The organism is Alteromonas sp. CI.11.F.A3, from assembly GCF_032925565.1.
Taxonomy (GTDB): Bacteria; Pseudomonadota; Gammaproteobacteria; order Enterobacterales; family Alteromonadaceae; genus Alteromonas.
Genome location: NZ_CP136708.1, coordinates 1,728,876 through 1,844,218 on the forward strand (window position 1 = coordinate 1,728,876; position 115,343 = coordinate 1,844,218).

General features: G+C 44.0%; 103 protein-coding genes, 2 tRNA genes and 3 rRNA genes (2 of these 108 cut by a window edge). 71 read left to right on the forward strand and 37 right to left on the reverse strand.

What is annotated here, in order from left to right:
- The 3 genes from R1T43_RS07325 to R1T43_RS07335 form a co-directional block, all read right to left on the reverse strand.
- Nucleotides 1-254 carry the 5' portion of a GNAT family N-acyltransferase gene (locus tag R1T43_RS07325; protein WP_211070578.1) on the reverse strand. It extends 1,501 nt beyond the left edge of the window, so only the first 254 of its 1,755 coding nucleotides appear in the window; the start codon lies at nt 252-254; its stop codon lies off the left edge, out of view.
- 128 nt (nt 255-382) lie between these two features.
- Nucleotides 383-1,183, reverse strand: a complete 801-nt coding sequence (locus tag R1T43_RS07330) for a UDP-2,3-diacylglucosamine diphosphatase (protein ID WP_211070579.1) — start codon at nt 1,181-1,183, stop codon at nt 383-385.
- A 114-nt stretch (nt 1,184-1,297) separates the two neighbouring features.
- Complete coding sequence (locus tag R1T43_RS07335) at nt 1,298-2,203, reverse strand: LysR family transcriptional regulator (RefSeq protein WP_317354491.1); 906 nt, start codon at nt 2,201-2,203, stop codon at nt 1,298-1,300.
- Between the two features lie 143 nt (nt 2,204-2,346).
- On the opposite strand from R1T43_RS07335, the gene R1T43_RS07340 reads away from it, so the two are divergent.
- From R1T43_RS07340 to R1T43_RS07360, 5 genes are all read left to right on the forward strand, one after another.
- Nucleotides 2,347-3,120, forward strand: a complete 774-nt coding sequence (locus R1T43_RS07340; protein WP_317355729.1) for a class II aldolase/adducin family protein — start codon at nt 2,347-2,349, stop codon at nt 3,118-3,120.
- Nucleotides 3,121-3,308: 188 nt separating this feature from the next.
- Nucleotides 3,309-4,226: a bile acid:sodium symporter family protein gene (locus tag R1T43_RS07345; RefSeq protein WP_317354494.1), complete on the forward strand. Its 918-nt coding sequence runs from the start codon at nt 3,309-3,311 to the stop codon at nt 4,224-4,226.
- Between the two features lie 29 nt (nt 4,227-4,255).
- Nucleotides 4,256-5,110 (forward strand): SDR family oxidoreductase, encoded by an 855-nt coding sequence (locus R1T43_RS07350; RefSeq protein WP_317354497.1) that lies wholly within the window; start codon nt 4,256-4,258, stop codon nt 5,108-5,110.
- A 3-nt stretch (nt 5,111-5,113) separates the two neighbouring features.
- Nucleotides 5,114-6,190 (forward strand): phosphotransferase family protein, encoded by a 1,077-nt coding sequence (locus tag R1T43_RS07355; protein ID WP_317354500.1) that lies wholly within the window; start codon nt 5,114-5,116, stop codon nt 6,188-6,190.
- The gene (locus tag R1T43_RS07360) at nt 6,187-6,939 is read left to right on the forward strand and encodes an SDR family oxidoreductase (RefSeq protein WP_317354503.1); all 753 of its coding nucleotides are present in this window, start codon (nt 6,187-6,189) and stop codon (nt 6,937-6,939) included. The genes R1T43_RS07355 and R1T43_RS07360 overlap by 4 nt, the downstream gene beginning before the upstream one ends.
- Nucleotides 6,940-7,097: 158 nt before the next feature.
- On the opposite strand, the gene rpsT is transcribed toward R1T43_RS07360, so the two are convergent.
- Nucleotides 7,098-7,361, reverse strand: a complete 264-nt coding sequence (gene rpsT / locus R1T43_RS07365; protein WP_013783316.1) for a 30S ribosomal protein S20 — start codon at nt 7,359-7,361, stop codon at nt 7,098-7,100.
- A gap of 129 nt (nt 7,362-7,490) precedes the next feature.
- Between rpsT and R1T43_RS07370 the strand changes: the two genes are divergently transcribed.
- From R1T43_RS07370 to R1T43_RS07425, 12 genes are all read left to right on the forward strand, one after another.
- Complete coding sequence (locus R1T43_RS07370) at nt 7,491-7,625, forward strand: hypothetical protein (RefSeq protein WP_282100424.1); 135 nt, start codon at nt 7,491-7,493, stop codon at nt 7,623-7,625.
- A 98-nt stretch (nt 7,626-7,723) separates the two neighbouring features.
- On the forward strand, nt 7,724-9,280 hold the full coding sequence (gene murJ, locus R1T43_RS07375; protein WP_317354506.1) for a murein biosynthesis integral membrane protein MurJ: 1,557 nt from the start codon (nt 7,724-7,726) through the stop codon (nt 9,278-9,280).
- Between the two features lie 76 nt (nt 9,281-9,356).
- Nucleotides 9,357-10,277: a bifunctional riboflavin kinase/FAD synthetase gene (ribF, locus tag R1T43_RS07380; RefSeq protein WP_317354508.1), complete on the forward strand. Its 921-nt coding sequence runs from the start codon at nt 9,357-9,359 to the stop codon at nt 10,275-10,277.
- 109 nt (nt 10,278-10,386) lie between these two features.
- On the forward strand, nt 10,387-13,206 hold the full coding sequence (gene ileS, locus R1T43_RS07385; protein WP_317354511.1) for an isoleucine--tRNA ligase: 2,820 nt from the start codon (nt 10,387-10,389) through the stop codon (nt 13,204-13,206).
- A complete protein-coding gene (gene lspA, locus R1T43_RS07390; RefSeq protein ID WP_211070588.1) occupies nt 13,199-13,744 on the forward strand; it encodes a signal peptidase II in 546 nt (181 codons plus the stop codon). The genes ileS and lspA overlap by 8 nt, the downstream gene beginning before the upstream one ends.
- Nucleotides 13,745-13,755: 11 nt before the next feature.
- Nucleotides 13,756-14,223, forward strand: coding sequence for an FKBP-type peptidyl-prolyl cis-trans isomerase (gene fkpB, locus R1T43_RS07395; protein ID WP_057790651.1), 468 nt, complete (start codon nt 13,756-13,758; stop codon nt 14,221-14,223).
- Nucleotides 14,224-14,225: 2 nt separating this feature from the next.
- On the forward strand, nt 14,226-15,170 hold the full coding sequence (gene ispH, locus R1T43_RS07400) for a 4-hydroxy-3-methylbut-2-enyl diphosphate reductase (protein ID WP_317354518.1): 945 nt from the start codon (nt 14,226-14,228) through the stop codon (nt 15,168-15,170).
- A 205-nt stretch (nt 15,171-15,375) separates the two neighbouring features.
- Nucleotides 15,376-16,008, forward strand: coding sequence for a prepilin-type N-terminal cleavage/methylation domain-containing protein (locus R1T43_RS07405; protein ID WP_211070591.1), 633 nt, complete (start codon nt 15,376-15,378; stop codon nt 16,006-16,008).
- Nucleotides 16,009-16,040: 32 nt separating this feature from the next.
- Nucleotides 16,041-16,850: a PilW family protein gene (locus R1T43_RS07410; protein ID WP_247670706.1), complete on the forward strand. Its 810-nt coding sequence runs from the start codon at nt 16,041-16,043 to the stop codon at nt 16,848-16,850.
- Nucleotides 16,847-17,410, forward strand: a complete 564-nt coding sequence (locus R1T43_RS07415) for a PilX N-terminal domain-containing pilus assembly protein (RefSeq protein ID WP_211070593.1) — start codon at nt 16,847-16,849, stop codon at nt 17,408-17,410. Before R1T43_RS07410 ends, R1T43_RS07415 begins: the two co-directional genes overlap by 4 nt.
- A 14-nt stretch (nt 17,411-17,424) precedes the next feature.
- Nucleotides 17,425-21,507 carry a PilC/PilY family type IV pilus protein gene (locus tag R1T43_RS07420; protein WP_317354524.1) on the forward strand — a complete coding sequence of 1,361 codons (4,083 nt, stop codon included), beginning with the start codon at nt 17,425-17,427 and terminating at the stop codon, nt 21,505-21,507.
- Between the two features lie 44 nt (nt 21,508-21,551).
- Nucleotides 21,552-21,971: a type IV pilin protein gene (locus tag R1T43_RS07425; protein WP_057796026.1), complete on the forward strand. Its 420-nt coding sequence runs from the start codon at nt 21,552-21,554 to the stop codon at nt 21,969-21,971.
- Between the two features lie 4 nt (nt 21,972-21,975).
- Here the strand turns inward: R1T43_RS07425 and R1T43_RS07430 are convergent, their stop codons facing one another.
- The 4 genes from R1T43_RS07430 to R1T43_RS07445 are packed head-to-tail and all read right to left on the reverse strand — an operon-like array spanning nt 21,976 to nt 24,622.
- Entirely contained in the window at nt 21,976-22,536 is a 561-nt protein-coding gene (locus R1T43_RS07430) for a type II secretion system protein J (RefSeq protein WP_317354526.1), read from the reverse strand.
- Nucleotides 22,523-23,524 (reverse strand): hypothetical protein, encoded by a 1,002-nt coding sequence (locus R1T43_RS07435; RefSeq protein WP_317354529.1) that lies wholly within the window; start codon nt 23,522-23,524, stop codon nt 22,523-22,525. Before R1T43_RS07435 ends, R1T43_RS07430 begins: the two co-directional genes overlap by 14 nt.
- Nucleotides 23,514-24,113, reverse strand: coding sequence for a hypothetical protein (locus R1T43_RS07440; RefSeq protein WP_317354532.1), 600 nt, complete (start codon nt 24,111-24,113; stop codon nt 23,514-23,516). The genes R1T43_RS07435 and R1T43_RS07440 overlap by 11 nt, the downstream gene beginning before the upstream one ends.
- Nucleotides 24,107-24,622, reverse strand: a complete 516-nt coding sequence (locus R1T43_RS07445; protein WP_317354534.1) for a prepilin-type N-terminal cleavage/methylation domain-containing protein — start codon at nt 24,620-24,622, stop codon at nt 24,107-24,109. Before R1T43_RS07445 ends, R1T43_RS07440 begins: the two co-directional genes overlap by 7 nt.
- Nucleotides 24,623-24,701: 79 nt before the next feature.
- Between R1T43_RS07445 and R1T43_RS07450 the strand changes: the two genes are divergently transcribed.
- A complete protein-coding gene (locus R1T43_RS07450) occupies nt 24,702-25,088 on the forward strand; it encodes a type IV pilin protein (protein ID WP_211070600.1) in 387 nt (128 codons plus the stop codon).
- A 57-nt stretch (nt 25,089-25,145) separates the two neighbouring features.
- Here the strand turns inward: R1T43_RS07450 and R1T43_RS07455 are convergent, their stop codons facing one another.
- Nucleotides 25,146-25,715: a GspH/FimT family pseudopilin gene (locus R1T43_RS07455; protein WP_211070601.1), complete on the reverse strand. Its 570-nt coding sequence runs from the start codon at nt 25,713-25,715 to the stop codon at nt 25,146-25,148.
- 267 nt (nt 25,716-25,982) lie between these two features.
- On the opposite strand from R1T43_RS07455, the gene nadE reads away from it, so the two are divergent.
- Nucleotides 25,983-26,816: an ammonia-dependent NAD(+) synthetase gene (gene nadE, locus R1T43_RS07460; protein WP_317354537.1), complete on the forward strand. Its 834-nt coding sequence runs from the start codon at nt 25,983-25,985 to the stop codon at nt 26,814-26,816.
- 5 nt (nt 26,817-26,821) lie between these two features.
- Nucleotides 26,822-27,160: a P-II family nitrogen regulator gene (locus tag R1T43_RS07465; RefSeq protein WP_211070603.1), complete on the forward strand. Its 339-nt coding sequence runs from the start codon at nt 26,822-26,824 to the stop codon at nt 27,158-27,160.
- A 140-nt stretch (nt 27,161-27,300) separates the two neighbouring features.
- Here R1T43_RS07465 and R1T43_RS07470 read toward each other — a convergent pair whose 3' ends face one another.
- Together R1T43_RS07470 and R1T43_RS07475 are read right to left on the reverse strand one after the other, a co-directional pair.
- On the reverse strand, nt 27,301-27,786 hold the full coding sequence (locus R1T43_RS07470) for a peptidylprolyl isomerase (RefSeq protein WP_211070604.1): 486 nt from the start codon (nt 27,784-27,786) through the stop codon (nt 27,301-27,303).
- 54 nt (nt 27,787-27,840) lie between these two features.
- Entirely contained in the window at nt 27,841-28,839 is a 999-nt protein-coding gene (locus tag R1T43_RS07475) for a glycine cleavage system protein T (RefSeq protein WP_317354540.1), read from the reverse strand.
- A gap of 212 nt (nt 28,840-29,051) precedes the next feature.
- Between R1T43_RS07475 and R1T43_RS07480 the strand changes: the two genes are divergently transcribed.
- Genes R1T43_RS07480 through R1T43_RS07490 form a run of 3 tightly spaced genes read left to right on the forward strand, consistent with a single transcriptional unit; the run spans nt 29,052 to nt 30,661 of the window.
- Nucleotides 29,052-29,309 carry a succinate dehydrogenase assembly factor 2 gene (locus R1T43_RS07480; RefSeq protein ID WP_013783338.1) on the forward strand — a complete coding sequence of 86 codons (258 nt, stop codon included), beginning with the start codon at nt 29,052-29,054 and terminating at the stop codon, nt 29,307-29,309.
- Between the two features lie 34 nt (nt 29,310-29,343).
- Nucleotides 29,344-29,817 (forward strand): protein YgfX, encoded by a 474-nt coding sequence (locus R1T43_RS07485; protein WP_317354545.1) that lies wholly within the window; start codon nt 29,344-29,346, stop codon nt 29,815-29,817.
- Nucleotides 29,807-30,661 (forward strand): MaoC family dehydratase, encoded by an 855-nt coding sequence (locus R1T43_RS07490; RefSeq protein ID WP_317354547.1) that lies wholly within the window; start codon nt 29,807-29,809, stop codon nt 30,659-30,661. The genes R1T43_RS07485 and R1T43_RS07490 overlap by 11 nt, the downstream gene beginning before the upstream one ends.
- A gap of 268 nt (nt 30,662-30,929) precedes the next feature.
- Here R1T43_RS07490 and nadB read toward each other — a convergent pair whose 3' ends face one another.
- Entirely contained in the window at nt 30,930-32,591 is a 1,662-nt protein-coding gene (nadB, locus tag R1T43_RS07495) for an L-aspartate oxidase (RefSeq protein ID WP_211070608.1), read from the reverse strand.
- 195 nt (nt 32,592-32,786) lie between these two features.
- On the opposite strand from nadB, the gene rpoE reads away from it, so the two are divergent.
- From rpoE to R1T43_RS07545, 10 genes are all read left to right on the forward strand, one after another.
- Nucleotides 32,787-33,365, forward strand: a complete 579-nt coding sequence (gene rpoE / locus R1T43_RS07500; protein WP_013783342.1) for an RNA polymerase sigma factor RpoE — start codon at nt 32,787-32,789, stop codon at nt 33,363-33,365.
- A gap of 89 nt (nt 33,366-33,454) precedes the next feature.
- On the forward strand, nt 33,455-34,054 hold the full coding sequence (locus R1T43_RS07505) for a sigma-E factor negative regulatory protein (protein WP_317354550.1): 600 nt from the start codon (nt 33,455-33,457) through the stop codon (nt 34,052-34,054).
- A 35-nt stretch (nt 34,055-34,089) separates the two neighbouring features.
- On the forward strand, nt 34,090-35,292 hold the full coding sequence (locus R1T43_RS07510) for a MucB/RseB C-terminal domain-containing protein (protein ID WP_317354552.1): 1,203 nt from the start codon (nt 34,090-34,092) through the stop codon (nt 35,290-35,292).
- Nucleotides 35,292-35,732, forward strand: a complete 441-nt coding sequence (locus R1T43_RS07515) for a SoxR reducing system RseC family protein (RefSeq protein WP_317354554.1) — start codon at nt 35,292-35,294, stop codon at nt 35,730-35,732. Before R1T43_RS07510 ends, R1T43_RS07515 begins: the two co-directional genes overlap by 1 nt.
- Nucleotides 35,733-35,938: 206 nt before the next feature.
- Entirely contained in the window at nt 35,939-37,735 is a 1,797-nt protein-coding gene (gene lepA / locus R1T43_RS07520) for a translation elongation factor 4 (RefSeq protein WP_159532089.1), read from the forward strand.
- The gene (lepB, locus tag R1T43_RS07525; protein ID WP_063457524.1) at nt 37,735-38,640 is read left to right on the forward strand and encodes a signal peptidase I; all 906 of its coding nucleotides are present in this window, start codon (nt 37,735-37,737) and stop codon (nt 38,638-38,640) included. The genes lepA and lepB (R1T43_RS07525) overlap by 1 nt, the downstream gene beginning before the upstream one ends.
- Nucleotides 38,640-39,329 carry a ribonuclease III gene (gene rnc, locus R1T43_RS07530; protein WP_057790686.1) on the forward strand — a complete coding sequence of 230 codons (690 nt, stop codon included), beginning with the start codon at nt 38,640-38,642 and terminating at the stop codon, nt 39,327-39,329. Before lepB (R1T43_RS07525) ends, rnc begins: the two co-directional genes overlap by 1 nt.
- Nucleotides 39,313-40,224 carry a GTPase Era gene (gene era / locus R1T43_RS07535; RefSeq protein WP_057790688.1) on the forward strand — a complete coding sequence of 304 codons (912 nt, stop codon included), beginning with the start codon at nt 39,313-39,315 and terminating at the stop codon, nt 40,222-40,224. The genes rnc and era overlap by 17 nt, the downstream gene beginning before the upstream one ends.
- 150 nt (nt 40,225-40,374) lie before the next feature.
- Nucleotides 40,375-41,013, forward strand: a complete 639-nt coding sequence (pdxH, locus tag R1T43_RS07540) for a pyridoxamine 5'-phosphate oxidase (protein WP_317354562.1) — start codon at nt 40,375-40,377, stop codon at nt 41,011-41,013.
- Nucleotides 41,014-41,038: 25 nt separating this feature from the next.
- Nucleotides 41,039-41,866, forward strand: a complete 828-nt coding sequence (locus tag R1T43_RS07545; RefSeq protein WP_317354564.1) for a TatD family hydrolase — start codon at nt 41,039-41,041, stop codon at nt 41,864-41,866.
- A 52-nt stretch (nt 41,867-41,918) separates the two neighbouring features.
- Here the strand turns inward: R1T43_RS07545 and R1T43_RS07550 are convergent, their stop codons facing one another.
- The gene (locus R1T43_RS07550) at nt 41,919-42,536 is read right to left on the reverse strand and encodes a hypothetical protein (protein WP_211070616.1); all 618 of its coding nucleotides are present in this window, start codon (nt 42,534-42,536) and stop codon (nt 41,919-41,921) included.
- Nucleotides 42,537-42,662: 126 nt separating this feature from the next.
- Here R1T43_RS07550 and serB point away from each other — a divergent pair, with 126 nt between their 5' ends.
- Nucleotides 42,663-43,673 carry a phosphoserine phosphatase SerB gene (gene serB / locus R1T43_RS07555; protein ID WP_317355735.1) on the forward strand — a complete coding sequence of 337 codons (1,011 nt, stop codon included), beginning with the start codon at nt 42,663-42,665 and terminating at the stop codon, nt 43,671-43,673.
- Nucleotides 43,674-43,804: 131 nt separating this feature from the next.
- Here the strand turns inward: serB and R1T43_RS07560 are convergent, their stop codons facing one another.
- Entirely contained in the window at nt 43,805-46,363 is a 2,559-nt protein-coding gene (locus tag R1T43_RS07560) for a PilZ domain-containing protein (protein ID WP_317354567.1), read from the reverse strand.
- Between the two features lie 206 nt (nt 46,364-46,569).
- Between R1T43_RS07560 and radA the strand changes: the two genes are divergently transcribed.
- Complete coding sequence (gene radA, locus R1T43_RS07565) at nt 46,570-47,937, forward strand: DNA repair protein RadA (protein ID WP_211070619.1); 1,368 nt, start codon at nt 46,570-46,572, stop codon at nt 47,935-47,937.
- On the opposite strand, the gene R1T43_RS07570 is transcribed toward radA, so the two are convergent.
- Nucleotides 47,904-48,326 carry a PilZ domain-containing protein gene (locus R1T43_RS07570; protein ID WP_211070620.1) on the reverse strand — a complete coding sequence of 141 codons (423 nt, stop codon included), beginning with the start codon at nt 48,324-48,326 and terminating at the stop codon, nt 47,904-47,906. The genes radA and R1T43_RS07570 overlap by 34 nt on opposite strands.
- Nucleotides 48,327-48,510: 184 nt before the next feature.
- Entirely contained in the window at nt 48,511-50,178 is a 1,668-nt protein-coding gene (gene ettA / locus R1T43_RS07575; RefSeq protein ID WP_057790703.1) for an energy-dependent translational throttle protein EttA, read from the reverse strand.
- A gap of 212 nt (nt 50,179-50,390) precedes the next feature.
- On the opposite strand from ettA, the gene lpxD reads away from it, so the two are divergent.
- The 10 genes from lpxD to R1T43_RS07625 all read left to right on the forward strand — a co-directional run bounded on the left by lpxD (nt 50,391) and on the right by R1T43_RS07625 (nt 59,119).
- Nucleotides 50,391-51,419, forward strand: coding sequence for a UDP-3-O-(3-hydroxymyristoyl)glucosamine N-acyltransferase (lpxD, locus tag R1T43_RS07580; protein WP_211070621.1), 1,029 nt, complete (start codon nt 50,391-50,393; stop codon nt 51,417-51,419).
- A 135-nt stretch (nt 51,420-51,554) separates the two neighbouring features.
- A complete protein-coding gene (gene glyA / locus R1T43_RS07585; RefSeq protein ID WP_317354571.1) occupies nt 51,555-52,811 on the forward strand; it encodes a serine hydroxymethyltransferase in 1,257 nt (418 codons plus the stop codon).
- A gap of 84 nt (nt 52,812-52,895) precedes the next feature.
- Nucleotides 52,896-53,345 carry a transcriptional regulator NrdR gene (gene nrdR, locus R1T43_RS07590; protein WP_013783361.1) on the forward strand — a complete coding sequence of 150 codons (450 nt, stop codon included), beginning with the start codon at nt 52,896-52,898 and terminating at the stop codon, nt 53,343-53,345.
- 137 nt (nt 53,346-53,482) lie between these two features.
- Nucleotides 53,483-54,583 carry a bifunctional diaminohydroxyphosphoribosylaminopyrimidine deaminase/5-amino-6-(5-phosphoribosylamino)uracil reductase RibD gene (gene ribD / locus R1T43_RS07595; RefSeq protein WP_317355738.1) on the forward strand — a complete coding sequence of 367 codons (1,101 nt, stop codon included), beginning with the start codon at nt 53,483-53,485 and terminating at the stop codon, nt 54,581-54,583.
- Between the two features lie 7 nt (nt 54,584-54,590).
- Complete coding sequence (locus R1T43_RS07600; protein WP_211070623.1) at nt 54,591-55,253, forward strand: riboflavin synthase; 663 nt, start codon at nt 54,591-54,593, stop codon at nt 55,251-55,253.
- Between the two features lie 22 nt (nt 55,254-55,275).
- Nucleotides 55,276-56,376, forward strand: a complete 1,101-nt coding sequence (gene ribBA, locus R1T43_RS07605; RefSeq protein WP_317354574.1) for a bifunctional 3,4-dihydroxy-2-butanone-4-phosphate synthase/GTP cyclohydrolase II — start codon at nt 55,276-55,278, stop codon at nt 56,374-56,376.
- Between the two features lie 302 nt (nt 56,377-56,678).
- Nucleotides 56,679-57,152 carry a 6,7-dimethyl-8-ribityllumazine synthase gene (gene ribE, locus R1T43_RS07610; RefSeq protein ID WP_013783365.1) on the forward strand — a complete coding sequence of 158 codons (474 nt, stop codon included), beginning with the start codon at nt 56,679-56,681 and terminating at the stop codon, nt 57,150-57,152.
- 13 nt (nt 57,153-57,165) lie between these two features.
- Nucleotides 57,166-57,588 carry a transcription antitermination factor NusB gene (gene nusB / locus R1T43_RS07615; protein ID WP_013783366.1) on the forward strand — a complete coding sequence of 141 codons (423 nt, stop codon included), beginning with the start codon at nt 57,166-57,168 and terminating at the stop codon, nt 57,586-57,588.
- A 46-nt stretch (nt 57,589-57,634) separates the two neighbouring features.
- Nucleotides 57,635-58,600: a thiamine-phosphate kinase gene (thiL, locus tag R1T43_RS07620; protein WP_317354578.1), complete on the forward strand. Its 966-nt coding sequence runs from the start codon at nt 57,635-57,637 to the stop codon at nt 58,598-58,600.
- An 18-nt stretch (nt 58,601-58,618) separates the two neighbouring features.
- On the forward strand, nt 58,619-59,119 hold the full coding sequence (locus R1T43_RS07625) for a phosphatidylglycerophosphatase A (protein ID WP_211070626.1): 501 nt from the start codon (nt 58,619-58,621) through the stop codon (nt 59,117-59,119).
- 133 nt (nt 59,120-59,252) lie between these two features.
- Here the strand turns inward: R1T43_RS07625 and dxs are convergent, their stop codons facing one another.
- From dxs to xseB, 3 genes are read right to left on the reverse strand one after another with little or no spacing between them, the layout of a single operon-like run.
- A complete protein-coding gene (gene dxs / locus R1T43_RS07630) occupies nt 59,253-61,130 on the reverse strand; it encodes a 1-deoxy-D-xylulose-5-phosphate synthase (RefSeq protein WP_317354581.1) in 1,878 nt (625 codons plus the stop codon).
- A 32-nt stretch (nt 61,131-61,162) separates the two neighbouring features.
- Nucleotides 61,163-62,053 (reverse strand): farnesyl diphosphate synthase, encoded by an 891-nt coding sequence (locus R1T43_RS07635; RefSeq protein WP_211070628.1) that lies wholly within the window; start codon nt 62,051-62,053, stop codon nt 61,163-61,165.
- 28 nt (nt 62,054-62,081) lie between these two features.
- Nucleotides 62,082-62,324: an exodeoxyribonuclease VII small subunit gene (gene xseB, locus R1T43_RS07640; RefSeq protein WP_082605035.1), complete on the reverse strand. Its 243-nt coding sequence runs from the start codon at nt 62,322-62,324 to the stop codon at nt 62,082-62,084.
- 291 nt (nt 62,325-62,615) lie between these two features.
- Between xseB and pomA the strand changes: the two genes are divergently transcribed.
- Together pomA and R1T43_RS07650 are read left to right on the forward strand one after the other, a co-directional pair.
- Nucleotides 62,616-63,380, forward strand: coding sequence for a flagellar motor protein PomA (gene pomA / locus R1T43_RS07645; protein WP_013783372.1), 765 nt, complete (start codon nt 62,616-62,618; stop codon nt 63,378-63,380).
- The gene (locus tag R1T43_RS07650; RefSeq protein ID WP_317354588.1) at nt 63,380-64,309 is read left to right on the forward strand and encodes a flagellar motor protein MotB; all 930 of its coding nucleotides are present in this window, start codon (nt 63,380-63,382) and stop codon (nt 64,307-64,309) included. Before pomA ends, R1T43_RS07650 begins: the two co-directional genes overlap by 1 nt.
- 149 nt (nt 64,310-64,458) lie before the next feature.
- Here the strand turns inward: R1T43_RS07650 and R1T43_RS07655 are convergent, their stop codons facing one another.
- Genes R1T43_RS07655 through R1T43_RS07675 form a run of 5 tightly spaced genes read right to left on the reverse strand, consistent with a single transcriptional unit; the run spans nt 64,459 to nt 68,867 of the window.
- Complete coding sequence (locus R1T43_RS07655; RefSeq protein WP_317354591.1) at nt 64,459-65,712, reverse strand: cyclopropane-fatty-acyl-phospholipid synthase family protein; 1,254 nt, start codon at nt 65,710-65,712, stop codon at nt 64,459-64,461.
- Nucleotides 65,713-65,719: 7 nt separating this feature from the next.
- The gene (locus R1T43_RS07660; protein WP_317354594.1) at nt 65,720-66,448 is read right to left on the reverse strand and encodes a DUF1365 domain-containing protein; all 729 of its coding nucleotides are present in this window, start codon (nt 66,446-66,448) and stop codon (nt 65,720-65,722) included.
- The gene (locus R1T43_RS07665) at nt 66,448-67,713 is read right to left on the reverse strand and encodes an NAD(P)/FAD-dependent oxidoreductase (RefSeq protein WP_317354597.1); all 1,266 of its coding nucleotides are present in this window, start codon (nt 67,711-67,713) and stop codon (nt 66,448-66,450) included. The genes R1T43_RS07660 and R1T43_RS07665 overlap by 1 nt, the downstream gene beginning before the upstream one ends.
- Nucleotides 67,714-67,725: 12 nt before the next feature.
- On the reverse strand, nt 67,726-68,445 hold the full coding sequence (locus R1T43_RS07670; RefSeq protein ID WP_317354600.1) for an SDR family NAD(P)-dependent oxidoreductase: 720 nt from the start codon (nt 68,443-68,445) through the stop codon (nt 67,726-67,728).
- On the reverse strand, nt 68,442-68,867 hold the full coding sequence (locus tag R1T43_RS07675; RefSeq protein WP_317355740.1) for a nuclear transport factor 2 family protein: 426 nt from the start codon (nt 68,865-68,867) through the stop codon (nt 68,442-68,444). Before R1T43_RS07675 ends, R1T43_RS07670 begins: the two co-directional genes overlap by 4 nt.
- A 308-nt stretch (nt 68,868-69,175) precedes the next feature.
- Here R1T43_RS07675 and R1T43_RS07680 point away from each other — a divergent pair, with 308 nt between their 5' ends.
- From R1T43_RS07680 to R1T43_RS07690, 3 genes are all read left to right on the forward strand, one after another.
- Nucleotides 69,176-69,751, forward strand: a complete 576-nt coding sequence (locus R1T43_RS07680) for an LON peptidase substrate-binding domain-containing protein (RefSeq protein WP_211070633.1) — start codon at nt 69,176-69,178, stop codon at nt 69,749-69,751.
- A gap of 129 nt (nt 69,752-69,880) precedes the next feature.
- Nucleotides 69,881-70,492, forward strand: a complete 612-nt coding sequence (locus R1T43_RS07685; protein ID WP_282145072.1) for a sigma-70 family RNA polymerase sigma factor — start codon at nt 69,881-69,883, stop codon at nt 70,490-70,492.
- On the forward strand, nt 70,485-71,213 hold the full coding sequence (locus tag R1T43_RS07690; protein WP_317354605.1) for a ChrR family anti-sigma-E factor: 729 nt from the start codon (nt 70,485-70,487) through the stop codon (nt 71,211-71,213). The genes R1T43_RS07685 and R1T43_RS07690 overlap by 8 nt, the downstream gene beginning before the upstream one ends.
- Before the next feature lie 111 nt (nt 71,214-71,324).
- Here R1T43_RS07690 and R1T43_RS07695 read toward each other — a convergent pair whose 3' ends face one another.
- Entirely contained in the window at nt 71,325-72,092 is a 768-nt protein-coding gene (locus R1T43_RS07695; RefSeq protein ID WP_013783382.1) for an outer membrane protein assembly factor BamD, read from the reverse strand.
- A gap of 168 nt (nt 72,093-72,260) precedes the next feature.
- Here R1T43_RS07695 and rluD point away from each other — a divergent pair, with 168 nt between their 5' ends.
- From rluD to clpB, 3 genes are all read left to right on the forward strand, one after another.
- Entirely contained in the window at nt 72,261-73,244 is a 984-nt protein-coding gene (gene rluD, locus R1T43_RS07700; protein ID WP_057790736.1) for a 23S rRNA pseudouridine(1911/1915/1917) synthase RluD, read from the forward strand.
- 58 nt (nt 73,245-73,302) lie between these two features.
- Nucleotides 73,303-74,037 (forward strand): peptidoglycan editing factor PgeF, encoded by a 735-nt coding sequence (gene pgeF, locus R1T43_RS07705; protein ID WP_317354612.1) that lies wholly within the window; start codon nt 73,303-73,305, stop codon nt 74,035-74,037.
- Nucleotides 74,038-74,136: 99 nt separating this feature from the next.
- Nucleotides 74,137-76,713, forward strand: coding sequence for an ATP-dependent chaperone ClpB (gene clpB / locus R1T43_RS07710; RefSeq protein ID WP_211070637.1), 2,577 nt, complete (start codon nt 74,137-74,139; stop codon nt 76,711-76,713).
- A gap of 107 nt (nt 76,714-76,820) precedes the next feature.
- Here clpB and prsT read toward each other — a convergent pair whose 3' ends face one another.
- The 3 genes from prsT to xdp1 (R1T43_RS07725) form a co-directional block, all read right to left on the reverse strand.
- A complete protein-coding gene (gene prsT, locus R1T43_RS07715; protein WP_317354615.1) occupies nt 76,821-79,634 on the reverse strand; it encodes an XrtA/PEP-CTERM system TPR-repeat protein PrsT in 2,814 nt (937 codons plus the stop codon).
- Nucleotides 79,635-79,737: 103 nt separating this feature from the next.
- Nucleotides 79,738-80,574, reverse strand: a complete 837-nt coding sequence (xdp1, locus tag R1T43_RS07720; protein ID WP_317354617.1) for an exosortase-dependent surface protein XDP1 — start codon at nt 80,572-80,574, stop codon at nt 79,738-79,740.
- A 185-nt stretch (nt 80,575-80,759) separates the two neighbouring features.
- A complete protein-coding gene (gene xdp1, locus R1T43_RS07725; protein ID WP_317354620.1) occupies nt 80,760-81,704 on the reverse strand; it encodes an exosortase-dependent surface protein XDP1 in 945 nt (314 codons plus the stop codon).
- Nucleotides 81,705-82,012: 308 nt separating this feature from the next.
- On the opposite strand from xdp1 (R1T43_RS07725), the gene pssA reads away from it, so the two are divergent.
- The 6 genes from pssA (at nt 82,013) to rrf (ending at nt 89,217) form a co-directional block, all read left to right on the forward strand.
- Nucleotides 82,013-82,858, forward strand: a complete 846-nt coding sequence (gene pssA / locus R1T43_RS07730) for a CDP-diacylglycerol--serine O-phosphatidyltransferase (RefSeq protein WP_317354621.1) — start codon at nt 82,013-82,015, stop codon at nt 82,856-82,858.
- A gap of 605 nt (nt 82,859-83,463) precedes the next feature.
- Nucleotides 83,464-84,996 (forward strand): 16S ribosomal RNA (locus R1T43_RS07735).
- 100 nt (nt 84,997-85,096) lie between these two features.
- Nucleotides 85,097-85,172: transfer RNA gene (locus tag R1T43_RS07740), tRNA-Ala, on the forward strand.
- Between the two features lie 163 nt (nt 85,173-85,335).
- Nucleotides 85,336-85,412 (forward strand) — tRNA-Ile (locus R1T43_RS07745).
- Between the two features lie 627 nt (nt 85,413-86,039).
- A 23S ribosomal RNA gene (locus R1T43_RS07750) occupies nt 86,040-88,917 on the forward strand.
- Nucleotides 88,918-89,101: 184 nt separating this feature from the next.
- Nucleotides 89,102-89,217, forward strand: a 5S ribosomal RNA gene (gene rrf / locus R1T43_RS07755).
- The 16S, 23S and 5S rRNA genes sit together here with 2 tRNA genes alongside, the layout of an rRNA operon.
- Nucleotides 89,218-89,724: 507 nt before the next feature.
- On the opposite strand, the gene R1T43_RS07760 is transcribed toward rrf, so the two are convergent.
- Nucleotides 89,725-90,513, reverse strand: coding sequence for an EF-hand domain-containing protein (locus R1T43_RS07760; RefSeq protein WP_317354624.1), 789 nt, complete (start codon nt 90,511-90,513; stop codon nt 89,725-89,727).
- Between the two features lie 479 nt (nt 90,514-90,992).
- On the opposite strand from R1T43_RS07760, the gene R1T43_RS07765 reads away from it, so the two are divergent.
- A complete protein-coding gene (locus R1T43_RS07765; protein ID WP_317354627.1) occupies nt 90,993-91,961 on the forward strand; it encodes a GGDEF domain-containing protein in 969 nt (322 codons plus the stop codon).
- A 39-nt stretch (nt 91,962-92,000) separates the two neighbouring features.
- Here R1T43_RS07765 and R1T43_RS07770 read toward each other — a convergent pair whose 3' ends face one another.
- From R1T43_RS07770 to R1T43_RS07780, 3 genes are all read right to left on the reverse strand, one after another.
- Entirely contained in the window at nt 92,001-92,333 is a 333-nt protein-coding gene (locus R1T43_RS07770) for a hypothetical protein (RefSeq protein ID WP_317354628.1), read from the reverse strand.
- 326 nt (nt 92,334-92,659) lie between these two features.
- The gene (locus R1T43_RS07775; protein WP_317354630.1) at nt 92,660-93,025 is read right to left on the reverse strand and encodes a DP-EP family protein; all 366 of its coding nucleotides are present in this window, start codon (nt 93,023-93,025) and stop codon (nt 92,660-92,662) included.
- Between the two features lie 4 nt (nt 93,026-93,029).
- The gene (locus tag R1T43_RS07780) at nt 93,030-96,302 is read right to left on the reverse strand and encodes a winged helix-turn-helix domain-containing protein (protein WP_317354632.1); all 3,273 of its coding nucleotides are present in this window, start codon (nt 96,300-96,302) and stop codon (nt 93,030-93,032) included.
- A 257-nt stretch (nt 96,303-96,559) separates the two neighbouring features.
- Here R1T43_RS07780 and R1T43_RS07785 point away from each other — a divergent pair, with 257 nt between their 5' ends.
- The 6 genes from R1T43_RS07785 (at nt 96,560) to R1T43_RS07810 (ending at nt 102,969) form a co-directional block, all read left to right on the forward strand.
- Nucleotides 96,560-97,072: a hypothetical protein gene (locus R1T43_RS07785; RefSeq protein WP_063457513.1), complete on the forward strand. Its 513-nt coding sequence runs from the start codon at nt 96,560-96,562 to the stop codon at nt 97,070-97,072.
- A gap of 71 nt (nt 97,073-97,143) precedes the next feature.
- The gene (locus R1T43_RS07790; protein ID WP_317354635.1) at nt 97,144-97,995 is read left to right on the forward strand and encodes a DUF692 domain-containing protein; all 852 of its coding nucleotides are present in this window, start codon (nt 97,144-97,146) and stop codon (nt 97,993-97,995) included.
- Complete coding sequence (locus R1T43_RS07795; protein WP_317354637.1) at nt 97,992-98,741, forward strand: DUF2063 domain-containing protein; 750 nt, start codon at nt 97,992-97,994, stop codon at nt 98,739-98,741. The genes R1T43_RS07790 and R1T43_RS07795 overlap by 4 nt, the downstream gene beginning before the upstream one ends.
- A 345-nt stretch (nt 98,742-99,086) precedes the next feature.
- Nucleotides 99,087-99,623 carry an adenine phosphoribosyltransferase gene (apt, locus tag R1T43_RS07800; protein WP_013783400.1) on the forward strand — a complete coding sequence of 179 codons (537 nt, stop codon included), beginning with the start codon at nt 99,087-99,089 and terminating at the stop codon, nt 99,621-99,623.
- Nucleotides 99,624-99,640: 17 nt separating this feature from the next.
- Nucleotides 99,641-102,604: a DNA polymerase III subunit gamma/tau gene (dnaX, locus tag R1T43_RS07805; protein WP_317354643.1), complete on the forward strand. Its 2,964-nt coding sequence runs from the start codon at nt 99,641-99,643 to the stop codon at nt 102,602-102,604.
- Nucleotides 102,605-102,642: 38 nt separating this feature from the next.
- Nucleotides 102,643-102,969 carry a YbaB/EbfC family nucleoid-associated protein gene (locus R1T43_RS07810; protein ID WP_062087580.1) on the forward strand — a complete coding sequence of 109 codons (327 nt, stop codon included), beginning with the start codon at nt 102,643-102,645 and terminating at the stop codon, nt 102,967-102,969.
- Nucleotides 102,970-103,139: 170 nt separating this feature from the next.
- On the opposite strand, the gene R1T43_RS07815 is transcribed toward R1T43_RS07810, so the two are convergent.
- Both R1T43_RS07815 and R1T43_RS07820 read right to left on the reverse strand, forming a co-directional pair.
- Nucleotides 103,140-103,730, reverse strand: coding sequence for a peptidoglycan-binding domain-containing protein (locus tag R1T43_RS07815; protein ID WP_317354648.1), 591 nt, complete (start codon nt 103,728-103,730; stop codon nt 103,140-103,142).
- Nucleotides 103,731-103,847: 117 nt separating this feature from the next.
- On the reverse strand, nt 103,848-105,311 hold the full coding sequence (locus tag R1T43_RS07820; RefSeq protein WP_317354650.1) for a choice-of-anchor L family PEP-CTERM protein: 1,464 nt from the start codon (nt 105,309-105,311) through the stop codon (nt 103,848-103,850).
- A 474-nt stretch (nt 105,312-105,785) separates the two neighbouring features.
- On the opposite strand from R1T43_RS07820, the gene R1T43_RS07825 reads away from it, so the two are divergent.
- The 5 genes from R1T43_RS07825 (at nt 105,786) to R1T43_RS07845 (ending at nt 110,929) form a co-directional block, all read left to right on the forward strand.
- Entirely contained in the window at nt 105,786-106,733 is a 948-nt protein-coding gene (locus tag R1T43_RS07825) for a hypothetical protein (RefSeq protein WP_211072067.1), read from the forward strand.
- Nucleotides 106,734-106,830: 97 nt separating this feature from the next.
- Nucleotides 106,831-107,430, forward strand: coding sequence for a recombination mediator RecR (gene recR / locus R1T43_RS07830; protein WP_211072068.1), 600 nt, complete (start codon nt 106,831-106,833; stop codon nt 107,428-107,430).
- 109 nt (nt 107,431-107,539) lie between these two features.
- On the forward strand, nt 107,540-109,462 hold the full coding sequence (gene htpG, locus R1T43_RS07835) for a molecular chaperone HtpG (protein ID WP_317354655.1): 1,923 nt from the start codon (nt 107,540-107,542) through the stop codon (nt 109,460-109,462).
- Nucleotides 109,463-109,774: 312 nt separating this feature from the next.
- Entirely contained in the window at nt 109,775-110,419 is a 645-nt protein-coding gene (adk, locus tag R1T43_RS07840; RefSeq protein ID WP_013783409.1) for an adenylate kinase, read from the forward strand.
- A 114-nt stretch (nt 110,420-110,533) separates the two neighbouring features.
- Entirely contained in the window at nt 110,534-110,929 is a 396-nt protein-coding gene (locus R1T43_RS07845; protein ID WP_211072070.1) for an MAPEG family protein, read from the forward strand.
- A 38-nt stretch (nt 110,930-110,967) separates the two neighbouring features.
- Here R1T43_RS07845 and R1T43_RS07850 read toward each other — a convergent pair whose 3' ends face one another.
- The 3 genes from R1T43_RS07850 to R1T43_RS07860 all read right to left on the reverse strand — a co-directional run.
- Nucleotides 110,968-113,556, reverse strand: a complete 2,589-nt coding sequence (locus R1T43_RS07850) for a TonB-dependent receptor (protein WP_317354659.1) — start codon at nt 113,554-113,556, stop codon at nt 110,968-110,970.
- 263 nt (nt 113,557-113,819) lie between these two features.
- Nucleotides 113,820-114,461, reverse strand: a complete 642-nt coding sequence (lepB, locus tag R1T43_RS07855; RefSeq protein WP_317354662.1) for a signal peptidase I — start codon at nt 114,459-114,461, stop codon at nt 113,820-113,822.
- Nucleotides 114,462-114,778: 317 nt separating this feature from the next.
- Nucleotides 114,779-115,343, reverse strand: partial view of an MBL fold metallo-hydrolase gene (locus R1T43_RS07860; RefSeq protein ID WP_317354665.1) — the 3' portion only. Its footprint extends 383 nt past the window's final position; the window shows 565 of its 948 coding nt (coding positions 384-948); the start codon falls outside the window, past its right edge; its stop codon occupies nt 114,779-114,781.

A 115,343-nucleotide genomic window follows, 5' to 3' on the forward strand; every position in this document is an offset into this window, starting at 1 on the left:
GCAATAATCACCACTCGTCCTTGTGATGGAATACGCTCTTTCTCTACGTCACGGGTAGAGTAGCTAATATTGAAGTATTCGAGCACTTGCTCAACAAAGTCGATATCTTCGTAGTGGGGGTAGGTTTCGCCGAACTCTATTATTTCTCGTTCATGCAAAAGGTGGCGCAGCACAAACGATAAAGACCTAAACAACAAGGGGTTGTTAGCCACTTGGGGATAGTGTTTATTTAGTACTTCATCAACTGTAAACATAGTCTTTCTCGGTTTTTGCGAACAATAGCAGGGGAATGTGACGTTTTTCACACAGTTAGATGTCAGTTATCTGACAATGCAGAGACCCGCGTTCCGTGAATTATGAAACGCGGGTTTAAGTGGTATGCTTATGCTGCTTTTGATGGTGAATTTTTCACTTTCAATGGGGTAACGTTATCTGCGTTGTTCATGGTCTCAAGGGAGTAAATCAGGGATAGGTTTCCATTTTCGTCTTCACCCAACGCAGTACAGTTTTCCATCCAATCACCGTCGTTAATGTAGTGGATGCCATTTTCCATTGTGCTTTCAGGGTGATGAATATGACCACAAATTACGCCATCAAGCCCCATTTCTGCGGCACGAGAACAACAAGCCTCTCGGTAGCGAGCAATTGCTTCATTTGCGCCTTTGATGTGCTTTTTAATGTAACCTGCAAGTGACCAGTACTCACGTTTACGCCAACTACGAAAACGATTGAACTCGCGATTTAAAAACAGCAGTAGGTCGTAACCTTTATCACCAATCCACGCATGGAATTTACCCATGGTGACATCGCCATCAAATTGATCGCCATGTAACACGAGGTAGCGTTTGCCTTGGGCAGTGGTATGCACAAGTTGACGTTCAATTTCGATATCACCAAATGCCATGCCTGAATATGACTGAATGGGTTCGTCATGATTACCTGGGAGATAAACAACGCGAGTGCCATCTTGGCTCATCGCCATTAGCTTATGCATAACTTGATTGTGCGCTTGCGGCCAACGAAATTGTTTTGTCATTTGCCACATATCGACAATGTCGCCAACCAAATATAGGGTATCGACAGTAACGCTGTTTAAAAATGAAAGTAGGTATTCAGCTTTGCAATCACGATTGCCAAGATGAATGTCAGAAAGCCAAAGTGTGCGGTAATGTGTTTTTTTCATAGCAAGGTCCCAAAGCGATTGCCTTGGAACGCCACTATATGGAGGTTAATTGACAAAATAGTGACGCTTGTTTGACGATAGTGTTACAGCTAGCTTTTCTACAGACTCTGGTTCTTATAGAAGCTCATCGGCTAATGCCAGTAACTTCTCTCGCATCCATTTATTCACTAAATCCTCATCAGCTTGCTTGTGCCAATACATGTGAATGGGCATAAGTGGTACATCAAAGGGCAGTGTGGTAACGGCAACTGGCAGGCTGCTAGTAATCTGCAGTGCATAACGACTTGGTACGGTAAGTAATAAATCTGATTTACTGACTACGCTTGCCGCAGCGAAGTAATGTTCGCACTGTAGCGCAAATTGTCGCGTGGCGTTTTGTTTCGCAAGCGCTAAGTCTACCGTATCTAATCGAGAGTCTTTCAAGGTAACCAGAACGTGGGATGCTGCTACATAATTGGCTAGTGTTTTATCTTTTAAAATGGGGTGTTCTTTCGAACAGATAAGCACGAAATGCTCGTCGCATACCAGTGTTGACCGAATATCAGGGCCTGTAGGCACCAACGCATCGATAACAATATCCAGTTCTTTATTGGCAAGGGCGGTTTCAAGTTCAGGGCGGGTAACCCGCCTGCTAGTTACGGTAATATTTGCTGCATTTTGCAAAAGCTCGGGAATAAGTGTGGGTAGAAAGGTCGACTCAAGAATGTCTCTTAACCCTAACCTTATTTCTCTTTTATAGCGGCTGATATCAAAGTCGATAGGATCTGACAGCGTAGACTCTAAGTGAGAGAGAGCTTCTTTTACCGGTTGAATGATAGATTGGCACAACGGGGTTGGCACCATTCGCCGGCTATGGCGCACGAATAGCTCATCATCAAATTTTTCTCGTAAACGTGACATTGCATGACTCACGGCCGGTTGCGTTAAATGCAATGCTTTGGCAGCCGCAGTAATACTCTCTTCTTCATACACAGCTTTAAGTACAAAAAACAAATTAAGGTCTATTTTTCCATGCATCATATTTATGAAATTCCATAAAAAAGTATCATTTTTATTTATTTTTATCGAGGTTACACTGGCTTGAATGTTAATGGAAGGATGTATTTGTGAGTGAAACGTTAAGATCCACCTCGAGTGATTCATTAAAAGAGCAAGCGCAGAAGATGACATTGGGAAGTGATAAATTTGCTATCCCTATGCCGCCATCGTTTGATAACAAAAGTGCACAACAAGCGTATGAAAAACAGCGTCTAGCCTCGGCATTTCGCGCGTTCGCTATACATGGATTTGATGAAGGCCTTGCGGGGCATATTACTTTGCGGGATTGTATCGACCCTGAAACATTTTGGGTTAACCCATTGGCCGTGCATTTTTCTAAAATTAAAGCATCGGACTTAGTTAGGGTAGATCACCACGGCAACATTGTGGAAGGTAAAGCCGTTATTAACTTGGCCGCATTTGCTATTCATTCTCGCATTCATGCAGCTAGAGACGATATTAACGCTGTTGCCCATGCACATACCACTTATGGGCGAGCGTTTGCGTCTTTAGGGGAAAAACTGCTACCTATTTCACAAGATGCTTGTGTGTTTTTTGAAAATCATGGGTTATTTAATACCTTCACTGGCGTAGTGGCCGAACGTGAAGAAGGCGACTTAATTGCTCAAGCATTAGGTGAGGGTATTGGTGTGATACTACAGAATCATGGTTTATTAACCGTAGGGTCTTCGGTAGACGCTGCTACTGCTAACTTTATTATGATGGATAGTTGTTGTCATAGTCAGTTACTTGCGCAAGCGGCTGGCGAACCCAAACTAATTGATCATGACACGGCAGTAAAGACGCGCAAAGCAAATGGCAACGAGTTAGTCACGTGGGGCAACTATCAGCCGCTATACCAAGTGATTGAGTCACAAGATATGAGCTTTAAGGATTAACCTAGCGTTTTTAAAACTAGGTAGACAAAACTAGGTAGACAAAACTAGGTAGACAAAACTAGGTAGAACGAGCTGACGGATGAAGCTCGTTTCATTTATGCAATACTAATTCAGCGTTACTCTGAGCATTAGGTCAAGGACGATACGTGTTTATCACCATTAAAAACTTACAATAACAAAGGGCATATATGCAGGCCTCGATTTTTACCGAAATACTTCTTCCACTGGCTTTGGCTTTCGTGATGTTTGGTATGGGTCTTACGTTAACGGTAGCCGATTTCACCCGTTTACTTAAAGCGCCTAAAGCCATCGTAGTGGGGCTGGTGGGGCAAACCGTATTGCTACCCTTATTGGCGTTTGGCTTGTGCATGGCATTTTCCCTTCATCCAGCAATGGCCATAGGTATTATGATTTTATCAGCGTGTCCTGGTGGCACGATGAGTAACTTAATAAGTCATATTGGGCGAGCGAACCTGGCGTTATCTGTAAGCTTAACAGCGCTATCTACCTTTATTTGCGTATTCTCAACGCCTTTTATAATCCACTATTCCATGGACTATTTCGCTGGTGAGAACGCACCTTCATTTTCCATTGTTACTACCGTCGTCGGCTTGGTTTGCGTGTCTATCGTGCCTGTCATCATTGGTATGGCAATACGACACTTCAAACCCACCTTTTCTATTAAGGTAGAGGGATTTTTTAGAACGTTTTCATTGTGGTTCATGATTGCCATGATCATTGGCATATTAATTAGTGAGCGGGCGAACTTAATGGCGTCATTAGAAGAGGCCTTGCTAGTGTGTTTAGCCCTGAATATTTCAGCAGTGGTATTGGGCCTTATTTTAGCGTTTGCCTTTAAGTTGTCGAAAATTGACGGTATTACACTGGCTATTGAAGTGGGCGTCCAAAACGCAGCGCTGGCCATGTTAATTTGTATTACCTTCTTAAATTCTCCTGAATTTGCCGTGGCGGCTGGGGTTTACGGGTTAACCATGTATGCAGGCCCTGGGCTTTTAGCTGTATGGTCGAAGCGCCTGAAAAATGCCACTAAAAGCGCTGATGAAGATGAAGGTAAGGACAAACCACTTGCTACTCAAAAAGCCTAGACTGAGCGCTAACAATAAGAGCAAAACACATGAGTACAAAAACAAACGATAAAGAAAAACGTATCCTCATTACCGGTGGCGCCACGGGACTAGGGCAAGGCATAGCACTTGCGTTAAGTAACGAGCACAGTAAAAGCGGCGAACAATTGAAAATTTGTATCGCTGACATCCATGAGGAGCGAGGGCTAGAAACGCTTGCCCTACTAACAAAAAATAGTACAGAGGCTTTCTATCAACCCTGTGACATTACCCAAGATAATGATGTCGCCAATTTGGTTAGCGCTATAGAAGCACGATGGGGCGGTGTTGATATCGTGTTCAACAACGCAGGTGTCGCGTCTGGCGGTAGTTTAAGTGATGAAAGTATTGCCCAGTGGAAATGGATTTTCGATATTAACCTGCTAGGCATGGTGCGTGTCAGCAAGGCTATATTGCCATTATTCAAAGCGCAGGGGGCGGGCTATTTTGTGAATATAGCGTCGCAAGCAGGGCTAACGCCTATTCCCTACATGAACAGTTACAACGCAGTAAAGGCGGCGGTAGTCTCACTGTCTGAAACCATGAAGTTAGAGCTTGCTCCCGATAATATCGATGTGAGTGTGGTGTGCCCTAGTTTCTTCAAAACCAACCTTGATGAGTCGATGCGAAGCGATAACCCCGCCATGCATAAAATGATGGCGCGATTTTTTAAAAAAGCAGATATGACCAAAGAAGAGGTGGCGCAAAGTATTTGTGATCAGGTTACCCAAAAGCGGTTTTTAATCCTTACCCACAAACTAGGTAAGCGGGCATTTTTGATGAAAAAACTACTACCCACTCAAACCTATATTAATAATATGCTAAAACAAACCAAAGCGATGAAACGTGCAATGGAAAGACGGTAACCCATGACGAATACAGTATTAGATAAAGCAGTATCAGTAAGAGAAGGCGAAGAACTAGACGTTAATGTCGTCGATGGGTGGCTGAAAAACCATATTCAAAACCTTATCGGCACACCTAGGGTGACACAATATTCAGGCGGTGCGTCTAACTGGACCTACTGTCTTGAATACGAAAATACGTCGCTAATATTACGCCGTGCACCCGCGGGCACTAAAGCGAAAGGTGCCCATGATATGGGGCGTGAATATCGTCTTCAAGCCGCGCTGAAGCCGGTTTATAGTTATGTGCCTGACATGCTCGCGTATTGCGATGATGAAACCGTGATTGGCACAGAATTCTATATCATGGAAAAGCTGTCTGGCGTTATTCCCCGTAAGAATCTTCCTCGCGATTTAAAGACCTCTCCAGAACAGACGCATCAGCTATGCAAAAATGTACTCGATAGCTTAATAGAGCTGCACAAGGTTGACTATAAGGCGGCAGGTTTAGACACCATTGGCAAAGGTAGCGGTTATATAGAGCGCCAAATTACAGGCTGGAGTGAGCGTTACACAAAAGCAAAAACCTGGAATGTCCCCTCTGGCAAAGGCGTTATGCGCTGGCTTAAAGCTAATATGCCAAGTGAAGAGCGTATTTGCATTACTCACAACGATTTTAGATTCGACAATGTGGTGTTAGATCCTAACGACTACACCAACATTTTAGGTGTGCTTGATTGGGAGTTGGCCACCCTTGGCGATCCCTTGATGGACTTGGGCAATACGTTGGCCTATTGGGTTAATGCTGACGATGATTTTCTCGCCCAATCTACACGTAGGCAGCCCACTCATCTAAAAGGCATGATGACACGAGATCAAGTGGTGGCTTATTACTGCAAGCAAATGGATGTTAACGTTGATGATTTCACTTTCTATGAAGTGTATGGCTTGTTTCGTTTAGCGGGTATTGCACAGCAAATCTACTACCGCTATCACCATGGGCAAACCAATAACCCAGCGTTTAAAAACTTTTGGATATTTATTCATTATTTAATGTGGCGTTGTAAAAAGGCCATTCGTCAATCAGGAAAAAGAAAATGACAACAAGACAAAATATTCTGATCACGGGCGCAAGCTCAGGCCTTGGAAAAGGAATGGCAACAGAGTTCGCAAAGCAAGGCAGAAATTTAGCACTGTGCGCAAGGCGATTAGATCGCTTAGAAGAATTAAGAAGTGAGCTACTAGCGGTAAACCCTAACATAAAGGTGCTAATTAAGTCGCTTGACGTGAACGACCATAACGCGGTTTTTGAAGTGTTTGACGCGTTCAAACAAGAGATGGGGCAACTTGATAGAGTTATTGTTAATGCAGGTATGGGCAAAGGCGCTTCTATAGGTACGGGGTTCTTTAATGCAAACAAGCAAACCGCCGAAACTAATTTTATTGCGGCACTTGCGCAAGCCGAGGCAGCGATGACAATTTTCAGGGCCCAAAATTCTGGCCACCTAGTCACTATATCATCAATCAGTGCTGTAAGAGGGTTCAGGCGCGCTCTAACCGTGTATGCGGCCACTAAAGCGGGGCTTACGTCAATGACAGAGGGGATTCGCTTGGATGTGATGAATACGCCAATTAAGGTGAGCTGTGTTCATCCAGGATTTATTCGTACTGAAATTAATGAAACGGTAGAAAAAGTGCCGTTTATTGTCGATGCCGAAACCGGCTGCAAGGCGCTGGTAAAAGCGATTAATAAGGAAAAGGCTGTGTCTTATGTGCCAAGTTGGCCGTGGGCATTATTGCATTGGGTACTAAGTGTTGCGCCTGCTAGCACTATTCGCAAAATGAGTTAGTGCCAAAGCTCTGATAAAAGCCTCTGACAAACGCATCGAACAAAAGCGCTGTATAAAATGCGCCGAACAAAAGATACAAGCAGAAGAGGCTCAAAAAAGATATCAAAAAAAAGACACAAAAAAAGCGCCAATAGGCGCTTTTTTACTAACTGTAAAATTTAAGCTAAAGCTTTAATTTGTGCAGCTAGGCGGCTCTTGTGACGAGCAGCTTTATTCTTGTGAATCAAACCTTTAGTAGCCATTCTGTCAAGAATCGGAGTTGCAGCAGCAAATGCAGTTTGTGCACCTTCTTTATCACCACTAGCGATAGCAGCTACTACTTTCTTCAAGCTTGTACGAGTCATGGAGCGACGGCTAGCGTTATGCTGGCGACGCTTTTCGGCTTGGATTGCACGTTTCTTAGCAGACTTGATGTTAGCCAAGGTGTAACTCCCAAATAAATTCATGTCAAAAACGAGGGTGCGGATTTTGCCTATCATCCAGCCAAAAGTCAAACGATTTAACCCAATAAGTAGAAAGTTAATTTCTACCTTAATTAAGGTGTAGATCGAATGTTTTGGTTTTTCGCCCTGTTCTTAGTAAAAGAGCTAATAAAGCGCTTAACAGAAAGTACAGAACAAAAAAGCGATGCACAGCACGAAACCATACCCACAACGGGCGCGGATTATAGCAAAAAAATTTCATGAGATGCACTTATATTTTGAATAATACGTTTCGCCCTTTACGGGGTTTCGTTATGATTGAGCGCTTAACTGAATGAAATGTATTTATTGGAATCGTCTTAGTGTCACGGAAGTTATTAAAATCAGGCCTTATTGTCAGTGTAATGACATTGATATCCCGCGTGTTAGGGCTAGTGCGAGATGTGGTAGTCGCAAGGCTAATGGGGGATGGCGCCGCCGCCGACGTGTTTTTCTTTGCAAATAAAATTCCTAACTTCCTGCGCCGCTTATTTGCCGAAGGTGCATTCGCGCAAGCATTTATTCCGGTATTAACCGAAGTACACCAAAATCACGAGAAAGCAGAACTTAAAGCGTTTGTTGCTAAAATTTCCGGTACGCTCGGGGCCATTGTATTTATTGTTTCCCTTATTGGCGTAATAGCATCACCGGTTTTGGCCGCGTTATTTGGCACAGGCTGGTTCATTGCGTGGGTGCAGGGCGATGAAGCGGGCGATAAATTTTTACTCGCCTCTACCATGTTAAAAATCACCTTTCCGTATCTTGCCTTTGTATCATTAACTGGGTTGGCTGGGGCTATATTAAATACCCTGAATAAATTTGCAGTCGCAGCGTTTACGCCTGTACTACTTAACGTATGTATTATTGCTTGTGCAGTATTTTTAGCCCCTGATATGGAACAGCCCGCCTTTGCATTGGCGTGGGGCGTCTTTTTAGGCGGCATAGTACAACTTGGCTTTCAATTGCCGTTTTTGTATCGGGCAGGTCTACTAGTTAAGCCTAAATGGGGCTGGCGAGACGAAAATGTTGTTAAGGTGCGTACCTTAATGATCCCAGCTTTATTCGGCGTATCCGTGGGGCAAATCAACTTATTATTCGATACCTTCATTGCCAGCTTCCTTATGACGGGCTCTATTAGCTGGCTTTACTACTCTGACCGCTTACTGGAATTTCCGTTAGGTCTGTTTGGTATCGCCATCGCCACCGTAATATTGCCCGCGCTGTCGCGTAATCATGTGAGTAAAGATCCGAAAGCCTTTTCTGCCAATATAGATTGGGCATTTCGCATGGTGTGTTTACTGGGCATTCCAGCCGCCGTAGGGTTAGCTACGATGGCGCGCCCAATCTTAACGGTGATATTCCAGCGGGGCGCTTTTACGGCGGAAACTGCCACTATGGCGTCTTATTCACTAACCGCGTATGCATTTGGTTTACTCAGCTTTATGTTAGTGAAAGTGCTGGCGCCCGGGTTTTACTCGCGGCAAGACACCAAAACCCCGGTTAGATTTGGTATTTGGTGCATGGTGGCAAACATGGTGTTTAATTTGTTAGCCATTCCCTTTGGCTATATTGGCCTAGCCATTGCCACTAGCATGTCGGCCACGCTGAATGCCGCACTGCTGTATATTACCCTGCACAAGCAAGGTGTTTTTGTACTTAGCCGTACATCGGTGATGTTTATACTTCGCGTACTTATTGCCAGTACGGTAATGGGGGCGGTGATTTTTTATCGTGATAAGGGCGTGGCGTTTTTCGACCTTGAATGGACAGTGCAAGTGGTGGATGTTGCTATTACTATCACCTTATCTGCCGCAGCTTTCTTCTCATGCATGATTTTATTGGGTGCAAGACGTCGTCATTTCAAAAGTGGGGGCGGCTAATATTGGTATTCCGTGCAGGGTCGTTTATAATCGCGAGCTTTGAATTTTCAGTAGTAACTAAAGGCAGTGGCTAATAGTGGAATTTATCCGCGGGCTTAACAATGTAAAACCGCAGCACAGCGGGTGTGTACTTACCATCGGGAAATTTGATGGTGTGCACTTGGGACATCAGGCAGTACTGGGTAATGTGCTTCAAAAAGCCAATGCACTTGGGTTGCCGGCTACGGTGATGGTGTTTGAACCTCAACCTGAGGAAGTCTTTACGCCTGATAAAGCGCCTGCACGCATCAGTCCATTGCGTGAAAAGTACGAATTGCTGAAACAGCAGGGCGTCGATCGTTTATTGGCAGTGCGTTTCAACAGAGCTTTTGCTAGTCAAAGTGCCGATACCTTCGTGCATGATTTGCTGGTGGATAAGTTAGGCGTTAAATTTCTTGTGGTAGGCGATGACTTTCGCTTTGGACAAGGTCGTCAGGGCGACTTTGCTATGCTGCAAGCCGCTGGGCAAAAGTACGGCTTTGAAGTGGTTAGCACACAAAGCTTTATGATGCATGCACATCGCATTAGCTCTACTGCAGTACGCGAAGCCCTCGCGGATTCTGATTTTACGCTTGCCGAAGAAATGTTAGGTAGGCCTTTTGCTGTGTATGGCCGAGTGGTACATGGTGAGAAGAAAGGGCGGACCATAGGGTTTCCTACCGCGAATGTCATGCTGAAACGTTGCAGGGCGCCTATTCACGGTGTATTTGCAGTGCACGTTGCCGTAGATGGAAAAAAATTCAATGGCGTAGCTAACATTGGTACTCGCCCCACGTTAAATGGTGTGCGAAACCAGTTAGAAGTACATATCTTCGATATGTCAGCCGACCTGTACGGGAAACCAATGACCGTGTTTCCTGTTGCAAAAATACGAGATGAACAGAAATTTGACTCGTTTGAGATACTAAAAGCACAAATTCAGGCCGATGCCGCTAAGGCGCGCCTGTTATTAGAATAGTGAAACGTGATAAAGTCACTACGCTTAACATAGCGTCGACCAATGCAAGCCTATACAGCGCCTAACGAGGCGTTGGGTATTATTAAAGGTAACCGGATAATACAATTATATGAGTGATTATAAAGCCACATTAAACCTACCTGAAACCGCCTTTCCAATGCGCGGTAACCTTGCTCAGCGTGAGCCTAAAATGCTGAAAGACTGGCAAGAAAAAGGGGTATACACAAAGATTAGAGAAGCGAAGAAAGGTAAGAAGCCTTTCATTCTTCATGATGGCCCTCCGTACGCAAACGGCGATATTCATATTGGTCACGCAGTAAATAAAATTCTGAAAGACATTATTGTTAAGTCTAAAACCTTGTCAGATTTCGACTCCCCTTATGTGCCGGGTTGGGACTGTCACGGTTTGCCTATAGAACTAATGGTAGAAAAGAAAGTGGGTAAGCCTGGCAAAAAAGTGACGGCTGCTGAGTTTCGCCAAAAGTGCCGTGAATACGCACAACGTCAAATTGACGGCCAAATGGCTGACTTCAAACGCCTTGGCGTGTTTGGTACGTGGGATAATCCTTATAAAACCATGGATTTTCGCTCAGAAGCCGACATTATTCGCGCACTGGGTAAAGTGGTTAAATCAGGCCATTTAGAAAAAGGCTTTAAGCCTGTTCACTGGTGTACTGACTGTGGTTCTGCGTTGGCAGAAGCAGAAGTAGAATACCAAGACAAAATTTCACCTGCTATCGATGTGAAATTCCCTGTTGCTGATGTAGACGCTATCGCGGCTGCGTTTGGTGTAACGAGTGAAGACTTAACGGCGCATAAAACGGGCGTGGTTATCTGGACAACTACCCCCTGGACATTGCCTGCAAACCGCGCCATCAGCTTGCACCCAGAATTAACCTACGCGATTGTTGAAATTACGTCGACCAGCGAATGGTTAGTAGTCGCACAAGACTTACTTGAAAGCTGCATGACGCGCTACGGTATTGAAGAATATCGTGAAGTGGCGACCTGTGTAGGTTCAAGCCTAGAGCGATTATTGGTTAATCATCCGTTCTTAGATTTAAAAGTACCGCTTATTTTAGGCGAGCACGTTACCACTGAATCAGGTACTGGTTGTGTTCATACCGCGCCTGCTCACGGTGTTGACGATTTCAATGTAGGTAAACAATACGACATTGAAGTGTACAACCCAGTAGGTAATAACGGTGTGTATTTAGAAAACACCCCTTTGTTTGCTGGCCAGTTCGTATTTAAAGCCAACGATACCATTGTTGAAACGGTAAAAGAGCACGGTAACCTAGTACTTAACGTGAAATACGAGCATAGCTACCCGCATTGCTGGCGCCATAAAACGCCTATTATTTTCCGTGCTACGCCGCAGTGGTTCATCAGCATGGACAAAAAGGGCCTACGTGCTGAGTCAATCGAACAAATTAAGCAAACTAAGTGGATCCCAGAGTGGGGCGAAAACCGCATCCAGAAAATGGTAGAAGGCCGCCCAGATTGGTGTATTTCTCGCCAACGTACATGGGGTGTGCCAATTCCATTATACGTGCACAAACTTACCGGTGAACTTCACCCTGAGTCGGTTGCACTTATGGAAAAAGTGGCCGCTGAAGTTGAAACCAAAGGCATTCAAGCTTGGTGGGATATCGACGATGCTGCACTATTAGGTAGCGAAGCCGATAACTACGATAAAGTGACCGATACCCTAGACGTATGGTTCGACTCAGGTGTAACGCATTACTTTGTGGTTGATCAACGTGAAGACATTCCAGCTAGCGCCGATTTGTACCTTGAAGGGTCAGACCAACACCGTGGTTGGTTTATGTCATCACTTATGACATCCACTGCTATGCATGGCCATGCGCCTTACAAAGAAGTATTAACCCACGGCTTTACCGTTGATGCCCACGGCAGAAAGATGTCGAAGTCGGTTGGTAACGTGGTTGCGCCGCAAGAAGTAACGAACAAACTAGGCGCAGACATTCTTCGTCTATGGGTTGCTTCTACCGATTACCGCGGTGAAATTGCGGTATCTGATGAAATTCTAAAACGTGCTGCTGATGCATATCGTCGCCTACGTAATACTTCACGTTTCTTATTGGCAAACCTTAATGGCTTTGTGCCAGAAGATGCTTTGCCAGAAGGAGAGATGGTGGCACTCGACCGCTGGATTGTAGCCCGTGCTAAAGGGCTACAGGAAGAACTTGTTGAAGCGTTTGAAAAGTATGACTTGCTAGTAGTAACGCAAAAGCTAATGCACTTCTGCTCAATCGAGTTGGGTTCTTTCTACCTAGACGTGATTAAAGACAGACAGTACACGGCGAAATCAGACGGCAATGCACGTCGTTCTTGCCAAACTGCGCTTTACCATATTATGGAAGCGTTAGTTCGCTGGATGGCACCAATCACAAGCTTTACAGCGCAAGAGATTTGGGAAGCTTTACCGGGCGAGCGTAGTGAATTTGTGTTTTCCGAAACCTGGTACGAAGGCTTTAACAGCTTCACCCAAAGCGACGTATTTAACGATGAACTTTGGCATCAGGTATTAAACGTGAAAGACGCAGCTAACCAAGCCATGGAGCAAGCTCGTAAAGACGGTCAGCTAGGTGGCTCGTTAGAAGCGAAGATTGACTTGTATGCTACAGAGTCTTTGTTTAACACCTTGGCATCACTTGAAGATGAATTGCGCTTTGTATTGATTACATCGGCAGTGAACCTGACAAAAGTAGACAGCGCACCAGACAATGCTGCGGCTACCGATGTTGAAGGCCTATGGTTAAGCGTAAACAAAGCAAGCGGCGACAAATGTGTTCGCTGTTGGCACCATCGTGAAGATGTTGGCACCCACGAAGGGCACGAAGAACTATGTGGTCGTTGTGTAACTAACATTGATGGCGAAGGGGAAACGCGTCAGTATGCTTAATACTACGGCGGATACCAAGCCTAAGTTATTCAGTGAAACCGGTTTACGGTTTCTTTGGATAACCCTAATTGCATTCGTGTTAGATCAGGTTACCAAGTACGCGGTATTAGGCGGTATGTCACTTTATCAATCGATAGAGGTATTACCGTTTTTCAATTTAACGTACGTACATAATTATGGCGCGGCATTTAGCTTTCTTGATAGTGCCGGTGGCTGGCAGCGATGGTTTTTTACTGCCATCGCTACTGTTGTCAGTGTGGTTATTTTATGGTGGTTGAAACAATCGCCTAAAAACCAAACTCTGTTGCCTGTTGCCTTTTCTTTTATATTAGGTGGCGCGCTAGGTAACGTTTACGATCGTTTAGTGCATGGGTACGTTATCGATTTTCTCGATTTTCATGTAAACAACATGCATTGGCCTGCCTTCAATATTGCCGATAGCGCTATATTTATTGGTGCAGCCCTTTTAATTATTGATATGTTCAAGAACGGTGAGAAGCATAAAAGCGCCGATTCAGCCAACACATCAAAGCAGTAACCGGAGCCACAATGACCGACAACCTTATTATTGGTTCTGACAGCGAAGTTATTCTTCACTTTGATTTAAAACTTGAAGATGGATCAGCCGCTGACAGCACCCGAGTAAACAATAAGCCTGCGAAAATGGTAATGGGTGACGGTAGTCTTACCCCTAACTTTGAAGCTTGCTTGTTAGGGCTTCAAAAAGGTGAAAAGAAATCATTTACGTTAGCCGCGAACGATGCCTTTGGTGAGCCTAACCCAAACAATATCCATTACATGGATAGAAGTCGCTTTGGTGCTGATTTAGAAATTCAAGAAGGTGCTATTCTTGCGTTTTCTCAGCCAGATGGCTCAGAAATACCCGGTATTATCAGAAGTGTAGCGGGCGACTCCATCACGGTTGACTTTAACCACCCATTAGCTGGGCAAACGGTTATTTTCGATGTCGAAATAGTTGATGTGAAAGCCGCACCTACACCAGAAGGTGACCAGTAATTATGCAAATTCATCTCGCTAACCCTCGTGGCTTTTGTGCCGGAGTAGACAGAGCCATCACTATTGTAGAAAGAGCGCTTGAAATATTTGAGCCGCCTATCTATGTTCGCCATGAAGTCGTTCACAATAAATTTGTGGTAGATGGGCTACGTGAGCGTGGCGCTATTTTTGTAGATGAATTGCATGAAGTACCCGATAACTGCATTGTTATTTTTTCTGCCCATGGGGTTTCTCAAGCAGTAAGAAAAGAAGCTGAAAATCGTGGTTTAAAGGTATTTGATGCTACTTGTCCGTTAGTGACTAAAGTACATATGGAAGTGACGCGAGCAAGTAAAACAGGCACTGAATGTATTTTGATTGGCCATGCAGGGCACCCAGAAGTAGAAGGTACGATGGGGCAATACAGTAATAATGAGGGTGGAATTTACCTTGTTGAGTCTGAGGCTGATGTGGCGACGCTTGAAGTGAAGGACGCCAAAAACCTTTATTACTGTAGCCAAACGACGTTATCAGTTGATGACACCGCAGATGTAATTGATGCATTACGTGAACGTTTCCCTGATATTCAAGGGCCTCGTAAAGACGATATTTGCTATGCCACACAGAATCGTCAAGACGCCGTGCGGGATTTGTCTCAAGACTGCCAAGTATTATTGGTAGTGGGTGCGCAAAATAGCTCAAATTCAAATCGTTTACGTGAACTAGCTGAAAAGATTGGTGCAAAAGCGCACTTAATTGCCGATGCGAATTGCATTCAGGAAAGCTGGCTTGAAGGCGTTGAGCACATAGGTGTGACTGCAGGCGCTTCAGCACCTGAGGTGCTAGTGCAAGGCGTGGTTGATAAGCTTAAAGCATGGGGGGCGGTTTCTGCCTCTGAACGTGCAGGCCGAGAAGAAAATGTGGAATTCGCGGTTCCCAAAGAGCTTAGAGTTAAACAAGTAAGCTAACGCCGTTTAGGTATAAAAATTGGGTTGGATTTTAAAGCACTGCATTGATATGCGGTGCTTTTTTTTACGCTGTCGTCTAATGGTAATACAATCTTATACGTTTTATGATTGCTTATACCTTGAGCAAGAAATTTTTAGCATAGAATGCTAAACATAAGGTTGTGTCTAAATTTTAGCGTGAATGCCACCGTGCAATGCAGGGAATATGAATCAAACGATAAACACTAGTGGGTTAGGTAACCAACAAGGCGTTGGCCTTATAGAGGTGCTTGTCACTATGTTCATTCTTGCCATTGGTTTACTCGGTGTAGCCGCACTTCAATTCACCGGTTCGTTTGCCAACAAAGATGCCATTAGCCGTACGCAAAGCGAATTTGTTGCCGCTCAGGTTGCTGAACGTTTACGTGCTGCTGCACGCGTGGCAACGGTAGGGGATGGCATTGTGGTCAACAACCAATATTTTAGTGCTAGTAATTACAATTTCAACGGGCTTAGTTGTTCAGGTTCTACTCACCCATACAAATGTTTTTGTTTGAGTCGCCCTACTGGGGTGCCTAATTGCGAAACGGCCACCTGCAACGAACAGGATATGGCGAAATACGATGGCTGGGCACTTTCATGCGCAGCAGTGCAAACTAACCCTCAGACCACCTTATCGTTAACCTGTGCAGATAATAACGTCGCGGATGTTTACAGTTGCAGTGCGGGCTCACGATTGCAAGTTATTCTAGCGTGGCCGGTAGCATCAGCAGGTAATCAATCATATACCTTAAATACGCGTTGTAATCCGAATGAATCAGACAGTAATGCCTGCGTGATAAAGGATTTAACCTTGTGAAGCGTGCGCAGGGGTTTTCTCTTGTAGAGTTAATGATTTCCTTAGCGTTAGGGTTGGTAATATCTGGCGCTATCATTCAGGTATTGGTGAGCAGTAGTGTAACGAATAAGCTTAATCAAGCGGTGGCACAGGTTCAGGAGTCTGGACGTTTTATAACAAGTCGGCTCAGTAATGAATTTTACGAAATTGGTCGCTACGACACTATTGTTGCTTCTATCGATGATTCAGTTGATACAGTGGCTGAGGCTGGATTTATTGAAAATAGGCCGATTGGATTGGCCGGAGACTTTTCCTCAAATACCACGCTCGGGAGCACGCAAGCATCGAGTGGCGCAAGTGATGAGTTAGTGGTGAGTTTACTTGCGCTTGCAGATTGTACGGGCAGTAAACATGGTTATGCCGCCGATGATGAATTTCATGTGGTAAACCGATACTACGTTAGCGGCAATGAATTTAGATGCACAGGCTACGACGGTCGAGTATTACGGGGACTTAAAACACAATCGGTTTCACCGAATACTGTGACCTTGCTAGACAATGTCAGTAACTTCCAACTTCAATATGGCGTCAGCGATGTTGCTGAGAATTCCAATGGGCAAGCGATAACCTATGTGACGGCAGATAGGTTGGCAGTGCTACGAGCACAGAATCAACAGGTGGTTGCGCTGCGTTGGGCTATCTTACTTAAAAGCTATCAAAACCAAGTGCAGCAAACCTCAGCCCCTACATTTGCCTTACTCAACGAGAATCAAGTCACGCTAGACTCGAGCCATTATTATCAGGTTTTTACTAAAACCGTGTCACTTCGAAATATGAAAAACTTTGTTAGGAGCATTCAATGAAACAGCGTGGATTGGTAATGGTGTTTGCATTGTTAGTGCTGCTCTCACTCACTATTTTAGGCGTAAGCGCGGTAACCAGCAGTTTGTCCCAGTCTAAAATGGCCATGTCGATGCAGCAGAGTGGGTTAGCATTCGACGCGGCAGAAGCGGCTATTGCGGGGGTGTTTTTTGAGTCAGAGGATGAGTCACTATTGCAAGATGACACTAAAGTAGATCCTCTTTCTGCGGCACGACAGCTTGATCCCTACGATCCAGAAACAGAAGCAATGAGCTGCTTCGATCAAAATGAATGGACTGATAGGTACATGACCGAAAGTGGTCTTTCATGGGGCAGTGAACACACAACAAATGGTACTTATCAAACCATGGCCAGTACCAAGAGCTGGTCTCGTACTGCGTTTGTAAGAGAGCAAGCGTGTCGTGGCTCAAGCAACGTGATTGGCGGTAGTAACGTAAATTGCCACGTGTTTATTATTAGAGGCTGCGGCAAAGTAGGTAGTAAATCTACGGTGGTTGCGAACTCCCTAGCGGCATCAGTGTTTGGCCCTGCATCACAATAAAAAGAGTAATAATTATGAAACGCGTAAGTAGTTTTTTTGTCTCGGTAGTGATGTTTTCTTGCATTGGCTTTTCCGCTGTCGGTGATGATTTGGATATCTACTTAGGCACGGCCTCAGAGTCGGCAACGTATAATCCAAATGTACTTTTTATCATGGACACCTCCGGCAGTATGACGGGCAAAGATGGTACCGGCCAATCCCGTATTCTAAGAGTACAAAATGCCCTTAAAGAGGCGTTAACCTCAGCCACTAATATAGATGCAGGCCTTATGCGTTTCTCAGACTATGGCGGCCCTATACTTTTCCCAGTAAGCGGAATTGATGACGCCATTCAACCGGAACTCATCACATCAATAGGCGCAAGTAGTCACGACGCATCAGAAATCAACGGGACGGTAAATACTACGGCTAATGACCTAGTATTGAGTTTAGGCACAAATGTAGTCACATCAGGAATGCGTTTTACTGAGATGAATATTCCTCAGGGGGCCACGATAGTGAGTGCGCACCTTCGTTTTACGTCAGAAAAATTTAATATAGCAGGCACCACACTCACCATAAGCGGCGAGGCGTCAGCCACTAGCACGGAATTTTCCACGGCATATAATAACCTTTCTTCAAGAACGAAAACCGCGTCAGAAGTTGAATGGATAAGTAATAATGACTTTCCATCTGCTGATGAGATCATTGCCACGCCCGATATCTCATCGGTTATTCAAGAAATTGTAGATTTGCCACAGTGGTGTGGGGGGGACGACCTCAATATTCTCATAGAAGGCACAAGTTCAGATGCTGCTAGCAGCCGTGAAGCCCGTGCATTTGATTCTGGACAAACCGGGTCGCCGCAATTAGTAGTGTCTTATGATGATGCAACCGCTACAGGTTGTATCAGTGGTGAAAGTGTTTACCAGGTTAGCCGTTCTAACGACAACATAGAAGAAAACAACAACGGGTATGAGAATACAGGATCAGAGCTTACTTTCTCAGGCAGCTACAACAGTTATATCGGGGTTCGATTTCAAAATGTAAACATCCCTCAAGGCGCTGAAATTTCCGAAGCTTATATAGAACTTACCGCGTATAGCAGCTACAACACTAATAACTCGAGCATGTTAATCCGCGGTGTTGCAGATAATGATGCTGACGACTTCTCCTCAGGCAATCGTTATTTGCTTAGAAATATTGGCAAAACGTCGGGTGTAACCTGGAACATGGGCTCGTTCTCATCGGGTAACGATTACGCTTCACCGGATATATCTGGTGTAGTTAAAGAGATTGTAGATAGATCGGGCTGGCAATCCGGTAATGCGATGGCGTTTGTATTTAGTGACTTTACTGGTTATCGAGGTGCGTATACCTACAGTGGCTCCCAGTCATCTGCAGCTAAATTAGTGGTTAAGTTCAATGGTTCAGCTTCGCCTGGGCAGACATCGACAGTAAGAGAACACCTAGTTAGTAAAGTGGATGAGCTTACTGCCAGTGGTTATACACCCATCGTAGATACCCTTTACGAAGCTGTAAACTATTACGGCGGCAGAGATGTTGATTACGGTCTAACCCGTGGTAATTATAATGTTTCAAACACGGTGAGGAAGAATACGCGAGTCAGTCATAGAAGTTCTTATTTGGGCGCAGATGCGGTTCAACCCAATGGGTGTTCCGATGACAACCTATCTGATAGCGACTGTATTAATGAATATATCCCTAGCGGGGCAACCTATATATCACCGGTAAGTGATTTACAGTGCCAGACCAACAACCACATTGTTTTACTTTCAGATGGTGAAGCAAACAATAACCACAGTGTATCCCTCATCGAATCATTACTAGGTGAAAGCTGTACCGGTAGTGGCGGCGAAAAGTGTGGTTTAAATCTGGTTAAAAATGTCAGTGACTCCGATACGTCGGTTATTGGACGTCGCGTGATCACCCATACGATAGGATTTGCGGCGAATAGTACTGCCAACAACTTCTTAAACCAGCTGGCGGTGCAAAGTGGTGGTGGGTTCTATCAAGCCGATGACAGCACTGAACTGCTTGAGGCATTCAACACTATTCTACGCTCTGTAAAAGATGTTAATTCAACCTTTGTATCACCCGGTGTAGCGGTGAATCAACTTAATCGCTTGACTCATAACGACGAACTCTACTTTGCGTTGTTTAAGCCCAGTGAAGGTGCTATCTGGCCAGGCAACCTTAAACGTTACCGATTAGATGGTGAGAATATTTTAGATCAAAACGCATTGGTTGCTGTCGATGGTGATACGGGGTTCTTTAAGGATACCTCTCATAGCTACTGGTCGACCCTTGCAGATGGTAGTGATGTTCGAGAGGGCGGTACCGCGAGTAAAATGACCTCTAACCGTAATTTGTATGTTTTCGATGGTGCTGGAAATATTGTTCAATCTAGTAACGAACTGCATGAAGACAACAGTGATATTACGACAGCATTATTAGGTGTAGATGATGAGCTTGATGCAGAAGAGCTTCGCGAAGTGTTGCTTAAATGGGCACGGGGCGTAGATGTCAAAGATAATGATGGCGATGGTGATACTACTGACTATAGGCTTCAAATGGGCGACCCCATTCATTCACAGCCTGTAGTGGTCAATTACGGTAGTACAGATTCAGCCATACTGGTTGCCACAAACCAAGGTATGCTGCATTCGTTTGATGCAGAAACCGGCGAAGAAAACTTCGGCATTATGCCTAAAGCGTTGCTGCCTAACTTGCACCACTTTTATGAAGATATCTCTACGTTTAATCACGTTTATGGCTTAGACGGCGAGATGGTGTTACGCACAGTAGGCACATCAACTTACTTGTATTTAGGGATGCGTCGAGGTGGCCGGAACTATTATGTGTTTGATATAACTCAGAAGACCTCGCCAACCATTAAGTTTGTGATTGAAGGTGGCACCACGGGTCTCGAGAAATTAGCCCAAACATGGTCGCGCCCCACTATTACAAAAGTGCGCTACGGCACCCAAGAGAAAAATGTCATGATCATCGGCGGCGGTTACGATGACTCGCAAGATGATAAATCAGTAAGAAGTGCTGATGCTGTTGGAAATGCGGTATATATGTTCGATGCCGACACTGGAAGCTTACTTTGGCACGCCAGTAATGCTGATGCAGATTTGAATCTAGTTGATATGAACTACAGTATACCAGGTCGTATATCTGTTATTGACAGAGACAACGATGGCTTTGCTGATCATATGTATGTAGGTGACATGGGGGGGCAGCTGTTCCGTATGGACATTTATAATGGCGAGTCGGGCAGCAACTTTGTAAAAGGCGCTAGGTTGGCAGATTTTGCTGGAGACACCGCTGAAACTAACCGCCGTTTTTACTATGGTCCTGATGTATCGGAAGTCGCGCTGGGTGACGAGTTATATTATGCCGTGGCAATGGGCAGTGGATGGCGAGCATCACCGCTTGATGTCACAGTTGAAGACAATTTTTATATGCTAAAAGACGAGGGGGTATTTAATCGCGATGCGAGTGGTCAATTTACCTTCATGAGTACGGTATCTGAGTCAGATTTATATAATGCTACCGAACATTTGCTCACCAGTAGCGATGAAGGCGAGCAAGGTGTAGCAGCATCAAGCTTTGCGAATAAAGCGGGGTGGTATATAGAGCTGACTACCGATGGCGAAAAAGTATTAGCGTCACCTTTAATAGTAGATTACAAAATATTCTTTACTACATATGTGCCTGCGGTAAGTAGCACCAGTTTGTGTGCGCCGCCGTCTGGTAATAGCCGCGCTTATCTCGTTAATTTATTCAATGCTAATGCCGTATCAGACCTTAATAATAATGGCGAACTCGATAGTTCTGACAGATCAGTAGAGTTACAGCAAACAGGGATAGCACCAGAGACTAAAATTCTTATTGAAGATATAACCAGCCCCGTGGTGTGCCTTGGTACCGAGTGTGCATCTACTGTTATCAGTGTCGACGATGATGGCAACGAAGAGGATTGCGGTTCAGCGTTTGAGTGCTTAGCGCAAAATATTTACGGCAAGTTTGAGCGAATACAACGAGGCAGTTGGCATTCCGAAACTGAGCGAGAGGATACATCTCAGTGATTAGTAGTAACAAAAAAAACAAAGGCTTCTCCCTTATTGAATTAATGATAGTGGTGGCCATTGTTGGCATTCTTGCCAGTATTGCTTACCCGTCATATCAGTCTTTTATGACAGATGGATATAGAGGCTCGGCGCAAGCAGACATGCTGGCATTTGCTGCTGCAATGGAACGTCATCATAGTGGCTCTTTTAGTTACCAAGGTGCGGGCGCAGGTGGCGGAAATACGGGGGCACCAACCATATTTGCTACTTACTCTCCCTCAACCGAAGCGGCGGCGAATAAACGCTACAACCTCACCATAGTGTCTGCCGATGCAACCAGTTACCAATTAAAAGCAACGCCAGTAAGCGGTACTGCGCAGGCTGCTGATGGCGCGCTGTTTTATTTTAGTGATGGCCGCAAAGGCTGGGACGTAAACAATAATGGTTCGCTGGCGGCAGGCGAGTATTGCTGGTCTTGTTAGCAAGCTAAGGCGTTGCGGGTGAAAGAGGCATTGACGGCACTAGCGGCCCCATGCTCATCACATCTTGCCAATGGGATTGATACGGCGGTGCCACTACAACCGTCAATGTTAAGTTAATAGCTTGGCTTTCAGTTTTTACTTTTTCGATAAGTTCTTGCGCGTCATCAGGCGCCTCTTCTGCATTTATTTCTTCAGTTGTCGTTTCATTCCCTTCACTAAGCGTATTTTCGGTATGGGTTTTATCGGTAATTACAGCTTCATCTGTATAGTTTAACTTGGGTAAAGGTTCTACAACTTCGACTAAGGTCACGGCTTTTAACCCGCTTGTGGTAGACGAGGAGGTAATGGTGGTATATGCATCCTGATTCGTATTCACATTTATTAGTAAATTAGTTTGGTCGGTTTCAAGCTGATGCTGTGCTTGCTGCACCTTGTTTAGTTGCTGCCATTGTCCATATATTTGCTGATAAAGCTTAAGGCCTGCGGTAAAGGTGAGTGCAAAGAGTCCTGATGCAATCATTACCTCTATGAGCGAAAACCCTTGGGTCTTTTTAATTAAAGTCATGCCAACTCCCGGGGATAGGTTGCATCTTTTGCAAACCGCTAGATTGTTGAAGGGCGCGTAATACGCTTAGATTGAAATCGATGTGCCCATGGAAAACCCTAGTGACGTCTTCATTGCTTACCATCGCGCCTACAAGCTTGGCCGAAGAGGCGATAGTGGCGACAGGGGAGGCAGTGGCGATAGGGATGGCTGAAGAGGTAGCAGAGGCCGAAGAACCCGCAGGCGCACTGGTTTCGCTTAATATCACCACTAACCCGTAAATTTGGGCATGGACATCAAGGGTGAAATCTCCCTTTTCTACTACAAGTAAAACAGGGTGACTCGCTGACCCTATGGTTTCACTGCCCGAAATATGGCAGGAACCACGCACCCAAAACACAAGGTGGTGGGTAAGGCCTTCGCAGTTATCTGTTATGCGAGGTTCTGGAAAATGCATTGGCGTAAAATCACTGTGGTGACGTTCAAATAGATGAGGAAGTATATTGTTAGTCGCACCTGTGGCTACGCCGGTGGCAGGAAGACGAACTATAGCGGGGTGGCGTAAAAAATCTTGTCTAATGAACAGTGACGTTACACGGTGAGTCATGGCCACTGAAAACAAGGTTAAATGTTGTGAATCACTTCCTACATAGTGGGTTGCTGACACAGATGCGCGGGTGAATAAACTCGCGGTTTGCTGCCAATCTTCGCTAGTACGCAGCTGTTCGGTTAACTGGGTTACGTCGTTGTGCAATACATTCATCACTTCGTTATAAGCAATGCTGCGCTTACTGGCTTGAAACTCGCTTGTAAGGAGTGAGCTGGTTGCCCAAAGTGCCAGTGTTATTAAGCTCAGCAGTATACCCACTATGCTCAATAATACGGCGCCTTTTATGCGAATCGACCCTTTACCACCCATAGTAGCTAGTGAGGGTGTAGCTAATGAGACTGTAGCTAGTGAGGGTGTAGCGGGTGAACATAATGAAAAATAATCAGTGCTACATCGCATTGGCAACTCGTATATGCAGATGTTGCGCGGCGGTAAGCTGTGCAGACGCTTTGCTTTGCACAGCCAGCTTAATCTTGTAAACAGGGGCATGGTTTACCTCACCGTGCAAAGAAATAGTGAATTGGGTGACGTGTAATTCTGATGTGTCGGTTAGATCATGCCATCCACCTTGCTCGCAACTTTTACTGGCTACACGGTACTCAAGGGCTTTGTTGCGCAATCGAAAGCCTAACAATTCGGCGGGGTTTTCTTGGCTAATATCGCCATCAGTATTTTTATCATAAGAAAATAAGACACAGGAATTCTCAACTTCTAGCGGATGATGGCTGATATTAATAGCGGGCGGTAGTAATGCGCTGTTGGCAAAAATTTCTTCAAAAGGGCGAGCTACGTATCCTGCCCGCTGTAGTTGTAAAGAAAGCGAGTGACTAATAAGTCGTAACTCACTTTGCAGTGCTAATTGTTGTTGAAAATAACCGAGTTCTTTTGAAATAGTAGCCGCCCCCATGGTAGAAAAAAGCACCAATGTTGTACTAATTGCCATGGTTATAGTGAGCTCTACCAGGCTAATGCCAGATAACCTTAACATAGAGGAATCCCCTCTAATGCGGTGGACGTGCAATACCGTACCCGGCCAAGATTATTAATGATAACTTTACCGGTATATCGAGCGTTAGTTATGCTTACTGTCATTGCGCTGCCGAAGCTCATTCCATGCGTTCCATCGAATGTCAGTAACGATTTTTTATTGGCAGGACTCGCAATGACGGCATGATAGTTTTGCATAACAAGCCGCTTCTGCTGGCTAAAAACGTGGCAACTGCTTGCTGCACTGCAATCGCAGTCACTCGCTGACGTTATACTGATGCAATGATTCGCTGAAGCGTCGACAACCAAAGTAACTGGCTTTCGCTCAGAGATAGAAAGCGTACGGGCGTACTTTGCGATGTCTGCGGTATGCTTTAATGCACTTTTTATAGCGTTTGCTTGTCGCCATTCAACAAAAGAGGGCACGGCTAAAGCACTAATAATGACCACAATGCAAAGCACCACTAGTATCTCTAACAATGAAAATCCATCTACTTTGTTTAAAACCATGCCTTAGTCCGGTTATTTGTCGTTTGTTTGCTGTTAGGTTTACAGCATAACGAATCAACAACTAGAGGGCTGCTGTACCATGGAAGGGAAAATCAATTTAATCAAAATGTGGGGTATTACATTAATCGAGCTTTTGGTCGCTGTTGCGATTGTGGGTATTGTTTCTATGTTTGCCATTCCTAGCTACTCATCAACCATCGCGCTTGCGAATAAGCATGAAACCATTAGCTATTTACTTTCTTTGCAAATAAAGCAAGAAAGGTACTGGTTGAGTGAAGGTAAATACTCGGGACTTAGTGGGTTGCCAGCACCCAATATAGACGGCGTTACACTGACATACAGCGAATCTAAGGATGGAAATTATAGCATTGTAGCGTCTCTAGGCTTTTTGGATAAATCTAATCCTTGTCGGTTGCTGACCATCACCCCTCACGAGAATTTACCTCATGGGTGTTGGGGAAGGTAGCCTGTCTTTGATATGAGGTATCATTATTTTGCCGCTAAAGAACACCGCAGCAAGGCATTAGGGGCAAGTAAGGGCAGTGCCAGATAAATCTTCATTAACGCCATCATCGTCACTGTCGATGGCTACAGATATTCTACCGAAAAGTGATAATAAGAGGGCAGAAGCATACGAGGCATCTTTGCTGCTAGGGCAAATGGTAATGGTTGCACTAGTGCTAATACTGCCTTGTTCAGAAAAAGAAATAGCTCCCGAAATGCCACTGATTGTATTACCTGAATTTAGCGGATCGCTGCTGGCAATAAGGGCTTCACTACTGTCTCTGCTTCCATTTGTATTCTCATCAATAAAGACCATCTTGGCGTTGGCCCAGTCGCTTACACACGTATCGTAATTCGTAGTAGGGCAAAGTATTACGTCAAACTGTTCATTAACGGCACTAAACCTAGCTTGCTGTGCTATCGCGCTTAACGTATTGATGTCGCCGGTTACTCTATTTTTGACTAAAATACTATTAATAGATGGGGCAACAACCCCTACTAAGATTGCCAAAATGGCTACCGTAATTAGCATCTCTAAAAGAGTCAGGCCGAACTGAAGACGCATAGCGCTAGAAGACTTTGTTTTCACTGATATTTATTTACTAAGTTAGTTTAATACTGATAATAACGTTAGCCTCTAAATTTACAACAATAGATACAAACGCGCGGGAACATCCAAGGTAAACCAATTTGCCTTGAAATGGGTATAAAAAAAGGCGTGTAGGCATGCCCTAAGATACAAAAAGCAACGAATTTTAGTGATTAATGAAGTTTGAATTCTTTTACCACTAACATCTAAGGCAAGTTTATCGTAAACTCAGGTATCAGGACGCCCACTCACTAATTGGACATTATAATGCAAAAACAAGCAGTTATTGAAGAAATGAAAGTGCTGCCTGAAATTGATGTGGCATTTGAAGTTACTCGTCGAGTGGCTTTCATTAAAAAGCAGCTTCTTACGTCAGGTTTAAATTCACTGGTGCTAGGCATTAGTGGCGGTATCGATTCTTGTACGTTGGGCAAATTAGCCCAGTTAGCAGTAAATGAGTTAAACCAAGAAAAGCACGAAAATTTTCAGTTTGTCGCCGTCCGTTTACCTTATCAAACACAGGCCGACGAAGCTGATGCTCAATTGTCGATAGACTTTATTGACCCTTCCCATTCCGTAACGGTGAATGTGCAGCCCGGGGCAGATGCTATTCATGCTGCTACCACTGAATCATTATCAAGCGCTGGTTTATTACCTGAAAGTGAAGCAAAGTGTGACTTTGTTAAAGGTAATGTAAAAGCACGAACCCGTATGGTGATTCAGTATGAAATTGCCGGAATGGTCGATGGACTCGTGTTAGGCACAGACCATTCAGCTGAAAATATTACCGGTTTTTATACAAAGTATGGCGATGGAGCGTGCGATTTAGCGCCTTTGTTTGGGTTGAGTAAACGCCAAGTTCGACAACTGGCCTCGCATTTAGGTGCACCTCAAACCGTTATCACTAAAGCGCCCACCGCCGATCTCGAAACTCTCGCGCCGCAAAAAGCTGATGAACAGGCCCTTGGCATGACGTACGATCAAATTGATGACTTCTTAGAAGGTAAATCAGTTTCTGCCGAGGTAGATGAAAAGTTGCTGTACATTTATCAGCGTACTCAGCACAAGCGCGTACCTATTCCAACCATTTATGATGAGTAGTTACCATGAAAAAGATTGAAGCGATAGTCAAACCGTTCAAGATGGACGATGTAAGGGAAGCATTAGCCGAAGTTGGTATTGCTGGAATGACAGTGTCTGAAGTTAAAGGCTTCGGGCGACAAAAAGGACATACGGAGCTTTATCGCGGTGCCGAATATCAAGTGGATTTTCTGCCTAAAATTAAGATTGAGCTAGTGCTTGATGATGAACGAGTAGAGCAGGCGATTGAAGCCATCGAAAACTCAGCAAAGACAGGCAAAATTGGTGACGGCAAAATATTCGTATTCAACGTTGAATCAGCGGTACGAATTCGTACTGGTGAGCAAAACGAAGATGCACTATAAATAGTCGTAACTGACTAAAGATAAAACCTAGCGTTGCATCCTTGCTTAACGTTAGCGTATGTAGCGTTAGCGCTAATATCAAAAAAGGGAGCCTTAGGCTCCCTTTTTAGTCAGTATTACACTTACCGTAGTAAGGTAACTTAGTGATCGTGACCACAGCCGCCTGGCGTATGGGCATGGCCATGCTCTAACTCTTCAGCAGTAGCGTCGCGTACATCTACCACTTCAACATCAAACGTAAGCGGAATACCTGCAAGTGGGTGGTTACCGTCTACCACCACTTCATCATCAGATGTTTCGATTATAATGACCGATTGCTCACCTTCAGGTGTGGTTGCACGAAAAGACATGCCAACTTCAACGTCCATGCCTTCAAACATTGAACTAGGTACGCGCTGAACGAGTTCATCAATACGTTCACCGTAGGCTTTCTCCGGCTCAACAGACAAGTTGAACTTTTCGCCTTTTTCTTTCCCTATCAATGCGTCCTCTAGTCCCTCAATAAGAAAGCGGCGCCCTTGAAGCACTACAAGCGGCTCCTTACCGGCTGAAGAATCAAGCTCGGTACCGTCTTCGGTTGAAACGGTGTAGTGAAGGGTGACAACGCTGTCAGAGGTTATAGTCATAATTTGTCCTGTAGTTTTGCCCTGCTGGGCGATGGTTATAAGTTTGTTTAATGCTTATTTACGGTTTTTCACCAGTGAGCTCTTTGCCTGCTCAATGCTGTACGGTAAGGGGCTAGGGTAGCAGGTAATTTCAACTTGATCAGCTAGGCGATGAATATCTTGCTCAGTGGTATCGTTTGAAAGCACGGCCATAAACCAGGTTTGTTCACTAAGTTCAGCTTTTCGAATGACCATGCCAGCGCGACGCCAGTTCTCGCCCAATTGCTTTTCTAGCGTATCGCCAGCGTTGATGTGAAACGCTTTTGGCACTGAGAAACTATAAGCTGCACGCTTGTTCTTACCTAAAAATCGAGTGCGAGCAACTACTTCCTGGCCCATATAGCAGCCTTTGTCAAAATCGATACCGTTGAGTGCCTGTACGTTCATCATTTGGGGAACGTACTCACTGATGCCGGTTTCCTGAATAGAAGGTATCGCACTTTCTATCATAATAGCATCGTATACATTTTGTTCAAAAATGGCGCCGTTAGTATCTTTAACTTTTTGCTCAAACTCAGCGACTAAGGAGGAATTCAGTACCACAAAATAAGCAGCGCGTTGAGTATCACTTTTAAATACCCACCCTGCGTCACTATGTACACTGGTTAATGGCTCACTAGGAAGGGTGTCAAAATAGCTGGCAAGCAACATTTGCCCTAGGTTTTCACCTAAGAAGAATTGCGTGTACTGATTTGATTCATCGGTTATATCTACCTTTGAAAACACACCGTACTTATTCAGTTGAGCAAGGGAGTGAGCACCAGAGTCTTTGTTGGTTAGCATGAAAATAGCATTTTCATGACGACCCACAAAAGAAACAGACCAAGTCTTTCCTTTATTATCGCAATGGGCACAATGCCTTACCGTATTCTCATCTAAGGCGTTGACGTTAACCGTCACTTGTCCATGCAGGTAGCTATCAGCTTGCTCGCCTTCCAGCTTTATTAGCATGTTGTCTTTTAACTTAATTGCATAGTGCGAAGGTAAATCAGAAAGAGTCGTTAACGCTGTCATCAAAGATTCCGAATGAAGAATTTATAATGTAGTAGGTGAGGGGTTTGCGCGCTTTATCAAGGGTAAGCCTTGAGATTATCACATTTTGAGGGGAATTCGTGTATCACCAGACACTATTGAAGCAGGTTTCTGTCTAAAAGGGCAGTGATCCTTCGCCCTTCACCGTGGTAATATGATGATAGTGTTAAAACAATAATTAAGAATGTGAATATATGTTTGAGCCAAAAAGACGCGCTAGATTAAAGTGGGCATGCCGCAGAGGGATGTTAGAACTTGATGTGTTACTCATGCCTTTTGTTGATGAAGCCTTCGACTCGCTAGATTACGAACAACAAGAAATATTTGAACGCTTACTTACCAGCGACGACCCGGACTTGTTTGCATGGTTTATGGGCCATCAACAATGCCAAGATCCAGAACTTGCTGGTATGGTGTCTACTATCGTTAATCGTGTCAAAGTACAGGGTTAAACTCACTTACTCGCCATGGAGACATGCAGTAGGAATGCTAATTCTTATTGCTGCTTTAGGTTTCAGTATTGTAAATTTACCCGAAGCCGTATGGACTTGGATAAGTCCAAGTTGGCTTTGGTTGTGCGCGCTGATGTGCACGCCTATATGTGTGCTGATGTACATAGCGTTTTGCCGGAATGCATGGCGTAAATTAAGCAAACCGACAGCGGCGCCATCTAACGATGTTTACACGCTTACAGACGATGGTTCATTGCGGGCGTTGATGGTATCGGGTGAAGAGGTTTATTCGCCAGCGGTGAATCTTCATAAATCGTCATTATTGTTGCCATGGGGTCTAACCCTAAATGTGGAACGAACTGCGCGAAAATGGTACCAGCCGTATTACGAGCATGTACGCTGGGTATTAAAAGGTGAATGCTCTGAGGCAGATTATCGGCGGCTTTGCCGAGCAATAATCTTCGCTCAAGGAGCAGGCCAAACAAGGAATAACATTGATGTTTCGTGAGTATGCAAAAGCTTTGTTTAAACGTGTCGATACCCGACAGTTAATGCAATTCAAACCACCCACATTACCGCCTCGCATTTACACTAAGCAGATTAATATTGATAACAAACACTACGGTGCGTTCTGTCAAGAAGTGGCGTGGCCAGATGCAGCAACCATGCATCCTTTGTATCTGCAAATGCTGTCTTTGCCCCTTCAAATGCAGTGTTTGCTTGATAAGAAAAGCCCGTTTCCTTTGCTAGGATTAATACATGCTGCCAATCGTGTAGAAGTGCTAGAGGAATGCGATTTAAGCGAGACGTTTGAATGCCGCGTGCGATTCAGCGATGTTAGACCGCACTCGCGTGGCTGGGAAGTTGATGTTTCCTTAGACGCTTTTCAACAAGGGCGCTGTGTTTACAAAGCAATCAGTAGCTACTTGGTGAAGGTGAAAGCGGTACACGTGGCACCTAGAGCTCCGCTGCAAGATACCACTGAAAGCTGTGTCGATAGCCCTAAAAGCTTGCTTGCAGAGCTCGATGTTACGTCGGACACCGGCCGACGCTACGCGAAAATTTCTGGCGACTATAACCCCATTCATTTATTTGGACTAAGTGCCAAAGCGTTTGGTTTTAAACGCCCAATTGCCCATGGAATGTGGACACTTGCCCGCGCGTTATCATTTGTACCCGTATCGGATGGTCAGCATATTTCAGATGTGGTTTGTCGTTTTAGACGACCCGTTATGTTGCCTTGCAGCATTAATATCTATCAAATGTGCCGAGATGAAGACCGCTCCATTCTGGAGATTACCAGCAGTGATGATCAGCAAGTACATCTGGATGCAGAGGTATCAACGCTGTAGCTTCAGGCTATTGTCATAAGTCAGTATGTTGTCCTGCTGACTTTGCTAGTTTTATTGGCATGCAAAGAGTGTGGCGTATTTGAGCAGATTGTTTGAATGAAAAACACAGTTTTTAATTCGATGTTGCAAGTTAAAGTACGCACATAAATAAAAGCCCATGTCTTAATATAGCGCAGTAAACATACTGTATTAAGACATGGGCTTTTTCATATTTCTAAACTACCGCTGATGCTGTTAAGGGTAAGTGAAACTCACCCAGAACCAACCGTCAAGAAATAAGTGTCCCTGGCACCGAAGGTAGCGCATCTTTCTCGGGACACAAAAAGGTAGGCGTCGGATTTTCAATTTGCCCAGGATGATCTAGGTTGAAGTGCAGCCCCCGACTTTCTTTTCGTTGCATAGCGCAGCGCACAATCAATTCAGCTACGGTAACCAAGTTCCTTAATTCAAGAAGGTTATTACTTACCCTAAAGTGTGCGTAGTATTCGGCAATTTCTTGTTCCAGCAAGTTTATCCGCCGCATAGCGCGTTCTAACCGTTTGTCGGTGCGAACAATGCCTACGTAATCCCACATAAATAGGCGTAGTTCGTGCCAGTTATGCTGAATAATAACTTCTTCATCAGAGTCTGATACCTGACTTTCATCCCAAGGCAAAATAGCTTCTTCACAGGAAGCTGAAGGTAACGTAGAGATAATATGCTCGGCGGCAGCACTGGCAAATACAACGCATTCAAGTAGCGAGTTAGATGCCATGCGGTTTGCGCCGTGTAAGCCGGTATAGGCAACTTCTCCTATCGCGTACACATTGGCCAAATCTGTTTTTCCATTAAAGTCGGTTACCACACCGCCGCAGCTATAATGGGCTGCGGGCACCACTGGAATAGGCTCTCGGGTGATATCTATGCCTAATGAGCGGCATTTACGATAGATATTTGGAAAGTGTTTAACAATAAAGTCAGCAGGCTTATGACTGATATCTAAATACATACAGTCAGCCCCAAGGCGCTTCATTTCATAATCGATGGCACGGGCAACCACATCCCTAGGCGCTAAATCGCCACGCTCGTCAAACTTGTGCATGAAACGAGTGCCATCGGCGTGACATAAGTTCGCGCCTTCACCACGAAGTGCTTCGGTAATAAGAAAGTTTCGGGCTTGCGGGTGGAATAAACACGTAGGGTGGAATTGATTAAATTCCATATTGGCAACACGACAACCCGCTCGCCACGCCATTGCAATACCGTCACCGCTTGATACATCTGGGTTAGAGGTATATTGGTATACCTTGCTTCCACCGCCCGTCGCTAGTGAGATAAAGGGCGCGCGAATCACTTCAACATGCTCTTGTTGGCGGTTCCATACATACGCACCAATAACCCGCTTTTTATCATCCTTCGATGGAATAAGGTCGATAGCGTTGTAACGTTCAAAAACGTGAATGTTAGGGTGAGCAGAGACAGCATCATTTAATGTTATTTGCAGCGCTTCACCGGTGGCATCGGCGGCGTGAAGAATGCGTCTGTGACTATGCCCACCTTCGCGGGTAAGGTGGAAACGTTCTTCACCAGACTCCGTTGTTTCGGTATCAAAGGGCACACCGTAACCAATAAGCCAGCTTAGCGCTTCTTTTGCTCGTTCGGTAGTAAAGCGTACGGCAGGCTCATCACATAAGTCGCCGCCCGCTTTTAACGTATCTTGCACATGAGCATCGATAGAGTCTTGCTCATCGAACACCGCAGCAATGCCGCCTTGGGCATACCGGGTAGACCCTTCATTACGATCGCTCTTGCTGAGCACAATAACCTGACAGTGGTCGGCAAGCCTAAGTGCAAGGCTAAGCCCCGCGGCGCCGCTACCTATAATCAGTACATCACATCGATGTTCAATGGAATTTGATGTGGAAGTTAGTGAAGATGACACTGATTTCATGTATTTTTGTATATATTAAACGAGCAAAGGTTCGGCAAGTCTAAAGGATGAGTGGCAAAACACAATGATCCAGATGGCTTTGTCTCAGCATTTTTAACTATTTTTAATGCTTACACCGAACTTTTTGCAACAGTGTGCGTCTATATCAATGCTTGTTAGAGCTATTGGGTAGTTGAAGTAGGAGTAATGGCTCGAATGAGCGAGCAGATAACCGACCAACAATTGGTCGAAAAAGTACAGCGTGGCGATAAAAATGCATTTAACTTACTGGTAACTCGCTATCAGCATAAAGTCATGCATTTGGTATCGCGCTATGTAAAAAACAGCGGTGATGTGGCTGATGTTACCCAAGAAGCGTTTATAAAAGCTTATCGGGCATTACCAAACTTTCGTGGTGACAGTGCGTTTTACACTTGGTTGTACCGTATCGCGGTAAACAGTGCTAAAAACTATCTTGTTGCGCAAGGAAGAAAGCCACCCGCTAGTGATGTCGACGCAGACGAAGCAGACTTTTACGAAGGCAGTGATGCGCTTAAAGAGCAATCCACGCCAGAACGTAGTTTGTTAACGGATGAAATTGAAGAAACCTTATTTAAAGTGGTGGAAAAGTTACCTGATGACCTTCGCATGGCGATAACCCTTCGTGAAATAGAAGGGCTAAGTTATGAGGAAATTGCAAATGTGATGGCGTGCCCAGTAGGTACCGTTCGTTCACGAATTTTCCGAGCGCGAGAGGCTATCGATAAAGTGATTCAGCCATTGTTAGAAAATTAAATATAATGAAAATGAACTTTCATTATATTGAGCAGACTAACAGCTGTGTTAGGGTATTAATTGATCACAGTTGATCAGGAAATGAATTTATGACGCAACAGCAAGAAAATTTGTCCGCTTTCATGGATGGCGAAATAGATGGCGATGCAATCATTGATGCGATTAAGCAAGATGAAGAATTGCAGGCCAAATGGCAACGCTACCATGTTATTAGGGGCGCAATGCGCAAAGAAGCCAGTGTTGCACCGCAGTTAGATATTACTGCCAGTGTTGCGGCCGCGCTTGAAAATGAGCCTGCTATTGTCGCGCCAAAAGCTTCACGTTGGCGTTCAATTCCAGTACTCGGCAGCGTAGTTCTTGGCGGTGTAGCTCCTTTTGCAAAACAGTCTGGCCAGTTTGCCGTTGCTGCATCGGTTGCGGTAGCCGTGATTTTAGGTGTTCAGCACTTTAATCAACCTGCGCCTACAGAGCCTTTCATGACAGCACCTACGGCAGGGCCGCAGGGTGGTTTAGCGCCAGTTAGCTTAGAGCAAACTCGCGCATTGCCTCGCAATGACATGAACGAAGTATTAGAGAAAAAGCGCAAAATCAATGCACTTATTGCCGACCACGAGCAGCAAGTTAAATTGAAACAAGCGCAAGAATCTGAAACTGACGATGCCGAGGCGAGTGCAGATAACCGCCCGTAAGCAGTTCATACGACGCTTAATAAGAATATCGTTTAATGAAAATAGATTATCGTAATAACGTACCAGCGCTTTTAGTGCTGGTACGCGTGTTTTTAGCCCACGTAAAAGTAAGTATTCGTCTTCGTGCCTTCATCAAAGACATGACCTATGCCCTTATAGTGTCTTTAGGTTTATCGTTTAGCGCCGCAGCGCGAGAAAACGAATCTGTGCAAAATACATTTTCAGAACGCGCTGAAACGTCACCGTCAACGTTGACCTCAACAGCAGATGCTTCACAAACTTCGGGCCAGGCAGCACCTCAATCAGTACCTCAAGCCACTGATGTAGTTGTCGTGAATCCCCATCCTCAAACAACGTCAGATTGGCTTATGCAATTAAGTGAAGTGGTGAAAACCCAAAACTTTGAAGTTGCTTTTGTTCAAAGTCGAGCGGGCCGCGAAACCATTCCCTTTTTATGGCGTCATGGTGTGCTAGAGGATGGCACCAGTATGGAACAGCTCAATTTACAAAATGGGCCAGGCCGCGAGCAAATTCGCGTTGATGGTATTGTGAGTGTGTTTGAGCCTGATGTATCGCCTTATAGTCTTCGTTCTGAGTTTATCAATGGGCCTATCCCCAGCGAACTGCTTCATCATCCTGATAGATTAAAAAGCGGTTATGAATTTGTCTCTGTGGGCAGAGCTCGCGTTGCAGGTAGACCCGCTCAACAAATACGTATCGTTAGCCGCGACAATAGTCGCTTCAGCTACCAGCTATGGTTAGATGAAGATTCAGGCATGGTGCTGAAACTTAATATGCTTGATTTGCAGGGCGGATTGTTAGAGCAGATTCAAGTAACCTCACTTAAAATAACCGATGCCCCTGATGACTATTTCGCACGTATTAATCAAGCGTCTTTACCTAAGCCAATGGCATTAACGCAAAAGCAATCGCGCCAACCAAATTGGGAAGTTAAGTACTTGCCTAATGGTATGGAAGAAGTACGTGGTGATACTCGTCGCCTGGCCTTAACCGGGCAAGTGGTAGAATATAAAATGTACAGTGATGGCTTGGTCGATGTGTCTGTTTATGTGCAACCAGCAAAAGATGCCCTTGGTGGTGATTTAGTGCTTAGGAATGATTTGAGTACATTTTTAACGCTTACCGATGGAAATACGCAGGTGACCGTAGTGGGTGAAATACCACTGCAAACCGCAAATGCTATTGCTACCTCGCTTTCTCCTACGGCAGATAAATAATGATTACTGAAACCGCGCGTGTTGTCGCAATAGAGGGCGATCTTATTACTGTTGAGGCTGCCATTAAATCGACTTGTAGTAGTTGCCAAGCCCAAAGTGACTGTGGCACGGGTGCTATATCCAGAGCATTAGCACCTAAAACTCAGCAGCTAACGTTACGTTCACCTATGCCGGTAGCGATAGGGCAAGACGTAACCGTGGGTGTACCTGAAGAAGGGGTGTTAAGTGCCTCCGCGTGGCTGTATTTGTTGCCTCTAACGGTTTTTATCGCGGTCTTTGCCCTTGCAAATGCCACGCTATCTTCTATTGGGCTTAGCCATGAATTGTGGGGGTTGCTACCCGCCGCCGCATTTACCTTTGCAACTTATAAAGCCATCGCATTTAAACTTAAACGGCTTGATAAAGGTAAGTTTCAACCCGTACTATTGAATACTATTTAGCGTAATACTCGCGCGAATTCGGCAATATTATTACCAAAATGGCTACTTTGGCTTACATTATTCCAATCTTTGGCAATATAACCCACAAGCTTATTCGCTTTTGTGTACAGAAATGGGTAAAATCCGCACGCGCTAGCTACAACACAAACAATAGCTACCATTCTTTTTTATATTAATGAATTTTTCTGCAGGTAATTTCCAGCATTATGCAACAATCGCACATTCGTAACTTCAGTATTATTGCTCACATCGATCACGGTAAATCGACTCTGTCTGACCGTCTTATTCAACATTGTGGCGGGCTAGCCGATCGTGAAATGGCCGAACAGGTTCTTGATTCAATGGACTTGGAGCGGGAGCGTGGAATTACTATTAAAGCACAAAGCGTAACGCTTAATTACACTGCTAAAGATGGTGAAGTTTACCAGCTGAATTTCATCGACACTCCAGGACACGTAGACTTTACGTACGAAGTGTCTCGTTCACTTGCAGCATGTGAAGGTGCATTGTTAGTGGTCGATGCCGGACAGGGCGTGGAAGCACAAACCCTAGCTAACTGCTATACCGCCATGGACATGGACATGGAAGTGGTACCTATTTTAAATAAAATAGATTTACCACAGGCTGAACCAGAGCGTGTAGCCGAAGAAATTGAAGACATTGTTGGTATAGATGCCATTGACGCCGTGCGCTGCTCGGCAAAAACAGGTATTGGTATTGAAGATGTACTAGAAGTTATTGTAAATAAAATTCCTCCTCCGGGCGGTAACCGTGAAGAGCCGCTCAAAGCGCTTATCATTGATTCATGGTTCGACAACTACCAAGGGGTAGTGTCATTAGTTCGTATCGTAGAAGGTGAGCTTTCTAAGAAAGATAAAATTCAAATCATGTCGAATGGCCAAACTCACCAAGTTGATAAAATTGGTGTGTTTACCCCCAAAGCCCTAGATACAGGCGTGCTTCGCGCCGGTGAAGTAGGCTTTATTATTGCAGGTATTAAAGATATTCAAGGCGCACCGGTAGGCGATACTATAACCTTAGCGAGGCAACCCGCCGTAGGCGCTTTACCAGGCTTTAAGAAAGTTAAACCGCAGGTTTACGCAGGTATTTTCCCAATTAGCTCAGACGACTACGAAGATTTTCGTGATGCGTTAGCTAAACTAAGCTTGAACGATGCTTCATTGTTTTATGAGCCAGAAAGCTCGCAAGCGCTAGGCTTTGGATTTCGTATTGGTTTCCTTGGCATGCTTCACATGGAAATTATTCAAGAGCGCTTAGAGCGCGAATACGATCTTGGTCTTATTACTACGGCGCCTACGGTAATCTACGAAGTAGAAACTACTAAAGGCGAAATTTTAAGCTGTGACAACCCATCTAAGTTGCCAGCGGTCAACGATATTGCCGAAATTCGCGAACCATTGGTTGAAGCGAACATTCTTGTGCCGCAGGAATACCTAGGTAACGTTATTACTTTGTGTGTTGAAAAGCGTGGTATGCAAACCGCAATGACGTATCACGGTAAGCAAGTGGCAGTAACTTATGAGTTGCCTATGGCTGAAGTGGTTCTGGATTTCTTCGACCGTTTGAAATCAACCAGTCGTGGGTTTGCCTCTCTTGATTATAACTTTAAGCGCTTCCAAGTCTCGGACATGGTACGTGTAGATATTATGATTAATGGCGAGCGCGTAGATGCGCTAGCCATGATCACTCACCGTGATAATTCACAAGGCCGTGGGCGTGAATTAGTTGAGAAACTCCGTGAGCTTATTCCTCGCCAGATGTTTGATATCGCTATTCAAGCTGCTATTGGCAACCACATTATTGCGCGTAGTACGGTGAAACAATTACGTAAAAACGTTATCGCCAAGTGTTACGGCGGTGACGTAAGTCGTAAGAAAAAGCTGCTTCAAAAGCAAAAAGATGGAAAGAAAAGAATGAAACAGGTAGGTAATGTTGAATTACCGCAGGATGCATTCCTGGCAATTTTGAAGGTAGGTAAGTAATGGCCAATTACTTTTCGCTTATTTTAGTACTTCTAACGCTAACCACAGGGCTTGTTTGGCTGGTGGATAGCATGGTGTTTGCGCCAAAGCGAAAGGCGCGGTTGCAGGAATCGGCAAAAGCGGAAGGGGCCAACTTTGCAGGCGAGCCACAGCTTCCTTACTTGGTTGATACCTCGCAGCAAATATTTCCAGTTATCGCTTTTGTGTTGGTATTGCGTTCGTTTATTTACGAACCATTTCAAATTCCATCAGGCTCGATGATGCCAACCTTGTTGGTGGGCGACTTTATTCTGGTTGAGAAGTTTTCTTATGGAATAAAAGACCCTGTATTTCGCAGTAAACTGGTGGAAACCGGCGTGCCAGAGCGTGGCGATGTGGTGGTATTTAAATACCCTGAAGACACCTCAGTAGATTACATCAAACGTGTTATCGGGTTACCTGGCGACACCGTGGTATATCAAGATAAACAAGTTTATATCAAGTCTAAGTGCGAAGGTGCTGCGAAAAACTGCGGTAAGCTTACGGCTATGCCACTAGATTTTGTGGGTCGTGACGAATTTGTGCAGGATATGGCTAAGCTTATGCGTTACACAGAAACGCTAGGTGATAATGAGCACGATATATTACGCCACCCAGTTAGAGAAATTTCTTCAAGTAACTTCTATACTCAGCCAGGTACACGCAGCAATGAATGGATTGTACCTGATGGTCATTATTTCGTATTAGGCGATAATCGTGACAACAGCCGAGACAGCCGTTTTTGGGGCTTTGTACCGGATGAAAACTTAGTAGGTAAAGCCGTTGCCATTTGGATTTCATTTGAATTCGAACGCAGCCGCGACAGTGTTTTGCCAACATGGATCCCAACGGGCGTTAGATTTGAACGCGTAGGTGGCATTAATTAATGCAGGGTATTGATAAATATATTCGCTTGAGTAAAGCGTTAGGGTACACATTTAATAATGAAGCCTTGCTAGAGCAAGCGCTAACCCACAGAAGTGCAGCAAAGCAGCACAATGAAAGATTAGAGTTTTTAGGTGATGCTATTTTAGGTATGGTCATAGGTGAAACCTTGTTTAAGCGTTTCCCCGATGTGCCTGAAGGTAAGCTTACCCGTATGCGGTCAACCTTGGTAAAAGGTGATACATTGGCCGAACTGGCCCGTGAAGCGAGCATGGGTGAACTACTTCACCTTGGTCCTGGTGAACTTAAAAGTGGCGGTCATCGTCGCAGTTCAATATTGGCAGACGCAGTAGAAGCTGTGTTAGGCGCAATCTACTTGGACTCAGGGATGGATGAGGTCTGTAATGTTATATACCATTTATGGGAAAGCCGTATTGAAGCGTTAAACCCCAATGCGCACCCTAAAGATAGCAAAACCCGTCTCCAAGAGTATCTGCAAGGTCGTAAGCTACCATTACCGTCTTATGAAGTTATCTCTATCTCAGGGAAAGATCACGCTCAAATTTTTGAAGTGAGCTGCACAGTGACAACGTTAGATAAGCCTGTTTCGGCTTCTGGAAATAGCCGAAGAAAAGCCGAGCAGGAAGCAGCAAGACTTACCTTGGAGACACTCGATGACACAGCCAAATGATATAACCCGATGTGGCTTAGTCGCTATTGTAGGGCGCCCCAACGTAGGTAAATCAACACTACTTAATAGATTGCTCGGGCAAAAAGTAAGTATTACGTCGCGTAAACCACAAACGACCCGTCACCGTATTTTAGGTATCGACACGGAAGGCGATTATCAAGCCATCTACGTTGATACCCCAGGTCTTCATAGCGAAGAAAAAAGCGCAATGAATCGGTACATGAACCGAGCCGCTTCAAGTTCTCTTGCAGAAGTGGGGTTGGTGTTGTTCGTGATAGAGGGTACACGCTGGAACGACGACGATGAAATGGTGTTGTCTAAAGTGAAAGCCTCAGGCCTACCTTGCTACCTTATCGTCAACAAGATGGATAAAGTAGAAGATAAAGAAGCCTTTATGGTTCACCTTCAAGGTCTATCTGAAAAATATAAGTTTGAGCATATTATCCCCATTAGCGCTAAACAGGGCAAAATGGTGGATGACATCCGAGAGCTTGTGGCAAAGAGCCTGCCTGAAAGCGAGTTTTTCTTCCCAGAAGATTACATTACCGATCGCTCAAGTCGCTTTATGGCCGCTGAAATCATTCGCGAAAAGCTAATGCGCTTCACGGGGGATGAACTTCCTTACGCCACTACGGTAGAAATTGAACAGTTTAAGCTAGCTGAAAATGGTGTATATCGTATCAGTGGTCTTATCCTTGTAGAGCGTGAAACGCAAAAGCGCATGATTATTGGCAAGGGTGGAAAGCATCTGAAAACCATTGGTGAACATGCCCGTAAAGATATGGAAAACTTGTTTGATAACAAAGTTTTCTTAGAAATGTGGGTTAAAGTGAAACAAGGTTGGGCTGACGATGAACGTGCTCTACGTTCGTTAGGTTATTCAGACGATAGTTAGCACTCAGCAATTATCTGTTTTGGGCTTAACGCAATAGTCGTTAGCCCAAAATATAATTTAAGAACGTGTAGCCCAAATCAAAAGCCCAAACGTATCAGCTAGAAAATCAGCTAGCATCCATTAGTCACAAAGCAATAAAAAGGGGTAGGTATGGCAATTTCCGATATGCGCAGACAATATGCAAAGGGGAGTCTGCAAGATAAAGACTTAACTGCAAACCCTTTTTCATTGTTTGACCGTTGGCTAAAAGATGCCATCACCGCTGAAATTCCCGATCCTACCGCCATGACTGTGGCGACCGTTGATGCTACAGGTCAGCCTTCTCAGCGTATTGTGCTTTTAAAAGATGTAAGCGAAGCTGGGTTTGTCTTTTTCACTAATTTAGGCAGCCGCAAAGCACAAGAGCTTAGTCAAAATCCTAAGGTTTCATGTCATTTCCCTTGGTTTTTCATGGAACGACAAGTAAGAGTGTGTGGTGTAGTAGAAAAGCTTTCCTTTAAGGAAAACGCGACCTATTTCCTTTCTCGCCCTAAAGATAGCCAATTAGCGGCTTATGCTTCTGAGCAAAGCAAACCTATTAGCAGCCGCGAGCTTTTGCATACTCAGTTTGCGCAAATGAAGCAAAAGTTTGCGAATAAAACGCTACCGGCACCCGACTTCTGGGGGGGCTTTCGTATTGTTCCTCACCAAATTGAATTCTGGCAAGGCGGCGAAGACAGGTTACATGACCGGTTTGAATACAACCGTGATGAAAGTGGCAACTGGAATACCCAGCGTTTAATGCCTTAAGGGGGATTAATCCTGGCATTCTTTAATGATTGATAGCCACTGCCATTTAGACTTGCCAGCATTTCAAGATGACTGGCAGGTAGTGCTAAACCGCGCAATCAGTGCTGGCGTAACACGTATTCTTATTCCTGGCACGCAAGTGTCGCAGTGGTCTACGCAACAAGCGATACAATCCTATTCAAACCAAAGTACGCACACTATCTCGATAGATGTTGCGTTTGGTTTGCATCCTTACTTCTTATCTACCAACGAAACTGATAATGCCACTGCCTTAACCGCCCTGCAGCGACTGTTATCTCAATCGAGTGTTCACATGGTAGCATTAGGTGAAATCGGCTTAGACGGCCATATAGCGACACCTATGCCGCTTCAACAAGAGATGTTTGAAGCACAGTTGCGATTAGCGAGTGAATACGCCCTTCCTGTTGTTTTGCATCATCGAAAAAGTCACCATCTTATATTTGAAAGTCTTAAAAAAGCAGAATTTGCAGAGGGCGGCGTTATTCATGCATTTTCTGGCAGTGTAGAGGTAGCCAAAGCGTATATCGATAAAGGCTTTTATATTGGCGTGGGGGGCACCATTACCTATGACAGAGCGAAGAAAACGAAAGAAACCGTTGCTTACTTGCTTGAGCACCACGCAGACCGATTGCTACTAGAAACTGATTCGCCTGATATGCCAATGCAGGGGCGGCAGGGGAAACGAAACAGTCCTGAATACCTTTGTGATGTGTTAGCAGCGCTGGGTAAACTTGGGGAGTATGATGTACAAGCCTTAGACGCACTTACCACCCAAAATTATTTCACGCTTTTTCGTAACTCACTTTTTCGTAACACGGTGAAGAATAATTAAAAATAGGTGCGGCTTGCTGAATTGAGTTAATTGAAATTAGCGAATGCTTCACTCAAGACTGAAAAACTCGAATTATCCACGGGCGAAACTTATAAAACCCTCGTGTTATATAAACACCCACAATCAGCGCCAACACAACAACAGCGCTAATAATAAGCCACAGTTGCTGGCGAAGCGTCAGCGGGCTGGAAAGTACCACTTCAGTGTCGATGTTAACGTTCAAATAACCAATTACTTTGCCATCATCATCGAGAATTTTTTCAACATGCGTATTGGGCGCGACTTCACGTTCTCGGGCCAGTGCGACTACACTATCAACTCTTGGTAAAGGCGCTATATAAATACCTTGAGCATTAAATACGCTTAAAGAGATAACGGCGGGTTCTTCTAATGCAATGGCGATTAAACGCTCTAGCTGAATCGTGTCTTGTGCTACTAAGGCAGGCTGTAAGATTTTTGAATATTGACTACTTATACTAGTACCTGGTTGGGCCGTTTGTACGTCAACCCAATGGGTTTGGTACTGTTGATACATTAGAAACAGGCCCACTGCTAATGCCACAGCGGTAGCCATAATAATAGTATGGATTAGCCGCTTAAAGGCCGTGTAAGCAGAGTGTGAAACGCTGTGTTTGTGAGCCATGCGTTCGGTTTCTAAGTGGTTCAGCATTTCGCCTTATTTTCCTTTATCTTTATGCGCTAACAGTAGGGTAATTTTGACTAATTTGAAAGTGTGTATTTCCACATGTGTAATGTTTGGGTAGCATATGGGCAAGACTAACAAAGGTTTGAATAAATAGTGATCACGTTTTTAAACGATATACCGCCTCATGCAATGCATGATACCTCTTTTTTATCTACGCAGCTTACCACAAAGTCATCAAGTGAAAATGAAGCTGGTCTTTCAATTCTAACCGTTATTGGTCAAGCATTAACACCATACATTGTTAGTCAGGTTGTTGAAGGTTTGGGCGAGGTATTTGAGGCTACGTCAATTCACTTTCATCCGTTACACAACAAATTGGGTGATGGTGTGGTGGTAGTGAAAGGGCGTTTGAGTGAAAACGCCGGCGTTCAAAAAACGGCTTCAGTGCCAGCATTGCTGCCGTCACTAATCACTACGTTGTCGGCCCGTTATCATGTGGACTTAGGCATTCAAGACACTCAGCCATCGCTTAACGAACCAGGTCTTCTTGTGATGGATATGGACAGTACGTTAATTGATATTGAGTGCATCGATGAAATTGCCAAACTGGCAGGTGTTGGTGAGCAAGTGGCTGCTGTAACCGAACAGGCCATGCGGGGCGAAATAGCATTTAATGATAGCTTAAACCATCGAGTGGCTTGCCTAGATGGTGTGCCAGAGCACCAGCTTCAACAAATACGTGATAGCTTGCCTATAATGCCAGGCGTACAGCTACTGATTGCCATTTTAAAACAACATAACTGGAAGCTAGCCATAGCTTCAGGTGGTTTTACTTATTTTGCCAACCATCTAAAAGCCCGCTTAAATCTTGATGAAGCGGTTTCAAATACGTTGGTGATAGAGCAAGGTATATTGACTGGCGAAGTGTCTGGCGAAATTGTGAATGCCGAGGTGAAAGCGCGAACGGTGAAAGCGTTGGCTGAACGCTGGGAAATACCGAGCAATCAAACCGTTGCCATGGGCGACGGCGCAAACGATTTAGTGATGATGGCCGAATCAGCGTTAGGCGTGGCGTGCCACGGTAAGCCAGTTGTCAACGAAAAAGCGGATGTTGCTATCCGATTGGGCAGCTTACATTGCCTACTGTACTTTTTATCCTAGTAGGTTAGTGTTGACTACGGCGTAATTGACGAAGGCGTTGACTAAGACGCTGCTGGGCGTCAACTAAAACACGCAGAATACATAGCGAGTACAAGCTCTGAAGGTGATATAAGAGCCTTCAGAGCTTGTCTTTATTTGGCAAACGCTTGGTCTTGTAATAAGGCTTGAATACCGGACTGAGAGCGCTCTTCTACTTTCGCTTTAGTGTCTCGGTTAGCGGAAATCGTGTCGTCATCGAATTCATATCTAATCAATACTTCATCAGTGACATCAATTAAGTGTGAACAGGCAGCTAAGCTCCAAAGCTTATTTTCAAGTTCCTTTGCCCGGTGAATAGCATACACGCTAACGTAATTTATCTCTGTTTGTAACATAGATAAATCTGGTTTGCCTGTAGTGGTAAGCATCACGTGAATAGCAATAAATTGCCCTCTGTTTAACGCTTCAGTAATAAAGGTCTTGCGCTGCTCATTGTTTTCAAACCGGTGGGAATACCGCGGGATAATGGCCATGCGAGGGTCTTTTTGCTTGGCATCAAAAGAAATCAAAAGCTCTTGGCGCAAGGGCATATTTTCCAGCTTCACCTGCTTGATACCGCTTTGCATGAAAGGCGTATCTAGCTTTCTGTCTCTAAATAGGAATTCTAAGTTTACCTGACGCTTTTCTGTTAGATAGGTAACTAGCGTTGAAACTCGTTCATCTTGTTTTCCAATAATACCCGCTTGCGGTGTATACCTAACCCCTTCCTTGCTCATCAAGAAGGATAGAGATGTGGCATTACGAGCATTAATACAGCGAAGAGCCTGACCCATACCCGGCAACTCTTCTTCACCAGAGTCTTCTTCTAAGCTGTGTTTGTTCTTTTTAATCAATTCTTCAAAGAACGCCCTTGCACTTTTACCTGCTTCACCGTTCATGGCTTTTAAATGGAGAATGTTTTTCTCAGCGTTGTGGTAAATTACCGAATACTGCAAATGCATTACGTCAAAATTTTGCGTAATCTGTTGAAGGCGAGGGAAGGATACTTCAACTTGCCCTTCTAGCTCACCGTCGTACTCTTTATTTAACTCAACACGCAGTCCCAATCCATGCACCGAGATATCTTCACTTACGCCAACGTGTACGCTGTCGTCATGAGATAACCTAAGCTCTATTTGAGAGCGCAAACGGTAGCGAGATTCTAAACGTTGATCTTCATATTTAAATCGGAACAACTCTATGTTTGGGGTCTTCTGATTTCTTGGATGACCAAAAACGCGAAGATGAGAAAGGTTGTCGCGGTTGAACTGTAATTCGTTATATGCCTGCTGCCCATATATAGAGGTTACGTCAGTAACATGAAGCAAGTATTTTAGGTTTTTCAACTTCGACATCACTCGAGGCGAAGGCGGTGTATTTTGACGCTTTATTTTCGAACCCACAGAGTCTGGGATAGACAAGGGGGTATGAGCTTGCTCGGGCAGCATGTCGGTTAACGTGAGCTTAAATACTCGCCAACTGACCTTTTTTGAGCCAAAGCCTAAGAAAACCTGTTTTAACATGTCTTTCTCAATAAGCTGCTCGTAAGAGGCGGAGTAAAAAAAGACTTTGTCATTTTGCAAATGGGTAAAGCTGAACACGAAAATCTCGCGACGATGCGCAGGCTTAGCGTGCAGGGTGTTCAATCTATTTTGCGAAAGCAGAAAACCTAATCGACATTCATCTTCTTCATCTTGCCAGTAGCTCACCGTTTCGCGATTAACTTCGTTAACCATTGCGAAGCGTGGAATAAGACGATCTTCAATTAAATCGACATAAATAGGTAGCGTTGGGCTTCGTGGCGAAAAGTATTGTTCACAGGTTTTACTGGTGATCGCTTCAATAGTGTTGTTCATATTCACTTTATAGCGGCGTTTATTACCGTGTATAAAGCTTTCCAAAAACTTATCAAAGCTAGGCGCTGGGCGCTCTGTTGCACGCTGTAAGGCTAAATAAATAACGTCTTTTTTGCGAATTGTTTTCACAAGACGATAAGCAATGCCATTTTTCTTATCCATGGCAAACTCGCCTTCAAGCCCACGGAAGTAGACTTGTAATAGCTCATTTTGTTTAAACAGTGTTTCTTTGGTGAGTTTGACTTGCAGGCCTTCTAGGGACACATCAACGCTTAAGCCTTTAATCGAATGATTACTTTCGTTAAATAGCTCAACCGCAACAGCAAAGTTCATGCGTTCTGTACTGCGTTGACGATAATCTAGTAAGTTTACCGTTGGCACTTTGAACTGCTCTAAAATAGCCGAGCCTTTTTTGCGAGGTGCATTCGAAGTTGTGCCTGTATCGCGGGCTTCTTCGGCTTTCTCGCGAATAATACGGTAATTGTTTTCAGTATTTTGAACGGCCTCATAAACACCGAATGTATACCCACCAAAAATTCTAATTTGCTCTTCGAATTTATCGACAGCAATTTCATCCATGTAATGGGTTCTACCATCATGCAAATAGCTTTTGCATTTACCGTCTACTTGGCCACGTAAATCTATTGATCGCATACAGGGCTTCGCAAGGCGTTTCACTTCCATTTTTAATAGAAAGCGTTTTTCCTTGGGAATATCACCGCCAATTTGTAACAGAACCTTATTAAATTCAGGCTCGTTTACCAGGGGTTTCAATTGCTCAATTATGTCAGCGTATTGCTGTAAATCTTGGCTCATGTATGCACAACTTAGTTACTTTCTATTATTATAGACATTATTATTATCGGCACTAATACTAAACCCATTAATAAACAGCATTTTGCAATTTAATACCCGTATACCCTCTAGGTGGAAAATCTTACGAAACGGGTAGTCGGTCTAGTGTGCCTTGATGTCCTTTATAAGATAGAATACTCCTTTTCACGCTGGGATAAAACTGGAATATGGCAAAACGAAAAACGGCTTATGTATGCTCAGATTGTGGGGCTGAATTTCCACGCTGGCAGGGGCAATGTTCTGAATGCAAAGCATGGAACACCATTAGCGAGTTTGTAGTCAGTAGCGCCAAAACCACTTCAAAACCAACCTTGTCAGGCTATGCTGGGCAAACTGCTGCTAAAATAGAAATGCTCAATGCGATTGATTTGGAATCTTTACCCCGATTTAGCGCAGGGTTTAAAGAGCTCGATAGAGTATTGGGCGGTGGAATAGTGCCAGGTGCTGCTATGTTAATTGGCGGCTCGCCAGGGGCAGGTAAAAGTACATTGTTACTTCAGGTTATGTGTCAAATGGCACAAACCGAAACCGCTTTATACGTAACAGGGGAAGAATCACTCCAGCAAGTAGCTATGCGTGCAAAGCGCTTAAATCTACCTGATGATAAGCTAATGATGTTGGCAGAAACCAGTGTAGAAACTATTTGCGATCTGGCGCTAACGAAAAAGCCGAAAATCATGGTTATCGACTCTATTCAAGTAATGCATGTAGCTGATGTGCAATCTGCACCTGGCAGTGTATCGCAGGTGAGAGAAAGTGCGGCCTACCTAACCCGTTTTGCAAAACAACACCACATCTCAATGTTTCTTGTCGGTCATGTAACCAAAGACGGCAACTTAGCCGGCCCGAAAGTCTTAGAGCACTGTATCGACAGTTCAATGATGCTAGAAGGGGAGAGCGACGGCCGTTACCGTACCTTGCGCAGCCATAAAAACCGTTTCGGTGCCGTTAACGAATTAGGTGTTTTTGCGATGACTGAAAAAGGCCTAAAAGAGGTGAACAACCCTTCGGCTATATTCTTAAGTCGTGGTGAAAATGAAACGCCAGGATCAAGTGTAATGGTGATTTGGGAAGGCACGCGGCCGCTGTTGGTAGAAATACAGGCCTTGGTGGACTACTCACAAATGTCTAACCCTCGGCGAATTGCGGTGGGGCTAGATCAAAACCGATTGTCGATGTTGTTAGCGGTATTGCATCGTCACGGTAATGTACAAATGAACGACCAAGATGTCTTTGTGAATGTGGTGGGGGGCGTGAAGGTAAGTGAAACCAGTGCTGACTTAGCGTTACTGCTAGCAATGGTGTCGAGCTTTCGAAATCGCTCTCTACCCAAAGATTTAATTGTATTTGGAGAAGTTGGGCTAGCCGGAGAAATTAGGCCTGTTCCCAATGGCACCGAGCGCATTATTGAAGCCGCTAAACATGGTTTCAAACGTGCGATTGTGCCAAAGGCAAATGCGCCGAAGCAGGCAGTAAATGGTATGAAAGTTATTCCAGTGTCTCAGCTCAGCGATGCGTTAGATGCATTAGAATAAACCGCTTCTATTAGCGCATTTAATTCCTTCTCATTTAAATCAGCCTCTTGGCTGTTAAGCAGTATTAAGCGCCTCAGTGCGCTTATGCTGTCTACATCCATTTGAGATACTTTGCAGCCTAAAGATACTGAATCTTGGCGGCTATCATTCTGCCGATACAGTTGCTCAATATGCAAGGTGATAACGGGGCTGTCTTCATTTGCTCTGAAAGTGGCAGTATAAGGATCGTGGCTGTCGAAGGGTAATTCGTTAAGTGCATCTTCGTTTGCGCTTAATTTTACGCCTTGAAGCGAGACATCAATAATAATGACATCAATGCGCTTATCATGATGAGCAAGTGTTCCTTTTACGGCCAATGGAATACGTGTAAATAAGCGTTTGTCCGACATAAATCCCTCAAGCTAGAAAATCTTTGATTCACTCAGTATTAGTGATGTTAGTACACAAGGCAACTAGCAATAAGTGTAGTGGTGTAAAGCTATTTTTCACCGAGCCTAAAAAAACGGGCTAATAAGAGCCCGTTCTACAAAAAAGAGACGCAGCATTATCTACACCGCGCTGTCTAGGTTAATGCTACTTGGCTATGCGCTTGTATTTTAGTCTGTGAGGTTCCACCGCATCTTGCCCGAATTCAGCCTTAAGCCACGTTTCGTAGTCAGAGTAGTTACCTTCAAAGAAGTTAATGTTACCTTCGTCGCGGTAATCCATGATGTGTGTGGCAACTCTATCTAAGAACCATCTATCATGGGAAATAACCATGGCGCAGCCTGGGAATTCCAATAAGGCATTCTCAAGCGCTCGTAAGGTTTCAACATCCAAGTCGTTAGTTGGTTCATCGAGTAGCAACACGTTGCCGCCAGCTTTTAACAGCTTGGCTAAATGCACACGGTTTCGTTCACCACCAGACAAGTCTTTAATAAACTTCTGCTGATCGTTGCCTTTAAAGTTAAAGCGGCTGCAATATGCACGGCTATTTATTTCGAAGTTACCAATACGAATAATATCTTGTTCTTCCGAAATTTCTTTAAACACCGTGGTGTTTTCATTCATATGATCGCGAAACTGCTCAACGCTAGCAATTTTCACAGAGTCACCCAAGCTAATATCACCTGAATCAGGTTGCTCTGCACCGGTAAGCATTCTAAATAGGGTAGATTTACCCGCACCGTTTGGCCCGACAATCCCTACAATTGCCCCTTTAGGAACTTTAAACGACAAGTCATCAATAAGTACACGTTCACCATAAGACTTATTAAGGTGTTCAACTTCAATAACCTTGTCACCTAAACGCTCACCAGGTGGAATGAAAAGCTCGTTAGTTTCGTTACGTTTTTGGTAATCGCCCGTGGACATTTCTTCAAAGCGAGCCATACGCGCTTTGCTTTTTGCATGGCGGCCTTTTGGATTAGAGCGAACCCATTCGAGTTCTTGTCTAATACTCTTTTGACGGGCATTTTCGCTGCGTTCTTCTTGCTGTAAACGTTGGTCCTTTTGTTCCAACCAAGAAGAATAGTTACCTTCCCATGGAATACCTTCACCACGGTCTAGTTCTAATATCCAGCCTGCAACATTATCAAGAAAGTATCTATCATGGGTAATTGCCACTACCGTGCCTTCATAATCGTGAAGGAAACGTTCTAACCAAGCAACAGATTCAGCATCCAAGTGGTTCGTCGGTTCATCAAGCAGCAGCATTTCCGGCTTTTCAAGTAACAAACGGCATAAAGCAACACGGCGGCGCTCACCACCTGATAACTTGCTAACGTCTGCATCCCATGCTGGAAGACGAAGAGCTTCAGCAGCACGGTTTAAGGTATTCTCTAAGTTATGCCCGTCTTTCGACTGAATAATCGCCTCTAACTCACCTTGTTCTTTTGCAAGGGCGTCGAAGTCGGCATCAGCTTCTGCGTAAGCGGCATAAACTTCATCCAAGCGAGTTAGCGCGTGTTTAACGTCGGCTAATGCTTCTTCCACGTTTCCGCGAACATCTTTCGATTCGTCTAGTTGCGGCTCCTGAGGCAGGTAGCCTATTTTAAGGCCTGGTTGAGGGCGTGCTTCACCTTCAATCTCGGTGTCTAACCCAGCCATGATGCGTAGTAAGGTAGATTTACCAGAACCGTTTAAACCCAATACGCCAATTTTTGCGCCGGGGAAAAAACTAAGAGAGATATTTTTAAGAATTTGACGGTTCGGTGGAACAATTTTCCCCACGCGATGCATACTATAAACGTATTGAGCCATGCTGTGTCCTTGCCAGAAAATAAAGCATCATTGTACTCGTAACAGGATAGTCTGTGCCAGTGTGAACCGCCATACAACCTCATGCTTGATGGTATTTTGTTCAATTGAAGTAAAAAGAAGGCGAAAAGTGCGAATAATACGGCGGTCACCTTTAACAAATTAAGGTAAACTTCGCTAGCATACGCTTTAATGAAAAAATAGGTATTCACTGTATGACTACAATGAACAAACGTCCTTACAGCCTATCGGAACTTGCCAGCCATGTAGGCGGTGTTGTAGAGGGAGACGGCAGTGTCGTTATCTCTGCGGTAGGAACGCTGGCAGGCGCTGCCAGCCATCAAATCTCATTTCTTACTAATCCGAAATATAAATCACAGTTAAGCGATACCTCTGCCGGTGCGGTTATTCTTCACAGCAGCTTGAAAGACACGGCACCGTGTCCCGCGCTTGTGGTAGACAACCCCCACGCAGCGTTCGCACGCATCGCACAGCTTTTCGACACCACGCCAGTCGTTGCAAGTGGTATTGCCGACACCGCTGTGATTGCATCGTCGGCCAATATCGGTAGTGATGTGTCGTTAGGTCACAATGTGATTATCGAAGATAACGTAATACTTGGTGACCGCGTAACTATTGGAGCGAATACGGTGATTCGCAAAGGTACGCGCATTGGTGAAGGCAGTGTTATTCACCCCAACGTAACCATTTATCATGACGTGATAATAGGTAAGCGAGTTACAGTGCATAGCCAAACGGTTATTGGTGCAGCAGGCTTTGGCTACGCAAACGATAAAGGCGTGTGGCTTCCTATTCCGCAAACCGGCTCAGTACGCATCGGTGATGACAGTCAAATTGGTGCAAGCAGCACTATCGACCGTGGAGCCATGGAAGATACCGTACTAGGTACCAACGTGATTATCGATAACCAAGTGCAGGTGGGACATAACTGCATTATTGGCGATCATTCATGTATTTGCGGTGCTACGGGCATTGCGGGCAGTTGTCATATCGGCAAATACGTTGTTATCGGTGGAGGTGTGGGCGTGAATGGTCACATTTCTATTTGCGATAAAGTACAAGTTACCGGCTATTCCATGATTGTCCAAGATATCACCGAACCAGGCGTTTATTCTTCAGGTCAGCCAGCTACGTCTAACCGAGAATGGAAGCGAAATACCATAAGGCTGCAGAAAATAGGCAGTTTATTTGACCGTGTTAAAGCGCTAGAAAAACAGGTCTGATGTCACTGTAGCGCAGGTGTTACGTTAAACCTGCGCCATTTAAATTAAATTGGTCATAAAGCGGTATACAAGCCCTTGAAAATGACTAGAATATGCCACGAACAAGCCATCAATCAATGCCGTTAAGGAGCCCTCATGTTACCTCGCGAAATGAATATCGCTGACTTTGACCCAGAATTAGCCGATGCAATGGCAAAAGAAGTTGTCCGTCAGGAACAGCATATCGAACTTATCGCCTCTGAAAACTACTGTAGCCCACGTGTTATGGAAGCGCAGGGTTCTCAGCTTACTAACAAGTACGCTGAAGGTTACCCAGGCAAGCGTTATTACGGCGGTTGTGAGCACGTTGACGTGGTAGAGCAACTGGCTATCGACCGTGCTAAAGAGCTTTTCGGTGCCGATTACGCTAACGTACAGCCTCACTCAGGTTCACAAGCCAACTCTGCCGTATTTATGGCATTGCTTGATGCGGGCGATACTGTACTTGGTATGAGCCTTTCTGAAGGTGGTCATTTAACGCATGGTTCTCACGTTAACTTTTCGGGCAAAACCTACAATGCCGTTCAGTATGGCTTGAACCACGACACTGGCGAAATCGATTACGAACAAGTTGCTGCGTTAGCAGAAGAACATAAACCGAAAATGATTATTGGTGGTTTCTCAGCTTATTCAGGTATTGTTGATTGGGCAAAATTCCGTGAAATCGCCGACAGCGTTGGTGCTTTCCTATTAGTTGATATGGCGCACGTTGCGGGTTTGATTGCGGCGGGTGTTTATCCTAACCCACTGCCACACGCACACGTAGTGACAACCACCACGCATAAAACCCTAGCGGGCCCACGTAGCGGACTAATTTTGTCAGCGTGTGGTGACGAAGCCATTTATAAAAAGCTTCAAAGCTCAGTATTCCCTGGCAACCAAGGTGGTCCTTTGTGCCATGTTATTGCAGCAAAAGCAGTAGCGTTTAAAGAAGCACTTCAGCCAGACTTTAAAGAATACCAAACACAGGTTGTTGCGAACGCAAAAGCCATGGTGGCGGTAATGCAAGAACGCGGATACAAAATTGTATCTAATGGCACTGAAAACCATTTGTTCTTGCTAGACCTTATCGATAAAGGTATTACAGGCAAAGAAGCTGATGCTGCCCTTGGTTCTGCTAACATTACTGTTAACAAGAACTCGGTTCCTAATGATCCTCGCTCACCGTTTGTTACCAGCGGATTGCGTATCGGTAGTCCAGCGATTACTCGTCGTGGATTTAAAGAAGAACAAGCCAAACAAGTCGCTACATGGATTTGTGATGTGCTAGATAACATGGGTGATGACAGCGTTATCGACCGTGTTAAAAGTGAAGTGGTTGCCCTTTGTGAACAGTTCCCTGTTTACGCGTAAGCAACCTAGATAAGAAAGTTACCGCGCGTTAGTCTTTTTAATCGAAGGCTATCGCGTAGTAAAAAAGTAAGTTAAGGAACGCTCATGTTTTGCCCCTTTTGTTCAGCACAAGAAACAAAAGTGATTGACTCTCGCCTAGTGGCAGAGGGGCATCAGGTGCGCAGACGTCGTGAATGCGCAATGTGTCACGAACGTTTTACTACCTTCGAAAGTGCAGAACTTGTGATGCCACGTGTTATCAAACGTGATGGCTCACGGGAGCCTTTCAACGAAGATAAGCTTCGTGCAGGCTTACAGCGCGCGCTAGAAAAACGCCCAGTGAGTACAGAAAAAGTTGAACAGTGTATCTTGTCGCTTAAGTCAGAGCTTAGGGCAACCGGCGAACGAGAAGTGGGGAGCGAACTGTTAGGTAACCTTATTATGAAAGCGCTCAAAGAGCTGGATAAGGTCGCTTACGTGCGGTTTGCCTCTGTTTATCGTTCCTTTGAAGATATCCGAGAGTTTGGTGAGGAAATAGCCAGACTAGGGGATTAACCACGGGATATGCAGTGTCAATTAATACTACCCATGCGCATGTAAATAGCAGCTCAAACACCGACGTAGGCAAAAGCCACAGTAGTCGTTCAATCAGTGACTTGCCTAGCAGGGAGGTTGAAAGTGACTATTATTGGATGGCCAAAGCCATTCGACTGGCGCAAAGAGGCCAATATACTACTTCTCCTAATCCCCGTGTTGGCTGTGTCATTGTTAATAGCAACAATGAATCTATTGGCCAAGGTATACATATTCAAGCCGGTACGCCGCATGCCGAAATTCATGCCCTTCGTGAAGCTGGGAAAAGCGCAAAGGGCGCTACAGCCTACGTAACGCTAGAGCCATGTAGCCATTATGGCCGAACGCCCCCCTGCGCAGAAGCACTGATAAAAGCACAAGTCTCGCGGGTGGTTATTGCCATGACTGATCCCAATCCCAATGTCAGCGGTAATGGTATTCGCATGTTACAAGATGCGGGCATTGAGGTGTCATCCGATATTATGTCGGCAGAATCTGCCGCTTTGAACCCAGGTTTTATCAAGCGCATGCTAACAGGCAAACCTTACGTTCGAGTGAAATTGGGCATAAGTGTGGATGGAAAAATCGCGCTTCAAAATGGCAACAGCCAATGGATAACCGGGCCAGAAGCCAGAAGAGATGTACAGCACTACCGTGCACAAAGCTGCGCAGTGTTAACAGGTTCGGGTACGGTAAAAGCCGATAACCCAAGTCTATTAGTGAGACCAGACGAAGCGAAGTTTGCGCATTACCCGTTGGAGGCTATTCGCCAGCCAGTGCGGGTAATAGTGAATAGTGCCGATGATCTTTCAAGGGACTATACGTGCATGAACGATGGACATCCCACCTTTGTGGCATCTACCCAACATAACGCCGATACGGATAATCGCCAACACCTAACTGTTGATGCGATGAACGGTAAAGTGGATATCAGTAAACTTATGCTGCAGTTAGGCGCTATGCAGTTTAATGAAGTGTGGGTAGAAGCAGGACCAGGTTTAGCTGGCGCATTGATGATGGCCGGTGAAGTAGACGAACTCATTTGTTATCAAGCACCTAAGCTATTGGGAGACAAAGGGGTGAGTATGGTATCTTTACCCACCTTTACCGAATTGAATCAAGCTATTGAATTGTCGCTGATTGAAAGTCGACAAATAGGTAACGATATGAAGCTTCGTTACAGTCTCAACGCGCCTCAACAGCCCTCAATAGCCTTATAGGAACATTATGTTTACTGGAATTATTCAAGCTTTAGGCAAGATTACCAAACTCGATAACCGTGGTAGTGACATACGGTTAACGGTTTCATCAACTACACTGGATATGGCTGATGTTGCGCTTGGCGACAGTATCGCTACCAACGGGGTATGCCTTACCGTGACTGATATGGGTAGCGATTATTACTGTGCAGATGTGTCGGCTGAAACCATAAAACTCACCGGCTTTGCCCATTATGGCACGGGTTCTACGGTGAACCTTGAAAAGGCAATGCGACCCACTGACAGACTGGGCGGACACATTGTTTCGGGTCACGTCGATGGCGTTGGCGAGATCAGTAAAATTATAAAACACACCGACTATGTTGAATTTTGGGTAAAAGCACCTACATCTTTAGCCAAGTATATTGCGCATAAGGGCAGCATTACTGTTGATGGCGTGAGCCTTACGGTAAATGAAGTAAACGGTGCTGAGTTTATGCTATGGATAATTCCTCACACGTTGAAAGAAACGGTGATGGGAAATTATGAAGTAGGCACCGCGGTAAATTTAGAAGTAGATGTAATAGCACGTTACCTTGAACGCTTAATGATGGGTGATAAAGCAGCATCACCCATATCAAAAGACATTGATATGGCGTTTTTGGCTGAGAACGGATTTTTGAGAAAGTAACCCTACAAGAAGTATAAAAACTATGGCATTTAACACCTCGAAAGAAATTATTGAAGACATTCGCCTGGGTAAAATGGTTATCTTGATGGATGATGAAGATCGCGAAAACGAAGGCGATCTTATTATGGCAGCAGAACATGTAACGCCAGAAGCGATTAACTTTATGGTTACGCATGCCAGAGGTTTAGTTTGCCTACCTATGACCGAAGCACGCTGTAGACGCCTTAATCTGCCGTTAATGGTGGATAAAAACGAAGCACAGTTTTCTACTAACTTCACCGTATCGATTGAAGCGGCAACAGGTGTTACTACCGGTATTTCAGCAGCAGATCGCGCGGTTACCATTAAAGCTGCCGTTGCTAAAGAAGCGAAGGCTACCGATATAGTCCAGCCAGGGCATATTTTTCCGCTAATTGCGAAAGAAGGCGGTGTATTAAACCGTGCAGGGCATACCGAAGCGGGTGTCGATTTACCCCGTTTAGCAGGATTAGAGCCAGCTGGCGTTATCGTTGAAATCTTAAATGAAGACGGCTCAATGGCGCGTCGTCCGGAGCTTGAGAAATTCGCCGAAAAACACGACCTTAAAATTGGCACCATCGCCGATTTAATCGAGTACAGAAACCTAAACGAAACTACCATTGAAAAGGTCGCTCAGTGCAACCTACCGACAGAATATGGTGATTTTGAGCTGCACACGTTCAAAGACAGCATAGATAACCAGCTACACTTTGCGCTGAAAAAAGGTGAAGTGACCGCTGAAACCCCAACATTGGTTCGCGTGCATCTGCATAACACCTTCAGTGATTTGTTGGGCTCTACCCGCGGCATTCATCGTTCGCTTACCTTATCGGAAGGGATGCAAAAAATTGCTGATGAAGGCGGTGTGCTCGTATTGCTAGGTAAAGATGAACAAATTGAACAACAGGTTCGCCGTTTTGCCGCAGAAGATAGAGGCGAGCGCCCAACCGGTGCTGATTGGCAGGGCTCTTCACGCACCATTGGTGTGGGCAGCCAGATTTTAGCTTCTATTGGCGTTCAAAAAATGCGCCTGCTAAGCAAGCCTATTAAGTACCATGCCTTATCAGGCTATGGCCTAGAAGTGGTTGAGTACGTACACGATTAAGTAGTGGTAAATCATAAGCTCTTGGTAAGGCTCTGTTAACGAAAAGTCATTACCACAAGCCAATGCAATTTACGTAAGTAATTTATAGGAAAGGTGGGGAAAGGGCGCAGTAAACCCTCCACCGCATGGATGCGGTGGCGGAGCGTACAGGGAAGTATTTACCGCGTGTTTACGGAGCCCTATCCCCACCTTGCCGTTTGTTATTCGGGCTAACGGACTTGTCAGCCAGTAACAAAAACAATCGATTTAGTTTGGGCGTAGTTGTGGTATACTTCGCGCCGTTTTTCTCGAGGAATGAAATCATGCAAGTAGTTGAAGGTAATATCAGAGCGACCGGTAAGAAGATTGCTATTGTTGTTGCACGCTTTAATAGCTTTGTTGTTGAGAGCTTATTGGAAGGCGCATTAGACACACTAGACCGTCACGGTGAAGTGAACGAAGACGATATCACAGTGGTACGTGTTCCAGGTGCTTATGAGTTGCCTATTGTTGCTAAGAAACTTGCTGAGAAAAAATCTTTTGACGCCATTATTGCACTTGGTGCGGTAATTCGTGGCGGCACACCTCATTTTGACTTTGTTGCAGGTGAATGCAACAAAGGCCTAGCGCAAGTATCGCTAGAATATGGTGTGCCGGTATCTTTTGGTGTTATCACTACAGATTCTATTGAACAGGCTATCGAACGTTCTGGAACCAAAGCAGGCAACAAAGGCGCAGAAGCAGCCTTAGGTGCGCTTGAAATGGTTAACGTTATCGATGCTGTTGAAAAGCTTTAAGGTAAAAAATTAAGTGAAAGTTTCAGCTCGTCGTAAAGCCCGTGAACTTGCCCTTCAAGGCATCTATTCATGGCAAATGAGTCATAACGATATTCAACAAATTGAACTGGCGCTAGCGACCAGTAACGATATGAAGAAAGTTGATATGGCTTATTTTCAGGCACTGCTTCGCGGTGTGGCGCACAGCGCTAGCCATTTAGATACGACTATAAAGCCGTATTTGGGCCGTTTGCCTGAAGAACTAGATGCAATCGAAAAGGCTATCTTACGTATTGCGACACTGGAACTTACAGAGCGTAAGGATGTGCCTTATCGCGTAATTATTAATGAAGCGATTGAACTTGCGAAGTCTTTCGGGGCCGAAGAAAGTCATAAATTCATCAATGGTGCGCTTGATAAAGCGGTTCGCTCGTTGCGTAAAGACGAACGCGATTAACCTTGTCCAGTGGCATTGGATGTCACAAAGGGTTTAATAGACTATCGTGAAAGAATTTGATCTTATCGGCCGCTACTTCTCTGATGGCGGCCATACTCGTAAAGACGTTGTTATTGGTATTGGTGATGATTGTGCCGTAACTAACGTTCCTAGTAACCAACAACTTGCCGTTACTACAGACACCTTAGTAGCCGGTGTGCACTTCTTAGAAGATGCACCTGCAAAATCAGTTGCGTATAAAACCGTAGCCGTAAATTTAAGCGATTTAGCCGCCATGGGTGCTGAACCTGCTTGGATAAGCTTATCGTTGTCGTTACCAACAGTGAATGATGAATGGCTTAGCGAATTCGTAGATGGTTTATACGAACTCACGCAGTATTATTCAGTACAGTTAATTGGTGGCGATACCGTTAAAGGCCCGATGGCCATGACCATTACGGCGCAAGGGTTCATTCCACCCGGTTCTGAACTGACTCGCAGTAATGCGAAACCTGGTGATTGGGTTTATGTGACAGGCACATTAGGTGATGCTGGTGCAGGCTTAGATATTCTTCAAAATAAGCTATCGGTGGCTGGTGAAGCACGCGATGTGCTTATTAATCGGCATTATTACCCTACACCTCGCGTTGCAATGGGAACGGCACTTCGTCGTATTGCTTCCTCATGTATTGACGTGTCTGATGGTTTAATATCGGATTTAGGTCACATACTGAAAGCATCAGGCTGTGGTGCAAATGTACATGTTGATAAGCTGCCTTTATCGAGAGCGTTAACGAGCGCCGTTGATAATGCTCAAGCTATTGAATATGCGCTGTCAGCAGGCGACGATTACGAGCTTATCTTTACCGTAGGCGAAGAACAACGAGGCAACTTTGAAACCTCGATGGGCAGTAGTAGCGTAAAAGCAACCTGTATTGGTCAGTTAAGCGGTCATGTTGGTCAGCTTAATTTATTGAAAGATAATCAGCCGTTCACGCCAACTAATGAAAATGGTTACGAGCATAGTTTCTAGAAGCTAACAGAGCATTATATGCAAAAAGAATATCGCGCTAGAATTAGCATGAAGAATCCAGTGCACTTTTTAGCGCTGGGTTTTGGTAGTGGGCTTATCCCGTTTATGCCCGGTACGTTTGGCTCAGCGGCTGCACTTCCATTATTAGTATTGTCAGCGAATATGCCAGTGGTGGTATTTATCGCTTTCACTGTTTTTGCCTCAATTTTTGGCATTTATCTGTGCGGAAAAACCGCTGATGATATGCAGGTGCACGATCACGGCTCTATTGTGTGGGATGAAGTGGCAGGTATGTTTATTACCTTCTTATTTGTACCTATTACAGCGTCTTCGTTGCTAGCAGGTTTTTTGCTGTTTCGCGTATTCGATATTTTAAAGCCATGGCCAATAGGGCCTATCGATAAGCGCTTGCACGGCGGTACCGGCATTATGCTCGATGACATAGTGGCAGGTGCTATGGCTTGCGCGTGTTTACATATCATGATGAGCGTGTGGCCTGCATTTACAACCTTGTTTTAAAATCGGGCTAACCTAATCTAACCAAACCTAAGCTCGTTCGATAATACGCAAAATTTGTACATACTAAAAAGCCCGCTGCTGCGGGCTTTTTGTTTTTAAAGACTAGTGAGTGAATAAGTTACGAAACCAATTGTTAGTTCAGTAAGCCTTTAAGTGTAGCGGTAATGCCTTCGGCATCCAGCCCATGCTCTTTGTACATTTCTTGCTGCGTACCTTGTAAAATAAAGCTGTCTGGAAGCCCTAACGTACGAACGGGTTTCATAATGCCTTGTTGTTGTAAGTACTCAAGCACACCAGAGCCAGCACCGCCGGCTATACACCCATCTTCTAAGGTAATAAGCATATCGTGTTCTGCCGCTGCTTTCTCAATAGCTTGGCCATCCAGCGGCTTCACAAAGCGCATATCAATAACCGTTGCATCAATAGCTTCTGCAGCCGCTAACGCATTAGGTAAGAGTGTGCCAAAATTCAATATTGCTGCTTTTTTCGCTGGCTTGCCGGTAATAGCACGGCTAACCTTCGATTTGCCAATCGGTAACTCGGTCATCGCAGCGTCTGGGGTAATACCCATTCCAGACCCTCGAGGGTAGCGTACCGCAGCAGGTTTTTGCGCTTTATGCCCGGTATAAAGCATTTGTCTGCATTCATTTTCATCAGACGGCGCCATAACAATCATATTTGGAATACAGCGCAAAAAGGCAATATCAAACGCACCTTGGTGAGTAGGGCCATCAGCACCCACTATACCGGCACGGTCAACAGCAAATAAAACCGGCAAGTCTTGCAACGCCACATCGTGAATAAGCTGATCGTACGCACGCTGTAAAAAGGTTGAGTAGATGGCAACTACTGGGTTACATCCATCGCGCGCTAGGCCCGCAGCAAAGGTAACCGCATGCTGTTCTGCAATGGCAACATCAAAATACTGTTCAGGGTATTGCTGCGAGAATGCGACCATGCCAGAACCTTCACGCATAGCGGGGGTAACCGCCATCAATTTAGGATCTTGCGCTGCCATATCGCACAACCAATCGCCAAAAATGGCAGAAAAAGTCGGTGCAGATGGCTTGGCTTTGGGCAATGCGTTATCGGCAGGATTAAATTTAGGCACTGCGTGGAATTTAATCGGATCTTTTTCGGCAAGGGCGTAGCCTTTACCTTTTTTAGTTACCACGTGAAGCAATTGTGGGCCTTTGAACTTGCGCATATTACGCAAGGTATCTACCACCGCATCCACATCGTGACCATCAATAGGGCCAATGTAATTAAAGCCAAGCTCTTCAAAGATAGTGCCCGGTACTACCATGCCTTTAAGATGCTCTTCTGCGCGACTAGCAAACTCTTTGATAGGTGGCACATTACTTAATAGCTTTTTAGAACCATCGCGAATAGAGTTGAAGACATTACCCGTTAATAAACGGGCTAGGTGACTATTAAGCGCACCTACGTTTTCAGAGATAGACATTTCGTTGTCGTTTAACACCACAACCATATCTTTATTAATATCACCAGCATGGTTCATTGCTTCAAATGCCATACCTGCGGTAATCGCACCATCACCAATAACGGCAACCACTTTACGATTTTTACCTTCTTGCTCAGCGGCAACTGCCATACCAAGCGCAGCACTTATCGATGTAGACGAGTGGCCTACAGCAAAAGTGTCGTAGTCACTTTCAGGTGGCCAAGGGAAGGGGTGCAAGCCGTCTTTTTGTCGAATAGTCGACATTTGCTTAGCGCGACCCGTCAGAATTTTATGGGGGTAAGCCTGATGACCCACATCCCAAATTAATCTGTCGATTGGCGTATTATAAATATAATGCAAAGCCACAGTAAGCTCTACCGTGCCTAAGCCCGACGCAAAGTGTCCACTGGTTTGGCTAACACTATTTAGTAAATATTCTCGTAATTCATCTGACAACTCACGCAACTTCTCTTGCGGTAACTGTCTTAACTTATCCGGCGTTTGCGCAATAGCAAGCGTGGGGTAATGTTGGAGGTCTAAACTCATTATTTATTATCTTTTTCAACATGGTTGCAGAACTAATGGTCTCGTTTTACCAATAGTTCGCTAAACGCAATTAAACTGTCTGTATTGTAGGGTAAACGAGCCAAGGCTTGAAGGGCATTCTGATGCAGCTTATCAAGTTCTCGTTTTGCGCCTTCAATGCCAAGTTTGGCAGGAAAGGTATTCTTACCCAAAGCAATGTCAGAGCCTGCAGGCTTTCCTAATTGCTCACTATTACCTTCTACGTCAAGAATGTCATCTTGGACTTGAAATGCAAGACCAATATCATCGGCGTAGGCCAATAGGTCTGCTTTACTGTCACTATCAAGTTCTGGAGAAACAATAGATACCATTTCAATACATGCACGAAGCAGGGCGCCGGTTTTCAAATTGTGCAGCCGCTTGAGCTGCTCTAGGCTTATTTCTTCACCCGTGCTGGCTAAATCAATAGCTTGCCCGCCACACATGCCGCGATAGCCTGCGGCGCGGGCTAGCACAGAAAGTAATTCACCACGTTTATTGGTTGCGAAATCACTTAATGGCGCATCGGCTAATGTGCTAAAAGCAAGGGCTTGCAATGCATCACCGGCTAATATTGCGGTGGCTTCATCAAATGCAATATGACAAGTTGGCTGGCCGCGACGCAAATCGTCGTCGTCCATGGCTGGCAAGTCATCATGTACCAGCGAATACGCATGCACGCACTCAATTGCCATACTAATCGCCATTTGATCGCCTTTAGGCACATCAAGGGTGTTGCCGATAACCTGAACCAGTAAAGGTCGCATGCGTTTACCCCCTACCAACAACGCATGGCGCATTGCTTCTTTAAGCCGCGGTGCGTCGTGGGGAAGGTCATCAATAAGCGTATTTAACGACGCATCGGTCTGCTGCTTAACTTGCTGATGCAATGCAGTGAAATTCATAACGTACCTGTTTGTTGCGACACGAGGCTTAAGGTTGCTCGTCTTCAGGAAGAGGGTGTAATGCGCTTTCGCCTTGCTCATTAAGCAAAATTTTAACTTTTTGCTCGGCTTGCTCTAACGACTTCTGGCCTTCACGAGAAAGGGCAATGCCTCGCTCGAATTTCTCAAGTGCAACGTTTAATGGTAACTCACCGTTTTCCATCTCATTAACAATGGCATCTAATTCGGTAAGGGTTTCCTCAAACGAGGGAGAATCTGTCTTTTTCGTCACTTTCGCCACCATAGCACTCAATTTTAGGCGTTTCTTGGGATTACGCGCACATTAACTGAGGGTAGCCAATGGGTCAAATGGTTTGTCAATATATGCCCTATTGCAGCTATCTATGACAACGCGTTGTGAATCAAGCCTCAGTATCAAAACTGGCGCCTAAAGTTCGACTAACGTCATTATGTATACAATAATTAAGGCAATTTGCGATAATCTTGTTATAGAAATTCTATACAATGCCGATAGAATACGAGTAATAGTTATGCAGCGTCTGCAAAAAATGAGGAAGAGTGAGTGGATTTAGCAACCGTCATAGGTATGTTGGGCGCCATCGGCTTTGTAGTAATGGCCATGGTTATGGGTGGCAGTATTGCCATGTTCATCAACGTACCGTCTATCTTGATCGTATTTGGTGGCACCCTTTTCGTTATTTTATCCCAATACACTTTAGGGCAGTTCTTTGGTGCAGGTAAAATTGCAGGCAAAGCATTCATGTTCAAAATTGATACGCCTGAAGACTTAATTGAAAAAATTGTTGAGATGGCCGATGCAGCACGTAAAGGCGGTTTTCTTGCATTAGAAGAAGCTGAAATTGACAATCCGTTTATGCAAAAAGGTGTAGACATGCTGGTTGATGGTCACGACATAGAAGTGGTCAGAGAAACCTTAGCGAAAGATATTTCTATGACCACCGAGCGACACGAATTTGGTGCCACCATATTTAAAGGTATGGGTGATATCGCACCAGCAATGGGAATGATTGGAACCCTGATTGGTCTGGTGGCCATGCTTTCCAACATGGATGATCCTAAATCGATTGGACCAGCGATGGCGGTAGCACTATTAACTACTTTGTATGGTGCATTCCTTGCCAACATTATCTGCCTACCCATGGCGGTAAAACTCGGTAACCGCGCTCAAGAAGAAAAGCTTAACCAAATGCTAGTACTCGATGGCATTGTGGGTATTGCTGATGGACAAAACCCGCGTGTTATCGAAGGTATATTGAAAAACTATCTAGCGGCAAGTAAACGCGGTACGGGCGCTGAGGACGAATAATGGCTGAAGAAGAGTGCCCAAAATGTCCTCCCGAGGGGCTTCCTGCATGGATGGGGACCTTCGCGGATTTAATGTCGTTGCTTATGTGCTTCTTTGTACTGTTGCTCTCATTTTCAGAAATGGATGTACTGAAGTTCAAGCAAATAGCGGGCTCTATGAAGTTTGCCTTTGGGGTGCAAAACAAAATTGAAGTGAAAGACATCCCTAAAGGCACCAGTGTTATTGCGATGGAATTCAGACCCGGTCGTCCAGACCCGTCGCCTATCGATACTATTCAACAACAAACGATTGAGATGACCCAGCAAATGTTGGAGTTTCAAGCGGGGGATGAAGATTCTGCTGGCGGTAGGCAGAAACAAAGAGGCGAACAGCGTGGTGGTCAGTCACAACAAACGGCTACTGATCAGTCTTCATCTGAGTCACAAAGCTCAGACCAAACCCAGACTGCTGAGTTAATGAAAAAAGTGGCGCAGCAGTTACAAAAGCAAATTCTTGATGGTGCAGTAGAATTAGAGTCTTTAGGTCAGCAACTGACTATTCGTATTAGAGAGAACGGTTCGTTTTCGGCCGGTTCTGCATTCCTACAACCTCAGTTCCAGCCTATCTTACGCAAAATTGGGGTGCTGTTAGCTGATGTGCCAGGGGAAATAGAAATATCAGGGCATAGTGACGGACAACACATTGCAAACGAGCTCTATCGTTCCAATTGGGATTTATCGTCTCAGCGTGCCGTAGCCGTAGCCGAAGCCATGCGGACAGCCCCAGGGTTCGATGAAAGCAGAATGTCGGTAGTAGGGAAGGCCGATACCGACCCTATGGTAGAAGATGCTACAACGCCGGCTGACAGAGCGCGAAATAGACGGGTAGAGATTAATATTAATCAAGGTAAACCCATGACCTCTCAACCTATATCCGTGGTTGATGAATAAAGGTTATAAGCAGAACGCAAAACCAAAAAGGGCGAATCAGATGATTCGCCCTTTTATTTTGTAGTCGTCTTACACTTCCAACTAATCTTGCCTTAAAGAGCCAACTAACGGGGCCTTAAACATCCGACTAACATTGTTTGCACATGCAACTAGCGTTGCAGGGCTTCTCTGTGATGTGGCTTAGATATTACTAATTGCACAGTGCTAATGGTTCTTTCTAAAAAACCACCTTCGCAGTATTTTAAATAGTAAATCCACATCCGCATAAAGCGTTCATCGTAACCGTCGTTTAGTAACGCTTCTTTAGCGCTAATAAAAGCCTCGTACCAATGATTTAGCGTTTGGGCGTAATCTAAGCCGATATCATGCAAATCTCGAATCATCATGTCGCTATAGCGCTTTAAATGAGCGTTTAACTGATATTGTGAGGGCAGGAATCCACCAGGGAAGATGTATTTTTGAATGAAATCCACACTGCTTGCGTAACTTTCATAACGCCTATCATCGATGGTGATGGATTGTAGCAACATTAGCCCATCGTCTTTCAACAACGATGAACACTTCTCAAAAAAGTTACCTAAGTAGTCTTTTCCTACAGCTTCGATCATTTCTATTGAAACCAGCTTATCGTATTTACCATCTAGCAGGCGATAGTCTTTTTTCAGCAAAGTGACTTTGTCAGACACCTGCGCGCGCTCAATCCACTGCTCTGCCCAGGCATATTGCTCTTCAGAGATAGTTGTGGTGGTCACATTACAACCATAATGCTTAGCCGCATACACTGCCAAACCACCCCAACCGGTACCAATTTCTAAAAGATGGTCACCTTCGGTTAACTGAAGCTTGTCACAAATTGTTTTAAGTTTGTGATTTTGTGCCTCTTCTAAACTGGCATCAATATCAGGATAAATTGCCGATGAATACATCATGGTGTTATCAAGAAAGCGTGTGTAAAGCTTATTTCCTAAATCGTAATGGGCTTCAATATTTTTCTTGGCTTGGTCTTGTGTGTTGCGGCGGGCAAAGTGCTGAATTTTTAAAATAGGCATGGAAATCCATTTAAACTTGTTCTCCCACGCATCAAGGGTAGATAAATTACGCGCAAAAATTTGCACTACAGCCGTAACATTGTCGCTTTCCCACAGGCCATCCATATAGGCTTCACCTGCACCCACGCTGCCGCCCAATAATAGTTGGCGATAGGCTTTTACGTCTTTAAAATTAATAGTTGCGTGCAAATCGTCGTTGGGGTTACCCAAAGAGGCAATCGTACTGCCATTTTCCATGATGGTAAGTGAACCATGTGGAAGTTTCTCTAAACACTTTAAAAATGCGCGCCTACAAACCTTGTCAAAAAGAGACGCTTCTGAAGGGGTACTAAATACAGATTCACCGGAAGACATGTAGTTATTATTCCTGACTTTTCTTAGGGTGGTTATAAAGTGGCGTTCGTTTTATAAGTAACTTTAACGCCTGCCAATATATGCCAATCATTGTTCTAATGGTCATACTAGGTATACGTTTCATAACCCGACTTAGATTCGCATTATCTAATGAAAGCCGTGTTAAATTTATTCCAGCACTGAATTCTCTATCGTCTCGAACACAGTCCATTACCAATGCGAGGCGATGGCTAGGTTGCGTTATTCGCCATTTGTACATCATGTCCATAGGGTTAAACGGCGATACATGGAATGCTTTTGGTGTATCTGCTTGCAGTGCCAAATCGACCAAATAATAGTGTCGCTCATTCCAAGGGGTATTACTGACTTCTGCCAATACATGGGTAAAGGAATTGTCTTTACCCTTTAAATAATAAAAATTAACAGGGCTGAAATACATTCCCCACATACGAAGCTGCCCAAGCATGTATACATCACCGCTTAAGGTATCCTCACTTAAACTGTTCATTTTTTCTAGTACGCTTTGGTCTAATGGCGTGTTGCTATCACCTAAGTAGTCTTCACGGTTAAAGCGTACTCTTGCTTTGGTATCAACCGAAAAGTGTTTCAAAGCCGCTGGCAAGGCATCAACTTCGCTTAACTTTATCCAGAATAAATAGATATGATAGTCGAACTTATGTTGGGTAGGTGAAAAGCGTTCGTGATACACCTTTCCTTCATAAATAGCGCTATCCATCAGAGGTTAACTCCAAATCGCTCGCATACATCTAATGCGCTATGTACGCCGTCTTCATGAAAGCCGTTATACCAGTAGGCGCCACAAAAATGAAGATTATCAACACCGCATATTTGGCTTCGGCGCTGTTGTGCATTCACCATAATTTCACTAAATTGAGGGTGCGCATATTGATAACTACCCAACACCGCGCTTTTATCAATTTCATTTATGTTATTAAGGGTGACGCAGTAGGTGTTCGCAGCGTCTAATCGCTGAAGAATATTCATGTCGTAAGTCACCGAAGCCGGTCTGTCTTCTTCGCCAGCATCGTCTTTTAATCGGTAATTCCAACTCGCCCATGCAAGCTTTCGCTTTGGAAGTTGGTTTGTATCTTTATGCATAACAACGTCGTTTTGAGCAAAGCCAATGGCACCTAACACAGCTTGCTGAGCTTCGGTAGGGGTATCTAGCATGGCAAGGGCTTGGTCGCTATGGCAGGCGAAAACAACGTGGTCAAATGTGGATTGAGCGCCAGATGTGTCAGTGACCTGCCACATATCGCCTACTTTCTTAACATTGGTAACACCACAAGATAGCTTTATTTTGTCTTTAAAGCTGGCTGTTAACGGGGGGATATAAGTGCTAGAGCCTCCTTTAATGGTGTACCACTGTGGCCTGTCACTTATGTTCAATAAGCCATGGTTGTTAAAAAATTGGAGAAAGAAAGTCAGTGGGAACTGCCTAGTTTGAGCAAGACTTGCAGACCAAATAGCGGCGCACATGGGTAAGATATAATAGCGAGCAAAGTCATCGCTTAGCTTTAGCTCGTTAATAACATCTTGAAGTGTCATTGAAGACGTATCGCGCTTTTCGGCAACAAAAGCCTTGCAGGCTTTGTTGAACTTCAGAATATCGCGCACAATACGCCAAAACCTCGGGCGCAATATATTCCGACGCTGTGCAAACAGACTATTTATCGTATTGCCATTGTACTCAATATTGGCCTTTTTACTGGTAACAGAAAAGCTCATTTCGGTGGGTTGATATGCTACATCAAGCTGTTTCATCAGCTTTATGAATCTAGGGTAGGTCCAATCATTAAATACAATGAAGCCGGTATCGATATGTCGTTCAATGCCATCATCGTTAATCTTTTTTGTGGCAGTGTGCCCGCCAATGTAATCGTTGGCCTCATAAACCGTTATATCAGCCGTTTTATTTAAAAAATACCCACAAGTCAGGCCTGAAATACCTGTCCCGATAATCGCTACATTTTTTGTCATTGTAATTGTGCTCTACTGCTTTTCTCGCATCGATAGCGATAATTTCTTTTGTAATCCAACAGGTAAAATATGCATAAACCGCAGGATAAAGCCAAACATGCGGGGGAAAAAAACGGTTTGCTTGTCGGTTTCAATACCTTTTAGCATAGACTCCGCCGCTTCGGTGGCCGTAATTTTCATTGGCATATCAAAATCATTTTTGTCGGTAAGCGGGGTTTCAACAAAGCCTGGCGATACCGCTTGAACTTTTATACCCCGGTCGTGTAAATCTACCTCTAAACTTTTCGTAAAATAGTGAAGGGCTGCTTTACTTGCCCCGTAAGCCTGAGATCGGGTAAATGGAAGAAGGCGAGCCATGCTGTCTACTATGACCAGTTTATCGCCTTTATCTAATGACGGAATAAGCGCTTCTACACAGTGAACGACACCGAAAAAGTTCGGTTCAAAAACCCGTCTGAACATATCTGATTCAAATTCATCGATATCTACATATTCACAGGTACCGGCATTTAAAATGGCAATGTCGCACTTGACGTTTTGTAGCGCTCGTTTCGCATCTTCAAGAGAAGTGACATCAAATTGAAGCGGCCTAATATTTGGCTTCGTGCTCAGTTCATCTAATACATCTTGATTTCGGCCGCATGCAATGACTTGATAGCCTTTTTCTGCTGCATGAACCGCTAGCGCTTTGCCAATTCCCGAGGTTGCACCGGTAATGAGTAATGTCTTCATTTCGCTAACCTCTTTTTAATCTTCTTAACAAAGAACCCGAGCAAAGGAATGTGTTCGTAAACCATTTCCCCTAAATCATAGTAATCTTTGTGATAAACAATAATGTCATCCTTTACCGTTAGTTGGGTATTCCCATCTACAGTAATTAATTTATCGCTTTGCTTGAGTTTGAGGTTCATCGTCCAGTTAACAATATGAGTGATGCTGTTGCTACTCACTGGCGCTATCATTGATATATCAAACTGACAACGTTCGGCTTGTTCGAGTAAGTTTGCAAAATACTTCTGAACATCGTCAAGGCCGTGGTGAGTCGTGATAGGATCAACAAATGTTACGTTGGAAGCATAAATGTCTGCTAAATCATCTAGAGTGATTTGGCATATATCGGCGTACATGGTCGAAAATCTATCTAATACAGTCATCACTTCTTCACTTTTTTAAAATACACAAAGAAACATAAAATAGCTATATAACTTGTTGTTACTATTGCTAATACTGCGTGGAAGCTTGTTTAAGGGTACTACTTGAAATTACTATACACGCTATTTTGATTATCGTTCTATTATTTGAAGCGTAACCAAGTTGGTTAACGTTTTTTTAATATAGTCGTTTTACAAATAAAGCGGCGCGTCGGATCATTGCCCTTAGACTAAAGTGTGAAATTTTTTCCTTGGCGATCCAATTTGTTCACAGTGGCGTAATTGCTTATGACTAAAAGAGTTAAGAGTTTATGAGTAAGACACCCATTCCACTATTTCCGTTATCTGCCCATTTGCTTCCAGAAGGACGTATGGCGTTACGCATTTTCGAGCCCAGATACACGCGCATGGTTAAGCAGGCATGCGCTGAAAACAAAGGGTTTGTGATGTGTATGCTAAACGCATCTGGCGACAAATCGCGTAACGAGCATATTTATCCGATTGGTACCTACGCCAAGGTTGTTGACTTCGATTTACTTGATGATGGCTTGCTTGGCATAAAGGTTGCTGGATTAGAGTTAGTTGAGGTATCTGATGTAGCAGTTGAATCAGATGGGTTACGTACAGGACATTGTCGTTCTGTCGCGCCTTGGAACTGCGAAATATCACCTCAGCAGTTAGCGCCTATAAATGAGCGTTTGAAAGAGATTTTTGCGAAGTATACGGAGATAGCATCACTTTATGAAGAAACCCGGTTTGACGACCCAATGTGGGTGTTAAGACGGTGGCTTGAATTGTTACCTGTAGATGGTGGACAAAAGCAGCAGTTTCTAAAAGAGGGTGGTGGTAAGAACTTACTTAACTATCTGTATGCGTTAATTCGGTAAAACGAGTTAAAAGATAATTTCTTAAATTCCATTAAACAATTGTAATGTGGAATGAGCGATTTTTTCGAACTTCTTTCATCGTTTATTTGTAATATATACCAATCAAATCGGATAAACGGACGAAACCTTATGTTAGTTGGAATTCCTTTAGAACAAAGCAATAGTACGATTAAACCGAAAGAATGCGCGGTTGAGATGTCTGATTACCTAGTAGAAGTCGCCCAAAAGCGTTGCAAAGCATCTTTTGCGCGGGTTTTTAATTATTTCGCTCCGAGACTTCGCTCATACGCGTTAAAGCAGATGGGTAACGAAGCACTCGCAATGGAGCTAGTACAAGACACCATGTCGAACGTGTGGCAGAAAGCCCATTTGTTTAATGCAGAAAAAGGTTCGCCATCTACGTGGATTTTCACTATTGCTCGAAACATTCGTTTTGATATGCTTCGTAAGCTTCAAAATCGCAAAGAAGATGTGTGTTCTGATGACCTATGGCCAGTATTATGTGAACAAACTGCTGACTTGAATGAAGCACCACTTGATGAACAAGTTACGTTAGAGCAAATCGGTTATTTGTTTGAATCACTTCCTGTTAAACAGAAAGCAGTGATTGAAGCCATTTATATTGATGGTAAATCTCAACAAGAAGTCGCTGATGAGTTAGATATCCCGCTAGGTACAGTTAAGTCGAGAACCCGCTTAGCACTTCAAAGATTAAAAGGTATGTTACAGAGTAATGATTAGGTTCCACCCAAGTGCTCAACAACTCGTTTCATTTGTTGACGGAAATTTGTCCCCAGCGGTCTCGCTAATGGTTTCTGCACATTGTGATATGTGCAGTACGTGTCAGCGATTTGTGGAACAAGAAACTGAGCGCCTAGCTGGTTCGTTACTAGAAGATAATGGTTTTAAGCCAGTTGACCTTAAAGCCGATTACAGCGCAATGATTGCGCAAATTACCCAATCGCCTTCATCTGTTGAAGCCGATACCGGTTCACAACAGAAACAATCGCCCATAAAGCAGAATATAAGCACAGAAGTCAGTATTGCTGCTAACGATTCTATTGACCTTGATGGTAGAAACTTTGTCCTGCCACGAACGCTTCAGCGGTATAAAGAGAAGACCGGAGGTTGGTCTAGCTTGGTAGGTAAACTGTGGCAAGCCCCAGTAGATTTAGGTAGCCAAGGTGTAGCTAACTTTATTTACATGGGCAAAGGTGGAAGTGTTCCTGAACATACTCATCGAGGCACTGAATATACGTTAGTCATTAACGGCGAATTCAGTGACGGGCTCAATAACTACGATTCCGGCGATTTTATTTTTATGGATGGCCAAAATACCCATACTCCACGTTCTGACAATGCTCAAGGCTGCTTGGTTTTCACAATCGTCGATCAACCCTTACACTTTACTTCTGGTATAGCGCGCCTTCTCAATCCATTTAGCCATCTTTTCTTTCGCTAACCTTTCGTAACAGTATCTTTTGTAGTTTTTCTTAGTAAAAGCTTAAAAATAAATGCAAAAAAAGCGCAGTTCGTTATGAACTGCGCTTTTTTGATCTAGCTATCAGAATTATTAGCTAATAAAGTCACTTTCAGGAAAGTTTAGCTTTAATGTCTTCATTGCGTTTCCACGCAAATCATCCAAGCCTAATTGCTCGTAACTAGATACCATAATTTCAAGCGCTTGCTGAATTTGCGTGCTTTCAGGGAAGTGCTCAATAACATATCTACCACGATTAGCTGCTGCAACATATGCGTGTCTGCGCATGTAGAAGCGAGCAATAGCTATTTCATATCGTGCTAGTCTGTCTTTAATATGAAGCATACGCTTGCGAGCGTCTGCAGCATATTTGCTGTCAGGGTATTGCTGCATTAAGCGTCTGAAATCTTCAAAAGCTTGACGAGATTTCGAAGGATCTCGGTCAGTCCTATCAATGTTCATCAAATCTTGAAACAGGTTACTGTCAGACTCCATGTTGGTAAGGCCGCGCATATAGTAGGCATAATCAACATCTGAGTGGTTTGGATTAAGACGAATAAACCTATCGATAGTGGCCAACGTCTCATCACTTTTACCAGATTTGTAGTAACTGTAGATAAGGTCTAATTGTACTTGGTGCGAAAGCGGACCAAATGGATAGCGAGAGTCTAATGCACCTAATGTCTGGGCTGCAGCACTGAAGTTACCCACTTCCATACTTTGCTTGGCTCTGTTATATAGCTGTTGCGCACCCATATTAGCCATTACGGCTTTTTCTTCTTCGTCGGAGGAGCTACTACAGCCTGCGACAGATACCATTGCACCTAATAACACAGGTGCCAGTAATCGAATTGATTTCATAATAGTTCTTTTTTCCTGCTAAACAGTATTGATTACTTCGCTGTCTAAGCTCATGTTCTCGTATTCTAACGTACTCGCGATGATAAAAACCATACAAATTCGTAAACAACGCAGTGTACCGATTGAAAGCTTGTTATAATACCCTTTTTACACTTAATAATCGGTGTTATGACACAGTCGGACAACACATTACAATTAGAAGCAACCACAGGGGCTGAGCACTTTAGTCTTCGGTTAGATCAGGTTTTAGCTGATTTGTTCCCTGAATATTCACGTTCTAAGCTAAAAACTTGGATCCAAGGCGGAAATGTGTCCGTTGATGGACAGGTTATCACAGTACCACGCCATAAAATGCAAATGGATGAGGTGGTGACTGTTAGCGCTGAAATAGAAGTGCAGGTCACTAGCCAACCGCAAGATATTGCGCTGGATATTGTTTATGAAGATGAACATATCTTAGTGATTAATAAACCTGCTGACTTAGTGGTTCATCCTGGCGCGGGCAACCCAAGTGGCACCGTACTTAACGCATTACTTAATCATGTTCCTGAAATTGATAAGGTGCCGCGAGCAGGTATAGTGCACCGTTTAGATAAAGATACAACGGGCTTGATGGTAGTAGCGAAAACAATACCTGCACAAACCCACCTTGTAGATCAGCTGCAAACCCGAGTGATGAGCCGCGAGTATGAAGCCGTTGCTATGGGAACCATGGTAGCTGGTGGTGTGGTAGATGAGCCTATTGGCCGTCATGCAACTAAGCGTACACACATGGCCGTGCGTGAAAACGGTAAACCTGCAGTGACTCACTTTCGTGTCATTGAGAAGTTTCGTGCTTATACGCATTTGCGCTTAAAGCTGGAAACAGGTAGAACTCACCAAATTCGTGTGCATATGGCCCACATTAAGCATCCGTTGTTAGGCGATCCTACCTATAGTGGTAGACCACGCTTACCAAAAGGTGCATCTGATGACTTTATCAACACTTTACGAGGTTTCCAGCGCCAAGCTTTACACGCAGCTCAGCTTTCTTTATATCATCCTGAAACGGAAGAGTGGATGACATGGCAAGCGCCACTACCGCAAGATATGCAAGATTTATTAGCGGCGGTACGCTTAGACTCTAAAGAAAACCCTGAAGATATGATCTAATCAGTGCAACCGGAATGTCTGAATCACCAATATTAGCTACTGCGCAGCGGAATTCGGTATGATAACGCCTCAATGGAATAGCCCTAAAAACGTGGTGGCTTACACTACCACCCGTGATGGCAGTGGCTGTAACAATGAAGGCGTGGCCGCCAGTCGTGGGGAGTTTGCCCAGTGTAATGTTGGCGATCACGTAGGTGATGATAAGGACGCTGTGGCATTAAATCGCGCTAGTTTACCCTACGCGAATGCGATTACGTGGTTAAATCAGGTTCACGGAAATCATGTTATAACGTTGCCTTCAGCCCAGACAGAAGGGGATGCAGCTTTTACCACAAGTACTAGGCATTTTTGTGCTGTCATGACAGCCGACTGCGTACCTGTTCTTATTTGTGATAATGCGGGTAAAGAAGTAGCTGCCGTGCATGCCGGATGGAAAGGGCTTGAGTCTGAAATTATTAGCCGCACAGTAAACCACTTTTCAAGCCAAGCTTCAGAGTTAATGGCTTGGATTGGACCCGCTATTTGTCAGCAATGCTATGAAGTAGATGCGTCGTTAGCACAACGCTTTGCAGATTATCCATCAGCAATATACCAAAGTGATATACCCACTAAGTTTCACTTGGATTTACCAGCCATTGCTGCTCAGCAGTTAGCATCGCTCAATGTTGGTACTATTATCAATAGTCAGCTTTGCACCTATTGCAATGAAACACAATTTTATTCCCACCGCAGAGCCACCCATCAAGGCAAGCCATCTACCGGTCGAATGGTAAGTGTAATAGGTTTGCGCTAAATCAAAGGTTTACGAAACTTTAATCGTTTCTCTTGAATCTCATTCAATAAGCTCCCATAACTAATGCATAGGGTATTTTGACATTATTAGGGTTTAGCCATGCGATTAGACAGATTCACCAATAAGTTCCAACTTGCCATTTCGGATGCTCAATCTTTAGCGCTTGGGCGCGATCATCAATATATTGAACCTGTACATTTAATGACGGCTTTGCTGAACCAGCAAGGCGGCTCGGTGCGACCCGTACTCGACCAAGCTAATGTAAATGTGAATGCACTGCGCTCGGCGTTAAGTGAAGCGGTTGACCGTATTGCTAGCGTAGATGGTATCGGCGGTGACGTTCAGCTAAGTAAACAAAGTGGCATTTTGCTTAATCTGTGCGACAAAATCGCTCAGCAGCGTAAAGACGAATACATTACTTCTGAAATTTTCGTACTTGCCGCTATTCAAGATAACGGTCGATTAGGCGAAATTTTAAAGCAGCTTAACATTACCAAAGATAACGTAGAAAACGCTATCGATTCCATGCGAGGCGGGCAAACTGTAAACGATCCTAATGCAGAAGACGTGCGTCAAGCATTGGAAAAATTCACCACCGATTTAACCGAGCGCGCAGAACAAGGCAAGTTAGACCCTGTTATCGGTCGCGACGATGAAATCCGTCGTGCAGTGCAAGTTTTGCAACGTAGAACTAAAAATAACCCCGTGTTAATTGGTGAACCAGGGGTAGGAAAAACCGCCATTGTTGAAGGCTTAGCCCAGCGTATTATCAACGGTGAAGTGCCAGAAGGCCTTAAGAATAAACGGGTACTTTCCCTTGATATGGGAGCGCTGGTGGCGGGCGCAAAATATCGCGGAGAATTTGAAGAACGCCTTAAAGCTGTACTCAATGAATTGGCTAAAGAAGAAGGCCGCGTTATTTTATTTGTCGACGAACTGCACACTATGGTTGGTGCCGGAAAAGGCGACGGTGCTATGGATGCGGGGAATATGTTAAAACCCGCGCTAGCCCGAGGTGAATTGCACTGTGTGGGCGCCACAACCCTTGATGAATACCGCCAATATATTGAAAAAGATGCAGCCCTTGAACGCCGATTCCAAAAAGTCGTGGTTGATGAACCGAGTGTAGAAGACACTATTGCTATATTACGTGGGTTGAAAGAGCGTTATGAGCTGCATCACTCGGTAGATATTACTGACCCCGCCATTGTTGCAGCGGCCAGTTTATCTCACCGATATATCAGCGACAGGCAACTTCCTGATAAAGCTATTGATTTGATTGATGAAGCAGCGTCGAGCATTCGCATTCAAATTGATTCAAAGCCTGAAGATATGGACAGGTTAGAGCGTCGTATTATTCAATTGAAATTAGAAGAGCAAGCGCTTGCCAAAGAAACCGATGATGCCAGTCATAAACGATTAGAAATGATTGAGCTCGAACGAGAGCAGGCTGAAACTAAATATAATGACTTTGAAAAAGTATGGCTTGATGAAAAAGAAGCCATGCAAGGTACGCAGACTATTAAGTCGTCGCTAGAGCAAGCGAAACTCGATTTAGAAATTGCGCGAAGAGCGTCTGACTTAAATCGTATGTCGGAGCTACAATACGGTAGAATTCCTGAGTTAGAAGCTAAGCTTGAACGGGCCTCTGAAAATGAAACCCGAGAAACTAAGCTAGTTAAAAATAAAGTCACCGATGTTGAAATTGCCGATGTCTTGTCACGTTGGACGGGGATCCCAGTAGCTAAAATGCTAGAAGGCGAACGTGATAAACTTCTTAAAATGGAAGACGTATTACACAAACGTGTAGTAGGGCAGGGGGAAGCGGTTGAGGCTGTGTCTAACGCAATCAGGCGTTCTCGAGCAGGTCTTGCCGATCCTAATCGACCTATCGGTTCTTTCCTATTTTTGGGGCCAACAGGGGTGGGGAAAACTGAATTATGTAAAGCGCTAGCCGGTTTTATGTTCGACACCGAAGACGCCATGGTGCGTATTGATATGTCGGAATTCATGGAGCGGCACTCTGTGGCCCGCTTAGTTGGCGCACCTCCCGGTTATGTTGGGTATGAAGAAGGCGGCTATTTAACTGAAGCGGTGCGCAGAAAGCCTTATTCAGTTATTTTGCTCGACGAAGTAGAAAAAGCACACCCTGATGTTTTTAATATCTTACTACAGGTATTAGACGACGGTCGCTTAACCGATGGGCAAGGTCGCACAGTTGATTTCAAAAACACCGTAGTGATCATGACGTCTAACTTAGGCTCTGACATTATTCAAACGCAACATGAAGAAAGTCAGTACGAAGAAATGAAAGCGTCAGTAATGTCGGTGGTAGGGCAGCATTTCCGCCCTGAGTTTATCAACCGAGTTGATGACATTGTGGTATTCCACCCACTTGGCAAAGACGAAATTAAATCAATCGCCAAAATTCAACTGGCAGCACTGCGTGCTAGATTAGTAGAAAAAGGCTACAAGCTTAATTTATCTGGCGCGGCTATGGACAAACTCGCTGATGCTGGCTTCGATCCTGTATATGGTGCGCGGCCACTCAAACGGGCGATTCAGGTTCATATAGAAAATCCACTTGCACAAAAGTTACTTTCAGGTGATTTGGTGCCAGATTCTGTTATTAGAATAGATGTAGATAATGAAAAGCTAGTGATTTCAAATCAGTGATTAATTAACTATGCCGCGAAATTGAGCGTGTAGATAAAACAAAGCCACACATCTTGGTAGATAGTGTGGCTTTTTTATATATAAAGTAAAAAAGTTAACGAGCGTAATTAAAGACTATCGAGCAGGCTTTGTGCTTCAGGACGCTTAAAGAAAGGGCGTTTCACATTTACCGCAAAGGTTAGCTCTTCTATTGCTTCCTCGATTCTGCCTAACTTCGCCAATGTATAACCAAGATGATAGCGAATATTAGGGTCATTGGCATCTCGGGCAAAGGCGTCGCGTAATAGTTTAAGGCTGGTTTCATATTCGCCTCGCAATGCTTTTATATGACCAAAGGTATCAAGTATTTTGGCTGAATTAGGCTGTAGTTCGAAGGCTGTATTAGCGTATGCGTGGGCTGTTTCTAATGAATCCTCAACGGCCATAATAGCCAAACGGTTATAAGCCTCAGCAGGATTAAGTGTATTTGGGTTCTCGACTAACTCTTTGTATAGCGCGGTAGACTCTTCAAAATCACGAATGAAAAACAAATATTGCGCTAATAAATTTTTCGCTAATAGATTAGCGTCATTTTCTGCTATCAATTCTCTAGATTTAGATAGAAAGGTGTCTACAAATTCTTCGTTCAACGCGTAATTATAAATGGCAACGAAAGCTTGAGAAAAGCTTGGGTTAACATCCAGAGCCTTGAGGTAAGCATCGACTGCTGCCTTGTCTTGGTTCAAATTAGCTTCTAAACGGCCAATCAAATACCAATAAATTGGACTTTGCTCTTTTGCTTTTGGCATGCCATTTAACAGTGACTTAGCTTTAGTATTGTTTTGTAAGTCGAGCAGTAAGCTGGCGTACCGTAAAGAAATAAAGCTATTCTCTGGCGAAATACTGTATGCCCGCTCCATCGCGTTGAGCGATAGGTCATTGTTGCCTAGCGAGCGTATCAAATCGGAATACGTTACTAAATCTCTTGGGTTGTCGTTAATAAAATTGCGAACAATATTGAGCGTCTTTTCTGCTTCAGCACGCTGCTTTGAGTTTATGAGTAGCGATGCTTTTCGAAGTAAGTACTCTGCGTTATCGAAGTTATCCTTTAACAGTAAATCTAAATGATACAACGCATTTTTTGTATCACCTTGCTGTTGGTACAAGGATGACAGCCTTTCTCTTGAACCCACATTTGATGGGTCTAAGGTAAGTATATCGAGATAAATCTGTTTCGCTGGTTCTACATAGCCCTGTTTAGTCATGTTGAACGCTTTCAACATTAGGGTTTCACTGTGCTGTGGCGATAGGATAAGTAACTCTTCTACCAGCGCGTTTGATTCATCAACATTACCCAAACGACTTTCTGTAGCTGCTAAGTTAAACTTCGCAGGAAAGAGGGTAGGGTTTTGCTCGAGTGCTTTTTCAATATTTTCTTTTGCCGCTACTAGTTGCCCCTGTCTAATAAGAATACCGGCTTTTAAATTATAAACCTCGGCTTCATCAGGGAATAGCTTGTTTAGCAAGTTAGCCCCTTCAAGGGCTGGTTCAAAACGCTCTGCTTGCAAATTCATTAACGAATAAGTAAATAGAAAACCGGCATTCTGTGTGTATTTTGGCAGGTTCTCTTGAAGAATAGACAAGGCTTGATCTTGTTTACCTCTAGCCGCCATCAACTTAATTTTGAATAGTTGAAGTTTTCCTTCACCAGGATACTTTTCTTCTAAATTTCGAAGCAGTCGTTCAGCTTTAAATGCCTTTTTTTGACGAATGAAAAGGTCACCCAACATAAGTGCAGAGTCGGGGTTTTCCATTAAAGGCTCTTGATAGCGTTCTAGAAGTAGCAGTGCTTGTTTGTCTTGCTGGGTAGCCATATAAACTTGACTGAGCATTAGTACTGCTTGCAAGTCTTCGGGCTCTTTTTGCAGATAAGCGGAAAAATCTTTAGCTGCTGTTTCCATGTTGTTATTGAAAAAGTTAGTTAAACCACTGATATAAAGCAGCATAGGTTGAGAGGTAATTAACTCTGGATCGAGCTGCGCCATAAAGTCATTTAGCTCTTTTAGCTTTTTATTATCAATGGCCTCTTTGTTATCTCTACTTTGCAACCAGCTGTTCAACAGGATAGCTAAAGGATCGTTTGGCGTATCTTCAATAATTTCATCAACAAACAACTTTGCCGTATCGTAGTCTTTCGCTTCCAAATACAAATCAACTAAATTACGAAGTGCAATAGGATCGTTTCGATTAAAGGTAAGCGCTTTTTGTAAATTGGCAGTAGCGGCATCTTTATCGCCTTGGCGGTAAGCTAATTGTCCTTTTAATCTCCATGAAATAGCGTTTTCTGGCTCGATGGAAATAGCGTCCTGTATCAGTTGGTTGGCCTCAACTAACTCTTCGTTTTGCAAAGCAATAGAGGCTAGCCCATTTATCGCTGGCACAAAATTAGGTGAAGAGGCCACAATCGTATTGTAATCTTTAAGCGCACATTCATTATCTTCTAATCGAACGCACGCGGTAGCTCTTATCAGTAACCACTCCCGCTGAGCGTCACCAGATAACTTGTCCACATCGGTGAAATCGACGATGCTTTGATACTTGTTCATGAACAACCAGGTATTGCCCAGCAACTCAGCCAATAAATTTATATCGGCGCCCATTTCTAGCGCTTCTACAAATTCCAATTCAGCTGCGTTTAAATAACCGTTAATAAGTAAAATTTCACCCATCAACATTTTTGCAGCAAGGTTTTCGGGATCTTTTTGTAAGCTGTTTTTTAGGTGTATATAGGCTTCATCGTAAGCAGTCTCGTTAAAAGCCGAGAGTGCTTTTTCATAATCTTCAGAAGTTGTTGCGAAACTATTGAAAGCAAAAAATGAGGTTGCGATAGCCGAGACAAGTGCTCGCTTGAAAAAACCTTTTTTATTATTAACCAAATCCATAATTACCTTAAAATATTACCCAGCTGAAGCTTAAAAATAGCATAAAAAAAGGTGGCCTAAGCCACCTTATAAAGATACGTGTTTTCCCTGCGTTTTAAAACAATTAAACGCGACGCTTACGGCGGTAAGCTAAAAGGCCAAGACCTATACTCATCAGCGCAAGTGCACCTGGCTCGCTAACCGGTGTAGGAGCGGGTGGGGGTGTGGTCGCGTCTGTTTCAGTTGTAAAACCTATACCAGAAAGCTTAAGTTTAATATTATTTTCAATTTTGTTTGAATCAGCAAAATACGTATTGTAGGCGCCTACTAACCAGTATTTTGCTGAAGATAAATTACTAAATGTAGAGTTAAAGTAATAATTTTCAGCGGTATTTGCTATGCCGAAATGACCTATTGCTCCTTCCACTGCATGAGAAGCCGCGTCACTCCAAGTGAATGAATCATTACTAAGGAATGGGGAAGAACTATCTAAGTCTAGACCCGCTACGGTAATTTCCTTGTTTCCATTATCACCCTTTAGCCAATTAAACGATGCGTCCGTCAACGTTACTTCTTCGCTAAATGCTAGCAGGATCATGTCAAAATCGTTGTAATTATCGATAGCATGGCTGTCACCATTATCATCGTTCTGGATGCCGTAGCCTGACGTTACTACACCATTTGACCAAGTAGCGTTCCATTTTTTTAGTGCCGATGAATTAGTGCCCTGAACAACTAAGTCATTTCCGGCGCCACCTGTATCGGACCAACCTGTTACACCGATATAAATAGCTTCACCATTTACAATTACTGACTTGCCGTTTGAGGCGTCAGGGTTTACGGTTTGGCTAATACCGTCATTAATTAAAGAATAGGTAGCTTCATTTAGGCTGCTATCGGTTGCATATGCTGAGAAAGCAGAAACCAATAAGGCTACTATAATTAATTTTGAGAATTTCATACATACGACCTTGATGCTGATGAAAATAGATTTATATAAATTTTCATTATCTGCAGCATTTATCGTGCCAATTTCTATATGTCTGTTTTTATAATATTTTTATTAAATTTCAACTTTTTTTATTTCATTTTGTAAATTTTATTGACAGGTACAACCACTCATTAGTGATCTAAAGTCTAATAATTTTAAATGCTTTTCTTACGGCGCCACATCACAAATAGTGAACATGCCATAAGTAATCCAAGCGTACCTGGCTCAGTAACTTCTGTAGGAGCGGGGGGGGCTTGTGTCTCAGTTGTGGAAAAGCCTATGTTAGCAAGTTTGAATGCGTCATTACCTACATACCCGCCTATGTTACCGAAAACGGTATTATAAGCCCCAACTAGCCAATACTGAGAGGATTCAGTAAAGGTAAAGTCGGCGCGGTGGTCTAGCGTTTCACAATTCTCTATATCAAAAGATGCTGACGTCAATGCATCTGCAACTATATCGCTCCAAGTATTAACCCCGGAAGTCAGCGTTGAAGTGTTTCCTAATGCTGCGACAGATATTTGACTGTCGTTGCTGTCATATAGCCAAGAGAAACTTGCACCGGTTAAGGTTACAGCTTGGTCGAAAGAAAGAAGTACGAAGTCGTAGTCTCTCTCAACATTGGTTGTCCCGCTTCTGTACGCAGCGTTACTACCCTGATAATTGTAATTCAAGTTATCTATGGCGTGATCAGAGTTACCGCTATAAATTGCTTCGTCGTTGTTGGTAACACCATAGGCCCATTGATTAGATATTTTCTCTAAATCTGCACCTACTACGGTTTCGTTGTAAACACCCTGAGTATCTGAAAAGGCGGCAAGTGATATACTGACACCATCTATGCTGATACTTGAGTCGTTGGCATTTGTACTTTGATAAACCCCGTCTTCTACCAAATCATAAGTATGCTCACCCAACGCAGAATTACAGGATGAGTTTTGATTGCCACTACTATTAGAGCTACCGCTACCGCAATAAGAATAGTTGTGGTTGTTGTGATAGGTAGCTTGCGCATTGCCAGTTCCAACAACGAAGATTGCTGTGGTTGATGAGAATAAGAGTAGCGATGGTAGTGCTACTTTTTTAAATAAACTGCGCATGGCGGTGTTCCTTATAAACCCTAATTGGGCTTGGGCGCGAATACCTCTTCTTACTGAGCAGAGGTACAACCTCTAAGGCGTCGTTAAAGGTATCGCTAGTTTCAACATGGATTTGTATGATAACTGAACGGTGAGCTAAAAAAGGTATGTGGGCGTATACCTAGTTATTAGATAAGTTTGCGCATGTAAATTTAAACCAAGTTGCACAATATTATTTATAGATAACGCATACGTAGAATTTACTTTGCTAGGCGTTAAACAATATCTATGAAATAATTGCTGCATTATATATAGAAGTATGAGGACTTATGTCTGAACAAAAGCGAAAAGGGATTTATCTTCTTCCCAATCTATTGACCACTGCTGGGCTATTTTCAGGCTTCTTTGCAGTAGTGTCTTCAATGACAGGGAGATTCGAAGCAGCAGCAGTAGCTATATTTGTTGCTATGGTTTTTGATGGATTAGATGGTCGAGTTGCGCGTATGACCAATACGCAAAGCGATTTTGGTGCTGAATATGACTCAATGGCCGATATGGTGTCATTTGGTATGGCGCCGGCATTAGTGGCATACAACTGGGGCTTAACTGAACTCGGTAAGTTCGGTTGGTTAGCTGCCTTTGTTTATGTGGCAGGTGCCGCTTTACGTTTAGCGAGATTTAATACGCAGGTTGGTATTGCTGATAAACGTTTCTTCCAAGGTTTGGCTAGCCCGGCTGCAGCAGCAGTAGTTGCTGGCTTAGTCTGGGTAGGCGTTGAATATGATGCTGTAGGTACAGACTACGGAATTGTAGTTGCATTAGTCACTGGTTTCGCTGGCCTACTAATGGTAAGTAACTTCAAATACAATTCATTCAAGGAATTGAATTGGCATGGGAAGGTTCCTTTCGTAGGGCTACTTATTGTGCTACTTATATTTGTAGTGGTAGCAACAGAGCCTGCTTTAGTACTCTTTATTGTGTTTTCTCTTTATGCGCTTGCTGGCCCAATTAATACATTTAGAACCGTCGATAAAGTTACCTTGAACGACGTAGTAGGTGAGCAAGAAGAAGATGCAGACTTTGATGCTAATGCTAATGCTAATGCTAATAGTGCAACTGATACTGTTGACAGTAGCGAAGGGCAGCAAGACGAAAGGTCATCTAATAAAGTGTAAAAACACGCCTCTCAGCCATTAATAGTGATGAGTTAGTTGTATTAATATACCAAAAGACTAAAAAGCGACCTTCTAGGTCGCTTTTTTTATGAATTATTAAAAAGAGGTTGACCTTGCCGCAGAAATCTCTAGAATGCGCATCCGCTTCGACAGGAAAGTAAAATAACTTACACTGACAAAGCAAGTCACTACAACCTTAAAGGCAGTACTGGCAAGGTTTTCAAGGAAATACTTTTGAAATAAATTTTCTAAAAGTGTTGACACAAAAACCGAATCGCGTAAAATGCGCGCCTCGCTTCAAGGAGTTGGTAACAACACCGGAAAAACAGTTTTCATTAACTCTTCGGAGTTAACAACGGTTCGAAAAGAAATTTACGAAAAACGTTGACACTGAAAACGAACGGCGTATTATACGCCTCCCGCTTCGAGAGAAGCGAAGCAAGAAAGACGCTAGCAACTATATGTAGCCACGGTCCTCCTTGCGCAGAAGTCACGACCAAAAGCGTCGCGATTCTGCACTATGTTCTTTAACAATTTATAACAAGACAATCTGTGTGGGCACTCATTAAGAGTGTCACACAACGACGATTCATATTCGATATATTTAATTGAAGAGTTTGATCATGGCTCAGATTGAACGCTGGCGGCAGGCCTAACACATGCAAGTCGAACGGAAACATGTCTAGCTTGCTAGATGATGTCGAGTGGCGGACGGGTGAGTAATGCTTGGGAACTTGCCTTTGCGAGGGGGATAACAGTTGGAAACGACTGCTAATACCGCATAATGTCTACGGACCAAACAGGGCTTCGGCTCTGGCGCAAAGAGAGGCCCAAGTGAGATTAGCTAGTTGGTGAGGTAAAGGCTCACCAAGGCAACGATCTCTAGCTGTTCTGAGAGGAAGATCAGCCACACTGGGACTGAGACACGGCCCAGACTCCTACGGGAGGCAGCAGTGGGGAATATTGCACAATGGGGGAAACCCTGATGCAGCCATGCCGCGTGTGTGAAGAAGGCCTTCGGGTTGTAAAGCACTTTCAGTTGTGAGGAAAAGTTAGTAGTTAATACCTGCTAGCCGTGACGTTAACAACAGAAGAAGCACCGGCTAACTCCGTGCCAGCAGCCGCGGTAATACGGAGGGTGCGAGCGTTAATCGGAATTACTGGGCGTAAAGCGCACGCAGGCGGTTTGTTAAGCTAGATGTGAAAGCCCCGGGCTCAACCTGGGACGGTCATTTAGAACTGGCAGACTAGAGTCTTGGAGAGGGGAGTGGAATTCCAGGTGTAGCGGTGAAATGCGTAGATATCTGGAGGAACATCAGTGGCGAAGGCGACTCCCTGGCCAAAGACTGACGCTCATGTGCGAAAGTGTGGGTAGCGAACAGGATTAGATACCCTGGTAGTCCACACCGTAAACGCTGTCTACTAGCTGTTTGTGGCTTTAAGCCGTGAGTAGCGAAGCTAACGCGATAAGTAGACCGCCTGGGGAGTACGGCCGCAAGGTTAAAACTCAAATGAATTGACGGGGGCCCGCACAAGCGGTGGAGCATGTGGTTTAATTCGATGCAACGCGAAGAACCTTACCTACACTTGACATGTTGAGAAGTTACTAGAGATAGTTTCGTGCCTTCGGGAACTCAAACACAGGTGCTGCATGGCTGTCGTCAGCTCGTGTCGTGAGATGTTGGGTTAAGTCCCGCAACGAGCGCAACCCTTGTCCTTAGTTGCCAGCATTTAGTTGGGCACTCTAAAGAGACTGCCGGTGACAAACCGGAGGAAGGTGGGGACGACGTCAAGTCATCATGGCCCTTACGTGTAGGGCTACACACGTGCTACAATGGCATATACAGAGGGATGCGAGACAGTGATGTGGAGCGGACCCCTTAAAGTATGTCGTAGTCCGGATTGGAGTCTGCAACTCGACTCCATGAAGTCGGAATCGCTAGTAATCGCAGGTCAGAATACTGCGGTGAATACGTTCCCGGGCCTTGTACACACCGCCCGTCACACCATGGGAGTGGGATGCAAAAGAAGTAGTTAGTTTAACCTTCGGGAGAACGATTACCACTTTGTGTTTCATGACTGGGGTGAAGTCGTAACAAGGTAACCCTAGGGGAACCTGGGGTTGGATCACCTCCTTACCAAAATGTCGATGGTGACATTGTTAGTGTAGTGCCTACACAAATTGTCTTGTTATTAAATGAAGAACGACACGAAGTTTTTTGTAGTTATACAGAAAATGGGGCTATAGCTCAGCTGGGAGAGCGCCTGCCTTGCACGCAGGAGGTCAGCAGTTCGATCCTGCTTAGCTCCACCATCTGCATTTTAGTCCAAAAAGAGCTGAATCAAAGCAATTAATTGCAATGGTTTTTGTTCTAGGCAAGCCGAATGAGGAGTGCGCGAAGGAGCATACATGAGTATGTAACTGAGCAAACGACGAATAGAGGCGCAGCATAGGGCAAAAAGCAGAAGCAAGTAATAGGCTTGTAGCTCAGCTGGTTAGAGCGCACCCCTGATAAGGGTGAGGTCGGCAGTTCAAGTCTGCCCAAGCCTACCATTTCTACTTGGTTTTGTTATTTTCAATCGCTGCGATACTCATGTGCTAGCGCACACTGCGTTTCTCGCGTTGAAACTACCTGCACCAAGCGAACTGGCCACAAACTCGATATGCCGAAGGAAGATAGTGTCATCGGATCGAAATCCTAATGAATTTTTACTCGAATGAGTAAGCATTGATTAGGGTTTTTTACTCTAAGGAAGAAAGTAATGCTTTTAGCATGAAATCTCCAACGTTCTTTAACAATTTGGAAAGCTGATATTTAATTAGTAAATCAATCAAAATTTGAGTAATTGAGAAGTCGAAAGACGTACTTACTACTCTACTTGACTTGAATTGCTTGTTATCAATCTTTATTTGATAGCAAAGCAATTTCACGATTAGCTTGTCATGCATACAACTGAGTTAGATCTCATCCAGTCCTGATTTCAAAAGGCGGGAGAGTTCTTCGCTCAATCATTGTTTTAATATCACTTCGGTGTGTATTAGCGCAATGGGCGAGATAACAGTTTCTAGTCGACTAAATCGACGAGTAAGCGAAGGCACATACTTTTAGTATGTAACTGAGCGAACGAGGAAAATTTAGGATGAATAGGAAATGTTAACGAAGGCCATTTGGGGTTGTATGGTTAAGTGACTAAGCGTATACGGTGGATGCCTTGGCAGTTAGAGGCGATGAAGGACGTGTAAGTCTGCGAAAAGCTGTGGTGAGCCGACAAAATGCATTTGAGCCACAGATGTCCGAATGGGGAAACCCACCTATTTATAGGTATCGTTACATGAATATATAGTGTAACGAGGCGAACGAGGGGAACTGAAACATCTAAGTACCCTTAGGAAAAGAAATCAACCGAGATTCCCCTAGTAGCGGCGAGCGAACGGGGATTAGCCCTTAAGCAATTATGAACGTAGTGGAAGCCTCTGGGAAGTGGCGCGATACAAGGTGATAGCCCTGTACACGAAGTGTTTGTTTTTGTGAAATCGAGTAGGTCGGGACACGTGTTATCTTGACTGAATATGGGGGGACCATCCTCCAAGGCTAAATACTCCTAACTGACCGATAGTGAACCAGTACCGTGAGGGAAAGGCGAAAAGAACCCCTGTGAGGGGAGTGAAATAGAACCTGAAACCGTATACGTACAAGCAGTGGGAGCAGACTTGTTCTGTGACTGCGTACCTTTTGTATAATGGGTCAGCGACTTATATTTAGTAGCAAGGTTAAGCGAATAGCGGAGCCGTAGCGAAAGCGAGTGTTAACTGCGCGTTTAGTTGCTAGGTATAGACCCGAAACCCGGTGATCTAGCCATGGGCAGGTTGAAGGTTGAGTAACATCAACTGGAGGACCGAACCCACTAACGTTGAAAAGTTAGGGGATGACTTGTGGCTGGGGGTGAAAGGCCAATCAAACCGGGAGATAGCTGGTTCTCCCCGAAATCTATTTAGGTAGAGCCTCGGACGAATTCCATTGGGGGTAGAGCACTGTTAAGGCTAGGGGGTCATCCCGACTTACCAACCCTTTGCAAACTCCGAATACCAATGAGAACTATCCGGGAGACACACGGCGGGTGCTAACGTCCGTCGTGAAGAGGGAAACAACCCAGACCGCCAGCTAAGGTCCCAAAATATTGCTAAGTGGGAAACGATGTGGGAAGGCATAGACAGCTAGGAGGTTGGCTTAGAAGCAGCCACCCTTTAAAGAAAGCGTAATAGCTCACTAGTCGAGTCGGCCTGCGCGGAAGATGTAACGGGGCTAAGCAATATACCGAAGCTGCGGATACGTGTTTACACGTATGGTAGGGGAGCGTTGTGTAAGTGGATGAAGGTGAATCGAGAGGTTTGCTGGACATATCACAAGTGCGAATGCTGACATGAGTAACGATAATGGGAGTGAAAAACTCCCACGCCGGAAGACCAAGGTTTCCTGTCCCATGCTAATCAGGGCAGGGTAAGTCGGCCCCTAAGGCGAGGCAGAAATGCGTAGTCGATGGGAAACGGATTAATATTTCCGTACTTATATAATCAGTGATGGAGGGACGGAGAAGGCTAAGCAAGCTTGGCGTTGGTTGTCCAAGTGAAAGCAAGTAGGCCGAGTGTTTAGGTAAATCCGGACGCTTAAAGCTGAGATGCGAGACGAGCTACTACGGTAGTGAAGTTGTTGATGCCCTGCTTCCAGGAAAAGCTTCTAAACTTATGATTATATGAACCGTACCCCAAACCGACACAGGTGGTCAGGTAGAGAATACTAAGGCGCTTGAGAGAACTCGGGTGAAGGAACTCGGCAAAATTGTACCGTAACTTCGGGAGAAGGTACGCCCTTGTTTGTGATAGGACTTGCTCCTTGAGCAGATGAGGGCCGCAGTGACCAGGTGGCTGGGACTGTTTATTAAAAACACAGCACTCTGCTAACTCGCAAGAGGACGTATAGGGTGTGACACCTGCCCGGTGCCGGAAGGTTAATTGATGGGGTTATCTTCGGAGAAGCTCTTGATCGAAGCCCCGGTAAACGGCGGCCGTAACTATAACGGTCCTAAGGTAGCGAAATTCCTTGTCGGGTAAGTTCCGACCTGCACGAATGGTGTAACCATGGCCACGCTGTCTCCACCCGAGACTCAGTGAAATTGAAATCGCAGTGAAGATGCTGTGTACCCGCACCTAGACGGAAAGACCCCGTGAACCTTTACTACAGCTTGGCACTGAACATTGAACCTACATGTGTAGGATAGGTGGGAGGCTTCGAAGCACAGTCGCTAGATTGTGTGGAGCCGTCCTTGAAATACCACCCTTGTATGTTTGATGTTCTAACATTGGTCCCTTATCGGGATTATGGACAGTGTCTGGTGGGTAGTTTGACTGGGGCGGTCTCCTCCCAAATAGTAACGGAGGAGCACGAAGGTTAGCTAATCACGGTCGGACATCGTGAGGTTAGTGCAATGGCATAAGCTAGCTTAACTGCGAGACAGACACGTCGAGCAGGTACGAAAGTAGGTCATAGTGATCCGGTGGTTCTGTATGGAAGGGCCATCGCTCAACGGATAAAAGGTACTCCGGGGATAACAGGCTGATACCGCCCAAGAGTTCATATCGACGGCGGTGTTTGGCACCTCGATGTCGGCTCATCACATCCTGGGGCTGAAGTCGGTCCCAAGGGTATGGCTGTTCGCCATTTAAAGTGGTACGCGAGCTGGGTTTAGAACGTCGTGAGACAGTTCGGTCCCTATCTGGTGTGGGCGTTGGATGATTGATGGGAGCTGCTCCTAGTACGAGAGGACCGGAGTGGACGAACCGCTGGTGTTCGGGTTGTCATGCCAATGGCATTGCCCGGTAGCTACGTTCGGAACGGATAACCGCTGAAAGCATCTAAGCGGGAAGCCGGCCCAAAGATGAGTCATCCCTGACTTTTAAAGTCCGGAAGGGTTGTTATAGACGATGACGTTGATAGGCAGGATGTGGAAGCGTTGTAAGGCGTTAAGCTAACCTGTACTAATTGCCCGAGAGGCTTAACCATACAACGCCCAAGAGGCTTTATATCTTGAGTGTTGTAAGACAAAGCTAATAGTAAGCAGAGTAGTAGTACTCAGTGCTCAAAGATTGATTACGTGAATATCAGAATTCCAAAATTGTTAATTATTAAAGTAATATGGACTAACTAAGTCGGTATTACGCAAACGTTAAGTTTGCAACCAGTTTTTCCTGGCAGCCATAGCGATACGGTACCACCTGATCCCATTCCGAACTCAGAAGTGAAACGTATTAGCGGCGATGGTAGTGTGGGGTTTCCCCATGTGAGAGTAGCACACTGCCAGGTCCCATTCGAAAGAAGGGCTATCCTAACGGATAGCCCTTTTTTTATGCGTGATAGAAAGTGAATTGACTAGTACCACCTGACTGGAACGCCAGCTCGGTGGAGTGCCACCCAGCCACACCCGAACTCAGAAGTGATAAATGTGTCGGGAACACATTTAAACGCGCTTTAGCGCGACCCGAAGGGTGTAGGGCAGGAGCCCGAAATAAACGTATTAGCGGCGACCGGTGACCGGCGCAGGAATAGTGTGGGGTTTCCCATGTGAGAGTAGCACGGGGTGGACCTCCACACTGCCGGATCCCATTCGAAGAAATTGCTTCACAACGATTGCTTCACAACGATTGCTTTACAACGACAACTACCCTAACGGATAGCCCTTTTTTTATGCGTGATAGAAAGTTCGACTCTATATTAAAACTTTTCTATTTTGTTTAGCTGCGCTCTATAAGCGACTTACAAAAAAAGCCCCGCAGATGCGGGGCTTGAGCTATAACACTATAAAAATTAGTGTTACTGGCCCATTGTCTTAATTTCTTCAAAATATCTACGGTATTCCATACGCGTAATAAGTTCGTTGCCATCTTTATCCATAGTCATGAAATCACCTTTAATACCAGCGTTTTCAATTTCACGTTTAGATAGTTCACCATCTTTATTGGCATCGGCTTCATCGAATCGCATATTTGCAGCATCCGTAACTTCTGTACGTAATGTCTTGTTCTTTTCACTGATCACAGCACCCGTTTCTTCCATGGCATCACCATGTTTCATCGACTGTTGTGTGTCGCTAGTTTTCATTTCAGAACGCATTTCTTTATTTTGTTCACTAATTACATCGCCGTCTGCGCCTATAGAATCCTTTTTAGCCATAGCGGATGTTTTGTTCATTGATTCATGGTTTGCACTGGTTTTCATTTGTGTACGTAATTCTTTATTTTTTTCGCTAATTACGTCGCCACCTGTGCCCATAGCCTCTTTCTCGTCAATGGAATGATGTATTACACCAGCTTTGTCGTGGTTTGCTTTCTCTTTAACAACAAGTTCGTCAGCAAATTTTTCAGGCTTCGCTTTTATGTAGGCAGTAAACTCAGAGTGGTTAATCATAGCATCGCCATCTGAATCTATATTAGACATAGTTTCTTCAGTAATACTTCCCTTAACCTCTTCCTTTGAAAGCATGCCGTCGCCATTTGCATCTAGTGCCTCAAAGTCTGAAGTTATCCTAGATTCGTGATGGGCAGCGAAAGCAGAAGTAGACATTACTGCGCCAATAACCATTGCTAACGTTAGCTTTTTCATAATAAATTCCTTCTTTTGCATTTGTAATGCATTGGGTTGAACATGAGAAGTGAATGCCAAAACCGTTCTCGGTTTAAATGACTATTACAAGGCACTAAGGTATTTTCAGCCTTTACTCCTACATATCTCTATTCCTATCTTAAAAATCACATTATTTCGTTCCAGATTTATAATTCATACTTTGTGCCAAGCATTAACCTTCTGATTTAAATGGCATTTTCTTTTTTTGTATTACAGGTTTAAGTAAATAAAGTGTTAAAAGGACACATGCTGTGAAAAATATGCACTGTGCTATATGCCACAGATATTCCTGCTCGAACGTTGCACATCCTACTTAATTGATTCGAGAGTTAACCTTCCCGTAATAGAATTTGTTATTTAAATCAGTGTTTTAAGTCGTAAGGTAACCAGAAGGTTTAATTAGGGAAATTTCCTTAATCTTTGTTCCATCAATACAGCCCAGAGCTAGGGGATAAGGAATGTTTTCAACAATGCTTAGTAAAAATATCAATAAAAAACCCACAGAAAAGCTTTTTAACTTTTACCAGGACTCTTCACTTTCGCGCATGATTAATTTTCTCAATGAAGCAGTTGTCGTTATAGATGCTAACGGCACTATTGAAATGCTTAACTCTACTTCCGCCTCATTACTGGGAATAGAAAAAGATAGACTTCTTGGACATAACTTACTTGAGTTAGTGATAGATGATACAGGCAAGTCTCAGACCTATGTAATTGAGAGTTTAGATGCAGGCCAGCAGGGTTTAATTTCCTCCCCCCCTATGGAAGTTAATCTTCAAGCTGACAGCGACAACAAAACACAGGTGTGTGTGGAAATGTCGATATCAACGTTACCAGAAGCATTCTCGTCGGCTAATACATTGTATCTTTGTATACTCCGCGACCTTACGCTTCACAAGGCCGAGTATGGTTCGTTATTGCACAAAGCTAATACCGATTATCTAACAGGGCTAGCTAACCGTCATCGGTTTGCTGAATACCTTGCTAAACAGTGGGATGTTTGCGAAAAAGACGATGTGCCGTTAAGTATTATATTTATTGATATCGATCACTTTAAAAACTTTAACGACCAGTATGGCCATATAGCAGGGGATAGATGCATAAAACGAATAGGAGAAACTATTTCGTTAAGCCTTCCTAATCGAGATACGTTAGCCGCACGCTATGGCGGTGAGGAGTTTGCCTTAGTGTTGCCCCGTTGTTCAGCACAGACCGCACAATTGCTAGCGATACGTATTAAGCGACATATATCGCAACTAAGCACCAGGCAGTTTGCCCTATCGCAAGAATCAGAATTAACAGTAAGCATGGGGGTGGCAACCCAAATGGAAAACCGCTATAGCGCTAAAGAAGAATTATTGAATGCCGCTGATACATTGCTTTATCAGGCTAAGTCTCAGGGAAGGGATCAGATTTGCTTTTTGTAAACTGAGAGAGAAGCGGCGCAAACCGCTTCTCAATCTATATTAATTTCTCTTCTTATTGATAATTTGAGGATCACACATGAAGCGCACGCCGGTTTGTTTATCAAGTACCCATACTTCTATGTAAATGTCGTCGGCAACATCGTCACCGTCATCAACACCAATGTGAATGCTGGCATCGGTTTTATCTTCTAAGGTTACATCACCAGGGCTGGTTGCGGTAACCCAACGAAAGGCGTAACGGTCATTTAAAGCGGGCGAAAATTCGATATCCAATTTACGATTAGTATTGCCATCAAATGCAACTGCTTCGGGTGTGTAGCGATAGTAATAGCCTTCACCAATTTCCACATGTTTGGCATCGGCAGGCGGCACTTCATCCGGTGCCCAAAGCTGTAAGGTAAAGGTGGCCGTGTTAGTAGTTTCAGTTGAATTTGTTGTTGATGTGGCTTCTTGGGCTAACGTTGAGAAAGAGAGTAGTACCGCTAAAAAAACAACGGCTTAAGCAATGTTTTACTATTCTTATATATAGACTTCATTTTTATTCCCTTAAAAAATTGAACATTAAATACGCTACTTTTAGTAGCGCATAAAAATTATAGCAGTATTGTTTGGTGTATAGAATAGTGAGGTATGAGAGTTTATAGCTCCCATTTATAGTCTTAAATTTAAATAGGCAGCAAGACGCTGCCATCATAATACTAACTTTTCTTTCGATTAATGATTTGTGGATCTTGACTAGTATAAACAGAGGATTTAGGTGCTGTTACTAATTTCATACAAATGTTTTCGGTCGTACTGTCCGAATCTACAAAAATAATAGTTTGCCCATCTTCAGTTATACTGTAAATCAAATCATTGTCTAAATCTCCAGAAATAATAGGGCCTACAAATTGCAGCTCGCTAGAATCCTCTCTCAATGTGTACATGATGAGGGTATTTGATTCAGTTACAGTTACATTACCTGAAGTAGGGTTACCTGATGTATCGTAAATAGTATAGCGTGGTGGCGTTTCTTCGGTGTTAACGGAAACCGTGAATTGAGACAATGGAGTTGGGTTAGACATGTTTTTATTCCTTGTTGATGTAATTAAAGTAGTATGGAAAAACTAAATTATCTGCGTAACCCCGCAGTAACTCATCCTTTGCAAAATTTTGATTAATGCATTTCTTCGCAAATAGATGAGGCATTAAGGTTTCTGGGTGATATGAACGCTCAACCATAGGAGTGGTAATGTTAAGTAAACTCCTACAGAGTTGGGCTGCTACATCATAATTCTTTAATATTTTATTTTGGACGATATGAGCAATTATATATTTTGCTTTTTTGTTGTATTCTGTGAAGTAAAGCTGACCGCTTATGATAGTGTCTTCACTTGTTTTGGATAAACTTATATATTTTAAGATGTCTTCGACAGTTTCAAATTCTTTGTTAATCTGAAAGTGCTCAATTAAAGAAAAAAGTACCCAATTAGCATTTATATTCTTAATTCTATCTAGCAGTTGTTTTGGATGAATTGATTGTTTCAGTTCGGATTTTGACAATAGTAGTTGTGCCTCGATGTGAGCTAAGTCTGATTGCCATTCACTGTTGTCGATATCTTGTGATATTACAGATTTGAGAATGTAGTGTGCGTTCTCTAAAGTTTCTGCGTAAATATTATTATACGTTAATTGCTTTGCTATCGATGCCTTCTGAACTAACACCACAGCAAAGGGAACACTAATCGCTGCGTTTGAGGTGTTGGATAAATATATTTTTTCAAAAGCTTCTTCAGCCTCTCCATACAACCCATAAGCTTTTTCATACTCTCCCGTATGAACAGTGGCCGACGCAATCCACGACAGGGTATCGGCAGCATAAAGCTGAGCATCAAGGTCACCAGGGGTTTGTTCAGCGATATATTGTTTGAGCTTTAGTGATGCACTGAAGTATTCAATCGACTTACTAAATTCGAAGTTTTCATATTCAAGAGAGCCCAAAGAGTTTTGTGCGTAAGCCACCTCCATCATGGCGTCAGTATTATCCGGAGCTAGTGCTAGCATACGTTCGCTATACCCCAAGTAACGCTCGAATGCCGTTCTGGCTATGTCCATCAAGCCATCATTATAAGCAATGTGGCCCAACCAAAATGCGTTTGCCCCCGCAGCTTTTAGCAGCTCGAAGTGATTAGGCGCGTCACTCAACAGCGCCTTTATTTGCACATCCGCTTCTTCGTAAGCGTCTTTCGCAGTGGCTACATCGTCACGGTAAAATCGTACTTCTGCCATAGCTTGCAGTGAAAGCGCATGTTGAAAACGCAGTTCGAAACTAGGTTTTGGCGGGCTAATGGTAAAAAATCCATACTCACTAGATTGCTGGGCTTGTTCAACATAATGAAGCGCTTGTTCGCTAATGCCTTCCAATAAATCCATGCGCTTTACACTTCTAAGCTTGTCGGCAAAGTCACCTATCATATAACCCATTAAATTTTCAGCTTCTAACCGCTTCCTTTCGGCCAGTTGTTGCGATTGCTGACTTTGTAGCATGGCGCCAAACGAAATGACCGTTAAACTGGCAAGGGCTGCAAAGGTCACCCCGCGAATAACGCGTTTCCGTTGAGCGGTTTTTTGCGATGCCTTAATGAGGGCGAGTTCGTCTTGGGAAAGGCTTAAACTAGTGTCGCCTTTTAACGCCAAAGCATCCGTTAAGGGCTTTCCTTCTGTAAGCAAAAACGCCTTACTTTTATTATCTTGTAGCCATTGTTTGGTTTGTTGTTCTAGTCGGCCTTTGCTCACCAGCGCGCTTTGGTGCTGCTGGATCCAATCTTGTACCCGCTGCCAGCGCCTAAGCACGGCTTCATGCGCTACTTTAAAGCAGGCTTTGTCTTGATAAAGGTGCGATACAAATAAACGATGCTCTACCATTAGCTCGACAAATTTTTTCTCGTTATCGTTATTAAGTTCACTCCAAAATGCGGTGCGGCTGGTTAAGTTACTGCCATCTTGGGTAAGCGTTACAATAAGAGGAAGCACGCGGTCGAGTGCGGTTTTCACTAATGCCGACATTTGTAGATAAAGCTGTTCAGCTTTATGCCCAATTGCGCCTTCTATGCCGCCCAACTGTTTGTAGGTACTAACTTGCAGTAAGTTGTCTGTTCGCTGTAAATACAGTTCTTGTAAGGTGTATTGTAATAATGGAAGGCAGTTGGGTTCAGCCGCGGCATCGGTAAGTATAATGTCGTCTAACGTAACGTCGGTATGGCTATCTTCTTCCCACACTAGCCCTGCGGCAATAGCAGGAAGACGTATCATCTGGCTTAATTCACTGGCAGAGGGGGGCGTAAGGTCGAAATGTGCTCCGCGCTCTTTATTTTTCATTAGGGTGGGATATGCCGCTAAGTGATGGTAGAAATCATTCCTACATACTAACAACATCAAAATGAAGCCACTTTCAGCCAATGTTTCAAGCAGCGTGAATACCGCTTGCTTATGGGCGCCATCAACATGGTTGGTGGCCAAATAGGCTTCAAGGCGATCGAGTACAATTACATAGCATGGGAAAGCGACGTTGTTGTACTGGCTTGTAGTAGTAAGTTTAGCTTTCGCTATATTGATAACCGACTTGGGGTCACCCTTTAGTTTTGCCGCTAACGAATCTGCACTTTCCCCTTCAAATAAGGGGACATCGTTAATATCCCAATCCAGCATACAGGCGGCAAGTTCTTCTACAATCTGTGCTGCCTGAATATCTGCAATATCAATACTGGCGTAATCGATGGCATGAACACCATTCGCGCCCTTATTGTTTAATAACCTAGGTAATAAACCGGCGTGCACTAACGAACTTTTACCTGAACCGCTAGGGCCGATAATAAGGGTAAAAGGGCGTTTTTTTGTGAATTGGTCCCCAAGCCTAGCGAGCAGATTTTTTACTGCTGCATTTCTACCGTAATAAACTTGGCTTTCTTGTTGTGTAAACGCGGTTAAACCAGGGAACGGAGATTGACCTTGCCAATCGGTTTCTGCAGCACGTGTTTGTTCATCTTCTAAAAACTGAACATCGGCAATAACCCGATATCCCCGCTTTCGAATGGTTTCTATAAAAGAAGGCGCGCTGGCTTTATCACCCAATGCTTTGCGTAATTGAGTAATCGTTTTATGAATAGGGTTATCGCCAACAGGTGAGTCGGGCCAGCATTGAGCAACAATGTCATCGGCGCTAACTACTTCCCCCGCTTGTTGGCACAATAGCAATAAAACGTCCATTGCTTTAGGCTCAATGGCGCGCTTGGTTTTACCTAATATAAGGCTATTGGAGGCTGGCTCTACTTGCCAGTCACCCAAATAAAACTGCTTTAACATGTGATAAATTTGCTCAAAAGAAATCAATCAGAACAAACCTAACCTACTTTAGTTGTAAGGTAAACGAGTTACGCTGAGTTAGGTACTACATCGATTCTAAACTGGGACTATAAAATTTAGCTAAAAATACCTTTAAATTTTAATAATATAAAAAATATTAATAAAAAGTGAAATTTGATCACTGTCTCCTAGGTCTATACTACTATACGTGCTTACCGCACGTTAAAACCAGACTTATACTTTTGAGGGTAGATAAAATGAAACAAATTAAAAAATCTTCTGTTGCTACGGCACTTGGTGCGGTTGTTATTGGCTCGTTGGCATCTACGGTTGCTATGGCTGAAGTTAACCCATTTTCAATGCAGTCATTAGAGTCTGGCTATAGCCAATTCGCTGCTGAAGGCAAATGTGGTGAAGGTAAGTGCGGTGGTGATAAAGCCGCCAAATCTGCAGAGGGCAAAGCAACTGAAGGCAAGTGCGGCGAAGGTAAGTGTGGTGGCGACAAAGCGGCTAAAGCAACCGAAGGTAAATGCGGCGAAGGTAAGTGTGGTGGCGACAAAGCAGCCAAAGCTACCGAAGGTAAATGTGGCGAAGGTAAGTGCGGTGGCGATAAAGCAGCTAGCATGGCTGAAGGTAAAATGGAAAAAGCCAAAGAAGGAAAATGTGGCGAAGGTAAATGCGGTGGCGATAAAGCAGCTAGCATGGCCGAAGGTAAAATGGAAAAAGCCAAAGAAGGAAAATGTGGTGAAGGTAAATGCGGTAGCATGTAAAGCTACGGCAATTGCAGTATAAAAAAGGCCGTCATTCGATGGCCTTTTTAGTGTGAAATTGGGGTGAAATAATGAAGCATATTCAAGGTGCAGGTTTAGGTTTTCGTCGCGAGATGTTAGATGAGTTGTTACCAACATTGCCTAGCGAAGTCGACTTTTGGGAAGTTGCGCCCGAAAACTGGATCCCTTTAGGGGGCACATACGAAAGTCAGTTTGCCCAAAGTATTCAACAAGCGCCTTTTACCACACACGGTTTGTCCCTTTCTATCGGGAGTAGCGACAAGCTCGATATCGAATTCGTTAAAACGGTAAAGCGCTTTTTAGACACACACAATATCGATTTATATAGCGAACACCTAAGCTATTGTTCTGGTAACGGCCATATGTATGACCTTATGCCTATTCCTTTCACCGAAGACGCTGTTAACCATGTTGTAAGCCGCATAAAGCAGGTTCAAGACATTATCGAGCGGCCATTGGTACTAGAAAATGTGTCTTATTATTTGGCGCCAGGGCAAGAGATGTCTGAACTAGATTTTACTAATGCGGTATTAGCAGAGTCAGGTTGTTCGTTACTGCTTGATGTGAACAACGTCTATGTAAATAGTATCAATCACAACTATGACGCTTATGACTTCATAAACCGCTTACCTAGCGACAAAATTGTCTATGGTCATATTGCTGGTCACTTCGATGAAGCCCCAGATCTAAAAGTAGATACTCATGGCGCTGATGTTATTGAGCCTGTATGGGATTTACTGAAGCATGCCTATAACACCCACGGTGTGTTCCCTACATTGTTAGAGCGTGATTTTAATATTCCCGCTATAGGAGTGTTATTAAAAGAAGTGCAGCGTATTAAAGTGATACAAGCTCAGTGTATTGCAAGTCACCAAACCGTATTCGAAGGGCAGTCTGCATGAGCGAGAATTTTAAATCCGTTCAGCAAGAGTTTGTTAATGCGATTAAAGATCCAGATTCGTTTGAAACAAACGACGCCGACATTAAACGCCGCATGGATATTTACCAATCCCTGTTTTTTAATAATATTTCAGGTTTTATAAGCACAGGTTTTCCGGTGTTAAAATCATTGGTAAGCGAAGAAAACTGGAATGCATTGGTGCGCGCCTTTTTTATTCATCATGAAAGCCGTTCTCCGTATTTTTCAGATATTAGCAAAGAATTTGTAGAGTATTTATCAGCAAGCCCAGAACTCTCATTTCAATTACCAGCATTCGCCGCTGAGCTTGCTCATTATGAATGGCTAGAATTAGATATTAGCATTCGAAAAACTTTCCGTGATGTGGTGTATTTCAATGTGGGTGAACAGGTAACAACGGTGAGCGTTTCCCCGTTGGCTACTCTTGCTTCATATACCTACCCCGTGCATTTAATTGGCGTGGATCACATTCCCGAAGCCCCCGCACCCGAGCAACAGTTCTATGTGGTGTATCGTAATGAAGAGCAGCGCGTAGAATTTGTGCATTTGAATCCGCTTACCGCCGTGTTATTGCATACCATTGAACAGCACGAACAAGGCATAGACATAGACGCCTTAGGTGAGCAGCTTCGTAAACAATTAGACCACCTACCAGAACAAACTGTGCTTCAAGGTATGCAGCAAATAGTAAGCGACATGCTGCAAAAAGGTATTTTACTACCTAGCTGAACAGTCTGCTGAACACTAAATCATCAGTTTTTATCTGGCACTTAAGTGAAGAAAGGCTAAAGTTGTACGCGAGTGTGTAACTTTGGCTGTTAAATGTTGGGAAAGTAGGCAATTGACCACAATAGCGCTGTCAATCCGGTCTGCTTTCGATTAACATTTACGACCATTTTTTTGTTAGTTAAATTGTTTAGGTAGTGCATATGGCAGACAATTCAGATTTCAAAGAAGTCTACAATAAGTGGTACTTTCTAGCTTCTATCGTAACTTTACTCGCGTTTCCGCTGATGCATATCATCTGCGGCTGGTTTACCTTCTGGTTATAACGCAGACATTCAAGGCATAATTGTGACTGCACAGTATATAAAATCAGTTGTTAAAACCGTTCCTGACTATCCAAAGCCAGGTATTTTATTTAGAGATGTTACTAGCGTACTAGAAGACCATAAGGCTTTCAGTAGTTGTATCGCATTGTTGCTTGAAGAATTCCAAGACATGGGATTCAACAAAGTAGCAGGAACCGAAGCGCGCGGATTTTTATTCGGCGCACCACTGGCCATTGAGATGGGCATTGGTTTTGTTCCAGTAAGAAAACCCAACAAATTACCCCGTGAAGTGGTGAGTGAAACCTACGATCTTGAATACGGTACCGATACGTTGGAAATTCACAAAGATGCTATCCAGCCAGGCGATAAAGTGTTACTTATCGACGATCTGCTAGCAACGGGCGGTACCATCGAAGCATCAGCAAAGCTAATCCGTACATTAGGCGGCACCATTGAACATGCTGGCTTTGTTATCGGATTACCTGAACTAGGTGGCCGTGAAAAGCTAACCGCGATGGGTATTAAAAGCTTCACGCTTTGTGAGTTCGACGGCGAATAAGGATAGAAATACAGGCAATGAGTTATCAGGTATTAGCACGTAAATGGCGCCCGGGTAAGTTTAGTGAACTCGTAGGGCAGGAACATGTTGTTTCAGCTATTTCGAATGCGTTAGATAACGACCGCTTGCACCACGCGTACCTATTTACAGGTACGCGAGGGGTAGGTAAAACCACCATTGCTCGTATATTTTCCAAAAGTTTAAACTGCGAAGAGGGGCAGGGGTCTAACCCTTGTGGTCAATGTAATACCTGTAAAGAAATTGAGCAGGGTAATTATGTTGATTTGCTTGAAATTGATGCGGCATCACGCACGAAGGTAGAAGATACCCGAGAGTTGCTTGATAACGTTCAATACAAGCCTACCCGCGGCCGGTATAAAGTGTACCTTATTGATGAAGTACACATGCTTTCTAAGCACAGCTTTAACGCGTTACTAAAAACGCTAGAAGAGCCACCGCCTCACGTTAAGTTTCTACTGGCTACCACCGATCCACAAAAGCTCCCTATTACTATTTTATCCCGATGCTTACAGTTTAATCTAAAAGCATTGTCGCGAGAGCAAATAGTAGGGCAGCTCAATCATATTCTAGAGCAAGAAACCTTACCCTTCGAGCCGCAGGCGCTAGCGCTGTTAGCCCGCGCTGCACAGGGGAGTATGCGTGATGCCTTAAGCTTAACCGACCAAGCCATTGCACAAGGTGGTAATGCGGTTAACGCATCAGTGGTCACCGACATGCTTGGTTTAATGGATAAAAACCAGCTTGTGAAGTTATTGCATGCGGTGGTAAGTAAAACGCCAGCCGATGTTATGCAACTGGTTCAGGATATGTCGGAACAAGCACCTGATTACGATCATGTGCTTGCAGAGCTAGGCAGCACGCTACATCAAATAGCGCTAACCCAATGGGTGCCTGAAGCCTGCAAATTAGAAACAACTTCGGCCAAAGCTATTTACCAACTTGCTAAATCAATTTCTGCTGAACAAGTGCAATTGTTATATCAAATTGCGCTGCAAGGAAGAAAGGACTTACCTTTCTCATCAGACGGCAGGAGCGCATTAGAAATGACCTTAATGCGTATGATGACATTTGCACCTAGTACGCCGTTAGCCGATGCGCCTTCAGAAATAGCTGGTGGTACGGTTGATAGCTCGTTGCCTATTGCATCGGCGGAAAAAAAAACACTAATTTCTGAGCCAGAAGCGCAAAGTACGACTTCTGCCGCTAGCTCTTTTAATCCTGAAAGTGCTGAAGGCGCGAAAAGCCAATCACATGAAGAAAGTACAGAAGCTGGGTCAGCGTCAGCCGGTGAAGAGGTTTCCAACAACAAACAAGATGCTGAAAGTGCTAATGTTCTAGATGCAGCAACTGCTATTGATGAAACCGCCCACGCGCAAACTGATGTGAATTTCTCTTCTTCTGATGTAGCAGATTCAACCGCTTCGCAGATTACTCCCTCTGAACAAGAAACTTCAGTTTATGAAAAAGAGGTGCATAACGAAGTCGCTTCTCAATCGGGAGCGTCTTTTGAACAGGCAGAGCAGTCCCAGCAGGTAGCGCATTCTAAAGATGGCCAGCCTTCAGGTGCCTCTCAGCCTACAGCAAATAATCAACCTTCAGTAGATGATCTGCCTTCAGTAGATGATCGGCCTTCAAGTAATGAGCCACCTTCAAAAGAAGATGGTCAGCAAACCCAAAGCTTGTCACCAGTGCATACATCTTCAGACTCGGCACCGTTTAATGATATGCCGCCTGCTGATGCTTACATGGACGATATGCCACCGCCTTACGATGACGATAGTGAGTCGTCATTTATGCCGCCTGATTTTGCCGATGCTCAGCTTTCAAATGCACCGCTATCAGATGAAAGTGCTGATTCTCAAACTACGCCCAAGTCAACGCCCACGCCAGAGGCACAGCTGACATCGACGGCTGATATGCTCGCGCTACGGCAGCGATTAAAGCAAAAGCGTGATGAAAGCGCAGAACAAGCTGCGAAAAAGCCTGAAGCGACGAACGAAACTACTAGTTTTGTAGATAGAATGAGTAAGGCTTCAAGCCAAGGCTCACTTGCCCCTTCTAGTGAAGGCCAAGGTGATGAGCAATTTAAAGGCGAGCCTGACGAAGCTGCTGCTTCCGTCGAGACTTCATATAACAACGCTGCACCGGCTATTGCATCGGCAACTGAGCCTTCGAGTTCTGCTACTTCAAATTCAAACGTAGATTCAGACACAAATTTAAGCGCTGGCGCTAACACTACCTCTAACGTTAGCACTCAAAATCATAGCGATATGCCCCCGTGGGATACCGGTGTGCAACATAATGATGAGCCGTTTGCAGCCAACGCTAATGAGCACGATACTCGTATTGATTCACCAATGCCTGACGCGCCGCAGTATGGCGGCAATAGTGAGCCTGCTTATAACGAAACACAGCAAACCGAATCAGCAGGTAACGAAGCATCGCATACCGAATCTGTAGATCATGAACCAGGGCCAAACGAAGCCCATAATGAATTTAGTGCTGAGCCATTAAATCAATTTACTAGTGAGTATCAAGGTAAGCTAGCCGCTTATCTAGATGATGGTAGTAAGCTTGTTCATGCGAGCCAAATTGATAAGTGGAGCAATGATGTAGAGCAAATGCCTATTGCAGGTTTACTTAAACAATTGGTGCTTCATGCTTCTTTTTTGCGAAATGATCAGGGTATAACGCTTGAAATTGATAACAGTCAGGCGCATCTACTAAAAGACAGTGCAAAACAACAGTTGCTTGATGTATTGCATCATAGTTTTGGCGAAGGGGAGAACATTAACATCACCCTTGGTTCGCCAAATCAAACGCCTTATGCGTTGCAACAAGACATTATTGCTATGCGCCAAGCGCATGCACAATCGGTGGTACATACCGACGAAACGATACAAGCGTTGTTATCAGCGTTCGACGCATCAATAGTGACCGACTCGGTTAAAGCGCGATAGCAACATTAACTAACACTAAGACACAGTGAGAAAAGAATATGTTTAAAGGTGGAATGGGCAACATGATGAAGCAGGCTCAGCAAATGCAGGATCGTATGCAGAAAGTGCAAGACGATTTGGCTAAGCTGGAAGTCACAGGTGAAGCCGGTGCAGGCATGGTTAAGGTAACCATGACATGTAACCACAATGTTCGCCGCGTAGACATTGACGACTCGTTAATGGAAGACGATAAAGACATGATTGAAGACTTGGTCGCTGCCGCGTTTAACGATGCCGTTCGCCGCGTTCAAGAAACCAGTAAAGAAAAAATGGGTGATGTTACTGGTGGAATGTCTCTTCCTCCAGGTTTCAAAATGCCGTTTTAGGCAACTATCATCCTATAAACTAGAACCGCATAAAGAGCTCCATGTTCCTAAAGCGCTAGCTTGACTGAATATGAATCGAAAAAAAAAGCTCAAGAAATTAACTCTTGAGCTTTTTTGTATCAGTCTGTTTTATATTTTGCAGCAATTTATATTCAGACCTGCATTGTGCACTACTTGGTGGGCACCAATAGCAAATTAACAAGTGTTTGCTGATCGGGGAAGCCCGTTACAGCGATACCTTTTGCTTGTTGATATTGGGTAATAGCCTTCACATAAGATGTATTAAACTCGCTTTCAGCCATATCAACATTATAACCGCTCGCTTTTAACGCCTCGGTGGTCATATCAAGCACGCTTTGATAAATGTAAATTTTGCTGTCGTTAATCGTCATTTCAATAATATCTGAACGCGTCGCCAAGCGAGTTGGCAAAAACGCTTGCAGCATAATATTAGTGGCATCTAGAAATTTTTGGTCAGGGTTATCGGTGCAATGCTTATTTAGCATTAACAACATAAGCTCAGTTGTTTGCCATGGCGTAATATCGAATGTTTTTTGCTGCAGTGCATTAAACGCCGTTATATAACCTTCAAGCCAACCGCCATACAAAAACGTTTCAGCACCTTGTTCAGCATAAGTACTTGTAAAGGCTTCACAACTGCGCTTTGCCGCGCCCTTTGTATTAAATGCGCCTTCACTGTCTGCCGCTAGGGCGGAAAAAGACATAAACATAACGCTAAGGCTTAGTACAAACTTCATCATGTCATTTACTTTCGGGGTGCAATAGGCACCCCTCTCCATTACTTTGCGATTAGTGGTAATTAGTGGCGTTTAAGTTTTGCGTTAGCGAAAATTTTCGCTAACGCGTACTTACGTCTGTTATCGCTTGTGCTTGCGTGCTAGCGAAATACCAACAAGAGAAAGCAAGAATATAGCAATTGATGACGGCGCTGGCACGCTAGTGGTAGAGGTTGTAATAGCAGCTTGCGACACTGTATATGAACCCGTCTCTTCAAACGACACACCGGTAACAAACGCGGTTGGATCAGTAGGATCTAACATTAAATCTTCATTGATACCTGTTAACGTGAATGTGGTAACAGGGAAGGGAAAATCGAAGGTTTGACCTGCCATAAGTGCTTCTGTTGATTCCACTCCTAACGAGTCAGTAATGGTAATTAAATATCCGTCGGCATCGTTTACACTAAGTAAAGTCGGTGCTGTAACACTGGCAAATTGTCCACCGTTACCAGCAGTGTACGTATAACCTGTCGATACATCTGGATCGAACCAAATTGTTTCGCCAGCTTCAACTTCAGGTAGTGTAAATACGAACTCGCTCTCTTCACCTACTTCAACGTCTTCATCAGGCATTAACGGTGTAAATTCCGACTCACCATTTTCTACATCGAAATTACCGAAGCTGCTTAAGTATACTGTTGTGTCTAACGCATCGTCCGATGCATCAGCGAGTAACATAGTGAACGTATTTCCAATACTACCTGGTTCTACCGGAATATCGAATTGCAAAAGCGGAATGCCATTAGGTGCTAATAAACCGTTCAATTCTGTGCCTTCAATTGCTTCGAAATCAGGATGGTCTATTGAGATAGGGGCAAACACACCGTCTACGGCAAGCTCTGCTACAGGTGCAAAGGCTACATTCGCACCGTTAAGCAATAGCGCAAAACCGTCGGTATAATCACTATCAACATAGCCTGGAAATTCCTCAGAACCAAACGCAGCAATAAATGACACAGTATCCACATCATCAGATACATCAAAAGTAATATCTAATTGAACCGCATCGAAATGTTCAGTTTGCCCCGTAATTGGAGATAAAATGGTATTTTGTGCCGCTGATGCTGGGTTTTGAGGCACATACTCGTTGGCTACACCATCTACTGGACCAGACTGCTCATTTCCAACTTCATTCGCTTCATCTTGCTCAAAATAATCAACAGGATTGTTAGAGAACTGCGCCTCTAGCTCATTGCCGTTGTCAGTAGGTGGAAGGGGACTTTCTACTAATCCAAAGCCATTATCGATAAATTCATTCGGTCCATCGACATAATCGATAACTTGGCCTGTGCTAAACACTATACCGCCTGCACTGGGCAGCCCGTAGGTTCCTGAGTTATTAATGTAAACGCCAGCTTGACCAAATTGACCCGATAGCGATTGGTCGGTAATGGTTAAACCTGAATTGTTAATAAACAATGCGTCGGTTAAAAATTCGGCAGAGTCACTGCTTTCTATAACAATAGCATTGGCATATTGAGCAGAAAATAAAACGCTGAGTGTGAAGGTGCTAATTTTTATAATTTTTTTTGAGATAGGCATTTACTACATCCCTGATGTTCTACAAATTTTATTTTTGATTTTGATCTATTTACAAGATTCGAAAGTGCCTGAGCAAGAAATTAGCCAGTTTTTAATTTATTGAATTTACTAGTTATTATTAATTTTAAGACGCTGGGTGTAAAAATTTCTGACGATATTGGAATGGATAGGGTGGGTGTTTATTTCTATCACTTAAATTGATATAAACCTATAAACGTACAAAAATGTGTTTTAAGTAAGTTAAATACCATAATTTTAGTGGCTTATGTTTTTCTAAATATATTTTTATACAATGCAGGTATTGTTTTTACGTAACTTAACATCAGCTTTTTATTAAACGCAGCTTATACCTATTATTTTGGAATAGTCTGCTTTAACGGATTGGTCAGTAGGTTCAGCATAAAACGCTTTAGTTATGGTAGACCATCAGTAATAATACATCCCATCTTAACGTTCAGAAATATCATCATTTTCATGCTGAAAAAAAGTATTATCCTGTCGGTGACGGTAGTCGCTGTCGTAGCCATTACCCTCTTTGGCATTTCTACTCACAGGCTATATAGCAAAAAACAGTTATCCGTAGATCCTAAGTTAAACGAAATCTCTGGCATCGAGTATGACAAAAAAGGCTTTCTTTGGGCTATTAACGATAGCGGTGATGATCCTAAGTTATATCGTTTAGACGACAACGGTGACATTACCAAAGAAGTCATGGTAGCCAATGCTAAAAACATTGATTGGGAAGACATTACTCAAAATGACTTCGGGCACTTTTTCTTAGGCGATTTTGGTAATAATGATAACGACAGAAAATGGCTGACTATTTACAAAATAGAAAATCCAATCGATATTAAAACCGAGTCGACGAACGCCGAAATCATAAAGTTTACGTATCCTGAAATGGACGGGAAAACACCGGTTAAGCCTAATGATCGTAACTTCGATTTGGAAGCCTTTGTTGCGCTAGGGCGCCACCTTTATTTATTCACCAAAAATAGAACTGAGCCCTTTGATGGTATTACTAACGTATATAAAGTGGGTGATCATGCGGCTAACTTTGATGCCGAGCTAATCGACTCTTTCAAAACCTGTACTACGATGGAAAAACTGTGCTGGATAACCTCGGCGGCACTAAGCCCTGACAGAACTAAGCTAGCGCTATTGGATTCCACCAGTATTTGGTTATTCGAAAACTTCAAAGGGGATAGGTTCTTCTCTGGCGATGTTTACCGCATCGATTTAGGCTTAATTACGCAAAAAGAGGCGGTTACTTTTAAAGACGACAATACCATTATATTTACTGACGAGAAGTTTAAAGGTATTTTCGGCGGCAACGCGTATGTAATTAAACTCGATGAAGTACATAAAAAGTTGATTCGAAAGGCGAAAAAGCCAAAAGAAAAAATAATTGAGTCAAACTAACCTGTGGCAAACCTTTATTAAGGTGTGCAACAAGAACCTTTACTGAGTAGCATGCGTAGTTGTTTTGTAATCCGATTTAAAATGATAAGTAGTTTGTATGAAGTTTAGCCCGTTACTGAATGAATTAATTCAAGCGTTAACTTGCCTACCAGGGGTAGGGAATAAGAGCGCCCAGCGTATGGCGTTTCACCTTCTGGAGCGCAACCGTAAGGGCGCGATAGATTTAAGTAATGTGTTGCACAACGCCATGGAGCATATCCATCACTGCAAGCGCTGTAGAACATTTACGGAAGATGAGCTATGCGAAATTTGTCGTCACCCCGAGCGTGAGGCCAGTGGCTTATTATGTATTGTTGAAAGCCCGCAAGATGTGTTGGCCATCGAGCAAACCCTTAGTTATAAAGGGCAGTACTTTGTATTGATGGGGCATTTGTCACCTATCGATGGGGTAGGGCCTGAAGAAATTGGCCTAAATGAATTGGAAACCCGGTTTAGTGCAGGTGGCATTGACGAAGTGATCCTTGCCACCAACCCCACCGTGGAAGGTGAAGCCACTGCGCATTATATAGCCCAGCTTTGTGCGGCCCATAACGTTGAAGCGTCTCGTATTGCCCATGGTGTGCCTGTGGGCGGCGAGCTTGAATATATAGACGGTAACACCCTTACTCACGCCTTTTCTGGTCGCCGCAAACTCTAAATTGCGGCGCTTCCCCAATAATATTTTTTCTCTTTGCTGTTGAAAACTGCTAGTTCGGCCTTACCTGTTTGAAAGTAACGTGATCCATTCAACGAGGAGATATTGGATTATGGCTGAAGCAGCCCATAAAGAAACCCACGGTTTTCAGACGGAAGTAAAACAACTTCTACATCTGATGATTCATTCTTTGTATTCAAATAAAGAAATCTTCCTACGTGAGCTTGTGTCTAACGCTGCCGATGCAGCAGACAAGCTACGTTTCCGCGCACTAGAAAACGACAGCCTTTATGAAAATGATGGCGACCTAAACGTAAAAATTAGTGTTGATAAAGAAGCGGGCACGGTAACTATTGCTGATAACGGCATTGGTATGAACCGCGACGAAGTGATAGCCAACTTAGGTACTATCGCAAAGTCGGGTACAAAAGATTTCTTCAGTAAACTTTCTGGCGACAACGCAAAAGACTCACAACTGATTGGTCAGTTCGGTGTTGGCTTTTACTCAGCATTTATCGTTGCTGACAAAGTAACGGTACGCACCCGTGCCGCTGGTGCAGATGCATCACAAGGCGTTGAGTGGATTTCTGAAGGCGAGGGTGAATTTACCTTAGCAGAAATCAACAAACCAACTCGCGGTACTGAAATTGTATTGCACCTTCGTGAAGACGAAAAAGAATTCGCTGATGATTGGCGTTTACGTTCAATTGTAAGCAAATACTCAGACCACATTAGTATTCCGGTTAAAATGTGGAAAGAAGAAGTGCCTGAAAGCGAAGGCCCTGATGGCGAGAAGACGCCAGCACAGCCAGGCGAGTGGGAACTAGTCAACAAAGCTACAGCTTTGTGGACGCGTGAAAAGTCAGATATTTCTGATGAAGAATATAAAGAATTCTATAAGCACATTTCTCACGACTTTGCCGACCCATTTGCATGGGCACATAACAAAGTTGAAGGTAAGACTGAATATACAAGTTTGTTGTACATTCCATCTAAAGCCCCGTTTGATATGTGGAACCGCGACCAAGCGCACGGTTTAAAACTGTATGTTCAGCGCGTTTTCATCATGGATGACGCCGAGCAGTTTATGCCTAATTACTTGCGCTTCGTTAAAGGTCTTCTAGACAGCAACGACTTGCCACTTAATGTGTCTCGTGAAATTCTACAAGACAACAAGGTAACCCAAGCATTGCGTCAAGGTTGTACTAAACGCGTACTTCAAATGCTGGAGAAAATGGCCAAGAACGATGCCGAGAAGTACCAGTCATTCTGGAACGAGTTTGGTAACGTGCTGAAAGAAGGTCCTTCTGAAGATCATAACAACCGCGAAAAAATCGCTGGTTTACTTCGCTTCTCATCAACCAATAGTAACTCTGACGCACAAACCGTGTCGTTAGCAGATTACATTGAACGCATGAAAGAAGGCCAAGACAAGATTTACTACGTAACGGCAGACAGCCTACAAGCGGCTAAATCGAGCCCGCACTTAGAAATCTTCCGTAAGAAAGGCATTGAAGTATTACTAATGGGTGAGCGCATTGACGAGTGGTTAATGTCGCACTTAAGCGATTTCAACGAAAAGCCGTTTGAATCTATAGCGAAAGCAAACTTAGATTTAGGCGACCTTGAAGATGAAGATACTAAGAAAGCCCAAGAAGAAGCAGAGAAAGAAGTAGAAGGTATTGTTGAGCGTGCTAAAGCCGCCCTTGGCGATAAAGTCGTAGACGTTAAGTTTACACACCGTCTAACTGATTCTCCTGCGTGCATTGTTGCTGATGACAACGGCATGACCACACAAATGATGAAGTTGATGCAAGCTGCAGGTCAGCCTGTGCCTGATGTTAAGTATCTATTCGAACTTAACCCAGAGCATGCTTTGGTTAAAACCCTAGCAGAAACGCAAGACGAAGATTTGTTTAAGCAATGGGTTGGTGTATTGTTTGACCAAGCTGCATTGTCTGAACAGGGTAGCTTAAAAGACCCTTCAGCGTTTGTGCAAAACTTAAACACTTTACTAATGAAGTTAGCAAAATAAGCTTCAATATTAAAAGTTAATTAATATAAAACGGGCGTAATGCCCGTTTTTTGTTTCTAGGGTCTTTAAATCTATTTTGCACGTTAATCTATGTTATATTTTACCCGTTTAGCTAACTTCATTCGGTACGTTTGAACGTAAGCAGTGAGTTAAGACCAAAGTCGGATTTTATAACGGGCCATAAGTAGTATATATATTCATCATAAGTGTTTAGTTTCCCTCTACAGTGGGGCTTATACTTGTCACTGTGGTGCTGAATGTGTAAAGTGCCCCAAGTAAAAAAGTTCAAAATCATAAGCGGAGAACGCACTCATGCGAATTATTCTTCTCGGCGCTCCTGGCGCGGGTAAGGGCACACAAGCTCAGTTTTTAATGGGCAAATATGGGATCCCCCAAATTTCTACCGGTGACATGCTTCGTGCTGCTATAAAAGCAGGTACGGAAATGGGCCTAGCGGCCAAGCGTGTAATGGATGAAGGTAAGCTGGTATCTGATGAAATCATTATTGGGCTAGTTAAAGAGCGTATTGCACAAGACGATTGTAAAGATGGTTTCTTGTTAGATGGTTTCCCTCGTACAATTCCTCAAGCTGATGCAATGAAAGAAGCGGGTGTTTCTGTCGATCATTGTATTGAGTTTGACGTACCAGATGATGTGATTGTTGAGCGTATGGGCGGCCGTCGCGTACACCCTGCTTCAGGTCGCGTATACCATGTTGTATACAACCCACCTAAAGAGGAAGGGAAAGACAACGATACTGGTGAAGACCTTATTATCCGTGATGATGATAAAGAAGAGACAGTGCGTAAACGCCTTGCAATTTACCATGAGCAAACTAAGCCACTAGTTAATTACTATAGCGCTGAAGCTGATGCGGGCAACTGCGAATACCACAAATTAGACGGCACACGCCCAGTTGACGAAGTAAGCGCAGAGCTTGCAGAACTTCTAGGTTAATAAAGCTTGTTGATTTGTAAAGGCCGCAGTAGCGGCCTTTTTTGTTACTTGTATGTTATAAGCGAATAGCGTTTAATAATTGCAGAATAACTAATATAAACGTGGAGCTAACTCATGGTATTACCTATAACGGCGTTTTATGCCAGTCTGTTGGGGATTTGCTACTTATACTTATCATTTCTAGTGGTAGGCGTTCGTAGAAAAAATCAAATTAGCTTGGGTGATGGTGGCAACGAAGACCTAAAAAGGCTCAGTCGCGCTCATGGCAACTTTAGTGAATATGTCCCTATTACCTTAATTATGATTGCGTGTTTTGAAGCGAATACGGGGCAAGGTTGGGCGGTACATCTACTAGCATCTTCACTGTTATTCGGGCGTATTTTCCATGCTTACGGATTAAGACATCATAGTGGGGCAAGTTGGCAACGTATCGCAGGTATGTTACTGACCTTTTTAGCCATGTTAGTAGCAGCTATTGCTAACTTAATGCTAATTCACTTTGGATTGTGATTGCCTGACATTCAGGCAATCACAGTTAGCGCTAGCGTTTAGAACCTAAACGTTGCTTTGGTATATACGAAGCGGCCGCGTGGATTGTGGATACTACCCACGTACCCGTAAAGGTCGCTATCGCCATTCCCTATAGCAAAAGGGGGTTCTTCATCTAATACGTTGTTTACGCCAAGTACAAGTCGAATAGTGTCGGTCACGTTATAGCCACCTTGAATATCCACTAGCATTTGTGAGTCGACCATACGAGATGTGTTTTCTTCAAAATCTAACACGCCGTCGAAGTCGATATCGGGTGTATCTTCAAACTCACCCACAAAACTAATATTCAAATTAGCGTCAAACGCCCCTTTGCTCCACGTAGTGCCAAACAACCAGCGATGCTCAGGATAACCATATTCGCCCGTGTAATCTAAGCCGTCTTTTTCAAATTCGGTAAGGTAAGACCAATCAAGATTGAATTTAACGTCGCCATAGTCGTTAAGCGAAATCATGTAGTTTGCACTTAAATCGATACCTGCAGCTTCTTGTGAAGACACGTTTTGATAAGTATTAAATATCTTTTGGATAACCCCTAAGCTAGCGCCGCCTTGTGGATCTAAGCGTACGCAAATTTCGCTGTCTTGATTATTACACTCAGTGTCGTATACCAATCCAAATTGCTGCTCATCAATCTTGTTGTCTTGGGTGATACTCCAAATATCAACACTTAAGCCAAGCGCTTGCGTTGGGGCCCAAATTGCGCCCACATTCCACGATTCAGACTCTTCCGCTTCCAAATCTGGGTTACCTGCAAATTCAATATTGTAATCTAGCGATTCACAATCTAAACCTGTTGCTTCACAGCGGTATCTATCCACAAAGAATACACTCTTTTGTGAAGGACCCAAACCTACTTGTGCCAATGACGGCGCTCTAAATCCTTGTGCCCACGAGGCACGAAGGGTGACTTCATCGCTAGGCGCCCAACGCAAAGCAACTTTCGGGTTAGTGGTGTTACCAAAGTCACTGTAGTCGTCGTAACGACCCGCCAGTTGAAGCTCTAGTTGATCAGAGATAGGAATTGATAATTCCAGATAGGCGGCATATTGATCGCGCTCTGCGTTAGCAGAAACCGATTCGGTACCAAAAATAAGGCCTTGTTGAAATTGAATATCTGGAATGTCTGATACTTGTTCTTCGCGGTACTCTATACCCGCTGCCATCATGACCATTTCATCACCTAACGCAAATGCTTCGCCAGTAATGTGAGCATCAAAGCTTGTCATGCGAGATTCACCTCGGCGAACCAAGCTTGTGGTGATGGCATCAATTACCTCAGGTGAATTAGTTACACCACCAAAAGGATTGTAGTTACCTAGGTCAATCTGTTCCTGTAGCCAATCTACGCGAACCCAACCTTGCGATTGGTCACCGCTTTGCTCCGATCGACTTCTGCCTTTTTGTACAGACGCTTCCCAGTCGTAGTCAGAAATTTGGCCTCGTAAGCCTGCCACAAACCGAAGGGTATCTGTTTCTATATCCCAACGTCTTGCGCCAGCATCAACGGGGCGGTATCGGCCAATATCAATATCTTGTCCAAACGGGTTATCAGGATGGGTGCCAGGTACGGTTAAGCCAGCATCTTCATCAAGTGGCGTGGCTGCACCGCCAGCCTCAGAGGTATTGTGCTGTACGGCAACTTCCATAAACGCAGTAACATCAGATGAAATTTTGTAATCGAATTGGCCAATAAAGCCTACGCGCTCCGATTCAGGAATAGTGAGTCCGTATGGACCATAGTCAAACAAACAACTTCCTGATGCTGTTGCGCTATCAGCTGGGCAGTCGGGATCGATGGTTTTAACACCATCAACATAGAAGTAACCGGGATACCCGCGAGAAGAACGAAAATCCATTCCGCCATAAGGCGATTGATTCGCCGTGCCAAACCGCCCCATTTCATCCGCGCCCAACCGGCTGTTGCTAAAGTAATCGAGAATGACTGTAGCGCTGCTTTTTTCACTTTGGCTGCCCCACAGCATATTCGCTGTAGTTTCACCGTAGCTTGGCCCTGTGGTACCGCCATAGCCTACGTTTACTTCTAAACCATCATAGTCTTTCTTTAAAATAACATTCACTACACCGGCTACGGCATCTGAACCGTAAATAGCTGACGCGCCATCTTTTAAGATATCTATACGCTCAATGGCCGATACCGGAATAGCGTTAATATCGACAAATGAGTTAGTAATACTTTCTGCAAATGCACTGATGGCAACACGTCGGCCATTAATGAGAACTAAGGTGGCATCTGGGCCCATACCTCTAAGGGACACAGAGGCCGCACCATTTGCGGTGGAGTCTTGGCTATTGTTACGGGTAGAGAAAGTTCCTGCGCCGGTAGCCGGCATACGTTCTAGCAATTGTTGGAGGTTTTCATAACCCATGCCTTTTATCATGGTGGCATCTATCGATTGAATAGGTGAGGGGCCTTCAATGTCGGTTCGTTTGATACGAGAGCCTGTTACCGCAATTCGTTCTACTCCCTCAGCTTTTTCTTCTACTTCTTGAGCTTGTGAGGTGGAGATAGACGAGAGTCCAGCCAGTGCGAGTGTGAGCGCACTAAGTTTAACGCCATGTTTCATTGTGATTTCCTTATGGTTCCATTTTACTTGTTGTTTATTATTTCAGTAACGCGGATGGTTACTAATCAATCAATAGCATTAACGTGGGTAAAGTAGCAAGTTGCCAAGCTATTGTTTTTGATAAGAGTTAGTTACAAATTGTGTACAAATGAAAAATGGGGATAGGCTGGAAGTGCTGAGACCTGTTGCTAACGTATAATTAATGCCGCGTAGGGGAAAGGGGCAAGGCATATCCTATTAGGAATATGCCTTTCATATTGATATTACTGAAGGGCAAGTAAAGAACGCTCCCCCCTTGGTAAATAGTAATTTTCTTTATCTAACGAAAAAGCCACGCGGGTTGCCTGACCTTGAATTTCTTCTACGGGAATAAAACCGTAGTATCGTGAATCCACACTGTTATTTCGGTTATCGCCCATTACCAATACATGCTTTTCTGGTACAACAACGTCATTAAATGACGAGCGCGCTCCTTTAACCGGTAATAGCTGAATAGTGCGCTGACTATCACCCATATTTTCTTGGAATACATAGTTTTCGCGCCTGTGTATTACAGCGTGATCGCCATTCACGGTTAGGTTGTTGTGACTTAAGCTAACCGTGTCACCCGCAATGGCGACAACACGTTTAACTAACCGCGTATCGGCGGCACTGCTTTGAATAACCACAATATCACCGCGGGCGATGTCGCCAGTTTGGGCAAGCACCACATTAGTAAACGGCAGTTCAAAGGTGTAAGCACTTTTATCTACCACAATGCGATCACCGACTTGAATGGTGGGTTCCATGGAACCGGTCGGTACATGATAGTAATCCGCCACGCTACTTCTAAATGAAAACATCAGTACAACAAATAGAATGAACGGTAAGTTTCTTTTAATAAACGAGCCAGCTTGTTGCTTCATTTTTATTCCTAACAATAGGTGGTTAGTATGGTGCAGTTATAACCGCTTCTAAAAGTTCTATAAGTGTAGAAAACGTGAACTGAAAACAGTTCATAGTGAAAGTGTTTCAAGATGTGTGGAGTTTGTAAGGTCGCCTATTAGACAACATGTGGCGTAGGCAATTCACGTACATAACGTGAGTATGCAAACAAACCATGTTAATAGGATCTGGTTATTGGGCATACCTAATCATCCTAGTTCTCATATAACCAGATCTTTATATTGTTCTAGTGCCAGACGCAAATTTTAAAGAGGCATTTTATGTTGCCTCTTTCGCACTATTTAAATGATGACAGCTTCTTTTTAACGTTATTTCGTAACTCATTATCGATATATTCATTAAACGCTTTATTGCCCGTTACGATTGGGTTTGATTGATTAAACTCACGATTTTTCAATGTATTCATTTTTTCTATTAAGTTATTTGAAAATGGGTGGTTTGAAATACTTGCATCAACTCCCTTCTTATTCGCTATTTTTTGGAAGTAGTTTAAAGAATGCAAATAATTTTGATTTTCTTCTTTCGTATCGGGTAATCCTGTACCGCCCCACAGTGCGACCAAGTGAGGTTCGCCGTTATCTGTAACCGGTATTAATAAAGATAATCCCCCTGGGGTGTGCCCTGGTGTGGCAAGTACCGTTATATTTGCGTTACCTAACCCGATGGTCTCACCATCGGTTACTTGGCTGTATGTGTCTGGTAATGGTATTTCTGTAGAAAAATTACCGAAAGGGTCTGTCAGAACAGGGGCATTTGGATCGTGGATATAGCTCCATTCATCTTTACCCATTAAAATTGTAGCGCCATATTTTGCTTCAAAATAATGAGCACCACCATAGTGG

Coding starts and splice junctions, on each gene's coding strand:
- glyA (WP_317354571.1), top strand. CDS start 51,555: ATGTTACCTCGCGAAATGAATATCGCTGACTTTGACCCAGAATTAGCC.
- dxs (WP_317354581.1), bottom strand. CDS start 61,130: ATGAGTTTAGACCTCCAACATTACCCCACGCTTGCTATTGCGCAAACG.
- R1T43_RS07515 (WP_317354554.1), top strand. CDS start 35,292: ATGATTACTGAAACCGCGCGTGTTGTCGCAATAGAGGGCGATCTTATT.
- ispH (WP_317354518.1), top strand. CDS start 14,226: ATGCAAATTCATCTCGCTAACCCTCGTGGCTTTTGTGCCGGAGTAGAC.
- R1T43_RS07510 (WP_317354552.1), top strand. CDS start 34,090: ATGAAAATAGATTATCGTAATAACGTACCAGCGCTTTTAGTGCTGGTA.
- R1T43_RS07780 (WP_317354632.1), bottom strand. CDS start 96,302: ATGTTAAAGCAGTTTTATTTGGGTGACTGGCAAGTAGAGCCAGCCTCC.
- nrdR (WP_013783361.1), top strand. CDS start 52,896: ATGTTTTGCCCCTTTTGTTCAGCACAAGAAACAAAAGTGATTGACTCT.
- R1T43_RS07345 (WP_317354494.1), top strand. CDS start 3,309: ATGCAGGCCTCGATTTTTACCGAAATACTTCTTCCACTGGCTTTGGCT.
- R1T43_RS07470 (WP_211070604.1), bottom strand. CDS start 27,786: ATGACTATAACCTCTGACAGCGTTGTCACCCTTCACTACACCGTTTCA.
- R1T43_RS07665 (WP_317354597.1), bottom strand. CDS start 67,713: ATGACAAAAAATGTAGCGATTATCGGGACAGGTATTTCAGGCCTGACT.
- ribE (WP_013783365.1), top strand. CDS start 56,679: ATGCAAGTAGTTGAAGGTAATATCAGAGCGACCGGTAAGAAGATTGCT.
- recR (WP_211072068.1), top strand. CDS start 106,831: ATGAAGTTTAGCCCGTTACTGAATGAATTAATTCAAGCGTTAACTTGC.
- R1T43_RS07795 (WP_317354637.1), top strand. CDS start 97,992: ATGAGCGAGAATTTTAAATCCGTTCAGCAAGAGTTTGTTAATGCGATT.
- R1T43_RS07685 (WP_282145072.1), top strand. CDS start 69,881: ATGTTAGTTGGAATTCCTTTAGAACAAAGCAATAGTACGATTAAACCG.
- dnaX (WP_317354643.1), top strand. CDS start 99,641: ATGAGTTATCAGGTATTAGCACGTAAATGGCGCCCGGGTAAGTTTAGT.
- lepA (WP_159532089.1), top strand. CDS start 35,939: ATGCAACAATCGCACATTCGTAACTTCAGTATTATTGCTCACATCGAT.
- R1T43_RS07505 (WP_317354550.1), top strand. CDS start 33,455: ATGACGCAACAGCAAGAAAATTTGTCCGCTTTCATGGATGGCGAAATA.
- lspA (WP_211070588.1), top strand. CDS start 13,199: ATGCTTAATACTACGGCGGATACCAAGCCTAAGTTATTCAGTGAAACC.
- R1T43_RS07635 (WP_211070628.1), bottom strand. CDS start 62,053: ATGAATTTCACTGCATTGCATCAGCAAGTTAAGCAGCAGACCGATGCG.
- R1T43_RS07465 (WP_211070603.1), top strand. CDS start 26,822: ATGAAAAAGATTGAAGCGATAGTCAAACCGTTCAAGATGGACGATGTA.
- R1T43_RS07655 (WP_317354591.1), bottom strand. CDS start 65,712: ATGTCTTCCGGTGAATCTGTATTTAGTACCCCTTCAGAAGCGTCTCTT.
- radA (WP_211070619.1), top strand. CDS start 46,570: ATGGCAAAACGAAAAACGGCTTATGTATGCTCAGATTGTGGGGCTGAA.
- R1T43_RS07440 (WP_317354532.1), bottom strand. CDS start 24,113: ATGTTAAGGTTATCTGGCATTAGCCTGGTAGAGCTCACTATAACCATG.
- ileS (WP_317354511.1), top strand. CDS start 10,387: ATGAGTGATTATAAAGCCACATTAAACCTACCTGAAACCGCCTTTCCA.
- R1T43_RS07370 (WP_282100424.1), top strand. CDS start 7,491: ATGTTTTGGTTTTTCGCCCTGTTCTTAGTAAAAGAGCTAATAAAGCGC.
- R1T43_RS07435 (WP_317354529.1), bottom strand. CDS start 23,524: ATGCGATGTAGCACTGATTATTTTTCATTATGTTCACCCGCTACACCC.
- R1T43_RS07650 (WP_317354588.1), top strand. CDS start 63,380: ATGGCTGAAGAAGAGTGCCCAAAATGTCCTCCCGAGGGGCTTCCTGCA.
- R1T43_RS07560 (WP_317354567.1), bottom strand. CDS start 46,363: ATGAGCCAAGATTTACAGCAATACGCTGACATAATTGAGCAATTGAAA.
- R1T43_RS07340 (WP_317355729.1), top strand. CDS start 2,347: ATGACATTGGGAAGTGATAAATTTGCTATCCCTATGCCGCCATCGTTT.
- R1T43_RS07490 (WP_317354547.1), top strand. CDS start 29,807: ATGTTTCGTGAGTATGCAAAAGCTTTGTTTAAACGTGTCGATACCCGA.
- R1T43_RS07625 (WP_211070626.1), top strand. CDS start 58,619: ATGCAAAAAGAATATCGCGCTAGAATTAGCATGAAGAATCCAGTGCAC.
- lpxD (WP_211070621.1), top strand. CDS start 50,391: ATGACTACAATGAACAAACGTCCTTACAGCCTATCGGAACTTGCCAGC.
- pdxH (WP_317354562.1), top strand. CDS start 40,375: ATGGCAATTTCCGATATGCGCAGACAATATGCAAAGGGGAGTCTGCAA.
- R1T43_RS07760 (WP_317354624.1), bottom strand. CDS start 90,513: ATGAAAAAGCTAACGTTAGCAATGGTTATTGGCGCAGTAATGTCTACT.
- R1T43_RS07350 (WP_317354497.1), top strand. CDS start 4,256: ATGAGTACAAAAACAAACGATAAAGAAAAACGTATCCTCATTACCGGT.
- R1T43_RS07355 (WP_317354500.1), top strand. CDS start 5,114: ATGACGAATACAGTATTAGATAAAGCAGTATCAGTAAGAGAAGGCGAA.
- R1T43_RS07415 (WP_211070593.1), top strand. CDS start 16,847: ATGAAACAGCGTGGATTGGTAATGGTGTTTGCATTGTTAGTGCTGCTC.
- pssA (WP_317354621.1), top strand. CDS start 82,013: ATGTCTGAACAAAAGCGAAAAGGGATTTATCTTCTTCCCAATCTATTG.
- R1T43_RS07430 (WP_317354526.1), bottom strand. CDS start 22,536: ATGACTTTAATTAAAAAGACCCAAGGGTTTTCGCTCATAGAGGTAATG.
- R1T43_RS07670 (WP_317354600.1), bottom strand. CDS start 68,445: ATGAAGACATTACTCATTACCGGTGCAACCTCGGGAATTGGCAAAGCG.
- lepB (WP_063457524.1), top strand. CDS start 37,735: ATGGCCAATTACTTTTCGCTTATTTTAGTACTTCTAACGCTAACCACA.
- R1T43_RS07600 (WP_211070623.1), top strand. CDS start 54,591: ATGTTTACTGGAATTATTCAAGCTTTAGGCAAGATTACCAAACTCGAT.
- R1T43_RS07810 (WP_062087580.1), top strand. CDS start 102,643: ATGTTTAAAGGTGGAATGGGCAACATGATGAAGCAGGCTCAGCAAATG.
- rpoE (WP_013783342.1), top strand. CDS start 32,787: ATGAGCGAGCAGATAACCGACCAACAATTGGTCGAAAAAGTACAGCGT.
- R1T43_RS07690 (WP_317354605.1), top strand. CDS start 70,485: ATGATTAGGTTCCACCCAAGTGCTCAACAACTCGTTTCATTTGTTGAC.
- R1T43_RS07845 (WP_211072070.1), top strand. CDS start 110,534: ATGGTATTACCTATAACGGCGTTTTATGCCAGTCTGTTGGGGATTTGC.
- R1T43_RS07695 (WP_013783382.1), bottom strand. CDS start 72,092: ATGAAATCAATTCGATTACTGGCACCTGTGTTATTAGGTGCAATGGTA.
- R1T43_RS07570 (WP_211070620.1), bottom strand. CDS start 48,326: ATGTCGGACAAACGCTTATTTACACGTATTCCATTGGCCGTAAAAGGA.
- ettA (WP_057790703.1), bottom strand. CDS start 50,178: ATGGCTCAATACGTTTATAGTATGCATCGCGTGGGGAAAATTGTTCCA.
- R1T43_RS07545 (WP_317354564.1), top strand. CDS start 41,039: ATGATTGATAGCCACTGCCATTTAGACTTGCCAGCATTTCAAGATGAC.
- R1T43_RS07765 (WP_317354627.1), top strand. CDS start 90,993: ATGTTTTCAACAATGCTTAGTAAAAATATCAATAAAAAACCCACAGAA.
- R1T43_RS07550 (WP_211070616.1), bottom strand. CDS start 42,536: ATGCTGAACCACTTAGAAACCGAACGCATGGCTCACAAACACAGCGTT.
- R1T43_RS07825 (WP_211072067.1), top strand. CDS start 105,786: ATGCTGAAAAAAAGTATTATCCTGTCGGTGACGGTAGTCGCTGTCGTA.
- htpG (WP_317354655.1), top strand. CDS start 107,540: ATGGCTGAAGCAGCCCATAAAGAAACCCACGGTTTTCAGACGGAAGTA.
- R1T43_RS07475 (WP_317354540.1), bottom strand. CDS start 28,839: ATGACAGCGTTAACGACTCTTTCTGATTTACCTTCGCACTATGCAATT.
- R1T43_RS07815 (WP_317354648.1), bottom strand. CDS start 103,730: ATGATGAAGTTTGTACTAAGCCTTAGCGTTATGTTTATGTCTTTTTCC.
- rluD (WP_057790736.1), top strand. CDS start 72,261: ATGACACAGTCGGACAACACATTACAATTAGAAGCAACCACAGGGGCT.
- R1T43_RS07790 (WP_317354635.1), top strand. CDS start 97,144: ATGAAGCATATTCAAGGTGCAGGTTTAGGTTTTCGTCGCGAGATGTTA.
- xdp1 (WP_317354620.1), bottom strand. CDS start 81,704: ATGCGCAGTTTATTTAAAAAAGTAGCACTACCATCGCTACTCTTATTC.
- R1T43_RS07410 (WP_247670706.1), top strand. CDS start 16,041: ATGATTTCCTTAGCGTTAGGGTTGGTAATATCTGGCGCTATCATTCAG.
- R1T43_RS07405 (WP_211070591.1), top strand. CDS start 15,376: ATGAATCAAACGATAAACACTAGTGGGTTAGGTAACCAACAAGGCGTT.
- adk (WP_013783409.1), top strand. CDS start 109,775: ATGCGAATTATTCTTCTCGGCGCTCCTGGCGCGGGTAAGGGCACACAA.
- R1T43_RS07425 (WP_057796026.1), top strand. CDS start 21,552: ATGATAGTGGTGGCCATTGTTGGCATTCTTGCCAGTATTGCTTACCCG.
- era (WP_057790688.1), top strand. CDS start 39,313: ATGACACAGCCAAATGATATAACCCGATGTGGCTTAGTCGCTATTGTA.
- xdp1 (WP_317354617.1), bottom strand. CDS start 80,574: ATGAAATTCTCAAAATTAATTATAGTAGCCTTATTGGTTTCTGCTTTC.
- clpB (WP_211070637.1), top strand. CDS start 74,137: ATGCGATTAGACAGATTCACCAATAAGTTCCAACTTGCCATTTCGGAT.
- R1T43_RS07775 (WP_317354630.1), bottom strand. CDS start 93,025: ATGTCTAACCCAACTCCATTGTCTCAATTCACGGTTTCCGTTAACACC.
- R1T43_RS07420 (WP_317354524.1), top strand. CDS start 17,425: ATGAAACGCGTAAGTAGTTTTTTTGTCTCGGTAGTGATGTTTTCTTGC.
- R1T43_RS07360 (WP_317354503.1), top strand. CDS start 6,187: ATGACAACAAGACAAAATATTCTGATCACGGGCGCAAGCTCAGGCCTT.
- R1T43_RS07480 (WP_013783338.1), top strand. CDS start 29,052: ATGTTTGAGCCAAAAAGACGCGCTAGATTAAAGTGGGCATGCCGCAGA.
- R1T43_RS07335 (WP_317354491.1), bottom strand. CDS start 2,203: ATGATGCATGGAAAAATAGACCTTAATTTGTTTTTTGTACTTAAAGCT.
- R1T43_RS07330 (WP_211070579.1), bottom strand. CDS start 1,183: ATGAAAAAAACACATTACCGCACACTTTGGCTTTCTGACATTCATCTT.
- R1T43_RS07660 (WP_317354594.1), bottom strand. CDS start 66,448: ATGGATAGCGCTATTTATGAAGGAAAGGTGTATCACGAACGCTTTTCA.
- R1T43_RS07850 (WP_317354659.1), bottom strand. CDS start 113,556: ATGAAACATGGCGTTAAACTTAGTGCGCTCACACTCGCACTGGCTGGA.
- R1T43_RS07820 (WP_317354650.1), bottom strand. CDS start 105,311: ATGCCTATCTCAAAAAAAATTATAAAAATTAGCACCTTCACACTCAGC.
- nadB (WP_211070608.1), bottom strand. CDS start 32,591: ATGAAATCAGTGTCATCTTCACTAACTTCCACATCAAATTCCATTGAA.
- R1T43_RS07445 (WP_317354534.1), bottom strand. CDS start 24,622: ATGGTTTTAAACAAAGTAGATGGATTTTCATTGTTAGAGATACTAGTG.
- lepB (WP_317354662.1), bottom strand. CDS start 114,461: ATGAAGCAACAAGCTGGCTCGTTTATTAAAAGAAACTTACCGTTCATT.
- R1T43_RS07680 (WP_211070633.1), top strand. CDS start 69,176: ATGAGTAAGACACCCATTCCACTATTTCCGTTATCTGCCCATTTGCTT.
- R1T43_RS07785 (WP_063457513.1), top strand. CDS start 96,560: ATGAAACAAATTAAAAAATCTTCTGTTGCTACGGCACTTGGTGCGGTT.
- R1T43_RS07675 (WP_317355740.1), bottom strand. CDS start 68,867: ATGACTGTATTAGATAGATTTTCGACCATGTACGCCGATATATGCCAA.
- fkpB (WP_057790651.1), top strand. CDS start 13,756: ATGACCGACAACCTTATTATTGGTTCTGACAGCGAAGTTATTCTTCAC.
- ribD (WP_317355738.1), top strand. CDS start 53,483: ATGGCCAAAGCCATTCGACTGGCGCAAAGAGGCCAATATACTACTTCT.
- R1T43_RS07450 (WP_211070600.1), top strand. CDS start 24,702: ATGGAAGGGAAAATCAATTTAATCAAAATGTGGGGTATTACATTAATC.
- rnc (WP_057790686.1), top strand. CDS start 38,640: ATGCAGGGTATTGATAAATATATTCGCTTGAGTAAAGCGTTAGGGTAC.
- prsT (WP_317354615.1), bottom strand. CDS start 79,634: ATGGATTTGGTTAATAATAAAAAAGGTTTTTTCAAGCGAGCACTTGTC.
- R1T43_RS07485 (WP_317354545.1), top strand. CDS start 29,344: ATGCTAATTCTTATTGCTGCTTTAGGTTTCAGTATTGTAAATTTACCC.
- nadE (WP_317354537.1), top strand. CDS start 25,983: ATGCAAAAACAAGCAGTTATTGAAGAAATGAAAGTGCTGCCTGAAATT.
- pgeF (WP_317354612.1), top strand. CDS start 73,303: ATGATAACGCCTCAATGGAATAGCCCTAAAAACGTGGTGGCTTACACT.
- ribBA (WP_317354574.1), top strand. CDS start 55,276: ATGGCATTTAACACCTCGAAAGAAATTATTGAAGACATTCGCCTGGGT.